108 protein-coding genes, 1 tRNA gene and 4 pseudogenes (2 of these 113 running past the window's edge) are annotated in these 111,957 nt (G+C 63.6%); 48 read left to right on the top strand and 65 right to left on the bottom strand.

The features are described from left to right. Together ACVIIV_RS11135 and ACVIIV_RS11130 are read left to right on the top strand one after the other, a co-directional pair. Positions 1–36: the end of a phospholipase gene (locus tag ACVIIV_RS11135; RefSeq protein ID WP_456744231.1), read on the top strand. The gene continues 1,035 nt to the left of window position 1, outside the view; the window shows 36 of its 1,071 coding nt (coding positions 1,036–1,071); its start codon lies off the left edge, out of view; the stop codon is at positions 34–36. An 81-nt stretch (positions 37–117) separates the two neighbouring features. After that, a complete protein-coding gene (locus ACVIIV_RS11130; protein WP_456744230.1) occupies positions 118–324 on the top strand; it encodes a hypothetical protein in 207 nt (68 codons plus the stop codon). Positions 325–404: 80 nt separating this feature from the next. On the opposite strand, the gene ACVIIV_RS11125 is transcribed toward ACVIIV_RS11130, so the two are convergent. From ACVIIV_RS11125 to ACVIIV_RS11105, 5 genes are all read right to left on the bottom strand, one after another. Then, complete coding sequence (locus ACVIIV_RS11125) at positions 405–1,064, bottom strand: DsbA family protein (protein WP_456744229.1); 660 nt, start codon at positions 1,062–1,064, stop codon at positions 405–407. 88 nt (positions 1,065–1,152) lie between these two features. Then, complete coding sequence (locus ACVIIV_RS11120; RefSeq protein ID WP_456744228.1) at positions 1,153–1,875, bottom strand: LrgB family protein; 723 nt, start codon at positions 1,873–1,875, stop codon at positions 1,153–1,155. After that, positions 1,872–2,255, bottom strand: a complete 384-nt coding sequence (locus ACVIIV_RS11115; protein ID WP_456744227.1) for a CidA/LrgA family protein — start codon at positions 2,253–2,255, stop codon at positions 1,872–1,874. Before ACVIIV_RS11115 ends, ACVIIV_RS11120 begins: the two co-directional genes overlap by 4 nt. Positions 2,256–2,299: 44 nt before the next feature. Next, entirely contained in the window at positions 2,300–2,767 is a 468-nt protein-coding gene (locus ACVIIV_RS11110) for a PaaI family thioesterase (RefSeq protein WP_456744226.1), read from the bottom strand. 3 nt (positions 2,768–2,770) lie between these two features. Further along, a complete protein-coding gene (locus ACVIIV_RS11105; RefSeq protein WP_456744225.1) occupies positions 2,771–3,196 on the bottom strand; it encodes an acyl-CoA thioesterase in 426 nt (141 codons plus the stop codon). 107 nt (positions 3,197–3,303) lie between these two features. Here ACVIIV_RS11105 and ACVIIV_RS11100 point away from each other — a divergent pair, with 107 nt between their 5' ends. Next, the gene (locus ACVIIV_RS11100) at positions 3,304–3,852 is read left to right on the top strand and encodes a TetR/AcrR family transcriptional regulator (protein WP_456744224.1); all 549 of its coding nucleotides are present in this window, start codon (positions 3,304–3,306) and stop codon (positions 3,850–3,852) included. Positions 3,853–3,974: 122 nt separating this feature from the next. Here ACVIIV_RS11100 and ACVIIV_RS11095 read toward each other — a convergent pair whose 3' ends face one another. Continuing rightward, positions 3,975–4,457, bottom strand: a complete 483-nt coding sequence (locus ACVIIV_RS11095; protein WP_456744223.1) for a hypothetical protein — start codon at positions 4,455–4,457, stop codon at positions 3,975–3,977. 200 nt (positions 4,458–4,657) lie between these two features. Between ACVIIV_RS11095 and ACVIIV_RS11090 the strand changes: the two genes are divergently transcribed. After that, the gene (locus ACVIIV_RS11090) at positions 4,658–4,960 is read left to right on the top strand and encodes a PsiF family protein (RefSeq protein WP_456744222.1); all 303 of its coding nucleotides are present in this window, start codon (positions 4,658–4,660) and stop codon (positions 4,958–4,960) included. A 99-nt stretch (positions 4,961–5,059) separates the two neighbouring features. Further along, positions 5,060–6,145, top strand: coding sequence for an AbrB family transcriptional regulator (locus tag ACVIIV_RS11085; RefSeq protein WP_456744221.1), 1,086 nt, complete (start codon positions 5,060–5,062; stop codon positions 6,143–6,145). Between the two features lie 138 nt (positions 6,146–6,283). Here the strand turns inward: ACVIIV_RS11085 and ACVIIV_RS11080 are convergent, their stop codons facing one another. After that, positions 6,284–6,823 (bottom strand): disulfide bond formation protein B, encoded by a 540-nt coding sequence (locus ACVIIV_RS11080; RefSeq protein ID WP_456744220.1) that lies wholly within the window; start codon positions 6,821–6,823, stop codon positions 6,284–6,286. A gap of 156 nt (positions 6,824–6,979) precedes the next feature. On the opposite strand from ACVIIV_RS11080, the gene ACVIIV_RS11075 reads away from it, so the two are divergent. Next, positions 6,980–7,064 (top strand) — tRNA-Leu (locus ACVIIV_RS11075). Between the two features lie 262 nt (positions 7,065–7,326). On the opposite strand, the pseudogene ACVIIV_RS11070 reads toward ACVIIV_RS11075, so the two are convergent. From ACVIIV_RS11070 to ACVIIV_RS11025, 10 genes and pseudogenes are all read right to left on the bottom strand, one after another. Further along, a pseudogene (locus ACVIIV_RS11070) lies at positions 7,327–7,551 on the bottom strand (amidase family protein); the annotation flags it as partial. A gap of 22 nt (positions 7,552–7,573) precedes the next feature. Beyond that, positions 7,574–8,257 carry a DUF2848 domain-containing protein gene (locus ACVIIV_RS11065; protein ID WP_456744219.1) on the bottom strand — a complete coding sequence of 228 codons (684 nt, stop codon included), beginning with the start codon at positions 8,255–8,257 and terminating at the stop codon, positions 7,574–7,576. Further along, positions 8,241–8,933 carry an ABC transporter ATP-binding protein gene (locus tag ACVIIV_RS11060; protein WP_456744218.1) on the bottom strand — a complete coding sequence of 231 codons (693 nt, stop codon included), beginning with the start codon at positions 8,931–8,933 and terminating at the stop codon, positions 8,241–8,243. The genes ACVIIV_RS11065 and ACVIIV_RS11060 overlap by 17 nt, the downstream gene beginning before the upstream one ends. After that, the gene (locus ACVIIV_RS11055) at positions 8,933–9,679 is read right to left on the bottom strand and encodes an ABC transporter ATP-binding protein (RefSeq protein ID WP_456744217.1); all 747 of its coding nucleotides are present in this window, start codon (positions 9,677–9,679) and stop codon (positions 8,933–8,935) included. Before ACVIIV_RS11055 ends, ACVIIV_RS11060 begins: the two co-directional genes overlap by 1 nt. Continuing rightward, positions 9,676–10,599, bottom strand: coding sequence for a branched-chain amino acid ABC transporter permease (locus ACVIIV_RS11050; protein WP_456744216.1), 924 nt, complete (start codon positions 10,597–10,599; stop codon positions 9,676–9,678). Before ACVIIV_RS11050 ends, ACVIIV_RS11055 begins: the two co-directional genes overlap by 4 nt. Continuing rightward, complete coding sequence (locus ACVIIV_RS11045) at positions 10,599–11,498, bottom strand: branched-chain amino acid ABC transporter permease (protein ID WP_456744215.1); 900 nt, start codon at positions 11,496–11,498, stop codon at positions 10,599–10,601. The genes ACVIIV_RS11050 and ACVIIV_RS11045 overlap by 1 nt, the downstream gene beginning before the upstream one ends. A 45-nt stretch (positions 11,499–11,543) precedes the next feature. Then, positions 11,544–12,989, bottom strand: coding sequence for an ABC transporter substrate-binding protein (locus tag ACVIIV_RS11040; RefSeq protein WP_456744214.1), 1,446 nt, complete (start codon positions 12,987–12,989; stop codon positions 11,544–11,546). Then, on the bottom strand, positions 12,986–13,366 hold the full coding sequence (locus ACVIIV_RS11035; RefSeq protein ID WP_456744213.1) for a cupin: 381 nt from the start codon (positions 13,364–13,366) through the stop codon (positions 12,986–12,988). The genes ACVIIV_RS11040 and ACVIIV_RS11035 overlap by 4 nt, the downstream gene beginning before the upstream one ends. Positions 13,367–13,383: 17 nt before the next feature. Next, positions 13,384–14,853 (bottom strand): 4-hydroxyphenylacetate 3-hydroxylase family protein, encoded by a 1,470-nt coding sequence (locus tag ACVIIV_RS11030; protein WP_456744212.1) that lies wholly within the window; start codon positions 14,851–14,853, stop codon positions 13,384–13,386. A 20-nt stretch (positions 14,854–14,873) separates the two neighbouring features. Next, positions 14,874–15,392: a flavin reductase family protein gene (locus ACVIIV_RS11025; RefSeq protein ID WP_456744211.1), complete on the bottom strand. Its 519-nt coding sequence runs from the start codon at positions 15,390–15,392 to the stop codon at positions 14,874–14,876. Between the two features lie 143 nt (positions 15,393–15,535). On the opposite strand from ACVIIV_RS11025, the gene ACVIIV_RS11020 reads away from it, so the two are divergent. Continuing rightward, a complete protein-coding gene (locus tag ACVIIV_RS11020) occupies positions 15,536–16,141 on the top strand; it encodes a MarR family winged helix-turn-helix transcriptional regulator (protein WP_456744210.1) in 606 nt (201 codons plus the stop codon). A 735-nt stretch (positions 16,142–16,876) separates the two neighbouring features. After that, positions 16,877–18,316 (top strand): FAD-binding oxidoreductase, encoded by a 1,440-nt coding sequence (locus tag ACVIIV_RS11015; protein WP_456744209.1) that lies wholly within the window; start codon positions 16,877–16,879, stop codon positions 18,314–18,316. A 253-nt stretch (positions 18,317–18,569) separates the two neighbouring features. Here ACVIIV_RS11015 and ACVIIV_RS11010 read toward each other — a convergent pair whose 3' ends face one another. The 13 genes and pseudogenes from ACVIIV_RS11010 to ACVIIV_RS10950 all read right to left on the bottom strand — a co-directional run bounded on the left by ACVIIV_RS11010 (position 18,570) and on the right by ACVIIV_RS10950 (position 34,867). Continuing rightward, positions 18,570–19,892 (bottom strand): NAD(P)/FAD-dependent oxidoreductase, encoded by a 1,323-nt coding sequence (locus ACVIIV_RS11010; RefSeq protein WP_456744208.1) that lies wholly within the window; start codon positions 19,890–19,892, stop codon positions 18,570–18,572. 332 nt (positions 19,893–20,224) lie between these two features. Next, a pseudogene (locus tag ACVIIV_RS11005) lies at positions 20,225–20,662 on the bottom strand (aminotransferase class III-fold pyridoxal phosphate-dependent enzyme); the annotation flags it as partial. Further along, a complete protein-coding gene (locus ACVIIV_RS11000; protein WP_456744207.1) occupies positions 20,605–21,480 on the bottom strand; it encodes a phosphotransferase enzyme family protein in 876 nt (291 codons plus the stop codon). The pseudogene ACVIIV_RS11005 and the gene ACVIIV_RS11000, both read right to left, overlap by 58 nt. 158 nt (positions 21,481–21,638) lie before the next feature. Continuing rightward, entirely contained in the window at positions 21,639–23,102 is a 1,464-nt protein-coding gene (locus ACVIIV_RS10995) for an aldehyde dehydrogenase family protein (protein WP_456744206.1), read from the bottom strand. A 75-nt stretch (positions 23,103–23,177) separates the two neighbouring features. Beyond that, positions 23,178–24,347 carry an alanine racemase gene (locus tag ACVIIV_RS10990; RefSeq protein ID WP_456748704.1) on the bottom strand — a complete coding sequence of 390 codons (1,170 nt, stop codon included), beginning with the start codon at positions 24,345–24,347 and terminating at the stop codon, positions 23,178–23,180. A 26-nt stretch (positions 24,348–24,373) separates the two neighbouring features. After that, on the bottom strand, positions 24,374–25,246 hold the full coding sequence (locus ACVIIV_RS10985; protein WP_456744205.1) for a GNAT family N-acetyltransferase: 873 nt from the start codon (positions 25,244–25,246) through the stop codon (positions 24,374–24,376). Positions 25,247–25,721: 475 nt separating this feature from the next. After that, positions 25,722–26,690 carry a homoserine kinase gene (locus tag ACVIIV_RS10980; protein WP_456744204.1) on the bottom strand — a complete coding sequence of 323 codons (969 nt, stop codon included), beginning with the start codon at positions 26,688–26,690 and terminating at the stop codon, positions 25,722–25,724. Between the two features lie 33 nt (positions 26,691–26,723). After that, positions 26,724–28,151 (bottom strand): threonine synthase, encoded by a 1,428-nt coding sequence (gene thrC, locus ACVIIV_RS10975; protein WP_456744203.1) that lies wholly within the window; start codon positions 28,149–28,151, stop codon positions 26,724–26,726. A 73-nt stretch (positions 28,152–28,224) separates the two neighbouring features. Then, on the bottom strand, positions 28,225–29,535 hold the full coding sequence (locus tag ACVIIV_RS10970) for an NAD(P)/FAD-dependent oxidoreductase (protein WP_456744202.1): 1,311 nt from the start codon (positions 29,533–29,535) through the stop codon (positions 28,225–28,227). Between the two features lie 53 nt (positions 29,536–29,588). Further along, positions 29,589–30,467: an ABC transporter permease gene (locus tag ACVIIV_RS10965; protein ID WP_456744201.1), complete on the bottom strand. Its 879-nt coding sequence runs from the start codon at positions 30,465–30,467 to the stop codon at positions 29,589–29,591. A 38-nt stretch (positions 30,468–30,505) separates the two neighbouring features. Beyond that, positions 30,506–31,456 (bottom strand): ABC transporter permease, encoded by a 951-nt coding sequence (locus tag ACVIIV_RS10960; protein WP_456744200.1) that lies wholly within the window; start codon positions 31,454–31,456, stop codon positions 30,506–30,508. Between the two features lie 55 nt (positions 31,457–31,511). Beyond that, positions 31,512–33,179 (bottom strand): peptide ABC transporter substrate-binding protein, encoded by a 1,668-nt coding sequence (locus tag ACVIIV_RS10955; RefSeq protein ID WP_456744199.1) that lies wholly within the window; start codon positions 33,177–33,179, stop codon positions 31,512–31,514. Further along, positions 33,176–34,867 carry an ABC transporter ATP-binding protein gene (locus tag ACVIIV_RS10950; protein ID WP_456748703.1) on the bottom strand — a complete coding sequence of 564 codons (1,692 nt, stop codon included), beginning with the start codon at positions 34,865–34,867 and terminating at the stop codon, positions 33,176–33,178. The genes ACVIIV_RS10955 and ACVIIV_RS10950 overlap by 4 nt, the downstream gene beginning before the upstream one ends. 649 nt (positions 34,868–35,516) lie before the next feature. Between ACVIIV_RS10950 and ACVIIV_RS10945 the strand changes: the two genes are divergently transcribed. Both ACVIIV_RS10945 and ACVIIV_RS10940 read left to right on the top strand, forming a co-directional pair. After that, positions 35,517–36,842: an NAD(P)/FAD-dependent oxidoreductase gene (locus tag ACVIIV_RS10945; RefSeq protein ID WP_456744198.1), complete on the top strand. Its 1,326-nt coding sequence runs from the start codon at positions 35,517–35,519 to the stop codon at positions 36,840–36,842. Positions 36,843–36,955: 113 nt separating this feature from the next. Next, entirely contained in the window at positions 36,956–37,432 is a 477-nt protein-coding gene (locus tag ACVIIV_RS10940; RefSeq protein ID WP_456744197.1) for an Lrp/AsnC family transcriptional regulator, read from the top strand. A gap of 30 nt (positions 37,433–37,462) precedes the next feature. Here the strand turns inward: ACVIIV_RS10940 and ACVIIV_RS10935 are convergent, their stop codons facing one another. Beyond that, positions 37,463–38,839: an aminotransferase class III-fold pyridoxal phosphate-dependent enzyme gene (locus ACVIIV_RS10935; RefSeq protein WP_456744196.1), complete on the bottom strand. Its 1,377-nt coding sequence runs from the start codon at positions 38,837–38,839 to the stop codon at positions 37,463–37,465. A gap of 339 nt (positions 38,840–39,178) precedes the next feature. On the opposite strand from ACVIIV_RS10935, the gene ACVIIV_RS10930 reads away from it, so the two are divergent. Further along, complete coding sequence (locus tag ACVIIV_RS10930) at positions 39,179–39,868, top strand: haloacid dehalogenase type II (RefSeq protein ID WP_456744195.1); 690 nt, start codon at positions 39,179–39,181, stop codon at positions 39,866–39,868. Positions 39,869–39,987: 119 nt separating this feature from the next. On the opposite strand, the gene ACVIIV_RS10925 is transcribed toward ACVIIV_RS10930, so the two are convergent. The 3 genes from ACVIIV_RS10925 to ACVIIV_RS10915 form a co-directional block, all read right to left on the bottom strand. Beyond that, on the bottom strand, positions 39,988–41,445 hold the full coding sequence (locus tag ACVIIV_RS10925; RefSeq protein ID WP_456744194.1) for an NAD-dependent succinate-semialdehyde dehydrogenase: 1,458 nt from the start codon (positions 41,443–41,445) through the stop codon (positions 39,988–39,990). A gap of 228 nt (positions 41,446–41,673) precedes the next feature. Continuing rightward, complete coding sequence (locus tag ACVIIV_RS10920) at positions 41,674–42,030, bottom strand: cupin domain-containing protein (protein WP_091883472.1); 357 nt, start codon at positions 42,028–42,030, stop codon at positions 41,674–41,676. Between the two features lie 13 nt (positions 42,031–42,043). Further along, on the bottom strand, positions 42,044–42,967 hold the full coding sequence (locus ACVIIV_RS10915; protein WP_456744193.1) for a 2-hydroxyacid dehydrogenase: 924 nt from the start codon (positions 42,965–42,967) through the stop codon (positions 42,044–42,046). Between the two features lie 342 nt (positions 42,968–43,309). Between ACVIIV_RS10915 and ACVIIV_RS10910 the strand changes: the two genes are divergently transcribed. The 7 genes and pseudogenes from ACVIIV_RS10910 (at position 43,310) to ACVIIV_RS10880 (ending at position 50,176) form a co-directional block, all read left to right on the top strand. Beyond that, on the top strand, positions 43,310–44,188 hold the full coding sequence (locus ACVIIV_RS10910) for a GNAT family N-acetyltransferase (protein ID WP_456744192.1): 879 nt from the start codon (positions 43,310–43,312) through the stop codon (positions 44,186–44,188). Positions 44,189–44,761: 573 nt separating this feature from the next. Next, positions 44,762–45,064, top strand: coding sequence for a hypothetical protein (locus ACVIIV_RS10905; RefSeq protein WP_456744191.1), 303 nt, complete (start codon positions 44,762–44,764; stop codon positions 45,062–45,064). An 868-nt stretch (positions 45,065–45,932) separates the two neighbouring features. Beyond that, entirely contained in the window at positions 45,933–46,166 is a 234-nt protein-coding gene (locus tag ACVIIV_RS10900) for a hypothetical protein (RefSeq protein WP_456744190.1), read from the top strand. A gap of 285 nt (positions 46,167–46,451) precedes the next feature. Then, positions 46,452–46,943, top strand: coding sequence for an ABC transporter substrate-binding protein (locus ACVIIV_RS10895; RefSeq protein WP_456744189.1), 492 nt, complete (start codon positions 46,452–46,454; stop codon positions 46,941–46,943). Positions 46,944–46,980: 37 nt separating this feature from the next. Continuing rightward, positions 46,981–47,307: pseudogene (locus ACVIIV_RS10890) on the top strand (ABC transporter substrate binding protein); the annotation flags it as partial. A 263-nt stretch (positions 47,308–47,570) separates the two neighbouring features. Beyond that, positions 47,571–48,254 (top strand): response regulator, encoded by a 684-nt coding sequence (locus ACVIIV_RS10885; protein WP_456748702.1) that lies wholly within the window; start codon positions 47,571–47,573, stop codon positions 48,252–48,254. Beyond that, positions 48,251–50,176: a sensor histidine kinase gene (locus tag ACVIIV_RS10880; RefSeq protein WP_456744188.1), complete on the top strand. Its 1,926-nt coding sequence runs from the start codon at positions 48,251–48,253 to the stop codon at positions 50,174–50,176. Before ACVIIV_RS10885 ends, ACVIIV_RS10880 begins: the two co-directional genes overlap by 4 nt. Before the next feature lie 135 nt (positions 50,177–50,311). On the opposite strand, the gene ACVIIV_RS10875 is transcribed toward ACVIIV_RS10880, so the two are convergent. Further along, entirely contained in the window at positions 50,312–50,602 is a 291-nt protein-coding gene (locus ACVIIV_RS10875) for a hypothetical protein (RefSeq protein ID WP_060737488.1), read from the bottom strand. A 235-nt stretch (positions 50,603–50,837) separates the two neighbouring features. Here ACVIIV_RS10875 and ACVIIV_RS10870 point away from each other — a divergent pair, with 235 nt between their 5' ends. Then, positions 50,838–51,062: a hypothetical protein gene (locus tag ACVIIV_RS10870; RefSeq protein ID WP_094895875.1), complete on the top strand. Its 225-nt coding sequence runs from the start codon at positions 50,838–50,840 to the stop codon at positions 51,060–51,062. Positions 51,063–51,172: 110 nt separating this feature from the next. Here ACVIIV_RS10870 and ACVIIV_RS10865 read toward each other — a convergent pair whose 3' ends face one another. Beyond that, entirely contained in the window at positions 51,173–51,595 is a 423-nt protein-coding gene (locus tag ACVIIV_RS10865; RefSeq protein WP_456744187.1) for a GFA family protein, read from the bottom strand. 89 nt (positions 51,596–51,684) lie between these two features. Continuing rightward, the gene (gene mddA / locus ACVIIV_RS10860) at positions 51,685–52,473 is read right to left on the bottom strand and encodes a methanethiol S-methyltransferase (RefSeq protein WP_456744186.1); all 789 of its coding nucleotides are present in this window, start codon (positions 52,471–52,473) and stop codon (positions 51,685–51,687) included. Positions 52,474–52,606: 133 nt separating this feature from the next. Here mddA and ACVIIV_RS10855 point away from each other — a divergent pair, with 133 nt between their 5' ends. Next, positions 52,607–54,154: a winged helix-turn-helix domain-containing protein gene (locus ACVIIV_RS10855; protein WP_456744185.1), complete on the top strand. Its 1,548-nt coding sequence runs from the start codon at positions 52,607–52,609 to the stop codon at positions 54,152–54,154. Between the two features lie 55 nt (positions 54,155–54,209). Here ACVIIV_RS10855 and irr read toward each other — a convergent pair whose 3' ends face one another. Then, on the bottom strand, positions 54,210–54,698 hold the full coding sequence (gene irr, locus ACVIIV_RS10850; protein WP_456744184.1) for a Fur family transcriptional regulator Irr: 489 nt from the start codon (positions 54,696–54,698) through the stop codon (positions 54,210–54,212). Between the two features lie 434 nt (positions 54,699–55,132). Here irr and ACVIIV_RS10845 point away from each other — a divergent pair, with 434 nt between their 5' ends. The 7 genes from ACVIIV_RS10845 (at position 55,133) to ACVIIV_RS10815 (ending at position 62,312) form a co-directional block, all read left to right on the top strand. Further along, on the top strand, positions 55,133–56,683 hold the full coding sequence (locus ACVIIV_RS10845) for an ABC transporter substrate-binding protein (protein WP_456744183.1): 1,551 nt from the start codon (positions 55,133–55,135) through the stop codon (positions 56,681–56,683). A gap of 204 nt (positions 56,684–56,887) precedes the next feature. Continuing rightward, positions 56,888–57,859, top strand: a complete 972-nt coding sequence (locus ACVIIV_RS10840; RefSeq protein ID WP_456744182.1) for an ABC transporter permease — start codon at positions 56,888–56,890, stop codon at positions 57,857–57,859. Continuing rightward, positions 57,856–58,695, top strand: a complete 840-nt coding sequence (locus ACVIIV_RS10835; protein ID WP_456744181.1) for an ABC transporter permease — start codon at positions 57,856–57,858, stop codon at positions 58,693–58,695. Before ACVIIV_RS10840 ends, ACVIIV_RS10835 begins: the two co-directional genes overlap by 4 nt. Positions 58,696–58,697: 2 nt before the next feature. Next, on the top strand, positions 58,698–60,317 hold the full coding sequence (locus tag ACVIIV_RS10830) for an ABC transporter ATP-binding protein (protein WP_456744180.1): 1,620 nt from the start codon (positions 58,698–58,700) through the stop codon (positions 60,315–60,317). A gap of 182 nt (positions 60,318–60,499) precedes the next feature. Next, positions 60,500–60,850, top strand: a complete 351-nt coding sequence (locus tag ACVIIV_RS10825) for a hypothetical protein (RefSeq protein WP_456748928.1) — start codon at positions 60,500–60,502, stop codon at positions 60,848–60,850. Continuing rightward, a complete protein-coding gene (locus ACVIIV_RS10820) occupies positions 60,847–61,056 on the top strand; it encodes a hypothetical protein (RefSeq protein WP_456744179.1) in 210 nt (69 codons plus the stop codon). Before ACVIIV_RS10825 ends, ACVIIV_RS10820 begins: the two co-directional genes overlap by 4 nt. Positions 61,057–61,370: 314 nt before the next feature. Continuing rightward, positions 61,371–62,312 carry an AEC family transporter gene (locus ACVIIV_RS10815; RefSeq protein ID WP_456744178.1) on the top strand — a complete coding sequence of 314 codons (942 nt, stop codon included), beginning with the start codon at positions 61,371–61,373 and terminating at the stop codon, positions 62,310–62,312. A gap of 35 nt (positions 62,313–62,347) precedes the next feature. Here ACVIIV_RS10815 and ACVIIV_RS10810 read toward each other — a convergent pair whose 3' ends face one another. Then, positions 62,348–62,632: a hypothetical protein gene (locus ACVIIV_RS10810; RefSeq protein ID WP_456744177.1), complete on the bottom strand. Its 285-nt coding sequence runs from the start codon at positions 62,630–62,632 to the stop codon at positions 62,348–62,350. 189 nt (positions 62,633–62,821) lie between these two features. On the opposite strand from ACVIIV_RS10810, the gene ACVIIV_RS10805 reads away from it, so the two are divergent. The 4 genes from ACVIIV_RS10805 to ACVIIV_RS10790 all read left to right on the top strand — a co-directional run bounded on the left by ACVIIV_RS10805 (position 62,822) and on the right by ACVIIV_RS10790 (position 67,608). Next, a complete protein-coding gene (locus ACVIIV_RS10805) occupies positions 62,822–63,142 on the top strand; it encodes a hypothetical protein (RefSeq protein ID WP_456744176.1) in 321 nt (106 codons plus the stop codon). Positions 63,143–63,367: 225 nt separating this feature from the next. After that, positions 63,368–64,093, top strand: coding sequence for an outer membrane protein (locus ACVIIV_RS10800; RefSeq protein ID WP_456744175.1), 726 nt, complete (start codon positions 63,368–63,370; stop codon positions 64,091–64,093). Positions 64,094–64,252: 159 nt separating this feature from the next. After that, a complete protein-coding gene (locus tag ACVIIV_RS10795; protein ID WP_456744174.1) occupies positions 64,253–66,409 on the top strand; it encodes a methyl-accepting chemotaxis protein in 2,157 nt (718 codons plus the stop codon). A gap of 137 nt (positions 66,410–66,546) precedes the next feature. After that, complete coding sequence (locus ACVIIV_RS10790; RefSeq protein WP_456744173.1) at positions 66,547–67,608, top strand: MBL fold metallo-hydrolase; 1,062 nt, start codon at positions 66,547–66,549, stop codon at positions 67,606–67,608. Between the two features lie 169 nt (positions 67,609–67,777). Here ACVIIV_RS10790 and aroQ read toward each other — a convergent pair whose 3' ends face one another. Beyond that, entirely contained in the window at positions 67,778–68,209 is a 432-nt protein-coding gene (gene aroQ, locus ACVIIV_RS10785) for a type II 3-dehydroquinate dehydratase (RefSeq protein WP_011084019.1), read from the bottom strand. Positions 68,210–68,515: 306 nt separating this feature from the next. Here aroQ and hemA point away from each other — a divergent pair, with 306 nt between their 5' ends. After that, entirely contained in the window at positions 68,516–69,745 is a 1,230-nt protein-coding gene (gene hemA / locus ACVIIV_RS10780) for a 5-aminolevulinate synthase (RefSeq protein WP_456744172.1), read from the top strand. A gap of 346 nt (positions 69,746–70,091) precedes the next feature. Next, positions 70,092–73,598 (top strand): PAS domain-containing hybrid sensor histidine kinase/response regulator, encoded by a 3,507-nt coding sequence (locus ACVIIV_RS10775; RefSeq protein WP_456744171.1) that lies wholly within the window; start codon positions 70,092–70,094, stop codon positions 73,596–73,598. 934 nt (positions 73,599–74,532) lie between these two features. Here ACVIIV_RS10775 and ACVIIV_RS10770 read toward each other — a convergent pair. Together ACVIIV_RS10770 and ACVIIV_RS10765 are read right to left on the bottom strand one after the other, a co-directional pair. Further along, positions 74,533–74,763 carry a DUF1330 domain-containing protein gene (locus tag ACVIIV_RS10770; protein WP_456748701.1) on the bottom strand — a complete coding sequence of 77 codons (231 nt, stop codon included), beginning with the start codon at positions 74,761–74,763 and terminating at the stop codon, positions 74,533–74,535. Positions 74,764–75,095: 332 nt separating this feature from the next. Further along, positions 75,096–76,448 (bottom strand): phosphatase PAP2 family protein, encoded by a 1,353-nt coding sequence (locus tag ACVIIV_RS10765; RefSeq protein ID WP_456744170.1) that lies wholly within the window; start codon positions 76,446–76,448, stop codon positions 75,096–75,098. A 247-nt stretch (positions 76,449–76,695) separates the two neighbouring features. On the opposite strand from ACVIIV_RS10765, the gene ACVIIV_RS10760 reads away from it, so the two are divergent. After that, positions 76,696–78,207 carry a helix-turn-helix domain-containing protein gene (locus ACVIIV_RS10760; protein WP_456744169.1) on the top strand — a complete coding sequence of 504 codons (1,512 nt, stop codon included), beginning with the start codon at positions 76,696–76,698 and terminating at the stop codon, positions 78,205–78,207. A gap of 113 nt (positions 78,208–78,320) precedes the next feature. On the opposite strand, the gene ACVIIV_RS10755 is transcribed toward ACVIIV_RS10760, so the two are convergent. The 3 genes from ACVIIV_RS10755 to ACVIIV_RS10745 form a co-directional block, all read right to left on the bottom strand. Continuing rightward, positions 78,321–78,884: a cytochrome P460 family protein gene (locus ACVIIV_RS10755; protein WP_456744168.1), complete on the bottom strand. Its 564-nt coding sequence runs from the start codon at positions 78,882–78,884 to the stop codon at positions 78,321–78,323. A gap of 71 nt (positions 78,885–78,955) precedes the next feature. Continuing rightward, positions 78,956–79,984: an alpha/beta fold hydrolase gene (locus ACVIIV_RS10750; RefSeq protein WP_456744167.1), complete on the bottom strand. Its 1,029-nt coding sequence runs from the start codon at positions 79,982–79,984 to the stop codon at positions 78,956–78,958. Between the two features lie 35 nt (positions 79,985–80,019). After that, positions 80,020–80,439, bottom strand: coding sequence for an organic hydroperoxide resistance protein (locus ACVIIV_RS10745; RefSeq protein ID WP_456744166.1), 420 nt, complete (start codon positions 80,437–80,439; stop codon positions 80,020–80,022). A 195-nt stretch (positions 80,440–80,634) separates the two neighbouring features. Here ACVIIV_RS10745 and ACVIIV_RS10740 point away from each other — a divergent pair, with 195 nt between their 5' ends. Further along, positions 80,635–83,463: an ATP-binding protein gene (locus ACVIIV_RS10740; RefSeq protein ID WP_456744165.1), complete on the top strand. Its 2,829-nt coding sequence runs from the start codon at positions 80,635–80,637 to the stop codon at positions 83,461–83,463. A 170-nt stretch (positions 83,464–83,633) separates the two neighbouring features. Here ACVIIV_RS10740 and ACVIIV_RS10735 read toward each other — a convergent pair whose 3' ends face one another. The 3 genes from ACVIIV_RS10735 to ACVIIV_RS10725 all read right to left on the bottom strand — a co-directional run bounded on the left by ACVIIV_RS10735 (position 83,634) and on the right by ACVIIV_RS10725 (position 87,310). Further along, positions 83,634–84,314 carry a response regulator gene (locus tag ACVIIV_RS10735; protein WP_456744164.1) on the bottom strand — a complete coding sequence of 227 codons (681 nt, stop codon included), beginning with the start codon at positions 84,312–84,314 and terminating at the stop codon, positions 83,634–83,636. A gap of 180 nt (positions 84,315–84,494) precedes the next feature. Continuing rightward, on the bottom strand, positions 84,495–86,630 hold the full coding sequence (locus ACVIIV_RS10730; protein ID WP_456744163.1) for a DUF294 nucleotidyltransferase-like domain-containing protein: 2,136 nt from the start codon (positions 86,628–86,630) through the stop codon (positions 84,495–84,497). 71 nt (positions 86,631–86,701) lie between these two features. Then, entirely contained in the window at positions 86,702–87,310 is a 609-nt protein-coding gene (locus ACVIIV_RS10725) for a hypothetical protein (protein ID WP_456744162.1), read from the bottom strand. A 287-nt stretch (positions 87,311–87,597) separates the two neighbouring features. Between ACVIIV_RS10725 and ACVIIV_RS10720 the strand changes: the two genes are divergently transcribed. From ACVIIV_RS10720 to ACVIIV_RS10700, 5 genes are all read left to right on the top strand, one after another. Next, positions 87,598–87,876, top strand: coding sequence for a DUF4212 domain-containing protein (locus ACVIIV_RS10720; RefSeq protein ID WP_456744161.1), 279 nt, complete (start codon positions 87,598–87,600; stop codon positions 87,874–87,876). Positions 87,877–87,889: 13 nt separating this feature from the next. Continuing rightward, positions 87,890–89,869, top strand: a complete 1,980-nt coding sequence (locus tag ACVIIV_RS10715) for a sodium:solute symporter family protein (protein WP_456744160.1) — start codon at positions 87,890–87,892, stop codon at positions 89,867–89,869. Between the two features lie 158 nt (positions 89,870–90,027). Further along, entirely contained in the window at positions 90,028–90,348 is a 321-nt protein-coding gene (locus ACVIIV_RS10710) for a hypothetical protein (protein WP_456744159.1), read from the top strand. Then, positions 90,345–90,668, top strand: coding sequence for a hypothetical protein (locus ACVIIV_RS10705; RefSeq protein WP_456744158.1), 324 nt, complete (start codon positions 90,345–90,347; stop codon positions 90,666–90,668). Before ACVIIV_RS10710 ends, ACVIIV_RS10705 begins: the two co-directional genes overlap by 4 nt. Before the next feature lie 101 nt (positions 90,669–90,769). Next, entirely contained in the window at positions 90,770–91,138 is a 369-nt protein-coding gene (locus ACVIIV_RS10700; RefSeq protein ID WP_456744157.1) for a hypothetical protein, read from the top strand. Here ACVIIV_RS10700 and ACVIIV_RS10695 read toward each other — a convergent pair. Next, complete coding sequence (locus ACVIIV_RS10695) at positions 91,135–91,452, bottom strand: hypothetical protein (protein ID WP_456744156.1); 318 nt, start codon at positions 91,450–91,452, stop codon at positions 91,135–91,137. The two genes, ACVIIV_RS10700 and ACVIIV_RS10695, sit on opposite strands and share 4 nt — an antisense overlap. Here ACVIIV_RS10695 and ACVIIV_RS10690 point away from each other — a divergent pair. Continuing rightward, positions 91,427–93,052: an MFS transporter gene (locus ACVIIV_RS10690; protein ID WP_456744155.1), complete on the top strand. Its 1,626-nt coding sequence runs from the start codon at positions 91,427–91,429 to the stop codon at positions 93,050–93,052. The two genes, ACVIIV_RS10695 and ACVIIV_RS10690, sit on opposite strands and share 26 nt — an antisense overlap. A gap of 64 nt (positions 93,053–93,116) precedes the next feature. Here ACVIIV_RS10690 and ACVIIV_RS10685 read toward each other — a convergent pair. Next, positions 93,117–93,592 (bottom strand): annotated as a pseudogene (locus tag ACVIIV_RS10685) (secondary thiamine-phosphate synthase enzyme YjbQ). 28 nt (positions 93,593–93,620) lie between these two features. Further along, entirely contained in the window at positions 93,621–94,136 is a 516-nt protein-coding gene (locus ACVIIV_RS10680) for a hypothetical protein (protein WP_456744154.1), read from the bottom strand. Between the two features lie 359 nt (positions 94,137–94,495). On the opposite strand from ACVIIV_RS10680, the gene ACVIIV_RS10675 reads away from it, so the two are divergent. From ACVIIV_RS10675 to ACVIIV_RS10655, 5 genes are all read left to right on the top strand, one after another. After that, complete coding sequence (locus tag ACVIIV_RS10675; protein ID WP_456744153.1) at positions 94,496–94,870, top strand: AtpZ/AtpI family protein; 375 nt, start codon at positions 94,496–94,498, stop codon at positions 94,868–94,870. A 112-nt stretch (positions 94,871–94,982) separates the two neighbouring features. Then, positions 94,983–95,732: a F0F1 ATP synthase subunit A gene (locus ACVIIV_RS10670; RefSeq protein WP_456744152.1), complete on the top strand. Its 750-nt coding sequence runs from the start codon at positions 94,983–94,985 to the stop codon at positions 95,730–95,732. Positions 95,733–95,784: 52 nt separating this feature from the next. Further along, on the top strand, positions 95,785–96,015 hold the full coding sequence (locus ACVIIV_RS10665; protein ID WP_007599451.1) for a F0F1 ATP synthase subunit C: 231 nt from the start codon (positions 95,785–95,787) through the stop codon (positions 96,013–96,015). A gap of 65 nt (positions 96,016–96,080) precedes the next feature. Further along, positions 96,081–96,647: a F0F1 ATP synthase subunit B gene (locus ACVIIV_RS10660; protein ID WP_456744151.1), complete on the top strand. Its 567-nt coding sequence runs from the start codon at positions 96,081–96,083 to the stop codon at positions 96,645–96,647. A gap of 5 nt (positions 96,648–96,652) precedes the next feature. Continuing rightward, the gene (locus ACVIIV_RS10655) at positions 96,653–97,138 is read left to right on the top strand and encodes a F0F1 ATP synthase subunit B family protein (RefSeq protein WP_456744150.1); all 486 of its coding nucleotides are present in this window, start codon (positions 96,653–96,655) and stop codon (positions 97,136–97,138) included. Between the two features lie 203 nt (positions 97,139–97,341). Here ACVIIV_RS10655 and ACVIIV_RS10650 read toward each other — a convergent pair whose 3' ends face one another. The 5 genes from ACVIIV_RS10650 to ACVIIV_RS10630 form a co-directional block, all read right to left on the bottom strand. Further along, positions 97,342–97,992, bottom strand: coding sequence for a hypothetical protein (locus tag ACVIIV_RS10650; protein ID WP_456748700.1), 651 nt, complete (start codon positions 97,990–97,992; stop codon positions 97,342–97,344). 126 nt (positions 97,993–98,118) lie between these two features. Further along, positions 98,119–98,706 (bottom strand): GNAT family N-acetyltransferase, encoded by a 588-nt coding sequence (locus tag ACVIIV_RS10645; protein WP_456744149.1) that lies wholly within the window; start codon positions 98,704–98,706, stop codon positions 98,119–98,121. 39 nt (positions 98,707–98,745) lie between these two features. Continuing rightward, positions 98,746–100,035 (bottom strand): M16 family metallopeptidase, encoded by a 1,290-nt coding sequence (locus ACVIIV_RS10640; RefSeq protein ID WP_456744148.1) that lies wholly within the window; start codon positions 100,033–100,035, stop codon positions 98,746–98,748. Continuing rightward, a complete protein-coding gene (thrC, locus tag ACVIIV_RS10635; RefSeq protein WP_456744147.1) occupies positions 100,032–101,450 on the bottom strand; it encodes a threonine synthase in 1,419 nt (472 codons plus the stop codon). The genes ACVIIV_RS10640 and thrC (ACVIIV_RS10635) overlap by 4 nt, the downstream gene beginning before the upstream one ends. A 546-nt stretch (positions 101,451–101,996) precedes the next feature. Further along, positions 101,997–102,641: a response regulator transcription factor gene (locus ACVIIV_RS10630; RefSeq protein WP_122400707.1), complete on the bottom strand. Its 645-nt coding sequence runs from the start codon at positions 102,639–102,641 to the stop codon at positions 101,997–101,999. Positions 102,642–102,727: 86 nt separating this feature from the next. Between ACVIIV_RS10630 and ACVIIV_RS10625 the strand changes: the two genes are divergently transcribed. Further along, entirely contained in the window at positions 102,728–104,068 is a 1,341-nt protein-coding gene (locus ACVIIV_RS10625; protein WP_456744146.1) for an ATP-binding protein, read from the top strand. Here ACVIIV_RS10625 and ACVIIV_RS10620 read toward each other — a convergent pair. The 9 genes from ACVIIV_RS10620 to coxB all read right to left on the bottom strand — a co-directional run bounded on the left by ACVIIV_RS10620 (position 104,065) and on the right by coxB (position 111,177). Then, a complete protein-coding gene (locus ACVIIV_RS10620; protein WP_456744145.1) occupies positions 104,065–104,430 on the bottom strand; it encodes a nuclear transport factor 2 family protein in 366 nt (121 codons plus the stop codon). The genes ACVIIV_RS10625 and ACVIIV_RS10620 overlap by 4 nt on opposite strands. Positions 104,431–104,545: 115 nt before the next feature. Then, positions 104,546–105,298, bottom strand: coding sequence for an SURF1 family protein (locus ACVIIV_RS10615; RefSeq protein ID WP_456744144.1), 753 nt, complete (start codon positions 105,296–105,298; stop codon positions 104,546–104,548). Beyond that, positions 105,295–105,696: a DUF983 domain-containing protein gene (locus ACVIIV_RS10610; RefSeq protein WP_456744143.1), complete on the bottom strand. Its 402-nt coding sequence runs from the start codon at positions 105,694–105,696 to the stop codon at positions 105,295–105,297. The genes ACVIIV_RS10615 and ACVIIV_RS10610 overlap by 4 nt, the downstream gene beginning before the upstream one ends. A gap of 96 nt (positions 105,697–105,792) precedes the next feature. Beyond that, positions 105,793–106,689, bottom strand: a complete 897-nt coding sequence (locus tag ACVIIV_RS10605) for a cytochrome c oxidase subunit 3 (RefSeq protein ID WP_027574311.1) — start codon at positions 106,687–106,689, stop codon at positions 105,793–105,795. Positions 106,690–106,767: 78 nt separating this feature from the next. After that, on the bottom strand, positions 106,768–107,427 hold the full coding sequence (locus ACVIIV_RS10600; RefSeq protein WP_456744142.1) for a cytochrome c oxidase assembly protein: 660 nt from the start codon (positions 107,425–107,427) through the stop codon (positions 106,768–106,770). 5 nt (positions 107,428–107,432) lie between these two features. Further along, positions 107,433–107,609: a CoxF protein gene (locus ACVIIV_RS10595; RefSeq protein WP_456744141.1), complete on the bottom strand. Its 177-nt coding sequence runs from the start codon at positions 107,607–107,609 to the stop codon at positions 107,433–107,435. Next, positions 107,606–108,550: a heme o synthase gene (locus ACVIIV_RS10590; protein ID WP_456744140.1), complete on the bottom strand. Its 945-nt coding sequence runs from the start codon at positions 108,548–108,550 to the stop codon at positions 107,606–107,608. The genes ACVIIV_RS10595 and ACVIIV_RS10590 overlap by 4 nt, the downstream gene beginning before the upstream one ends. Before the next feature lie 61 nt (positions 108,551–108,611). Further along, positions 108,612–110,237 (bottom strand): cytochrome c oxidase subunit I, encoded by a 1,626-nt coding sequence (gene ctaD, locus ACVIIV_RS10585; protein ID WP_456744139.1) that lies wholly within the window; start codon positions 110,235–110,237, stop codon positions 108,612–108,614. 85 nt (positions 110,238–110,322) lie between these two features. Continuing rightward, positions 110,323–111,177, bottom strand: a complete 855-nt coding sequence (gene coxB / locus ACVIIV_RS10580; protein WP_100232550.1) for a cytochrome c oxidase subunit II — start codon at positions 111,175–111,177, stop codon at positions 110,323–110,325. Positions 111,178–111,636: 459 nt separating this feature from the next. Between coxB and ACVIIV_RS10575 the strand changes: the two genes are divergently transcribed. Next, positions 111,637–111,957 carry the 5' portion of an invasion associated locus B family protein gene (locus tag ACVIIV_RS10575; RefSeq protein ID WP_027574305.1) on the top strand. Its footprint extends 213 nt past the window's final position, so only the first 321 of its 534 coding nucleotides appear in the window; it begins with the start codon at positions 111,637–111,639; its stop codon lies beyond the right edge, outside the window.

Here is a 111,957-nt window from a genome sequence, read left to right as displayed (position 1 = left end):
AACGCGGAGCTGCAGCACTGGCTGAATGGAGAATGAACGACCTCTCCTTAGATGCGCCGCATGGCCGCGGAACCATCACTCCGGGCTGACGTTATCGCCCGTCACCGGAGGTTCGCCATGCAGACTTTTTTCGGAATGATCCTGGGCGCGCTGCTGCTCGCGGGCGGCGTCTATGTCTATGACTCCATGCAGACGTCGGCAGTCGCCAATGGCGAGGTCGCGACCACCAATCGCACCATCGTGAACTGGGACGTCGCCAAGGCCGATTGGGATGCGCTGCGCGATCGCGCGCACAAGGACTGGGTCCGGATCTCGTCGAAGTAAGGACGCCGTATCATGAACAAGGCGCCGTCGCGAACTCCGCGGCGGCGCCTTTGTGCTGACCACAATCAACGATACGCGCGTCAGTTCATCTTGGCCTTGCGGGCGTCGGCGATGACCTGCTCGAACTCGGTCATGCTGAGCACGCCGGGCACGCGGTATTTGCCGACGATGAAGGACGGGGTGCCGTGGAAGCCGAAGGCTTCGGCCTGCTCGTTGTTGCGCTTGAGGATGGCGTCGATGTCCTTGGCACGGCCGGTGAGATCGCGCTTCAACCGGTCCATGTCGACCCCGGCAGCCGCGAGCAGCTCGTTGATGCGCGGCTCGGTCAGGCGCGAGCTGACGCCCATCATGGCGTCATGGGCCTGATGGTACTTGTCCTGGAATTTGGCCGCAAGCGCGGTCCGCGCCGCCGTGACCGAGACCGGCCCAAGGATCGGCCAGTCCTTCATCACCAGCCGCACCTTGCCGTCGTCCTGGACGACCTGGCGCAGCTCTGGTTCGAGCTTGCGGCAATAGGGGCAATTGTAATCGGACCATTCGACGATGGTGATATTGCCGTCGGGATTGCCTGCGACGGGCGTATCGGGATCGCGCAGCACCTTGGCTTCGGTCAGCACCTCGTCATCGCCAGTCGCAGCACGCGCCGAGGCGATCCCACCCGCCGCGAGAGCACCCGCCCCGATCAGCGTCAGCGCCACACGTCGCGTCGGCACAAGGCCATTATTCCTGAATCCAGCCATATCTTGTCCCGTTTCGGTCCCATCTCCATCGATACGGATCGAGACCGGGCATTGTTACAGGCTCATATAGAGTGTCGCGGCGGCGATGTCATCGCACCAGCAGTGTGACTGCCAGGGGGACCAGGAACGAGGTCACCAAAGCGTTCAGGCTCATGGCGATGCCGGAAAAGACGCCGGCAATCTCGTCGACCTGGAACGCGCGGGCGGTGCCGATGCCATGCGCGGCAAGGCCGGCGGCAAAGCCGCGGGCCCGGTAATCGGTGATGCCGGTGCGGTTCATCAGCGGCGTCACGATGATTGCGCCCATGATGCCGGTGAGGATCACGGCGACCGCCGCCAGCGAAGGATCGGCGTGGAGGGATTCGGCGATGCCCATGGCGACGCCTGCGGTGACCGATTTCGGCGCCAGCGACAGCACGACATCGCGCGGCAGTCCGGCGAGCTCGGACAACAGCACCACCGACACCACGGCCGTCACCGATCCCGCGAACAGCGCCACCAGCATCGGCACGATCGAGGTGACCACGCGCTTGCGATTCTCGTAGAGCGGCACGGCGAGCGCGACGGTGGCGGGCCCCAGCAGGAAGTGCACGAACTGCGCGCCGGCGAAATAGGTCGTATAGGAGGTGCCGGTCAGGAGCAGGAACGCGCCGAGGATCCACGTCGCGTGCAGCACGGGATTGGCCAGCGGGTGGCGCCGCGTCACCAGCGACACCGCGTCCGTGGTCGCATAGACCAGCAGGGTCACTGTCAGCCACAGCAGTGGCGATTGCGAGAGATAGACCCATAGCGAGAATGGATTGTCCTTCATCGCGCGTCCTGTTGCTTCAACAGGCGGCTGACGAGGCGAAAGGTCAACACGGTCGCGAGCAGCGTAACCACCACGGACAGCGCGAGCACGAGGGTGATGGCGATGCCGTGAGACGCGAGCAGATCGAGCTTCTGCACGATGCCGACGCCGGCCGGCACGAATAATAGTGAGAGATGGGCCAGCAGGCCCTTGCTCGTCGTCTCGACACCGTCATTGCGCAGCGGCCCGCATGCGAGCAGCGCAAAGCGGTCGCGCATCATCAGCAGGATCAAGAGCAGCAGGAGGCCCAGCACCGGTCCGGGCAACGGCAGGCCAAGGCCGCGCACCACGGCTTCGCCGATCAATTGGCACAGCAGGATGAGGCCGAGACTTGCAAGCATGACCATCGCATCAAGGGATGCGCTGGCACGCTTGTCAATCGCCGCTATACGTCGGGCGCGTGCGTGGCCGCAATGCGGGGCATCATCGCCATCAGGGTCCCGGTCATCGCCGCAATCAGCGTGGTCTTGCCGTCATGCTCGGCAAACGCCTTGGCCTCGCAGAAGGTCAGCGTGCGGCCGGGCTTGACGACTTCGGCCCTGAAGACGAAGCGCTCGCCCCGGGCCGGCGCAAGCAGCGTGGTCTTGAACTCGACGGTGAGGATGTCGGCCTCACGCGGCATCAAGGTGAAGGCAGCGACGCCGCAGGCATTGTCCAGGCCTGCGGTAATGATACCGGCGTGGACAAAGCCGTTCTGCTGCGTAAAGGCGGCCGCATACGGCATCGCCAGTTCGACCCGACCCGGCGCCATAGAGACGATCGAAATGCCCAGCGTGCGCATCGCCGGTTGGGCGGCGAACATCGCGGTCGCGGCCGTGCGGTAATCGGGGTTTTTCGGCTCGAATGGGGCCATCGCTCATGCCTTCGCCGGCTCGGAAAGGTGCTTTAGGGCGATCTCTCGAATGGCACCGGCGAACGGTGCGGACTTCCGCAATTGGCGGTCCATGTGCACGCCGGTGATCTCGCACGTCGCCGCGAGTTCGCCGGTCTCGGCGTTCGTCATGTCATGCCGGAAGCGGATCGACTTGTCGCTGATCTCGAGCAGATGGCTGCGGATCTCGACGATGTCGCCCGCCAGCAGCTCGCGCCTGTAGGCAATGTTCTGCTGCACGGCGGCCATGCCGCGACCGGAGCCGCGCAAGTAACTCGGCGTCAGGCCGAGGCGGGCGAACAGATTCCAGTTGGCCTCGTCGAACTTGCCGACATACCACATGATGTTCATGTGCCCGACATGGTCGCATTGCCACGGATAGACCGTGCCGCGATAGGTCGCCTGCTCCATCGCACTTCCTCCCGCATTTCCGTCTTTGATCGTTGATACGGTAGCGTATCAAACCCGTGTCGCGTTAGCAATACGGTACCGTATCAAGATCGGGTGAGGCTTCCTTCATGAGCGACGGCAAGGGCGATGTCTGGATCGAGGCGGGATTCACCGAGCTCGCCCGCGCGGGGGTGGAGGGCGTGCGGGTCGAGGTGCTCGCCAAGAACCTCGGCGTCACCAAGGGCGGCTTCTACCGACGTTTCGCCGACCGTGCCGCGCTGCTCGATGCCATGCTGAAGAGCTGGCGCGAGGGACGCATCACTGCGATCGCACAGCAGACAAGTCTCGATGGGCAAGAACCCCGCGAGCGGCTGAGGGCGGTGATCCAGCTCTATTCCGAGCGGCTCAACCCGGAGGGGATGGCGATGGAGCTCGCGATCCGGCAATGGGCCCGCTCGGACGAGAACGCCGCGGCGGCGGTGACGAGCGTCGATGCGGCGCGGCTCAAGCATGTCAGCGAGCTCTATCGTGCGACCGGTCTTGCGGCCGAGGAGGCCGAAGCGCAAGCCTTCCTGTTCTACTGTTTCATCTTCGGCCAGAGTCTGTTGTTTGTCGAGAGCGGTCCGCGCAAGCGGTCGCAGCTCGTGGCGAAATCGGCCGAGAAGCTGCTCGACTGAGCATGACCCGAACCGGAAGGGCCGCGTGAGCGCAAAGTGTGCGGCGGTTTTCCGGACGATCATGCTCGAAAAATTCAGGCGATGGCCGGAGCGTTGCTCCGGCCATCGTGCCAATTCGGAGCTCAGGCGGCGCCCTTCAGCTTCTTGGTGCATTCGCTGTAATAGCCGCCGCCCTTCTGGATCCACTTCAAGCCGCCATTGCCGTTGGTGGACTTGTTGGCATTGTACTGGTCGACGCAGGTGTGCAGGCGCGCCTTGCCAGGAGTCTCCTTGGCATATTTCGGATCGACCGCGTTCGGATAGACCGCCGGTCCCGCCGGCAGGGCTGGCGCGGCGGCGGGTGCCGCCTCCTTCTTCGCCTGCTTTGGCTCGGCAGGAGTGGCGGGCGCAGCCGCGGTCGGCGCAGCAGCAGGCGTTGCGTCGGCGCCGCACTGGGCCTTGCGGAAGTCATTCCACTTCATGGTCCCGAGCGAGCCGTCCTTCTTGGCGGCCTGATATTTCGCGCTGCACTCCTGCGCGGTCAGTGCCTGCGCTGGCGCGCTCGCCAGCAATGCCGCGACACCGGACGCTGCAATCGCACACAACAATTTTGTCTGAATGGTCATCCCTTGGTCTCCTCCTTGGTCTTCCCCGACGGAAGTGAAACGAGGATTGCTATCCTAGCGTGCTGGCCGCTTGCGACAAGGATGCGATGCGTTGCGCCGGCAAAATATAGTGATCCCGCCGCTCTACTCATTCATGTCGCGTTCAGCAACGCGAGCCGACGTTCCAGCCCTTCGCAATTCTCGCAAGCAGAGTGCACCACATGACCTTCACGTCCCGCCTCGCCGCCGTCGCTCTCGCCTCCCTGCTCGTCACCGGCACCGCCTTCGCACAGACCCCCGCGCCGGCAGCCAAGAGCGATACGAAGACCGATACTGCTGCCACCGCCGAAAAGAAGGCGCCGAAGGAGCGGTCAGCGGAATCGCTCGAATGCTCCAAGCAGGCGGACGCCAAGGGATTGAAGGGCAAGGAGCGCAAGAAGTTTCGCCGTGAGTGCAAGAAGGAAGCGAAGGCCGGCACCGCCGCGCCCGCCGCTCCTGCCGCTCCTGCCACAGACAAGAAATAAGTCCGTCACGATCCCCAGCGAGCGCCCCCGAGAGGCGCGCGCATTGCGGCATGACGAGCCTGCAATTGTGCGCCTCAAGCCGATTTGCGATAAGGTGGTGTGAAGCAAATCACCGCCTCCCTGCCGTTCGAATGGCCGAGCCGTGCCAAGATCTTGAGCACGGTGGAGACGCTCGTCATCGGCACCGCCGGCGGCCTCGTGTTTCTGCTCGCCGGCCTTCCCGGCGGGCTGATCTCGGGCTCGATGATCGCGGTCGGGATCGCCGCGATCGCCGGCCGCCAGCTGACGCTGCCGCCGATCCTGACCCAGACCGTGCTGGTGCTGCTCGGCATTTCCCTGGGCTCGGTCGTCTCGCGCCATTTGCTCCAGCAGGTCAGCGCCTATCCCCTCACCATCGGCCTGCTTGCGCTCGCCACCTTCTGCTCGACGTTCGGCTCGAGCTATTATCTCCAGCGCATCCATGGCTGGGACCGCACCTCGGCTTTCCTGGCCGGCAGCCCCGGCGCGCTGTCGCAGATCACCATCCTGGCGGTCGAGCGCGGCGCCGACCTGCCGGGCATTGCGGTGGTGCAGACCATGCGCGTCATCATCCTGACCGCCGCGCTGCCGATGGTGCTGGCGATTGCAGGCGTTGCGCCTTCGGCTGCGCCGTCGCTGACGACGACGATCGCCTCGCCGCTCGACCTCCTTGAGCTGGCCGCGGCATCGCTGGCCGCAGCGCTCGTGTTGCGGCTGATCAAGTTTCCGGCGAGCTGGATGTTCGGCGCGATGATCGCCTCCAGCGTGCTGCATGGTGCCGGGTGGGTCGAGGGCGGCCTGCCGGACTGGGGGCGCGGCGTGGCGCTGGTCGGCATCGGTGCACTGATTGGCAGCCGTTTCGCGCGGATGCGGATCAAGACGCTCGCCGGCCACCTCAGCGCGGCGCTGGGCTCGTTTGCCGTGGCCATCGCCGTCTCCGCCATCTTCGTCGGCATCGTGGCGCTAACCACACAGGTGAAATTCTCCGACATCGTGGTCGCCTTCGCGCCGGGCGCGATGGACGCGATGCTGGCCCTGGCGCTGACGGTGCACATCGACCCGATCTTCGTCGGCGCCCATCACCTGTCGCGCTTCGTCTTCGTGACGATCGCAACGCCCGGCATCGTGCACCTGTTCGGGCGCACGCAGGACGATGTGGATGATTAGTGGGGTTCAGCTCTCGTAGGGTGGGCAAAGGCGCCTTGGCACCGTGCCCACCAGTGACTGGTGCGAATGTCGATGGAAGGTGGGCACGGCGCGCGAAGAGCGCGCCTTTGCCCACCCTACGGCAGCTCACCATGAGGATCAGCGCTTCGCCGTCCGCACGAATCCCCACGCGGCGATCGCGGCCATCAATAGCGAGATCAGCACGTTGTAGCCGGCGAGCGACAGACCGAGGAAGCGCCACTGCACCTCGTCGCAGCGCACCACCTTCACGGTGTCGAGCTTCGACAAGAGATCAGCGGCGCTGCCGAGATCGACGACGGGGCCGGAGCAATCGCTCGGCCCCTTCCAGAATCCCCATTCGACGCCGGAATGGTAGGCGCCGAGGCCGGCATTGCCGAGCGTCGCCAGCGCCAGGATCGCGAGGCCCGCCAGCAGCAGCGGCCGCGGCGCGCCGCTTCGAGCCGCAATCGCCGTGAGCGCGCCGAGCGGGATCGCGAGATAATAGGCGTAGCGCTGCTCCAGGCACAGCGGACAGGGCAGGATCTCCAGCACGAGCTGGAAGAACCAGGCGCCTGCGATCGTAGCTGCGGCGATCAGCGTGACGAGAGCCGAAGCGACCAGCGCGGGGCTCTTGGCGGCCGGCTTGAACGCAGGTATGGCGGCACTCGGGGTCGTCACAGCAGCCTCTCTTGCATCTCTCGCGCTCCCAAGCCTCTAGCCCCGGCCCCCGCGGCTGTCGAGAACGTCCGGGATCACTTTGGCGCGGGTTGACCCCGCTTTGTCCATGGCTATAGTCCGCCGGCTTCGCGACGCTCCCACATGGGCCGACCGAGGGCCCCTGTGGCGGAACTGGTAGACGCGCTCGACTCAAAATCGAGTTCCGCAAGGAGTGCTGGTTCGATTCCGGCCAGGGGCACCAAGTGAAATATCTCAATAATAACAGCAACTTAACAACTGATTCGATTCCGGATTTCTCTCGTGATGCATTGAAATCACGAGTGAAAGTTCACCTCAGTCATCGTTTTGTTGGCATTTTTGTTGGTATCGAGAAGCCAAACGTTCGCGGCGAATTTCGATGTTCTGAACAAGGAAATTGGAGCAGATGGCTCCGCAAGAACGATGGCGCGTGTGCCAACTCGAACACGTCGACTGCCGCGTCACCCGACCGAAATTCGACAAGTGCCCGCAACGTCGAACAACGCCTTCACCGAAACGATGCGGCCATCGAGAGGGCCGCGGGGCGTTCCAGCAGCGGCGCGCCGATCCGCGGCCTCGGCCTCCCATCGGGCGCTGTCTGCAAAGACGGCCGTGAAGACGTTCTTTGCTTGCGGCGAGTGGATGCGCGCAAGTGCCGCCTCCAGCCGCGCCACGGCCGAAGGGTGCGATCCATCCTTTGTTGCTGTCATGACACCCGCTCAGGGAAAAGGATCAGGAGACGACTGGCAGGACGTCAACGTCGTAGCTGTGCGTCAAAGAGCGATTAAGAACCGGATCCTTCAGCTCCATTTCGAAGCGCGTTCCCGGCCGAATGCCGCCGATCGCGCCCGGCGTACCGCAGAACATCAGCGTGCCGGCCGCCAGCATGTCCATCCCGGTGTAGCGACGGATGAGATCGCGCGGCGTCCTCAGCGAGGACACCGGGCTCTCCTGGTAGAGCACCCGTTTCCCGTCGATGGTCGCCCACGAACGAAGCACCAGTTGATCCCAATGCCCCTCGACATCGGCATATGACCAGAGCTGTGGGCCGACCGGCTTGCCGCAGAGCTGCTTCGAAAGAGCGATGCCCGACGCCTCAGCCTTACGGTCGGTATGGTCGGAGCCGATGCCGACCCAGAGCCCGTCGGCCATGGCGACGACGACAGGCTCGACCTCGCCGGAACTGTCCGGGCCAAGGACAGTCAGCCGGCTTTCCTGCGTCAATGTTTGCGCGGCGGCGCGATAATAGAGCGGTGCGGTCGAGGGACGCGGAATGCCGAGCGCAGCCAGCTCCTCGATATGGTGCTCGATCGCCGCAGCGTCCCTGCCCGCCCAGCCGGCGATGACAAGGGAATCGATCTCGATCCCGACGCGGTCGGTCCGGTCCTTTACGAGGCGGTCAAATTGCAGCAACATGGAATTCCTTATCCTTTGTCGATGTGGTCAGGACTTCACCGCGCTCGATCTGCAGCGTCCTGTCGGCGATGCGGTCGAGCAGCGCGGGCGAAGATTCGGTGATCAGCATGGCAAGCTCGGGCCGATGCTTGCGCAATTCGCCGAGCGTCCGCGCATAGTCGAGCGCGAGCGCCGGCGCCAGACCCTGGAAGGGCTCGTCGAGCAGCAGGACCTTGCGCGCGACCGTCAGCCCGCGCCCCAGCGCGACCATCTTCCCCTGCCCTCCGGAAACACCGCCGGCGGGCCGGGACCGCATGACGTGCAATTCGGGCAACAGCTGATAGATCTCATCGAGCCTGCGCGCAATCTCGGCACGGTCGAGCTTCAGCGCCAGCGCCGGGAGGCGGATGTTCTCCTCCACGCTCAGCTCCGGAATCAGGCGGCGGTCCTCCGGCGCATAACCAATCCCGGCGCGCGCGCGGGTGTGGGCCGGCCTGCTGCCGAGATCGTCGGCATCGAGCCGGACCGAGCCCTCGTCAAGCGCGACGAGGCCCATGATTGCACGTAATGTCGTGGTCTTGCCGGCGCCGTTGCGCCCGATCAACACCGTCGTCTTGCGCGCGATGATCTCGCAACTGACGCCGCGCAGCACACGTACGCCCTCGATCGAGACGCTGACCTTGTCGAGCCTGAGCATCAGGCCACTCCTACGACACGTTGGCGCACTTGCGCATTGCTGAACACCTCGTCAGGCCGGCCCTCGGCCATGATGTTGCCGGCGTTCCACACCAGGACGCGGCTTGCGTAGCGCGCGACCACGTCCATGTCGTGCTCCACGAACAGTGCGGTGATGCGGCGCTGACGCAGCGCGCTCATGAGCGCCTCCATCAGCGGGAAGCGCTCGAGGGCGCTCACCCCGCTGGTCGGCTCGTCCAGCAGCAGCAGCCGGGGCTTGAGCGCCAGCGCAACCGCGATATCCAGCAGCTTGCGATGTCCTTCAGGAAGCGTGCTGCTGATCCGATCAGCATCGTCGGCGAGCCCGACCAGGTCGAGCAACGCCCTCGCCTCGTCGCGCCGGCTCACCGTTTCGAGCGGCTGCACCGCGCTCCACAGACCATCCGTTGCCGCCAGCGCCAGCATCATGTTATCGATCACGCGCTGTGCGGAGAAGAGTTGCGGGATCTGGAACGCGCGGGCGACACCACGGCGCGCGATGGCGCGCGGCGACAGACGGGTGATGTCGTGGCCGTCGAGCAAGACGCTGCCCGACCTCGGGCGGATGTAGCCCGTGCAGATGTTGAGCAGCGTCGTTTTGCCAGACCCGTTCGGACCGATGATCGCGAGGAACTCGCCGTCATGGATCGCGATGCTGACATCGTCGGCGGCCTTGACGCCGTTGAATGAGACGTGAAGGCCCCTGGCTTCCAGGATGGGAGGGGTCATAGGCCCGTCGCCTCCTTGCGCGCGAACAATCCATAGATCCCTTGCGGCATGAACATGATCACGATGATCAGCGCCATGCCCACGATCAAATTCCAGGAATCCGTGACGGTGACCGCGGCGCTATGCAGCAATTCCAGGAACAAGGCACCGATGAACGCGCCCGGCACCCCACCGATGCCGCCGAGCACGGCGATCAGCACGAGGTGGCCGGATGCGGTCCAGAACGCGAAATCCGGAACCACGCGGCCGATCGCAAAGCCGGCGATCGCGCCGCCGAGGCCGGCGAGCGCCGCCGAGACGACATAGGCGATCAGCAGAACCGCCCAGACCGGGATGCCCAGATATTCGAGGCGGATCTCGTTGGTATGGACCGCCGAGAGCGCGTGACCGAGCGGGCTGTTCAGGTAGCGCTGCACGGCCAGACCGACGACCATCATCAGCCCCAGGCTGAGATAGAACAGCACGCTCTTGAAGGCCGGCTCGCCGAGCACGATCCCGAAAACCGCCGGGACCGGCACCAGCATGCCGTCGGTCCCGCCGGTGACACCATAGAGCTTCGCGCACAGCGCGTAGAACACCATAGAGACCGCGAGGTTCAACATCGCGAAGAAGATCGCGCGATAGCGGACGAGAAACGATCCGGCGACGGCACCAACGAGCGCCCCACCCAGCACCGAGAGGATCAGCAGCAGTCCAAGATCGTTGACGCCGGCGCGCGCTAGGAAGGCGACTGCATAGGCACTTGCGGCAAAGAACATCGCATGCCCGATCGAGATCAGCCCGGCGCGGAGCAGCACGGCGACGCCGAGCGCCGCAAAGCCCTTGGCGATCGCAAGCGTCAACACGAATTGCAGCCAGGGCGCGGCAACGGGCAGCAGTGCGAGAGCGAGGACCGCCGCGGCGGCAATGATCGTTGGCATCATATCCTCCGCGCCGCCACCGATCCGAACAGGCCGTAGGGACGGATCAGGAGAACGACAAGCATGGCCGCATAGGGCGCCACCGCATCCAGCGACGGCACCAGATAGATCGCCATCACGCGCGCCAGACCGACGATCAGCGAGGCCAAGGCAGCGCCCTCGATCTGTCCAAGACCTCCGATCGCGGCCACAGCAAAGGCGAGCACCATGGTATCGGCCCCGAGCCCCGGAGCGATGCCTGACGTCGGCGTCGCCAACGCACCACCCAATGCGGCGAGGAACACGCCGAGCGAAAACGCCATGATGAAGATCCGGTTGGTGTCGATGCCGATCGACTGCGCCATCTCGCGGTCGGCGACGACAGCCGTGATCAGGCGCCCCAGCCTGGTGTGGTTGATCAGGAGCCGCAGGCCGACGACGACGAGGAGCGCCATGGCGATCAGGAGGATCTGGTAGTTGAGATAGACGACGCCACCGATGCTCGTGGTGCCGAGCAATCGCATCGGCGCGTCCTCATAGAAGGACTGGACGCCGAAGATCACGCGCTGAAGGTCCTCCAGGATGATGAACAGCCCGAACGTGATCAGAATCTGCACCGCTTCCGACTTGCCGTAGGTCCAGCGGACCAGCCCGCGCTCGATCAGAGGGCCGAATATCGCCGCAACGCACACGGCGCTGAACAGGAGCGCAAGGAACGACAAATACGGGCTGAGCTGGCGGCTCGCGATGAAGAGGCAAATCGAGGCCGCGACATAGCCCCCAATCGAGTAGAGGCTGCCATGGGCGACATTGAGGACGCGCAGAACGCTGAACACCAGCGTCAGGCCGACCGCCGCGAAGAAGATCAACGCGGCGCTCGCCAGACTGTCCAGCAGCAGGGGGATGATTGCATTCGACATCGGCTTACGCCCTCCGTGACTGGAATCAGGTGAACGTCATCCGACCTATTTGTAGCTGCCCGGCTTCGGCAGATTTTTTGCGAACTCGGACTTGAGCGTCGCAATCCACGCGAGCGGATCCTGACCGGCCTGCGGCATCAGGCTGTCGCCCTTGTAGCGAACCATGTCGCCGATCACGGGAAACTGCTGCGCCGGGATCTTCACGGTGACGCCGACGATCTGATCGACGAGGCCGTCATTGTCGGCGCGCGTCTGCGCGGTGCCGGTCAGGGTCTCGACCTTGCTGCCCTTCATGGCGGCGGCGAGCTCGGCACGCGTCGGCCATTTGCCGCCGTTCTTCTGTATCGCGGCGTCATAGGCTGCCTTCACGTAGATCAGCGCGTTGGCCATCTTGATCGACGGGAACACCGGAAACTCTCCGAAGCGCGCCTTGTAGGCTTCGGCAAATTTCACCGTGTCCGGCTTTGCCTTGGCGTCCGGCGACATCCACCAGCCGTCGCCGAGAACACCGACGATCACGCCGTCAGGCAGCGGTACTCGCTGCAGCACCGTTTCGCCGAGCGCGAGGATCACCTGGCTGGAGGCGAAGATCCCGCGCGGCGCGGCCTGGCGCACGAAGTTCTCCAGGTCGGCGCCCCAGAGATTTGAGAAAACGACATCAGGACGCGCGGTGGTGAGGCGCGAGATTTCGGTCTGGTAAGTTGGCGAGCCGAGCTTCGGATAGAGCTCGGCGACGATCTCGACGTCTGGCTTGAGGGCCTTCAACGCCGCGGTGAAGATCTTTGCCGCATCATGGCCGAAGGCATAGTCCGGATTGATGATCGCCACCGTCTTCACGTCGGGTTTGCGATCCAGCAGGTAGATCGCGTAAGCGATAAATTCGGGCACGGTGTTGCCGTTGGGCCGGAACACATATTTGCTCTTGCCGTCCATCAGTAACTGATGCGTATCGCAGTTCCAGCCCACGGTGGGCACCTCGAGCTGCTCGGCGAGCGGCGCCAGCGCCAGGCAATTCGCGCTCGACAGGGCAGCGACCATCACCTGGTTCTTCGCGTCCCCGGCGAGCCGCCGATATTCTGCGATGACGCCTTGTGCGCCCTGCGCCTCATCAACATAGGTCGCGCTAACCGGCACGCCCCCAATACCGCCCTTTGCATTGATCTCGTCGATCATGAGGTCGGCAGCGTTCTTCGCCGGCATGCCGTAGGCTGCGGCAGGACCGGATGTGAACGTGAAGATGCCCAGGCCCAACGCGTTCGGCTTCTCCTGCGCAGCAGCCGGCGTGGCGGCTACGACACCGAGCGCGAGTGCCCCGGCAAGTCCATCCACCATCCATCGGACATTGCCCTGCGGCAGGCCGCAATCCAGCCTGAGGAGCCGTTCAAGTGACGATAGGCAACGCGCAACTACGATAGAGATACCTCTAGACGTCATGACTTCTCTTCCCCCTGTGCTGGTCGAAGTATGTTGTGCGGCAGCGATCCGGATCACACCGGATCGAAATAGTGCATCTCCAGAAGCAGGCAGCCGTTCACCGACTTGAACGGGCCATGCGGCGCGTGTGGTGGCCGGCAGGCATAGGTGTTCGGCGGGAAGCTTTTGCCACCCTCGCCCTTCGCATCGTTGCCGACGATCAAATCGCCCGACACCAGATAAACCTCTTCCCAATATTCGTGGGAGAACGGCGCAGTGGTGTAGACGCCGGGCGCAAAGCGGAGCAGCCGCGTCCGCGTCCCGCGCCGGTTCTCCTCGTCCAGCCCGCCCGCGATGATCTTCTGCTGGATACCGCTCGGATAGCCCGCCGGCACTTCCCAGCCGGTGGTCAGATCGAGCGTGTGGAACTCGTCGTGCTTCTTGTTGACTGGCATGAATTGTCTCCTTCGGATCAGGCGGCTTTGCTGGCGGTCGAGACGCCGTTGAGGTCGTAGGAATCGAGCATGGTCTGCACCAGCCGATCGGCGCCGGCCCAGTCGTAGGTGCGATAGGAATGGCCTTTGGTGACGAAAGTCGCGCCGGCGTAGAACATCTCGTATTGCTGATGCCGCGAGCCGAACTCGGAGCCGACGGCATCCCAGGCGAGCTTGTAGAATTTCACGCGGTCATGCGAATTGGCCTTCGGCGATTGCTGGGTCTTGCCGATGAGAGCCGCGATCTCGGGGTTGTCGAAGTCCGCAACCGACGAAGGCAGCATGATCATGCCGCCGCCGGCGAGCTCGCGAAGCGTATTGATGACGTGCGCATACAGCTGCTGGGTCAGCACCTGCGCGGAGTAGAGCGTGTGCCGGTCCGGGATGAAATAGGGACCGACCTGCGTGCCCTTGGCCTCCATCGCAGCCACCAGCGCGTCGACCATGCCGGTCTCGGCCGCGAGCTGGCCGAGCATTTCGCGCACTTGCGGGAATTGAGTGACACCGTTCATCTCGGCGGTGCGATGCGCAAGGCCGGTCAGGAACTTGAGCTTGACGCTCAGCCGCACCATCGCCTGGTAGTTCTGATAGACGTGGCACGGCGTCGCGTGGAACTGCTTCTGGCACATGTCGACGCTGCCTTCGATGAAGACGCGATCCCACGGCACCTTCACGTCGTCGAAATAGAGAACCGAGTCGTTCTCGTCGAAACGGCTCGACAACGGATTGTCGAACACGGCACCGGCGGCATCCTCGTAGGATTTCCGCGACAGCATCTTGAGACCCTTCGTGTTCATCGGAATCGCGAAGGACATCGCATAACGTTCTTCGCCCGGGCGCATCGGCTGGATGGTCGTGACGAAGACCTCGTCGGCGACCACGCCGCCGGTGGCGAGCATCTTGGCGCCGCGGATCGTGATGCCTTCCGCGTCGCGGTCGACGACGCCCGCGGTGAGGAACGGATCGGCCTGTTCGGCTGCGCCCTTCGAGCGGTCCGCCTGCGGATTGATGATGACGTAGGTGAGATAGAGGTCCTTGTCGCGGGCGTAGCGGTAGTAGCTCTCGAGCGCGCCGGCGCGGGCGGGATCATACGCCTTGAAGACGTCGAGCCCCATATAGAGCCCGGAGATGCAGGACGCCACATGGTCCGGCGCGCGCCCCATGAAGCCGGCGTGCAGCGAGGCCCACGCCTCGAGCGCCTTTCGCCGCGTCACAAGCTCGGCATAGGAGGTCGGAAGCTGCCAGATGCGGTTGGCGCGACCTGCGCCCGTGTCGAATGTCATCAGCTCCGTGTTCTCAGGCGCGCTCGCGAAGTCGAACAGGCCTGCCATGGAGCTGGCGAGGTTGCGGAAGGCATGGTGCGTCGTGACATCGCCGACCGACGCGCCGTTGATGTAGATCGTCCGGCCGTCCTTCAGGCCTGACAAGTAATCCTTTGCGCTACGCATCGCAGGTCTCCGGTTCAAAGCTAGTAGTGGATGGGAAGCGGCCAGGTCGGCTCGCGCTCGGTTTCATCGACGAGGTCGCGGTATCGACCGCGGAAGAAGATCAGGGGAGCGGCGGCCTCGGAGCGGCTCGCGTGCCTGATGACGCGGACGACAAAGATGACGTGATCGCCGCCCTCGCAGATGGCATACGGCGCGCATTCGAAATGCGCCATCGCGCCCGAGATCAGCGGCGCCTCGGCATGGCCGACCGACGTCTTCACCTGGTCCCATTTGTCGGCAAGAGCGCGCGCGAACTGGTTGGAGATGTTCTCCTGGTCGCGAGCGAGGATGTTGACGGCGAAGCCCTTGGCTTCGAGCATCGCCGGCAGACTGCGCGCCTTGCGGTCGACGCTGAAGAGAACCAGCGGTGGATCAAGCGAGACGGAGTTGAACGAGCTCATGGTCATGCCGATGAGCTCTTCGCCCTTCCCGCGCGCAGTCACCACCGCAACGCCGGTGGCGAATTCGCCGAGAGCACGCCTGAATGCACGATCCTCCATGGACACCGCCTCGTCGCCCGGTCCGTGATTTATAATTCTCAGATAGCTTTCTGACAAAGCTACTTTGAAATGTCAATACCCTTGCTGACCGAGCGCATGCGTGCTCTTTAGGCAGTGTCCAACGCTATGATTTTGCGGAGAGAATGCCCGTGTCCGATGCGCTGCTGACGGCCTCGAAGCCTGAGTTGCTCGACAAGGAAGGAGATCGCACGCTTCGCGGCGTCCTCTACGACTACTTTGCGTTCGGACGGAGCCTGGAAGCTGCGCGCGAGATCTTCGCGAGCTTTGTTGGCCTGTCCCCCACTCAGTATTTGATCCTGATCGCCATCAAGAATTCGACGGCGGAGAAACCGATGGGCGTCAATCAGGTCGCCGAGCGCCTGTATCTAAGTGGCGCCTTCGTCACTAACGAGATCAACAAGCTGGTCTCTGACGGTCTGATCGAGAAAAGCCCACACCCCGGCGACGGGCGGCGCGTGCAACTTACACTGACCCATCAGGGGATCGATGTATTGATCCGTCTTGCGGCCTTGCAACGCCCGGTCAACGACGCGTTGTTTGGAATGCTGACGCGCGAAGAATTTAGATTATTGTCCCAGCTTCTGTCCCGTCTTGCGTCTCAGGCCGACGATGCGTTGAAGCTCGCTGAACATGTTCGGGCGACGCTCGAGTCTCAGTCACGTCAAATTGCCTCGGCACCTAATTCGGGAGGGCGCCGCCAGAAGCGATCCCTCCGGAACTCGCGTTAGAGTCCGATCGAAGCTCTTCTAAGGTCTCCCCGCGCATTCAATTTTCGGTCGGCGCGATCGTAGGCCGATGTCTATTAGGGTAACCTGGGCGTTTGCCGTCCGCTTCTCCGAGACTACTTTCCTGCGCGCAGCAAGCCGAATCTCTTCGGGGTGCTATACGGGGCAAAGGAAGAGCCGGCGCAGCAATCTGGAGGAGTCTCACCTACAATGCCCTCGAAGGTGACTGGCGCGACATGACCCGTCGCGATCCGGTCCTCCCATTGCAGATGCTACCGTTCAAAGCGTGGTTGGCGGTATCGGTTCAACCGCCATCGAACTGGCGCTGGAGACAACCCAAGCCACCAGTCCGCAGCGCTCCCGTCGAGCGCATGGTGTCGCAGAAAATCGTAGTCTGGCGTAGAAAATCGCGCCAATTGCGGAGAGAGTGTCAGTCGATCCCCGTTGAAATATTTACCGTTTTTCAATTCGGCACAGGGCAACCTACGATCTTGGCTACCGGTAGCGATCCGGCGAACGAGCGACGCCCATTTCAAGTACCAGGGCGCGATAGATTACCTGTGAAGTCATCGACTACTTCTCTCAAGTCCCAAAGGCCTCGCGAGAAAGTGTTCGACAGCGGCGCGAGCTGCCGACAATCGTAGCAATTCGGCATTGGTTTCTTCTGAATGCCCTCCCGACGGCAGCCAATGCGGCACAAACGCGCAAAGATGACCCGATTCCAATCGGGAGCTGAGCATGTCCCAATCAGTACACGTTCGGGCCTTTCGCGATCTTATCGGCGACGGAGGCGTCATTGACGACCCGGAGCGGATGGCTGTCTACACGACGGATCAACGCCAGCTCTCCACCGGCTCGACGTTTGCCGTGCTGAAGCCGACGACGACGAAGCAAGTCGCCGACATCGTTCGGCTGGCGGCGCACCACGGTATCGGAATCGTTCCGCAGGGCGGCAACACCAGCTACTGCGGAGGCGCGACGCCGGACGCCTCCGGACGCCAGATTATCGTGAGCCTCGAGCGGATGGACAGGATTCGCGAAGTCGATCCCGTCTCCATGAGCATCTCTGTGGACGCCGGCACCATCCTGAAGAACGCACAGGACGCCGCGGCGGCCGCGGGACTTCTGTTGCCGCTCAGCCTCGGCGCGGAAGGCAGCTGCCGGATCGGCGGTAACATCGGGACGAATGCCGGCGGACTATCGGTCGTCAGGTACGGGATGACGCGCGATCTGCTGCTCGGAATCGAGGCGGTCCTGGCGGACGGCACGGTGGTTTCCGACATGCGGAAGCTGCGAAAAAACAATACCGGCTACGACGTCAAACAGTGCTTCGTCGGCAGCGAGGGAACTCTCGGCATCGTCACGGGCGCGGTGCTGCGTCTGGCGCCCTTGCCGACCCGCCGCGCGACGGCCTGGCTGAAACTGGCGCCGGGCGCGCCGCTCGCCGATCTTCTCGCTCTGATCCGTCGTGAATCCGCGGACCTGCTGACCGCATTCGAGTTCATGGCGGCCCGATCGATCGCGCTCGCGACCGAAGCAATGACCGATCCGTCCACCCTTCGAGCAGGCCCAGAAGGCGCCGTCCTCGTCGAGTTCGCCTCTTCATCGCGGCATCTCGATCTCGACGAACTGATGGAGGCCGTTCTGGCCGAGGTGATCGAGGCCGGATGGATCGAGGACGCGTTTTTGGCGCAGAGCGGATCGCAGCGGACCGCGATGTGGCGGCTCCGCGAGACCATCCCGGAGGGCGAGAAGCGCCGGAACGGATCGGTCAAGCACGACATCTCGGTACCGCTTTCGTCCATTCAACGCTTTCTGGATCTAGCCGGCTCGCAGGTGCGATCGTATGACGCCGACCTTGAGCTCTCCGTGTACGGCCATGTCGGCGACGGCAATCTGCACTACAACGTGCTCGTTCCTGCCGGCGTCGACCGGATCGAGTTCACCAAGCGGATCGAAAGCAGCCTGTCTCTGCAACTCTACGATACAGCCGCGGCGCTCGGCGGCACGTTCAGCGCGGAGCATGGCGTCGGCCGATTCAAGAAGCACCTTCTGGAGCGGTACGGCGATCTCGGGCGCATCGCGGCGATGCGCCGGATCAAGACCGCCTTTGATCCGGCGGACATCATGAACGCCGGCGCGATCGTCTGTCCATTGGGAGAGAAGTCTGCCCGTTGAACCATCGGCCGGCGAGTTGGCGATGCCTTCCAACGGTGGGTCTTCGGCCGATGCACCTCGATCAGCCAAATCGTCTTGTCCATAAAGAAAGAGCCACTCCGAAGGAGTGGCTCAAGTTGGGGAGGAAACGCCCCTTAGGGACTGCTAGAGCTAAATCGCGATCAGGTCCCTCACGCAGATGAGGATCTTCGCGCACAGCTCCGAATCCTTTGCTCGCCACGGTACGCGTCGGGCCTGATGTCCGGCTCGATCTTCAGATGGCGGCGATGTCCAGCTTCGAGCCGTCGACCAGACGCGACAGCCGGAACGGTGTGGGATCAACGCAAGGCGTGTCGTTGACGACAAGCTGTGCGGCCAGATAGCCGAGCCCTGGGCCCAAACCGAAGCCGTGACCCGAGCAGCCCGCCGCGAGCACGAGGCCTTTCACCTCGTCCACCTTCGATACCACAGGCACTGCGTCCGGCGTGCAGTCGACGAAGCCGCCCCAGGCGCTATCGATCTTAATCTCGCCGAGTTGGGGAAAGGTTTTCCGGACGCTCTCCACCACTTGGCTCACCAGCCATTTCAACGGCGGGGGATCCAGCACGCGATTCTGTTCGAAGATCCGGTCGTCGTTGGTCAGCAGCGCCGGCAATGAATCCGGCCCCGAAAAGAATGATTGGCCGATGCCGAGCCTGACGTTCGTCAGGCGACGCAAGAACTGCGGCATGAATTCCCGGCTATACCGGATAGCCTGGGGCGTGATTTCGAGGTTCGCCTTGCCGCTGATCGCAAGCGTATAGCTGCCGTCGAGTCGGCGCGTGATCGTGCAGTAGGGTGTGGAGACCGCCTCGCCGATATTGATTGTCGGGGTAGAACGCAGCGCGGTCTGCCGGATGCTGGCCTGGGGGAAACTAATCCCGAGCGGCCTAAGGAAGCGCGAGGACCAGGCGCCGGCGGCGCACAGGACCGCGCTGGTTCCGATGTAGCCCTTTTCCGTGTGCACGCCCGCAATCTTGCCATTGGCCAAGTCAAGCTCCCGCGCGGCACATCCCTGGTGGATCGTGGCGCCCAGAACTCTGGCCCCCTCAGCGATAGCCGGCGCGGCGAGCGCAGGTTCGGCCTTGCCGTCTCGCTCCGAATAGGTCCCGCCGACCCATTTGTCGCGCGCTTCGGGGACGCGCTCGGCCACCTCGGCCCGGCTCAGCACGCGGGTGTCGACACCGTACTCTCTGGCGACCTCGCGCCACTTTTCCCAGCCCGCGAGCACAGCCTCGTCATGGGTCGCATAGACGAGACCGCAGCGACGAAATCCAAGGTCCCGATTGATATCGCGCGTGAGTTCGTCCCACAGCCGCATGGAGAGCACCGATAGCGGCAGTTCGCGCCGGTCGCGGTTCTGCTGGCGGCACCAACCCCAGTTTCGGCTCGATTGTTCACAGGCGACGTGGCCCTTCTCGAGGAGCGACACGGAGAGGCCGCGCTTCGCCAGATAATAGGCGGCCGTAGAACCGAGGATGCCGCCGCCGACGATGACGACGTCGGCCTCGGCCGGGAGACGCTCATCGCTGTGAATGCGCTCGACGTGGGGCGACATGTTCCAACGAACCTCGGCTGCCAAGAATGCGGAAGCAAAGTTTCCGATCGGCCCTTCATCGCATCGCGCGCTCGGTAGAATGTGCTGAAATCATCCAGGACTTCGCAAGATGTTCGGGTTTCTGACCGCTTGAGTGATACAAGCTGCTCAAGCGCGATCGAGTCCCAGTTCGGCGCAGGGGCGGCGTAGTGGCTGCCAGAACAGGTGCAGATTTCGTGTAAAGCGCGATCGGGTTTGGTAGCCCGCGCCGCAGCTCGCCCCCGGAACAGGGGCCGCCCCGATGAGGTCTGCGATCTAACGTGCGATATTGATGAGCGCGCGCTCCATGGCTAGGCATAAGTGGAAACGATCACGCCTTCGTTGCCGCTCGCACATCGCGCAATGCGAAGCGCCAGATCGTTGGATTCACTCCCCGTGCAGGTAAACACTACGCGGTCGAGCGCGTTTGGGAAAGTATCGACCAACCGCTCGCCATAATCGACAAGCTTTGGCTCGAGATAGCGCGTGTTGGCGCTTATTCGGCCCGCCTGCTCCGCCATGACCGCGTTTACTTCCGGGTGGCAATGGCCGAGACACGGCACGTTATTGTAGAAGTCGAGATAGGCCCGCCCGTCGGGATCGTACAGCCACATCCCTTCGCCGCGAACGAAGTGCACGGGCCGGCGGTACTGGAGCCGATAAGAAGCGCCCAGAACTTTGTCACGACGAGCAATCAGCTCGGATTCGCGCCTGGGTACTGGGCGTCGGCCGGAAAAAGGTGGGCGCGCCAGTAATTGACCAAGATCAATGCGCTTTGTCGCGCCCGCATCAGTCCGACGAGGAGTCTTGCTTCCAGCGGCGAAAGCGCAATGGCAGAGGCATAGCCGCCAATGAGATGTTCGGCGCCACCGAGAGGCAGAGCCGGATCTGATACGAGGTGGCTTGCTGCGATCGCCAGATCCTGAATCCTGGGGCTCCAGCAGCCGTCACCAAAATCGATGAAGCCCAAACCTCGGCCAGTCACAATCATGTTGAACGGACTGGGATCGTTATGAGTGACCTGCCAGACGACGTTCGAGATTTGTGGCTCAACAAACTCCAGATACTCGGCCATGGCGGCGCGAACGCAATCGGCAATGCTCCCGCTTGGTAGGTACTGCTCCAGTTCCATCAGACGCGACCAGCACCCGACATGCCAAAGAACGGGCCGATGGGCTGCAGGCACCTTGACTTGCGCAAGCGCTAAATCAAGCCGAGCGAGGGCGCGTCCAGTCCGAAATAACAGGTCGGGAGTGCGCATCACCTGGTGCAGCGGAATGCCCTCGAGCCGGGTTTGCAGGAACCCGCATATGCCTTCTTCCTCAAACATCAATGCCCCGCTGCTCGTGCGCAGCACTGCGGGTGCAACGAAGCCCGCAGCCTCCTCCAAGCCTGCCAAGGCTGAGGTCTGGAAGCGGAAGCTGTCCATAGCCTCCGGTCGGGTCGACGTCTTCAGAATGCACCGGCGGCCGTCCGGGGTGTCGACTTCAACGGTGCGCTCGATCTCGGAGGACAACGTCGCGATCGAGCCGGTCACTCCGTAGTGACGCTTCAGCAGCGCCGCCGACATGTCCGGTCCGGAGGAGTCGGACCGCATGGCCAGGACTGCGGCAGCCGCGCGAAAATAGGTTTCGGTTGACGCTGACGCGCAAGAAAGATGGTCGACTGTTGCAATCACGGGTGTTTCAATGCCTGGGCTTGAAAGCGGCTTCTGGTGACTTCCAGCATTCATCGGTAAAAACCGAGGACGGCCTTGGTCTCAAGATACTCCTCCATGCCCTCGATGCCGTATTCGCGACCGTTGCCGGAGCGCTTGTAGCCGCCAAAAGGTGCGTTGGGATCCCAGTCGGGATAATTGAGATGCACTTGACCAGACTGGATCTGACGGGCGACTGCGCGCACCCTCTCCATATCAGTGCCTTGTATCTGGGCGCCGAGACCGTAGACGGTGTCATTGGCGATCGCGATCGCCTCGTCCACGGTGTCGTAGGGAATGATCGACAGCACCGGGCCAAATATCTCCTCCTGCGCGATCCTCATGTCGGGACGGACCTTCGAGAAGATGGTCGGCCGCGCATAGAAGCCAGCCTGAAGGTCGCCGGGCCGCCCGGGGCCGCCGATGACGAGCTTGGCGCCTTCTTCCAGGCCGACACCGATCATGGCCTGGACTCGCTCGAACTGTGGACGGTTCGCAATCGGACCATGAGTCGTGTTTTCCGCAAGCGGGTCGCCGACCACCAGTTCAGAAGCGGCCGCCGCTGCCCGGATCTCGACCTCCTCCACCTGTGAGCGGGACACAAGCATGCGCGTCGGCGCGCTGCAGGATTGGCCGAGATTGCGGAAGGCGGCGGCGACGCCAAGCGGAACAGAACGGCTGAGATCGGCGTCCGGCAAGATGATGTTCGGCGATTTGCCGCCGAGCTCCTGGGCAACGCGCTTGACGGTAGGTGCCGCCGCTTGTGCGACGAGAACGCCGGCCCGGGTCGAGCCGGTGATCGAGATCATGTCGACCTGGGGGTGCGATGCGAGAGCGGCGCCCACGATCGGACCTGTCCCATTGACGAGGTTGAAGACGCCGGGCGGGCAACCGGCATCGTCCATCAGCTCCGCGAATAGCAAAGCGCTCAGCGGCGATAATTCGCTCGGCTTCAACACCACCGTGCAACCGGCCGCAATCGCCGGGCCCACCTTCGCAGTAATCTGATAAAGTGGCCAGTTCCATGGCGTGATGAGGCCGCAGACGCCGATTGGCTCGCGCATGATCGCGGTGCTGCCGCGCGCGGCGATGAACGGATAATTCGCGAGATTGTCGCGGGCGACGCGGATATGCTCGGCGGCCAACGGCACCTGAGCGCGGCGCGCATAGGTGATCGCAGCTCCCATCTCGCAGGTAAGCGCCTGCGCGAACAGCTCCAGCCGCTCAAGCAGCAAAGCGTGCATCCGGTCGAGCAGCGCCGCTCTCTCAGCAGGCGGTGTCATGGACCAGCCGGCGAAGGCTCGTCTGGCGGCCGCGATGGCGCAGTCCACATCATCGTCATCGCCGAGCGCGACGTCGGCGATCGGCTGCTCCGTCGCCGGATTGACGATGGTTGCTGCGGCCGCGACTGATCCGATCGGCTTCCGCCATTCCCCGTCGATGTAGAATTTTCCGAGAAAGCCGGCTTCCGTCAGGTGTCGAAGGGGCGAGGTCATTGGAAGCGATCCTTGATCCGGTAATAGGCGCCGATCAGCGGCAGAAACCAGGGGGCCAGGAATGGCCGGCCAACCCTACCAGCCGCGCATCCGGGGCCATCGGGCGTGAATCGCGTCGCGGCCGGCGGAGACGACGTTGTACAACTCGTGTTGCGACGCCGTCGCACAGGCGTGATTGGGGAGAATCCTGACCTTCGCGCCGATTGGAAGATTGGGCAAAGCGTGCGCCGACCCGGGCCTGACGGCGAGGATCCCGTGCTCCTGGCTTGCTTGCGAAACGATCAGGTCCAGATAGACCTTGCCGGCCACGTCGCAGACCAGACCATATCCCTGATCGACTCGCTGCGCCGCGGTGCCGCGGTCGCGCGACAGCGCCATCCACCCGGCATCGACCAAAATCCAGCCCTTCTCGGGCTTGGTGCCGATCACGGTGGCGAGCACCGAGATCGCGATGTCGTTCGTCGTGCAGACACCAACACCGTGCATGACCAAGTCGAAGAACATGTAGACTCCCGCCCGCATTTCCGTGACGCCGGTCAGGTCTTCGGCGAAATGCGCTGTCGGGGTCGAGCCGACGCTCACGATGGGGCATTGGTGCCCGGCCGCCCGCAAGGTCTCCGCCGCGGCAACCGCCACTGCTCTCTCATTCTCCGCGGCGGCGACGAGAGCCTCGGGCGTGAACAGGCTGTAGGATTCGCCGGCATGGGTGAGAACGCCGGCAAGCTTGACCCCGGCCTCGCCCAGCGCGACCGCGACTGCAATGAGCTTTGGATCGTTCGCGGTCAGCCCGCCGCGGTGACCATCGCAGTCGATCTCGATGAACGCGGTCGGTGTCACACCAGCCGCACGACCGGCGGCGCCGAGCATTCTTGCCTGCTCCGGCGAATCCAGCAGGACTTTAAGGTCAACACCTGCTTTGCGCAGACGCATTGCTCTTTCAGCTGTGTGGGGCGCCAGACCCACCGCATAAGTCATGTCGCGAAAACCGTGCCGCGCGAAATACTCGGCTTCCGCCAAGGTAGAGACAGTTATCGGTCCCGGTCCCGACGGATAGGCCCGTCGGGCCACGTCGATGGATTTGGCGGTTTTCATGTGGGGACGCAGCACGACGCCCCGCTCCGCCATGCGCGAGGACAGGCGGGCGAGATTGCGATCGAGTCGATGCTCGTCGAGCAGGAGAGCCGGCGTGGCCAGCGTGCCGAGCGTTGCAGCCGTCTCGGAGTTCTGGTGATCCGTTCCGCTCATCTCCTCGCGTAGCACGTGGATATCTCCTAGCCGAACGACTGATTGGGAATCGCAAACACGCGTGCCGGCCCGCTTGATGGTGCCGGCGTGCCCAAGATCATGGTGGTGGCATCGCCGACCTGCTCCAGGCCGACGCCTTTAAGCCAATCCCCGAGTTGCGATGTGGCAGAGGTGTCGATGCGGACAAAACCACTGCCGAGCCGCGCGAGCGCAGCCTCGATCAGCGCCTGTGCATCGGTCGCGGTTACGGCGACGACTGGACCGATGACATGCCCGCGGCCAAAAAGCCGGGAGATGGCGTAGCCGCGGGCCGTGCCGTCGCGCTGCAGGACATAGCTATCAGCGCTTTGGAGCAGCTTTTCGAGCATCTGTCGTCTCTCCAAGCCCGTAGCGTCGCGATCGATTCGCATGATCACCTCGAAATCCGAGGCAGCCATTGGCCTGACGAGCCCCGGCGGCGGCTCATGGCGTCCTCTGGGAATTCCCTGATGCTGGTGGATGACCCCGATGGGGACGAAACCGCGCCGCTGGTAAAGCGCCTGGCCTTCGGCGGTCGAATTCAGCGCAATGCTTCGTGGACGCGCGGACGTCAGCAACGCATCCATCAGCCGGGCCCCATAGCCACGGCCCTGCGCGGTCTTCGCGACGATGATCATACCAGCGGAAGCATGGGTCTCGCCATACGGCCACCATGCCGCGGTCCCGATCACCGTCCCAGCGCGCTCCAGAACAAAGCCTTTTCCCAGCTGCAGCGCGACATCCCAATCTTCGAGCCGATAGGGCCAGGACATCTCCTGCGAGAGCTTCAGGGCGCCTTCCAGATGCGATCTGGCGAATGGAACCAGCACCGCGGCTCGATCGTCGCGATCTCCGGCCTGGTAAGCTGCGGGCTTCATCATTGGTCGACGTTTCTCGTGCCGCGGTACTTGTCGCCAGTACCTGATTGACGGCGAGGACCACCTGATCCCCGCATCGTCCGCACTGTACGTTGCACCAGACAGTATTACACAATTGGACTGGAGCAAAGTTCGGCATAGAATTTTATTGTTCGTGGCTCGACGCGGCCAATCTGCCGTCAGCGGCTGGCGCGCCAAGACGGCGTTCGAAAGCGGGCCGTCAGAGCTGACGCCTCAAATGCGGCGGGAGCACCACTCATCTTGAGCCCGACATCGAAACCTTCCTTCATGCCGAGGCGCCGGGTCACGGACGTAAGATCTTCCTTGGTCACGTTGACAGCAACAACGTCCGCGACATCAATGTTAGCGCCAGACGGTGCGGATTGACGCCGGTTATCACGACGTGTCGCGCGCCGACGCGTCGGGCGACTGCGGCGCGGACTTCGAGAGTCGGCGTCATAATTGCCACCAATCCTTACTAGGGTGCCAATTCGGCGATCATCATGGGGATCTCTCCACGCAGCATGCGTAACATGCGCTCGAAGTGACTCGGATCGTGTGGCTTTAGGAGCGTAGCTTCGCGGGGCAGATATAGGTCGCACAGGCGCGAGAGCAAAAACCGAAATGCCGCAGCGCGCTGCATCGCGGGAAGCAGCAAGCGTTCCGAGGGAGTCAGCATCCGGACGCTCTCATATGCGCCGAGGAAGGCGATGACTCGCTCGTCGTCGTAACGGCCGGAGGGATTATCGATGCACCAATCATTGAGGCACACTGCAATGTCGAACAGAAGCGCGTCGCACCCGGCGAAGTAAAAATCGAGAACGCCGGACAGCTGCCCCCGCTCAAACAAGGCGTTGTCGCGAAAGAGATCAGCGTGCACCGGTCCCCTGGGCAGTTGCCGGTAGGTCGAGGACAAAGCGACCTGGTTCTGAAACGCCAATTCACTCGCGAGCAGCGAGCGCTGTCCAGCAGATGCATAGCGACCGACCACCGGCACAACCTCGTTCCACCATTGGAGGCCGCGCGGATTTATCTGCTGTCGCGGGTAATCGGCCCCAGCCAGGTGCACCTGCGCGAGGAATTTTCCGGCGGCACCACAATGCGCGACCGTAGGCTCCATCTCGCTTGCACCGGGAAGCCTGTTAACGACCGCGGCAGGCCGCCCCTTCAGTGAGTGAAGGATTGCGCCGTCACGGTTAGCGACCGGATTGGGGACGGGCATTCCCCGCGCCGCAAGATGCTTCATGAAGTGGAGGTAAAACGGCAGTTGCTCGAAGGTGAGGCGCTCAAAAATGGTGAGCACGTATCCTTCCCGATCCGTATCGACGAAGTAGTTCGTGTTCTCAATTCCGCTGGTGATCCCACGAACGCAACGAGGCGCGCCGAGACCCAGCGCTCGAAAGAACGCTGCGGCTTGGTCGAATGACAGCTCCGTGAATACAGCCATGGTTGACGCGGTCTTCGTTCCGATATCTGCTGTTCAGCAGGCTCTATCGCGCACAATCCCGGTGATGTAGTTCTTGACCGCCTGTGCATCCGCGGGGAGAACCCTGACTCGCCTCGGCAGCTTCTCGATGCCCTCGTAGCGTTGCGGGCGATCGGGCTCCCGCCCCAGGGCTTCCTTGATCGTCGCGGCGAATTTGATCGGCAGTGCAGTTTCGAGCACAATCATCGGCACCTCGGGGCTCGCGTGCATGCGCCCGACCTTCACGCCATCTGCCGTATGTGGATCGATCACGGTGTTCCGGCGCTTCCACGTGTCACGGATGGTCGCGAGCCGGTCGGCATGTGTGCTTCTTCCGCTACGGAAGCCGAAACGGGCTGCAGCCTCTGCAAATCTGGATTCTCCACTCAGATCGAACGAGTCTCGCTCCCCGAGCTGATCAGCAAACAGCGATTTCGTTCTGTCTGCGTCGCGACCGAGCAAATCGAATACAAAGCGTTCGAGATTCGAGGCCTTGGAGATGTCCATGGACGGGCTTGAGGTTTCGAGCGTGTCAGTGCGACTTCGGACGCGATACACCCCGGTGCGGAAAAACTCATCGAGCACGTCGTTCTCGTTGGTTGCAAGGACCAGCCGGGATATTGGAAGCCCCATCATGCGCGCAACATGCCCCGCGCAGATGTTTCCGAAATTCCCCGAAGGCACCGCAAAGCTTACACTTGTCGCCCCCGGTTCGGACGCCTGCAGATAACCGGAGAAGTAATAGACGACCTGCGCAAGCAGCCTCGCCCAGTTGATCGAGTTCACCGCACCGATCTTGTATTGCTGCTTGAACGCCAGATCGCCCGCCACCCGCTTGACGATGTCCTGGCAATCGTCGAAGACGCCATCTATCGCGATGTTGTGGATGTTGTGGTCCTGGAGGCTGAACATCTGAGCTTGTTGAAAGGCGCTCATTCGTCCGCGGGGCGAGAGCATGAACACCCGCACCCCTTTCTTGCCGCGCATGGCGTATTCTGCGGCGCTTCCAGTATCGCCACTGGTCGCACCAAGAATGTTCAAGTTCTCCTGCCGGCGCGCCAGCTCGTACTCGAGCAGATTGCCGAGCAACTGCATGGCCATGTCCTTGAACGCCAGCGTGGGACCATTCGACAGCTCCTGGAGATAGAGTCCCCTCTCCAGCTCTCGCAGCGGCACGATGTCAGGCTTTCCGAATATCTCCGGCGCGTAGGTCTTTGCACAGATGGCTTTCAGGTCGGCGGATGGAATATCGCCGACATAGAGCGACAGGATCTCGAAAGCCAGGTTGGCGTAGGACAGCGTACGCCACGCATCCAGCGTGGCGTGATCCACGCGAGGATAGGTTTCCGGGACGTACAGCCCGCCATCCGGGGCGAGGCCTTCGAGCAATGCCTCGCAGAATTGCTTGCGGCCTGAATGACCGCGCGTGGACACGTACTGCATCGTCAATTTTCTTTCGAGAGGCGGAAGTGCCTCCGGAACTCACACCCTGGCTTGTCAGCTGTGCTGCCGGCCATCAACGGCTGGCGCGCCACATCGCGATCCGGTCACGCATCCGGTAGCCCTGAATGAAGGCGGGCATGAACCACGGATTGCCTCGATAGAACGGGATGAAGGCTGGAGGCCTGAAGTCGAACGCGGTGCGCGCCCGCTCCTCGTGTCCCATGAGCTTGTGGGCCGCATGCATACCGACCCATGGCGCCCAGACCACCCCCGACCCGCAGAAGCCGCTGGCATAGACGATACCTTCCTTCTCGAAAATGCGCGGAATCATGTCGCGGTTCATGGCCACATGGCCGAACCAGCTGTGTGAGAGGCGAACGGCCTCCAGTTCAGGGAACAGATTCACGAGGCCCTTGCGCAGAAGCAGCTTCGGAGCGACGGGGTCGCCGACCCGAGAGCTGTCGCGGCCGCCGAGCAAGATGCGTTTGCCATCAGGCGAGGGCCGATAATAGAAGCCGACCTCCCGGTTCTCGGTGATCATCATGCGTTTCGGCATCAGCCGCGCCATGACTTCGGGCGCAAGCTCCTCCGTCGCAATGATCCGGCTGCGAACCGGGACCAGCCGACGGCGCAGGAAGGGCACGGCGCCATCGGTGTAACCGTTGGTACACACCAGCACCTGACGCGCCTGCACCGGACCGGCCGCGGTGACGACGCGGAAACCGGAGCCATCTCTGTCGATCGAGATTACGGGCGTGCGCGCGTGGACTGTCAATCCGGAAGCGAGCGCGACCCGCAGCAGTTCGGCGTGGAATTTCGCCGGGTGCAGTCCGCCGATGTCCATCCGAACCGTACCGCCGCGATAGACATCGGTGCCGATATACTTGCGCTGCTCGGCATAAGGAACTGCGTAAGCTTCGATTCCAAGTTTCCTTGCGAGCCTCTCAGCAGTACGCGCCATGGTTTCGTATTGCTCATAGCCGAAGGCGCCCTTGAACTGCCCCACCAGCTGGAAGTCGCAGGCGAGGCCTTCCGTCCTGATGAAATCGTACAGGAACTCGCGCGCGGCCTTGCCTTCCGCCTCGATCGCCAGCGCCTTCTCCTCTCCGAACCGGCGCGTGAGCGTCGCGTAGTCGGGCCGAATGGATCCGCTGGTGATACCGCCGTTGCGCGTCGAAGCTCCTTCGCCAGGGTCCATGGCATCATAGGCCGCAACCGAGCGGCCCTCGCGCGCCAGCACCAGGCCGGCCGAGAGCCCTGCATAGCCCGCGCCCACGATCAACACGTCGAGCTTCTTGGCTATTGGCTGCTGAGGCGGCGGCTTAAGCGGCGCGGCTTCCCACCAATAGGGCGTGGCCTTCTCGGCAACTCTCGGCGCGTGCATGGCTTTGCTTCTCGTATGGTTGCTGGGTTCAGCCGCGGCTCGGTTTAAATCGCTCAGATGTGGTCGTTTCGAACGTCGAGGGCATCTCGCAGACCGTCACCGATGAAATTGAAGCTCGTTACCGCCATCGTAATGGCGGCACCGGGAATGATGGCGAGCCAGGGCGCGCTCGCCAGATATTGCTGGGCGCCATTGAGCATGTTGCCCCAGCTGGGCAGCGGCGGCTGGATGCCGTAGCCGAGAAAGCTGATATAGGCCTCCAGAAGGATCGCGCGGGCGACGGCCAGACTTGCGGCGACGATGATGGGACCCATGGCGTTGGGCAGGATCTCGCGGAACATGATGTGCGCCCTGCTAAGCCCGACCATGCGCGCAGCCTGAACGAACTCGCGCTCGCGCAGCGAACGGACTTCGGCCTCGACGATTCGCGCGGTCTCCATCCAGCTCGTGACCGCAATGATCACCGTGATCATCACCGGGCTCGGCCGCAGCGTTGCGGCCAGCGCCAGCACGAGAAAGATCGAGGGATAGGACAGGAAGCCATCCACCGTCCGCATCAGCGACGCCCCGACCCAGCCGCCACGATAACCGGCCGTCACGCCGACGAACGTACCGATCAGCGTCGACAGCAACATCGCGGAGAATCCCACCGCCAGCGAGACGCGCCCGGCCATCAACAGCCGCACGGCGAGGTCGCGCCCCAAAGGGTCCGTACCGAAGTAATGGTGGCCTGTCAGAGGCGGAGCAAAGCGGGCGCGCAGATCGATATGGAGCGAGTCGTAAGGCAACGCATAGGGACCGATGGCGCACGCCAGCACAAGCAGGGTGATCATCGCGATTCCCAGGAGCGCCAGATGGTGACGCATGAAGCGGTTGACAGCGCGGCTGTTCCACCAGCGGGCCGGAGCTGTGTGCACGACGATGGCGGTCATATCTACTGGCTCCTCTTATCTGGCCTGGGTCCGCAGGCTCAGGCCAAGCGAATGCGCGGATCGACAGTTGCGATCACGATGTCTGCGATCAGATTGCCCAACACGACCAGGATGGCCGAGAAGATCAACAGCCCCATCACGACCGGATAGTCGCTGTAGCCAAGGCTGTCGAGAAACAGCCGCCCCATGCCCGGCCAGGTGAACACGGTCTCCGTGACCAGCGCGCCGGTGAGAATGCTGGGCAATTGCATTCCTGCCAGCGTGATCATCGGCAACAGCGCATTGCCGATGACATGTTTCAGCAAGATGCGGCGTTCGCTCACGCCCTTGGCTCGCGCCGTCTTGACGAAATCCTGACTCAACGCATCGAGCGTCGCCGTCCGCATGTAACGGCTCCAGATCGCGACATGAACGAGCGACAGCACCATGCTCGGCAAGATCAGGTGATGCAGATAGTCCAGCACCGAGCCGTCGCCGATCGTGTACATGTTGCCTGCGGGCACCCAACCCAGCTTCAGGGTGAAGATGTAGATGCCGATCAGGCCGAACCAAAACGTCGGAACGGACAGCGCCACCATGGCGCCGACAGTCGCGCAATAGTCGAAGAGGGAATAGCGGTGGGTGGCACCGCGGATTCCGATCCACGTGCCGGCCGCGATCGCCAATGCGGTGGATGTACCCATCAGCAGCAGCGTCGCAAGCAGATGGCGACCGATCACCGCAAGCACGGAAGAGCCGTCCCGGAAAGAGTGCCCCCAGTCGCCCTGCAGCAGCCGCCAGGCCCAATCGAGATACTGGATCCACAGTGGGCGATTGAGGCCCAACTGTGAAGCGAGCCGCTCGACGTCCTTCTGGGTCATGCCCGGATCGAGCCCGAATTGCGCGAGGGGCCCGCCCGGCATGAGGTTGAGAACCGTGAAACCGATGATCGAGACGATCACCAGCAGCACGATGCTCTGGAAGAGACGATTCAGCAGGAAGGCGGACATTCGAGTCCTCCATTAGCGTGACAATGCCGTCCGCCGCGGTACACCCCGCCAGACATCAGCTCGCCCAATACCAGGCCAGCGCGTTCCAGGATTCCGTGCGGGTATTGCCATTCGGCACGAATCCGTTGATCCCCTTCTTGAGACCTTCGACCGAGTTGCTCTGATACAGCGGCAGGAACGGCAGGTCGCGGCGCACGAGTTCCTGTACGCGAGAGTAGATCGCGCGCCGCGCTTCCGGATCGAAGGTGCGCGCACCCTTGTCGAGCAGGGCATCGACCTCCGGATTTGCATACTGCGCGTTGTTCGAGCCGCGACCGCCTTTCGCTCCGATCGAACGCGAGTGCAGGCGGTTGGTGACGTCCGGGTCGGCACCGATCAGATACGAGCTGCCGACGATCACGGAATCGAATTGCGATTGCATCCAGAACTCGCCCCACATCACGGCAGCGGGCAGGTTCGATATCTTCATCTCGACGCCCAGCTGAGCAAACGTTTGCTGCAGGTACTGCTGCACCTGTTCGCGGAGGGGATCGCCGGATGTGGTCGAATTGGTAAAGGACAGACGAACGCCATTCTTGGCACGAATGCCGTCCGCGCCCTTTGCCCAGCCGGCCTGATCGAGGATCTTGCCCGCGCGATTCACGTCGAATTGGTGCAGGGGCAGATTGGCGTTGAAGAAGAAGGACTGCCGCGGCATGAACGTCTCTGTCGGGGTCGGCACCCCGTAGTAGAGCCCCTGAATGATCGCCTCCTTGTCGATCGCCGCGTAGAGCGCCTCGCGAACAGCTAGCTCCTTGAACTGCGGACGCTCGAGGTTCAGGTAGAAGGATTCGAACGAGGTTCTTGGAAGGAGCGTCACCACCCGATTCGGCAGCGTCTTGGCTTCCCCGTAATGATCGGGCGTGATGTAAGGCTGACCTACGAGATCAATGTCGCCGCTCTTGAACTGGGTGTAGAGGACCGTGAGATCGGGAATGTATTTGAAGACCAGCCTCTCGATGTGAGGGCCATCACCGAAGTATTCGGTGTTCGCAACGAGTTCGAGATGATCACCAGCAACCCTCTTGCTCCACTTGAAGGCGCCGGTGCCGACCGGTGCCTGGTTGAAGGCGGCGTTGTTCGGATTGGCCTCTTTCTCGAGGATGTGCTTGGGGACGATGAAGGTTTCGGTCAGGAACGACAGATAGGGCGCAAAGGCCTCCTCCATTCGCCACGAGATCTCCGTCGGTGAGACCACCGTGATGTCGCGCACGAGAGCATGGCCAGCCGTGCGCCAACTCCGAAAGTTGGGACTCGTGATCAGTTCGAGCGTGAACTTCACGTCCTCGGCGCTGAAAGGCTTGCCGTTGTGCCAGCGGACGTCGTCACGCAAACGAATGCGCCATTTGAGACCGTCTTCCGAAATACCCCCGTTCTTTTGGTTCGGCACTTCCACGGCGAGATTGGGCTGAATGACGCCTTGAGGGTCGATGCGGAAGAGCGCGTCGAACACCGAGAAATGCACACCATCATCGACTTCAATGTGTGCCATCAGCGGATTGAAAACGGTCGGCTCTTGTCCAAGCCCGACGATCACGCGGCCACTTGGCTTTGCCGAAGCGCGAGCAAACGCAGGCTTGCCCAACAGGTTTGGCGCGAAGATGCCGGCAGCTCCGCCGATCGCCACCATTCGCAGAGCATCGCGCCGCGAGTAGTTCGAGGTCGTCGCAGAATGCTTGGTCATAACGTCGCTCCTCCGTTGTGCTGTCCGCTGTAATCTGCATGTTCGGGCATGGTCCGGGGTTGCTCGCCCGGGATCGCTGCCACCAGTTCTCGCGTGTAGGTGGATTTCGGATCGAGGAATATCTGGGACGGCGGCCCGCGTTCCACGATTTGCCCTCGGTGCATGACGGCGATTTCATCGCAGATCTGGCTTGCGACGCGCAGATCATGGGTGATGAAGATCATTGAGACGCCGGTCTCCCGCTGGATCTGGTCGAGCAGCTTCAAGATCTGGGCCTGGATCGATACGTCGAGCGCTGAGACCGCTTCGTCGGCGATCAGCAATCTTGGCTTGAACATCAGCGCTCGAGCGATGCCGACGCGCTGGCGCTGCCCGCCTGAGAACTCGTGCGGATAGCGCTCAAAAGCGCCTGCATCCAGGCCGACATGGGACAGAAGCTCCCGCGCGCGCTCGCAAGCTTCGTCGTAAGGCATGCCATGCGCGACCGGGCCGACTGTGAGAATTTGCCCGACCGTCGATCGCGGATTGAGCGATGCGAAAGGATCCTGAAAGATCATCTGGATCTTCGGCCGCAGCGGCCGAAACTCGGCTTCGGAAAGCCCGGCAATGTCGCGGCCTTCGAACAGAATCGAGCCGCCGTCGCACTCCATGAGCTTGATCAGCAGCCGACCGAGCGACGACTTGCCGGAACCGCTTTCCCCGACGACGCCGAGCGTGCGACCCGACGTGAGGTCGAAGCTGACCCCATTGACCGCAGGCACGATGCGCTGCGAACGGAAAAGCACGCTGCCGCTGCGATAAGTCTTTGCCAGGCATTCGACCTTCATGATCGACGCGCGCTCCCCGGCTTCCGAGGGAACGCGGTCCTTGCCGGTCAGGTGGGGCACGGCTGCGATCAGGCGGCGCGTATAGAGATGATCGGGCGACTTCAGCACCTGCGCGGCACTGCCCTGCTCTACGCAATGGCCTTTCTCCATCACCACAACGTGGTCGGCAATCTCCGCGACGACGCCGAAATCATGGGTGATGAACATGACGCTCATTCCCTTGCGGCGCTGAATGTCACGGATCAATTTGAGGATCTGCGCCTGGGTCGTCACGTCGAGCGCGGTGGTCGGCTCATCCGCGATCAGGATCGCAGGTTCGAGGGCCAGAGCCATGGCGATCATCACCCGCTGCCGCTGCCCGCCCGAAAGCCGGAAGGGATATTGGTGATACATGAGCTGCGGATCAGGCAGACCCACTTCAATCAACAAATCTATGGCCCGGCTGCGACGCGAGGCCGGCGTGCCGACGTCGTGCGCGGCCATCACCTCCTCGATCTGCGCGCCCACGGTCATCAGCGGGTTGAGCGCCGAGAGAGGATCTTGAAAGATCATCGAGACGACTCGGCCGCGCAGGCTGCGGAGCTTCTCAGGCGCGAGGCCTACAATGTTCGTCCCATTCAGGTGGATCGCCCCTGAGGTGACCCTAATCACCTTCGGCAGAAGCCCCATGATCGCATTGGCGGTGACCGACTTGCCCGATCCAGATTCCCCGATGATGCAGAGAATTTGTCCGCGCTTCAGATCAAAGGAGATGTTCTCGATGGCGTAGGCCCGCTCCATTCCTTGCGGCAGACTTATGCTCAGCTCCCGCACCGAGAGCGCGACATCGGCGGGGGCAGCAGCCAGCTTGCCAGAGGCCATCGGAACATCCTCCCTTTTCAGCTTCGTTCGGCCATCCTGCTGCGGGCCGCGCCTTTTCTTTGCCTTGCCGCGCTTCTTCGACAGGTCGATGATTTGACGCTCGACGTGCCATTCCTCCATTGGAGGCTGCGACATGATTCAGGCCTCCCCGCGCAAGAGGCAAGAACTCTTCTTCGGAGCGCGGCGCCGACCGAACGGGTCAGTTCGATCGAAGCGAAGCATGGATGGCGCCGACCTCATAGCTTGATCGCTTCCGCCAAGATCTGCTCCTCGACAAGGCTCATGCGGGTTGCCTCTATGAACTTCGATCCTTCGATCCGTTCTGCCGATCTTGATGATTTCAATCACCGCGGAGTCGCCGAAAGCCGGCATCCGGGCAGCACGAACTTCTGAAAACGAAGTCCGATTTGGCATTTCAATCTGCGCCGCCAGGCCTGCTGTGGCCCCCTGCCAGGAAGGCGCGACGGATCGCAGGAGCACGTGCATTGGTCTCGCCGCCTGCAAGCTGCGACGCAAGCAAGGTATTTTCGCAATATTAGCCTGCGTCAAAGGCAGTAAACCGCAGGATATTCGGTCTCACGACGAAAGTCCGCGGGGGCTGCCGCAATTCCTCGGTTACGCTACGGCGACCACCGGAGATCCCTGTCGGATGAGCGCGCCGCTCCTGCATATCGAATCCAGTCCATCCCTTCCTCGTGAAGCGGACGTCGTCGTCATCGGCGGCGGCGTCGTAGGCGTATTCACAAGCTACTATCTCGCCCGTCGCGGCCTCAAGGTCGCCTTGCTCGAGAAGGGCCGCATCGGCGGCGAGCAGTCCAGCCGCAACTGGGGATGGTGCCGCCAACAGAACCGCGACGCACGCGAGCTGCCGCTTGCGACCAAGAGCCTCGATCTCTGGGAACGAGTGGCCCAGGAAACGGGTGAAGACACGGGCTTTCGCCGCTGCGGCTTATTGTATTTGTCGAACGACGAGAATGAGCTGGCAGGCTGGGCCAAGTGGCGAGACTTCGCCAGGACCGTCGGCGTCACGACGCATATGTTGAGCTCGGAAGAGGCGAGCGGTCGGGGCAAGGCGACGGGTCGCAAGTGGAAGGGCGGCGTCTTCTCGCCGACAGACGGGACGGCGGACACTTCAAAAGCCGTCCCCATCGCCGCGCGTGCGATCATGGCGGCGGGTGGCACGGTGCACCAGCTCTGCGCCGCGCGCGGCATCGAGCTCGGTGCCGGCCGGGTCAACGGCGTGGTGACCGAGGCGGGCACGATCCGGACGAAGACGGTGGTCATGGCAGGAGGCGCATGGGCATCTTCGTTCTGCAAGCAGCTCGGAATTCGCTTCCCGCAGGCATCCGTGCGCTCTTCGATTCTCGCCCTGGCCCCGGGCGCGGCCGGCTTGCCTGATGCTCTCTACGCAGGGCTCGTGTCGGCCACGCGGCGCGGCAATGGCGGATACACGTTGGCCATCAGCGGGCGCGCGCGAGTCGATCCGACCCCGCAGCAGTTCAGGTTCGGCCGCGAATTCCTCCCCCTCTTCTCCCGCCGCTGGCGAAGCCTCAGCCCTGGGGCCTTTGAGGGCATGCGGCAAGGCCACGAATCCCTGGCGAGATGGAGGCTAGACGAGGTGACCCCGATGGAGCTGAACCGCACGCTCAATCCTCATCCCGACATGAGGCAGATCCGGCAGACACATCGACGAGCTTGCGAGTTGCTGCCGGAACTCCGGGGCCTCACCATCTCAAACGCCTGGGCCGGCTACATCGACAGCACGCCGGACGGCATTCCGGCAATCGGTGAAGTTGAGTCTGTTCCAGGGTTCATCCTTGCGGCGGGGTTCAGTGGTCACGGCTTCGGGATTGGGCCAGGCACCGGGCACATGATCGCCGACATCATCACCGGTCGTGCGCCAATCGTCGACCCGCGCCCCTACAGGCCGGAGCGGCTGAAAGGAAGCGCCTGGGGCAAGGTCAGCGATTTCTAAATTGCAGTTTCCGCCTCGTTGGGAAAAGCTGCTGGTTGATGCTATGAAGATGCATATGACGCTGAAGACTCAAAGCCCTGACGCCGTTGTCGGCCCCATCTGATGGCATTGCTATGAAGCTCGATAAGATCGACATCAGGATTTTATGCGAACTGCAGAAGAACGGGCGCATTTCCAACGTCGAGCTCGCAGAGGCGATAAATCTTTCTCCGAGCCCGTGCCTGATGCGGGTCAAGAGGCTGCAGACGGAGGGCTTCATCACCGGCTATTCCGCCCAGGTCGATGTTGCCAAGCTCGGACAAACTCTGACGGTCTTCGCTGAAATCACACTGAAGAATCACCGGCAGATCGATTTCGCTCGCTTTCTCACGACGATCGAAAAGATCGATTCGGTCGTCGAATGCCATCTGGTTTCAGGCGGGTACGACTATCTCGTCAAGTTCATCACCGCGGGAATCAGCGAATACCAAGCGGTCATGGAACGCCTGGTCGAGATGGACATCGGTATCGACAAGTACTTCAGTTTCGTCGTGCTGAAGTCCCCGATCGTGAAATCCCATCTGCCGCTCGAAAGCATCTTCAATAGCTAAGAACAACGGCGCCGACCGGCAGCGCGGTGATTATCCCTTCATCGCCGCGCGGACGTCCTTGTCTTCGAGCGTTTGGTCCAGCGTAGTTTTTGTCCGCTCGATGATGCCGTCGATGTCGCTATCGGTGCAGCACAGCGGCGGCGCATAGCCCAGCACGCCTTGCGCGAAGGCGCGGATCACGAGACCATTGTCCCATGCGCGGTCGAAGATGCGGCGCGCCGCATCGGCTTCCGCTGGTAAGGGCGTCTTGAGCTCCTTATCGGTCACGAGCTCGATTGCAGCCAGCATGCCGCGACCGCGGACGTCGCCGACAAGCGGATGATCGGCAAGCGCGCGAAGACCTTCCAGCAGGCGATGCCCGGCCTTCCGGCCGTTCTCGAGCAAGCCGTTTTCGTAAAGGTCGAGGCACGCGAGCCCAACGGCTGCGCTGACGGGGTGAGCGGAATAGGTATAGCCGTGGCCGACGGCCGCCTTGCCCGCGCCATCGGCAATCGTGTTGTAGACGCCGTCGGACATGAGAACGGCCCCCATCGGCACGTAGCCCGAGGTCAGCCCCTTTGCCGTGGTCATGAGATCCGGCACGACGTCGTCCTCTTCACAGGCGAAGAGCGGACCGACACGGCCAAAGCCGGTGATGACCTCATCGGCGACGAACAGAATATCGTGCTCCTTGCAGACAGCATGCATGGCCTTCAGCCAGGACGGCGGCGGAACGAGGACGCCTCCTGACCCCTGCACCGGCTCGACATAGAAGGCGGCGACGCGTTCGGCGCCGAGTTCGGCAATCTTGGCCCGCAAGGCCGCGACCGACGCCGCAATGATAGCCTGGGGATGGGAACCGACAGGATTGCGATAGGCATAGTGCGAGGGGATCTTGTGTTGCCAGTTGTATGGCACCCCAAAGCCCGCATGAAAGGCGGGCAGCGCCGTCAAGCCCGCCCCTGCCGTCGACGATCCATGGTAGCCAGACTCGACGGAAATGAACTGATCCTTCTTTGGCGTCCCCTTGGCATGATAGTAGTAGCGAATGAACCGGATCGTACTGTCGACGGCATCGGAGCCGCCCAAGGTGAAATAGACATGGTTCAGATCGCCAGGCGCCAATTCAGCCAACCTGGCCGCCAGCCGGATCGCCGGGTCCGAGCCCAAACCGAAATAGCCCGTCGCATAAGGCAGCTCCTGCAGCTGCCGCGTAGCCGCTCCAACGATGCTGTCCTGTCCATAGCCGGCATTGACACACCACAGACCCGCAAAGCCGTCCAGCAATTGACGTCCCGAGACATCGGTCAGCGTCGCGCCCTTGCCTGACTTCAGCACGCGGACGCCCGTCGCCTCGTGGCTTCGATAAGAAGAGACCGGGTGAATTAGATGCGCGCGATCGAGCTCAATTAGCGAATTGCTCAACATATGGTCCTCCAGATCGGCCGCGATGTTTGTGCGAGCAGCCCGTTGTGTCCGGGCTCAACATAAGTTGCCGAAGACAGCACTTGCTCCCAGGCAGGACATGGACGGAGGGCATTTTGACTTTGATTGGGCACCACTGCGGCATCTTATGCCGGCATGGTGCGGCGACCGCATGAAGGCTAAACGAGGAGAGCCGTCGTCGCGCAACTCTCTGCCACGGCTCCGATGCGATACGACACAATCTGCTCCCGACCATCGCGACATCGGCGCTTTATCTCGTCGGCTGCTCACTATGGTGCGTGTCGTACCGGCAAGCGGTGCGAGATCGCAAGGATTGGAGCTATGGCGACATTCAGACCGAAATACATCACCTTCGACTGCTACGGCACGCTGACCAATTTCGACATGGCCGGCGCCGCGACCCGTGTCTATGGCTCGGAGCTTTCTGCCGCGGCGATGGCAAAGCTCATCAAGGACTTTTCAGCCTATCGCCTGGACGAGGTTCTCGGCTCCTGGAAACCGTACTACGAGGTCGTGCACAACGCGCTGGAGCGCGCCTGCAAGCGCAATGGTGTCGTCTTTAAACCGGAGCATGCCCAGCGCATCAATGGAGAGATCCACACGTGGGGTCCACATGCCGACGTCCCGGCTGGTCTGGCCAAGGTTGCCAAAGAGATCCCGCTGGTCATCTTGTCGAACTCCATGAAGAACCTCATCATGTCCAACGTGGAGAAGCTCGGCGCTCCCTTCCACACGGTCATCACGGCCGAGGAGACTGGCGCCTACAAGCCGCACATGAAAGGCTTCGAATACATGTTCGACAAGCTGGGCTGCGGCCCGGAAGATATCACTCACGTCTCCTCCTCGTTCCGCTACGATCTGATGACCGCCTACGATCTGGGTATCAAGAGCAAGGTATGGGTGAACCGCGGTCACGAGCCGGCGAACCCCTTCTATGAATACACCGAGGTCTCAGGCATCGGCGGCTTGGCTGCCGCAGTCGGCCTGGAGCCTCTTCGCAAAAGCGCCTGAGCGCAGTTCTTTCGGGATCTCTCGCGGCACTTCAGTAATAGAGATCTGCGCTGGCCAAGGAAAAGGGGGGCGGTTCAGCCGCCCCCTTTTCTTGTTTCAGATACAGACCCGATGGACGCTCAGTCCAGGCCGCCGACATGGAGGGCCTTGCTCTCGAGATATTCTTCTATCCCGAGCTGAGATCCCTCGCGTCCCAGTCCCGACTGTTTGACACCGCCGAAAGGCGCGACCTCCGTCGAGATCAGGCCGGTGTTCAGGCCGACCATGCCGAACTCCAGCGCTTCGGCAACACGCCAGGAGCGCTTCAGGTTTTCAGTGTAGAAATACGCCGCAAGACCGAAGGGCGTACCGTTTGCGATCGCTATCGCCTCGTCCTCCGTCTCGAACCGGAAAAGCGGCGCGACCGGCCCGAAGGTCTCCTCCGAAGCCAGGAGCATCTCAGTCGTCGCGCCACCGAGCACGAGAGGTCGGGCATACTGCCGACCTTCCGGCATCGCCTCACTCTCCGAGATGATCTTTGCGCCCTTGTCCAAGGCGTCCGTGACGTGCCGCCTGATCTTCTCGATCGCCGCGCCATTGATCATCGGCCCGATTGCGACCCCCTCTTCGGTGCCGGCGCCGACCTTCATTTTCGCGACCTTGCCGGCGAGCTTCTGTGCAAAGGCATCGTAGATGCCTGATTGCACGAGAATGCGATTGCAGCAGACGCAGGTCTGGCCGCCATTGCGGAACTTCGACGCAATCGCGCCCTCGACGGCGCGGTCGATATCGGCATCATCGAAGACGATGAATGGCGCATTGCCGCCGAGCTCGAGGCTGAGCCGCTTGATGTTGTCGGCGGCGCCTTTCATCAGCAGCGCGCCGACGCGGGTCGATCCCGTGAACGAGATCTTGCGGACGGTCTCATTGGCTGTCAGCTCTTTGCCAATGTCCGCCGGCATGCCCGTCACGATGTTGATCACGCCAGCTGGAATTCCTGCCCGCTCCGCCAGCACACCAATCGCGAGGGCCGAAAACGGTGTGAATTCAGAGGGCTTGATGACGACGGTGCAGCCCGCGGCAAGCGCAGGTGCCACTTTGCGTGTAATCATCGCGTTGGGGAAATTCCAGGGCGTAATGATCCCGCAGACGCCGACCGGCTCTTTCAAAACCAGAATGCGGCGATCGATCGTGGGTGACGGAATCGTCGATCCGTTGATCCGGCGCGCCTCTTCCGCAAACCATTTGACGAAGGAGGCCCCATAGCGGATTTCGCCGAGCGATTCCGCCAGTGGCTTGCCCTGCTCCAACGTCAGCAACAGCGCGAGGTCCTGCTCGTGGCGCCGCATGAGTTCATACCAGCGCTCCAGCAGAACGGCACGCTCCGCATGAGCCGTGGTCTTCCAATGCTTGAACGCGTCGGCCGCAGCGTTGATTGCTGCCTTGGTCTCGTCTCGGCCCATGTCAGGAATGGTGCCAAGCACTGTTTGGCTCGCAGGATCGATGACATCAACCGTCGCCTTCGCACTCGCGTCGCGCCAGTGGCCGCCGATCAGTGCCTGCTGGCGAAACAGATCCTTGTCTTTCAATGCAACCATGTATTTATTCCCTTCCTTGGGGTCAAACCGCCATCACTGCCGTTGTGTGATTGGCGAGACAAAGCCGTCTCATCCGAGAGATACAGGACCGCGCGCCGCATTTTTCATCGAGAAGGAAGCGTCCGACCACGTTGAATCCGGTCAGATGGGGCCTCGAAAGTCGATTGTTCTGGCGGTCGTTTAGTGAGGCCGCCCCTCAGTCATCGTGCTCAGTCATAGTGGGAGAGCTCAGTCATAGTGGCAGACATAGATCTTCCGCACGGTCTCGATCGTGCGCCAGACCCCGACAAAGCCCGGCTTCATCACAAAGCTATCGCCGGCGCGGAAGGTCTTCGTCTCACCACCTTTTTCCTCGATTTCGATAAGACCCGAGATGATGTGGCAGAACTCGAAGGTGGTGCCCTTGATGGAATGGGTCTCGCCGGGGGTTGCCTCCCAGACGCCCGTCAGCACTTTCTCACCCTTCGAGGCGTCCTGCGCCCAGGTCTTGAAGGACGGATTGCCCGAAATGAGCCGTTCCGGAGCTGGCACGGCCTTCTTCGGTACAAAATCCGGATTGGTGTCGATGGCAATCAGAAGTGACATGGCATCTTTCCTGTTAGTAGCCGAGCGTTCGATCGACGAGGCCGATCGGATTTCGTCCGGCGTGATGGCGCCGGATGTTCTCTATGACGGATTGCGCGGCCGTATGCGGTTGCGTCACCGACGCGATATGCGGCGTGATGATCACCCTCGGATGCGACCAGAGCGCGTGGTCTTCCGGCAGCGGCTCCGGATCGGTCACGTCGAGCATCGCTGCGGCGAGACGTCCCCTGTCGAGCGCTTCGATGAGTGCGCCCTGGTCAAGCTGCGGACCCCGGCCGACATGCAGCAGCCTTGCTCCCGCCGGCAGGAGAGAGAACAGCTGTGCGTCCAGGATGCTGCTTGTTTGCTCCGTCAGGGGCAGAAGACAGACGAGAATGTCCGTTCCTTTCAGGAAGCTGCCAAGCTGACCATCGCCGTGGAAGCAGGTGACGCTCTCGATCGTCTTGTTGCTGCGGCTCCACGCGGCAAGCGGAAATCCAAACGGCTTCAGGCGATCAATCGCAGCTTGTGCCAACATGCCAAGGCCCAGAAAGCCGACGCGCCGATCGGCCGCCTGGGGCGTTGCAAGAGCCTGCCATAGTCGTCTTCCCTGCTGCTCCCGATAGGCAAGCATCTCGCGATGGAGTGTCAGCACCCCAAGCACGACGTACTCCTGCATCATGCGTATGATGCCATCCTCGACCATGCGCACGAGCTTGACGCGGTCGGGTATGGTCTCCGGCTTGAATTGATCGGCCCCCGCACCGATGGAAAAGAGCATTTCCAGATTTCGAAAGCGCGAGACATCATCGGGCGCGTTCCAGGTTATCAGGTACCGTATCTTTTCCGGCTCGAAGCATTCGCTGGAATGATAGAATTCGAGATCAGGGAGCTCGCGCGCAAAGGCCTGCCGGAAAATAGCCGCCCGAGCAGGATCGGAATTAAAAAGGAACGCCATCGACGTGGTCCTCTCAGGTCCTCGGGATGCGGCGTGTTGAGACCGGCCTGGCCGGCCACCGCGGGCTGGAAAGGCGGCGAGCCCTCCAGCGAAGCCTTCAACGTTCACTGGGGCCCATCCTGCCTGCTGTTGCCGGCTATCGGTAGGCCGCAACCAGCAGCTTTCCCTGCTGAATCGAGTTGCACTGGCGGCGAAACATTCCGAATACCGCCTGCCGAACAGCGAAACCTGCTGGCCTTCCGCGCTATGCTGCTGCAAAAGAGGGCTTGCGCGGCACGCAGCAGAAGGCCGGCGGGGGATAGGCCGCGGGGTTTGAGTCCCGCGAAGGAATGGATGAGCTGAATGGGACGAACGGTACGCGTGAAGTCCTTTGAACTGGTGGCCAAGGACATCAACGACGTTGATGTGAAGCTGCTCCACGCGCTTTCGATCGGTGTCGGCTGGCCGCATCGTCCCAAGGACTGGGATTTCCTACGCCGCGCCGGCCACGGCATCGTCGCCGTTGATGGCATAGACCGCGTGTTCGGCAGCGCGATGTGGTTCCCTTATAGCCAGGAATTCGCGACGATTGGCTTGGTGATCACATCGCCCCGAACCCAGGCACAAGGTACTGGCCGCTGGCTCATGGAGCAGGTTTTCGAGCGGTGTGGCGACCGGAATTTGACCCTCAACTCAACCCATGCCGCCTATCACCTGTATCTGTCGCTGGGGTTCACGAAGGAAGCCACCGTATATCTGTGGCAAGGAGAACTCGTCTCACCACCTCCGCCGGTGCCGGCTCTGGCCGGTGAATTGAGCTCGCTGTCCACGGCGAACATCGGAGAGATCGCGGCACTGGATGAACGCGCGTTCGGAACTAACCGGCAGAAGCTGCTCGCATTGCTTTCTGAAGGTGCGGCAATCTCCGTCTTGCGCCGCGGCGGAGAGGCCGTCGGTTTTTCCATGAAGCGCGAATTCGGGCGCGGTCATGTGATCGGCCCGATCGTCGCCAGCAATGATTGTGACGCGATCCATCTCACCGCCGTGCATCTGAAGGATCTCGCGGGACAATTCGTCCGCGTCGATACGCGGGAGCAGACGGGTGTGTTTGCCGACTTCCTTCAACAGAGCCGCCTCGGAATGACCGATACCGTCACAACGATGTCTAAGGGCCGGCGATTCCTGAACCGAAAGGAAAATGAGCCGTGGGTGTACGGGCTAGCCGGTCACGCGTTGAGCTGAGGCTATGAAGCGAAGCTCCGTGGGGACTGGTGCCATTGGTGCTGATCGCGTCCCTACCGAGATGGGCCATGGCTACGGCAGCTAGCAGAGCGGACGATTCGCTCGCCACGCCCCCAGAGAGACGGACCCAAGCACACGATATCGTAGATTGGCGTAGCAAATCGTACAATGGCGGAGAGGCCACTCAACCATTCCCCTTCGCAGAGGACTGTAAGCTGCTGAGTAGGCGCTCGCCTGACTGCTTGCCGAGCGCTTGCTGATTTATTTTTGCGAGCTAATGCCGTGCGTCACCTTGTTGGTATTCCTGTTGGTATCGGCACCAATCTGCAGCTAAAACTACTCGGAATTCAATCGGTTATGCTACTAGGCAATTGTCGGCCAGGGGCACCACGCTTCGCCCTTCGGGCTTCGCGTGGCGCGGCCATGCTGAACCGAAGGGCGAAGCGTGTCCGGCGAAGCCTCTTGGCGTAGACGGACTGGTTCAGCAGAGTTCTATCGGTCCTCCTCCCGTAGCCATTCCCGCATCCCCCCTGTATAAACCGGTAGCTTCTTCCGTAACCCGAAGGAGCTCACATGAACGACCTGCACGCGTGGCTTTCGCAGCAACACCACGGCTTGCGGACCTTCCAGACCTTTCAGCAAAAGCTCGAGACGCTCGGCCGGGACGATCCCGCCCAGCGCGGTCTGTGCCGCCTGCTCTGCGGTGTCGTCGGCAGCTATGTCGAGGCCTTTGACGAGGCCCCGCTGCCGGTCGAGGTCGCCGCTCGCGCTTACCGGCGTCTGCTGACGCTGGTCGGCAGCCTCGATCCGAACGGAAACGCGGACCGTCGCCTCGCCGACATCAACCGCGTGGCGACCTGCGACTTGTGGCGATGATTGGCAGGATGAGCGGACACACTTCGATTTTCAAACAGCAAGACACGCCAGTGCGGCCCCGCGACGCATGACGCCCGAGTCCTGTGCTTCTCTCGACGCCCCTTCGTTGGAAAGGGCGCAGGGAAGGCCGGGCGCCGGCTGGCACCCGCGGTCCGCTGTGCGCAAATTGCGCGAAGACAGATGCACAGCGGCATACAGGGCAGCCCGGACATCCCGGCCTTTCCCTGCGCAGTGGTTTGACGGCTTATGGCGCGCTCTCCCCGGGGAGCGATGCACTATTGCCCCCATCGCCTTGCGGATAACTGATGCGCGCGCCCGGTCGGGCCGCCTCACCACCGCAAGCCTTGACGCACAGACCCCGGGCGTCAGGACCACACGCTTTTGCCGTACGGGGAACGCACCGGTCGTGTGCGCGCTGCTCAACCGCTCACGGGCCAAACCCGCCCTGCGATTGCATGCGCGCCGATGCGCTCCACGCCCACCGCCACCCGGCCCGCGCATCGTGACGATCGCGAAACGCCCCTTATCCTTGGGCCGGGATCCTTGGGCCGGGGTGAGCGACACGTACGATATTTCCGAATTTCGGTCAATCGGAATTTTGAGATTACGGCCCGGCAGCGTTTGGATAGATTCTGTTCCGGTGGGGATCCTCTTCAGCCCGAGAGCATTATACTTGCCCCATCTCCTCCTCGTCATTGCGAGCGCAGCGAAGCAATCCAGGAATGCATCCGCGGAGATAGTCTGGATTGCTTCGTCGCAAGAGCTCCTCGCAATGACGAGGAGGAGAGATTGCGTCCGGAGGCATTCGACTTCCCCGCGCCAGCCTCTATATCCTGTGGCAACCGATTTGACGCAGCGGACAACATTGATGGCCAGACGACGCACGACAGACGCGGACGCCGACGACCTTCCCCGCTATTTCGTCTGGGTCCGGGGCCTCGATGGACCCGAGCCGCAGAAATGGATGGCGATGGATTTCGGCGTCGGTGACTGGAAGCGGCCGCTCGTGCTGGCCTATCTGGAGCTGCCGGAAGACGAGCGTCATCTATCCTTGTCGGTGCTGGCCCGGCGCTATCCGCCGCCGCGGCATGATCTTTCGTGAGCCGGGCGAGGGTGTGTACTCATGACCGTCAGCTTCGCAAGAGAAAGCGAAAGTCACCCAGCTTGAGCGTGACCGGCGGCTTGTGACCCTAAACAGACTGTCTGATCGGCGATCGGCCGTGTTAGGATTTGCTTGTTGTCAACGGGGCAGCGCATGCGGCGACGAGAATTCATGGCACTCCTAGGCCGTGCAACGGCCGCTACGGCATGGCCTGTCGCGGTGGGCGCGCAGGAGCCAGCAAGGGTTCGGCGGGTCGGGTACATTGCCGGCGCCGATGAGGCTACGATGGGACATATCTTCGCGGCATTCCGGCAGCGGCTTACCGAACTGGGGTACGTCGAGGGTCGATCTATCGCGCTGGAGGTGCGCTGGGCCGAGGGACGTGTCGAGCGGCTCCCCGGGCTGGTGACCGAGCTTGTCGGTCTCAAATCGGATGTGCTGGTGGCCGGCAACAGCGTCGCTGCGATAGCGGCCAAGAAGGCTACTCAAACAATCCCCATTGTTATGGTGGCGGCCGATCCGGTTGGACTTGGCCTCGTGGAAAGTTTGGCGCGACCCGGAGGAAACGTGACGGGGCTGAGCTATTTCAATGAGGCAATGATCGCAAGGCGTCTGCAACTCCTGAAGGAGATGACGCCGGGCCTTGCGCGGATCGCGGTGATGAAGAACTCGACAGTCGCTATCCACGCCACCTTCTGGCGGACCGCTGAGGTGGCGGCACGCACTCTGGGCGTAGCGCTACAGCCTCTCGAAGTGGGACGGCCGGAGGAATTTTGATGCGGCGTTCGCCGCTGCCAGAGGAGGCAACGCCCAAGCTCTCATCGTCTTCGACGACGTTCTGACTATTGTGCATAGACCCCGGATCATTGCTCTCGCTGCCGCTCACCGACTTCCGGCCGTGTACGGACTTCGCGAGTTTCCGAAGGATGGAGGCTTAATGTCGTTCGGTGCGAGCTTCGTCGTCTTGTTCCGACGCGCCGCCACCTATGTGGACAAAATCTTGAAGGGCGCCAAGCCTGCCGATCTTCCCGTCGAGCAACCAACCACGTTCGAGCTTGTCATCAATGGCAAGACTGCGAACGCCCTTGGCCTTACCGTGCCGCCCACCTTGCTCGCCCAAGCTGACGAGGTGATCGAATGATGTCGCCTGTTGGCCCGACTCGGACATCTGGTGAGATGCCGTAGTGGGCCGGTGCCAGAGGCCGAGCGGACGTCATATGCACCCCAAGTGCAGCGCGGATTATGAGCACGCGCTCTAGCTTAGGCGCAACCCTACGATTGTCCATGCGCGCCTGACGCGGGACCAAGTTATCGCCGCCCCCATGATTATGGGTGTCACCGCGTCCACGCTGCGGTTAGACTTGCCTCGCGGCGCGGGGGACACGCGGGTGCGGGACCATGATCATGACCGAACAGGGCGAGACGGGTGAAGCCATCACCATCCTCCTCGTCGAGGACGACGCGCCGACCTGCTGGCGGCTGCAGGATGCGCTGGTCAAGGCCGGTTACGAGGTGCGGAGCGCCGGCACGCTCGCGGAGGCGCGGCAGGCCCTGAGCGGCGGCGCGCCGCGCGTGCTGCTGACCGACCTGCGGCTGCCCGACGGCCATGGCGTCGAGCTGATCCGGGAGATGAGGCAGCGCTTTCCCGACACCGAGATCATGGTGATCTCCGCGCTCGGCGACGAGGAGAGCGTGATCTCCGCGATCACGGTGGGCGCCACCGGTTATCTGCTCAAGGATGCGTTCCCCACCGACATCGCCACCACCGTGCGCGAGCTGGTCGCCGGACATTCGCCGATCTCGGCCTCGATCGCCCGTTTCATCGTGCGCAGAACACAGGGTGCCGCACAGAGTTCGGCGGAGCCGCCGCCCGGCCCCGCGCTCAACACGGCCAGGCTGACCCCGCGCGAGATCGACATCCTGTGGGGCATCGCAAAGGGCTTCAGCTATGCCGAGATCGCGAGCCATCTCGGCCTGTCCAGGCAGACCGTGCCGGGCCACATCAAGAACATCTATCGCAAGCTCGAAGTGCATACGCGCAGCGAAGCGGTGTTCGAGGCGGTGCAGCAGGGCCTGATCAAGCTGTGAGCGAGATCGCGGCGAAGGCACCGGCCAAACCCGCGCGGCGCCGGCTGCTGGCTTCGCGGCTGGTGCCCTATCTGCTGCTCCAGGCCCTGATCGCAATCGTCACCGTCCTTGGGCTTCGGCTGCTGCAACCGAGCGATCCCGAAGATTTCGCGTTAAGCGATTTTTCGGCGCGGGAGGACGGCCTGACGCGCCCCGTGACGCTGCCGCATTTCACGTCGTCGCGCTATTCGCTGGCTGACCCGCCGTTCTACACTGGCGCCTTCACGTTCCGGCGCGACGATGCGGCCTCGGGCTGGTCGGTGTTCCTGCCGCGCTTCAGCAACGCGGTGGAGGTCGCCGTCAACGGCGTCGTCGTGCTCGACTCCCGACGCGACGCCAACGCCAACCGGCCCGACCGCAACACCCCGCAGATCGCAGCCATCCCCGCTTCGCTGCTGCGCGAGGGCGCAAACGAGATCACGGTGCAGCTGTTCGTGTGGGGACCGCTCAAGGGCTTCCTCGACACCGTCTATGTCGGGCCGGATGCCGCCTTGCGCCCGGCCTATGAGACACGCACGCTGCTGTTTGTCACGCTGCCGGTGGTGTTCTCCGCCTGGCAGGCGATCCTGGCCGTCATCCTCGCGATCATGTGGCTGATGCGGCGCCACGAGCCGGTTTATGGCGTGCTGGCCGCGGCGATGGTGCTCGGTGTGGTGCAGGCGTTCGCGCCGCCGCCGGTGCCGCCGGCCACGGTATCCAGGCTCGCCGCGGTGCTTCTGGCGTCCGCTCCGATCGAGAGTGCGCTGATCGTCGTGTTCGGCGTGCTGTTCTTCGGCTGGCGCTGGCCGCGCTACGGCACGCTGCTGTTCGTGCCTGGCGTCCTCGTGTTCGTGGTCGGGCTGATCGGAGGCCCGCCACTGCCGCGCATCCTGTTCCTGGTGCTCGGCATCCCCACCGTCGGGCTCTGCCTGTTCCTGATGGCCTGCGTCACCGCAACCGCGGTGGTGCGGCGGCAGGACGCGGCGAGCTTCACGATCGGCTGCGCGGTGACCATCGTCCTGGTCTGCTGGGTCCAGGACATGCTCACGGTGCTCGAGATCGTGACCAACGACCGCATCTTCGTCTCGCGCCTGTCCTATTCGGCGATGCTGGTCGCGATCGGCGCCGGGCTGACCTGGCGCTTTGCCCGCGCGTTGAACCAGGTCGACAGCTTTGCCGGCCAGCTCGTGACGCGCGTGCGCGAAGCCGAGGAACGGCTGAAGGCGAGCTTTGCCCGCGAGGAGGAGCGCGCCCGCGCCGCGGCGCTCGCCAACGAGCGCACCCGCCTGATGCGAGACCTGCATGACGGCCTCGGCGGCCAGCTCGTGAGCATCGTGGCGCTGTCCGAGCGTGGCAGCGCGGGCGCAACCATCACGGACGCCGCCCGCGCGGCGCTGAAGGATCTGCGCCTCGTCATCGATTCCATGGATGACATCGGCGGCGACCTGATGCTCGCGCTCGGCTCCTGGCGCGAGCGCGCCACGGCCCAATTGCGGTCGCACGACATCGCGCTCGACTGGCGCGTGGCGACGCCGCAGGGCCTGCCGCTGCATCCCGAGCTCAGGCCATGGCACGTCATCCAGATCGTGCGCATCCTCGACGAGGCCGTGACCAATGCGGTCAAGCACGCGCAGGCCCGCCAGGTCGCGGTCACCATCGAGACGCATGACGGCGGCCTGGGGCCTTATGGCGTGATCAGCGTCAGGGACGACGGAAGCGGCTTTGCGCTGGCCGGCAATTGCGAGGCCGCGGGCGCGGGCCAGACCGCACGCGGCCTGCGCAACATGCGAAGCCGCGCCGCGCGCTGCGGCGCGGTGCTCGATCTGAGCTCGGATGCCTCAGGCACGCGCGTGCGGCTGCAATTGCCGCAGCGTTTTCCCGACAGCGACATGGCTGCGGGCTGAAAGGCCCCCTCCCCGAACGTGTGGGGCGCACGGAGAGAGGGGACGGGCCGGGAAATCTGCCTGCGGAGGACGGGGGTGTTCATCCGCAGGCCCCGTTGGCCCGAAGCGATGCATCAATTCAATCGAATGGAAATATCAGCGCACGCCGACGCGATTGACCGGGCCGCCGCGATTCATCGGCGTGCCAGCCCGCACCCCGACACCGGGCGCGCCGACACCGGGCGTTGCGACCGCTGCCCGCGCCACCGGCGCTCCCGGCGCGACCACCACCGCCGCAGTCGGCCGCACCACGCAGCCCTTGGGCACGCCGACGGTCTTGCAATAAACCACGGCCTGCGCCGGGCTCGTGCCCAGCGACACCATCGCCGCGCCCGCCAGGGCCATGATCGTCAGCCCGGCGCTCAGCGCTCCAGCTCTCTTCGACATCTTGCTCTCCTGCTTCCCGTCCGGCGTCCCGGTGCAATCACCAGGTCTCGCAGCCGAGGTGCAGCCTGAATGGCAAAAGTCGGCGCGCGGATACATGCCATGAAGATGGGGGTCCTGCGGCCGGGAGGACTGGCCGGTGCCATGAACATGGCATGGACCCGTGCCCGGGCCTTGCGAGATGGTCCGGCACGCGTGATCCCGGTCGGGACCAACGATGATTCCAAAGAGGTGCTTTATGAAGATTTCGGTTCTTGCCGCGCTGCTGCTCACTGCTGCCGCCCTGCCCGCTGCTGCACAGTCCGGTCCATCGGTCCAGGAGCAAATGGCCTGCCGCGGTGACGCCAGCAAATTCTGCGCCGAACATATCGGCAAACCGCCGCAGATGAATGCCTGTCTGCGCGAAAACAAGTCGAAGCTCTCGGATTCCTGCCGCAAGGTCGTTGAATCGCGCGGAGGCTAGTCGTTCATCCCTCTCCTTGAGAGAAAGACAGCGAGGGCGGCGCTCTGCCGCCCTCTCCAAAGAAGGCCGAAGCTGAGCTTCGGTCTTTTGGTCCTCAACTGAAGGCGTCGCTACTCCTGCATCATCTCGCCGCTGCCGCCGAACTCGGCCGGAAAATCCTTCAGCTTGGGCAGACCGTCGCGCATCGGCAGCACGGTCTCGGCATAGTTGACGTGGACGCCGGGCGTGAACGCGAGTGTGGGGATGGTGGCGGTGAAGACGTCGATCAGACCAAGCGGCGGATGGTTGGTCATGAGATGCCCGCCGCACTTCCTGCAATATTTGCGCTGGCTGAGCGGCGTCTTGGCGAAGGTCTCGACATTCTGGGCGCCCTCGGTGATGCGCACGGCTTCGGGCTTCCACAGGCTGAAGGCGTTGACCGGACCGCCCGACCACGAGCGGCAGGAGCGGCAATGGCAATAGCCCATCGCCTCCGGCGCCCCCGTGACCTCGACCGTGACCGCGCCGCAGAAGCAGTTTCCGACATGTTTCATTTGGACGTCTCCGTTTTTTGATGGATCGTTATCGCGCGTCAGCGCCCCGCGCGTCCTCCCTTCGGTGGACGCGCGGAACGAGGCTGAGACTATACCGACCGGCACCAGGGAATAAGCATGGAGACGCGTTGTTTGTACTGCCGGTACTCGTCGCCGAAGAGATCGACGAGATCGCTCTCCTCCAGCGCGATGCCGACGAAGATGTAGAGCGTGGTCACGGCCGCGAACAGCAGATGCCCCGCGGTCATGGTCGGCGCCGCCCAGAACGCGATGATGAAGCCGAGATAGATCGGATGGCGAACGAACTTGTAGAGCAGCGGCGTCTTGAAGCGCGGCGGCTCCATGTCCTTGCCGACGAGATGGTTGGTCACCTGAGACAGGCCGAACAACTCGAAATGGTTGATGATGAAGGTCGAGGTGAACACCAGCACCCAGCCGGCGAAGGACAGCGTGACCACCGTCACGGCAAGATCGGGGTTCTCGACCTCCCATATGACCGCGGGCAGCGGACGCCACTGCCAGAACAGGAGGAGCAATGACAGGCTCGCGAACAGCACGTACGTGCTTCGCTCGACCGGCTTGGGGACGAACTGCGTCCACCACGCCTTGAATTGCTGGCGCGCCATCACGCTGTGTTGAACCGCGAACAGCGACATCAGCAGCAGATTGATGATGACGGCACGAACGACGGGCGCTTCGGCTCCGGTGTCGATGGTCTTGGGCACCATCACCCCCATGACGAAGCCAATCGCGTAGAGAATGGTGACGAAAAACACGAGATACGCCGCAATTCCGTAAAGAAAGGCGCTGAACTTGAAAATGCGCGAGCCCGCAACCTCCGGGCCGAGGGAATGAACCTGGTGATCAAGTTGGGTCATGAAACGCTCCGTTGTGCCTAGGCATCGACACGGTTTGGTCTTCGCACCATGCCGGATCGGACGTCCCGAGACTTTCGCGGAGGGTTGATTTTCGCCTGAGACGACTTTGATTTTTGCTTGAGACGACGAAAACGTGCGATTTCGCTTTGAAAACAACGTGCTCGACGGCGACCTTCGGGAGCTCATCTGCGACGGGGCGGCCGTTCCGTTGCAGCCGCAAGTGTTCGATCTCTTGCTTTATCTGGTCACGCAACGGGCGCGTGTGGTCAGCAAGGATGACCTGATCAGCCAGATATGGAGCGACCGCATCGTCTCGGATTCCGCCCTGAACAGCCGAATCAATGCCGCACGCAAGGCGCTGGGCGACGACGGCACGACACAGCGGCTGATCAAGACCATTCCGCGCAAGGGTTTTCGTTTCGTCGGCGAGGTCCGGGAAGAGGCGGCAGCACCCCCAGCACGGGCGGAGGCCAAGCCGCCTCCCCCGCGCGTGGCGGACCGCCCGGCGATCGCGGTGCTCGCCTTCGAAAACATGAGCGGCGATCCCGCACAGGACTATTTCGGCGACGGGATCAGCGAGGACATCCTCACCGCGCTGTCGAAGCAGCGCTGGTTCATGGTGATCGCCCGCAACTCCTCCTTCACCTACAAGGGACGCGCGGTCGACATCAGGCAGATCGCCGAGGAACTCGGCGTCCGCTACATCGTCGAAGGCAGCGTGCGCAAGGCGGACAACCGGGTGCGCATCACCGCGCAGCTCAACGACGCCGTGTCGGGCAACCATCTCTGGGCCGAGCGCTACGACCGCGAGCTCGTCGACGTCTTCGCCGTGCAGGACGAGATCACCAACGCGATCACGGCGGCGATAGAACCGCAGATCCACGCGGCGGAGAATTTTCGCAGCCACCGCAAGCCGCCTGCAAGCTTGGACGCTTGGGACCTCTTGATGCGCGCGCTGTCGCACTATTGGCGCGTGACCCGGCAGGATCACGAGGCCGCGCGGACACTGCTCGAACGCGCGATTGCCATCGATCCGAATTACGGCCAGGCGCTGTCGGTGCTGGCCGTCAACGACATGTTCGGCGTGCATCTCGGCTGGACCGAGCTGGCCGCGGTTGCGCCAGCCGCTGAATCTGCCGCGCTGGCCGCGGTGCGCTGCGACCATGAGGACGCCTGGGCGCATGCCGCGCTCGGCAGCGTCTGCTTCTCGACGCGCAGGCTTGCGGACGCGCTGTCGGAGTTCGAGCAGGCACTCGTGCTCAATCCGAACTTCTCGCTGGCGCAGGGCTATTACGCGCTGGCGCTGTCCTATGCCGGACGCTCCAAGGCCTCGTTCGAGGCCGCGCAAAAGGCGATCCGGCTGTCACCGCGCGATCCGTCGCTGGCGATCTATCACGGCATCGCCGCCTATGCGCGCTTCACCGAACGGCACTATGACGAGGCCATCGCGCTCGCACGCGAGGCGATCCGCCACCGCGGCGACCTCACCGGCGCCTATCGCGTGCTCGCCGTCTCCGCCGGCATGACGGGCGACGGAAGGCTTGCGGAGATGGCGCTCGGCGAGCTCCGCCGCACCCAGCCTGGCATCTCGCTGCACTGGATCGCGACGCAACTGCCGTGGGCCAATGACGGGGATCGCGAACACTATCTGGAGGGATTCCGGCGGGCGGGATTGCGGTGAGGCGTCTTACCCTCCCCTGGAGGGACCCTCCGGGGGAGGGTGAGCGACAGCGATGCTATGCCACGCGCTTCCGGCGCAGGTGGACGATGACGTCGAGCCGCGCGATCTCGTGGCCGGGAAGCGCCTCGGGCACCTTGGTGAAGGCGAGGCCCTCGGCAACATCGACCAGCACGTCCTCGCCTTCGAGATAGAAGTGCGGATGCACGGATGTATCGGTGTCGAAGAACGACTTGATGCCGTCGGCCGCGATCCGGCGCAGCAGGCCGGCCTCGGTGAACTGGTTCAGCGTGTTATAGACCGTGGCGAGCGACAGGTACGCGTTGGCCGCCATCGCCTCTTCAAAGAGACTCTCTGCGGTGACGTGACGATGGCCGCCCAGAAACAACAACTGGCCGAGCGCCAGGCGCTGGCGCGTCGGGCGCAGGCCGGCATTGCTCAGCAAGTGCAGGCAGTGCTGCACGCCCGCCTCTGACGATAGATCGAGGCCGGCGGCATCAGGTCCGCTATCGTCATCCGCAGGGATAGTCGCGGCCTGGATGTCCATCAATCGTCTCACGGCTCAAGGGAGCGGGACGCGCAGTGCGGCCCGCTAGTTGCTATTCGATCGCAAAAGCGGCGGCTCGGCTTTGATGCGGATCAAATTAGGTGGCGCAACCGCTTCCGACTGATCGCCAGCCGGCGCGGCCCATTTCCGGCTGGCGCGAGAGCGCTGCACCGCCGACCCGCCGCGACGCTGTGTCGCGACCCCGTCATGTCGGCCAGCGACCGACATGAGGATGCCGCGATGAGGCGAATCCATCAAAACAGGACGCGCTGTACATTTTTTGTGCGAACACTGTCGAGACTTTCATCTTGCAGCGCCGAACGAGACTGTGTGAGCCTCGATAGCGGATGGGGACTGGGATGGGCCGACCGTAGCTTTGCGCGCGAGGACGTTGCGAAGCGTCTACGGCTGGTCTCGCTTGAGAAAGATACGACATGCCAAAACGAGTGTTGCTTGGTCTCCTCCTGGCTTGCGGGCTCACGGCCTCGGCGCTGGCGCAAGAGCCGAAGACGGGGGGTGTGATTAACGCCGTGATCCAGCCCGAGCCGCCCGGCCTGATGCTTGCGCTGGTCCAGAACGGTCCGACCCAGATGGTGTCAGGCAACATCTTCGAAGGGCTGCTGCGCTACAGCCCCAAGCTCGACCCGCAGCCGGAGCTCGCCGAAAGCTGGAGCGTCAGCGAGGACGCCAAGACCTACACTTTCAAGCTCAAGAAGGGCGTGACCTGGCATGACGGCAAGCCCTTCACCGCCGCCGACGTCTTGTTTTCGATCGAGATGCTGAAGCAGACCCATGCGCGCGCCCGCACCAACCTGGCGCAGGTCGACAAGGTCGAGGCCCCCGACGATTACACGGTGGTGTTCACGCTGAAGCAGCCGTTTGGCCCGTTCCTCGGCATCTTCGAGGTCGGCTCGATGCCGATGGTGCCGAAGCATCTCTATGAAGGCACCGACTGGAAGACCAACGCTTACAACAACGCGCCTGTTGGCACCGGCCCCTTCATGTTCAAGGAGTGGCAGAAGGGCTCGTTCATCCGCCTGGTCAAGAACCCGAACTACTACGAGAAGGGCAAGCCCTATCTCGACGAGATCTACTGGCAGATCATCCCCGACGCCGCCGCGCGCTCGGTGGCGTATGAGACCGGCAAGGTCGACGTCTTGCCGGGCGGCTCGGTCGAGAATTTCGACGTGCCGCGGCTGTCCAAGCTGAAGGACACCTGCGTCACCGGCGCCGGCTGGGAGTTCTTCTCACCGCTGGCCTGGCTGTGGCTCAACAACCGTCAGGGTCCGCTCGCGGACAAGCGGGTGCGGCAGGCGATCATGTACGCGATCGACCGTGACTTCGCCAAGGACGTGATCTGGAACGGGCTCGGCAAGGTCGCTACCGGCCCGTCGGCCTCGACCATCAAGTACTACACCGGTGACGTGAAGAAATATCCCTACGATCCGGCCAAGGCCAAGGCGCTGCTGAAGGAAGCCGGCTACAAGGGCGAGAAGATCCGCCTGCTGCCGCTCGCCTATGGCGAGACGTGGCAGCGCTGGGGTGAAGCCGTGAAGCAGAACCTCCAGGACGTCGGCATCACCATCGAGACCATCGCCACCGACGTTGCCGGCGGCAACCAGAAGATCGGCGACTGGGACTACGACATCGCCTTCACTTATCTCTACCAGTACGGCGATCCCGCGGTCGGGGTGGGGCGCAACTACATCTCCAGCAACATCGCCAAGGGGCAGGTCTTCAACAACGTCGAGGGCTACTCCAACCCGGAGATCGACAAGCTGTTCGCCGAGGGCGCCGTCGCCACCCCCGATTCCAAGCGCAAGGAGATCTACGAGAAGGCGCAGAAGATCCTGGTCGAAGACGTGCCGGTGGCCTGGATGCTCGAGCTGCAATTCCCGACCATCATGCGCTGCAAGGTCAAGAACCTGATCACCACGGGGATCGGGGTCAATGACGGCTTCAAGGACGCATGGCTCGACAAGTGAGGGCGCTCTCGACTTCACCTCTCCCCGCTTGCGGGGAGAGGCCGACGCGCTCGCAGAGCGCGGCGGGTGAGGGGGTACAGGTCCTTCGTCATTGTCCCGTCGTGGAGAGAGGCCCCTCACCCCAACCCTCTCCCCGCAAGAGCGGGGCGAGGGAGCGCGCTGCCCTAGTGGCTTCAGGTCACTTCACCAACATGACTTTCTAAAATGCTCTCCTTCGTCGCTCAGCGTGTCCTGAAGGGCGTGATCGTCCTGCTCGCGATCGTCGTCCTCAATTTCTTCCTCATCCGGCTCGCGCCCGGAGACCCCGCAGTCGTGATGGCGGGCGAGGCCGGGGCCAGCGATCAGGTCTTCGTCAAACAGCTCAGGGAGAAGTTCGGCCTCGACAAGCCGCTGCCCGAGCAGCTCTTCATCTATGTCAAGGGCGTCGTCAGCCTCGACCTCGGCTTCTCCTTCCGTCAGCAGGCACCGGTTGCGAAGCTGATCGGCGAGCGGCTGCCGGCGACGCTGCTGCTGACTCTGACCGCCTTCGCGATCTCGCTCGCGCTCGGCATCCTGTTCGGCACCTTTGCCGCGCGCTTTGCCGGAACCTTTCTCGACCCCGGCATCACAATATTCGCGCTGATCTTCTACGCCATGCCAATCTTCTGGGTGGCGTTGATGGGCATCCTGCTGTTCTCGGTCACGTTCGATTGGCTGCCGAGCTTCGGCTACGAGACGGTCGGCGCCAACCTCACCGGCCTTGCCTACGCGGTCGACGTCGCAAAACACCTGATCATGCCGGCGATGACGCTCGGCCTGTTCTTCATGGCGACTTATACCCGCATGACGCGCGCCTCGATGCTGGAGGTGAAGCGGCTCGACTTCGTCAAGACGGCGCGTGCCAAAGGGCTCTCGGATGCCGTGATCCAGCGCCGCCACGTGCTGCGCAATGCGCTGCTGCCGGTAGTGACGCTCGCCGGCGTGCATTCCGGCACGCTGATCGGCGGCGCCGTCATCACCGAGACCGTGTTCGCCTGGCCCGGCATCGGACGGCTGATGTACGACGCGCTGCTGCAGCGGGATTACAATCTGCTGCTCGGCGTGTTCGTGATCTGCTCGGCCATGGTCTTGATCTTCAATCTCATCACCGACCTCGTCTATCGACTGGTCGATCCACGCATCGAATTCGCCTCATGAAACAGTTCTGGAAATCGATGCTGAAGAGCCCGAGCGGCGTCATCGGGCTCGTCATCCTCCTGCTTGCGATCTCGGTCGCGGTATTCGGGCCGATGCTGTTCCCGAACTCGCCCTGGCGCATGGTGCAGCGGCCGTTCCTGCCGCCGTTCACGCTCTCGACCGTGCCGCTCGGCACCGACGCGCTCGGCCGCGATGTGTTCGCGGGCATGATTTTTGGCGCACGCGTTTCGCTGCTGGTCGGCCTCGTCTCCACGCTGGTGGCACTGATCGTCGGCGTGCCGATCGGCGCCATGGCCGGCTATTTCGGCGGCAAGGTCGACGATGCCTTGATGCGCTTCACCGAGTTCTTCCAGACCATTCCTAGTTTCGCGCTCGCGATCGTGCTGGTCGCGATCCTGCAGCCCTCGATCTATTCGATCGTCGCCTCGATCGCGGTGGTGAGCTGGCCGCCGGTCGCCCGCCTCGTCCGCGGCGAGGTGCTGTCGCTGCGAACGCGCGAATATGTCCAGGCCGCCGTGGTCACCGGCCAGAGCAACAGCTGGATCATCCTGCGCGAAATCCTGCCGAACGCGTTGTCGCCGGTGATCGTGCTGGCCTCGCTGATGGTGGCGACCGCGATCCTCCTGGAATCCTCGCTCTCGTTCCTCGGCCTCGGCGATCCCAATTTGATCTCCTGGGGCTACATGGTCGGCGCCGGCCGCACCGTGATCCGGCAGGCCTGGTGGATCACGGTGTTTCCCGGCGTCGCCATCCTGATCTCGGTGCTCGGGCTAAACCTGATCGGCGAAGGCCTCAACGACGCGCTCAATCCGCGCCTGTCGCGGGAGGGGCGCTGACGATGACCGCCCCACCCGCCGTCTCCATCAAGAACCTCAGGATCGCGCTGCCCAAGGGCGCCGAACGTCCGTTCGCCGTCGACGGCGTCTCGCTCGATCTGCGGCCCGGCAAGATCGTCTGCGTGGTCGGCGAGTCCGGCTCCGGCAAGTCGATGTGCGCGCACGCGCTGATGGGCCTGTTGCCGGACACCGTGTCGGTCGCCTCCGGCGAGATCCAGTTCGAAGGCCGCGACCTGCTCAAGCTCGACGACGACGGCTGGCGCGATCTGCGCGGCCGGCGGCTGGCGATGATCTTTCAGGAGCCGATGACCGCGCTCAATCCGTTGATGCGCATCGGCGACCAGATGGCAGAAATGTTCGAGGCGCACGGCCTGCTCACACCGAAGGAGCGGCGCGCGAAAGCACTCGCATTGGCGCGAGAGGTCGGCCTGCCCGATCCCGAAAGAATCGTGCGCGCCTACCCGCACCAGCTCTCCGGCGGCCAGCGCCAGCGCGCCATGATCGCGATGGCGCTCGCGCTCGAGCCCGCGGTGCTGGTCGCCGACGAGCCGACCACCGCGCTCGACGTCACCACGCAGGCGCAGATCCTGAAGCTGATCCACAACCTCCAGCGCAATCGCAACATGGCGGTGATGTTCATCACCCATGATTTCGGCGTGGTCGCTGACATCGCGGACCAGGTCGTGGTGCTCAGGCACGGCAAAGTCGTCGAGGAAGGTCCGGCTACGGCCGTCTTCAGCGAGCCGCAGCACGACTACACCAAGGCATTGCTTGCCGCCGTGCCCTCAATGGATCCGCCGCCGCGAACGTCCCTCGACGATCAGGCCAGGGCCGTCGAGGTGATCGGGCTCGACAAGACCTACGTCACCTCAGGCGGCTGGTTCCGCGAGGATTGTCGCGTCGATGCCGCGCGCGCGGTCAACTTCAACATCCTCAAGGGCGAGACGCTCGGCCTGGTCGGCGAATCCGGCTCCGGCAAATCGTCGGTCGCGCGTCTCGTCATGCGGCTGATAGAAGCCGACCGCGGCACGGTGCGGATCGGCGAAACCGATCTTACGTCTCTGTCAGGCAAGGCGCTGCGCGCCGAGCGCCATCGCATCCAGATGATCTTCCAGGATCCGTTCGCCTCGCTCAATCCGCGCCGCAAGGTCGGCCACATCATTGCCTACGGACCGATCGCAGCCGGCACCGATCCGAAGGTGGCGTTCGATCGCGCCCGCGATCTCCTCAAGATGGTCGGCTTGGACGCCGGCGCACTCGAGCGCTATCCGCATGAATTCTCCGGCGGCCAGCGCCAGCGCATCGGCATTGCCCGTGCGCTCGCGCTCGAGCCGGAGATCATCGTCGCCGACGAAGCCGTCTCCGCGCTCGACGTCTCGGTGCAGGCGCAGGTGTTGAAGCTGCTCGAAGACCTCAAGGCGCGCCTCGGACTGTCGATACTGTTCATCACCCACGATCTGCGCGTCGCAGCCCAGATCTGCGATCGCATCGCGGTGATGCAACGCGGCGCCATCGTCGAGCTGAAGCCCACCGCGCAGCTGTTCGCCGCGCCCGAGCATGCCTACACGCGCGAGCTGCTCGCGGCGGTGCCGGGACGGAAGGAGCAAGCGCCAGCGGCCTGAGAAATGGTCGCGGCGAGTTCTTCGAATTGCAGGATTGTTCCAAAAACTTGCACGCGATACAGGCGAAACATATTCGATCGATCAGCATTTGCTTTGCGAGACTGCCTTGCCGATGACGGCAAGAATAAGCTGTTACCGGCATTCGCTCGCGCAGTAGTTGCAGCGCCGCGCGATAGAAAGCAGTGAACAGCCCCAGAACTTGGCACAAGAACACCCGACGTTGGGACGCCGGCGCGGTCACGAGCTTTTTATTCCGTCGTGAACGGGCACGCCATTTCAAAGTCGAGGGCGACGCCATAGATGCTGATTGGATGATCATTATCATGCAACGGCTTACTTGCCCACTGATACTCGGAGCCAACATGGGCGAAGTTATTCGATTTGTCTCGAGATCTGAGCGCGAGCGCGTGCGCCTCATTCGGGAGGCACGCGCAATCTACGACAGCATCTTCCCGCCATCCGATCCGGCCAGCAACGGGCAGGATGGAGACAACGGCCGCGCGATCGGCGGCGATAGGAGTAAGCTCTCGTGATCAAAATCATCGCCGTGCTTTGCAGCCTCGCCTCTCCCTCCAATTGTCACGAGCAGATCGTCACCACGTCGGACTTTGCGCAAATCTCGGTGCAGTCCTGCCTGATGGGCGCGCCGCAACTCGCCGAATGGATGAATCAGCATCCCGCCGAGCGACTGGCTGCATGGCGCTGCGTGATCGGTCAACAGAACGGCCGCGGAATCTAGGAACGGACGTCTCGCTTCGGCGGCTTCGCGCCTTGGCGTGACTGATAAAAGCGATCTCTCGAGCCTGGGACAGCGCGAGAGAGGCAAGTAAGCCGCTCTCGTGCCCCGGACGCAGCGCAGCGCTTCTTCAGCGGTGCGCTGCAGAGCCGGGGCCCATCGCAGCTCCGAGTCTTGCAGCCCCTGGGTCCCGGCTCGCGCTTCGCGCGTCCGGGACACGCCACTAAGCCTGCGCCTCGCTGAACGTTGGGCAGTGACGACGCTCCGTTGCCGGAGTAACCTCTGTTGCGGCCATTGGCAGCAAAGAGGGAAGCCGGATGGAGGTCGCCAGTCTCGTTCTTCCGGTATTCGCGATCATCGTCACCGGCTGGCTCGCGGGCGAGGTTGGCTATCTCTCCCGCTCGCTTGCCGATGGCCTGGTCCACTTTGCCTACAACGTGGCGATGCCGGCGCTGCTGATCGTCACGATCGCCCAGGAGCCGGCGCGCAATCTGTTGGAATGGCGCTTTCTGCTCGCATTCGGCGGCGGTTCACTCATCTGCTTCGCGCTGGTGTTCCTGCCGGTCCGCGCGGGTGGCAAACACGATCTCGCCAGCAGCACCATCCATGGGATGGCAGCGGCGATGACCAATACCGGGTTCGTCGCGCTGCCGATCCTGCATGCGATCTACGGCCAACCCGCCGTCCTGCCCGCAGCTGTAGCGACGGTGTTCGTGGCCGCGGTGATGTTTCCGATCACGGTGATCCTGCTGGAAAAACGCGATGCACGCGGGCCGGCCGCGCTCTCTACGGGACTGGCTAGGCAGATCCTGTTCAATCCCATGGTGCTGTCGACGTTCATTGGCCTTGCATGGGCGATAACAGGATTGCCGATTCCGGCGCCGGTCGCGGCCTATCTCAACATGATCGCTGGCGCGCTCACGCCGTGCGCGCTGTTTGCCATCGGGCTTGGTTTGTCCGTCGAGGGCCTGCGATCCAGCTTGAAGGCGGCGTTTGCACTCGCGGCGGTGAAACTGGTGGTCATGCCGCTGATCGTCTATGGGCTCTGCGTCCTCATGGGCCTCGACCCTCTCTACACGGTCGCGGCCGTTATCTGCGCGGCCGTGCCGACGGCGAAAACCGTCTATGTCCTCGCCCACGAGCACAAGGTCGAGGAGAAGCTGGTCGCGGCCACGGTTTCGGTCACGACGATGCTGTCGGTCGCGACATTGCTGATTGCGCTCTATCTGCTCTCCGGAACGGCAAGCGGCATGCGTTGATCCGGAGAGCGGCGTCCACCTCGCCGAAGCGCCCTTTATCTCGTGGTGTTGCTCCAGGTAGGGACCGCGTTGGTCACGCCGACCGAGGGCCAATTGTATGATCCGATCGACGGCGCGGTGACGGTGCCGACCGTCTGTCCGGATGACCCGTAGGGCCCCCTTGGCTGCACGGCCGACGCGCCGACACCGCCATAGGTCGGCGCCACCACACCAGTGCTGTAATGCCGGCTCGATCGAACCTTCTTTGCTTCAGCCGCGAAAGGCGTGGCAAGCAGTCCGGTGGTGACGATCGCGGCGATGGCGAGTCTGATGGTTTTCATGGCTGATCCTTTCGCACGGTGCGCGCCCCGATATGCCAACTGTTCACTCATCGGGAGATTTCCATGGTTCTCCATTCATAACTCCGTGCGCGGGCGAAGGTGCCGGAGCGCGGGGCATCCGCCGCCTTCGGATGGACCCGAATCAGCGCTAATGCATTGCTTTCAGTGACTTCCCTGGATGCAAGCAGCATGACCGGCGCCGAACTGAAGCAGCTTCGCAACGACCTCTCGGATGCTCTCGAGCGCAAGCTCACTGCAGCTGACATGGCCAAGCTTTGCGGATTGCCGGAGAGAGGCGGCGCCGACACCATCCGGCGCTGGGAGGTCAGCGGCCCGACGCCGGAGGCGACCAAGATACTGCGCGTGCTCGCGATGGCGAGCGAGCGCTATCCGATCCTGGAGAAGTTCGACATCTTCGATCGTCATGACGTCCGCGAGGCAGACCGGCCCGCGAAGCGCGCGGCCTTTCGCGCGCAGATGCGCGATGAGGCGCGGCGGCGTCTTGGTTAACAGGAGGCGCGCGCAAGTTACCTGTGAGGCGCGAAGTTAAGCCTTCCTTCACCACTTCTTAAGCCGCCATTAAGCACGAAAATCATTTGCCCCCCAACAAGTTAGGTTGGCCGTCGTTGTGCCATGCATGTGACTGCATTTTCGTCAAAAGCGAGCTATCTGCAAAACCAACGACGGCGCGGAAAGCGCGCCTGCCGGGGACCTTACGTGTTGGAGTTCAAGACGATGAAGAAGATTCTGTTTGCGACCGTGGCGCTGCTCGTGGTGGGCGCGGCTGCGCCGGCCGTCGGCGCCGATCTCGGCAACCGCAACTACTACAAGGCGCCCGCGCCGGCCTACGCCGCGCCGATCTACAATTGGACGGGCTTCTATCTCGGCGCCCATGTCGGCGGCGCCTTCTCCAGCGACAACAATTTCAACGGCCTCTCCACCGGCAACAACGGCAACGGCCGCTTCCTCGGGGGCGTGCAGGTCGGCGCGGACTGGCAGCTCAACCCGAACTTCGTGGTCGGCGTCGAAGGCCAGTATTCCTGGCTCTCCGGCAGCGTCGGCGCGGTGTTCCCGGGCGGCGTCGTTTATACCAACGACCAGCGCGGCCTCGGCTCGATCACCGGCCGCGTCGGCTATACCTGGGGTCCCGGCCTGCTCTATGTGAAGGGCGGTTACGCCTATTCGGACAACAACGAGAAGGTGACTGTCGGCGGCGTGCCGACCGGCTTCATCATCGATGGCGATCACCGCAACGGTTACACGGTCGGCGCCGGCCTGGAATACATGTTCGCCCCGAACTGGTCGGCCAAGGCCGAGTACCAGTACTACAATTTCGGCGACGCGCACTTCACCGCGGGCCCGCTGGCCGGCACCGGCAACTTCACCACCGACGACCATACCTTCAAGGCGGGCGTCAACTACCGCTTCAACTGGGCAAGCCCGGCTGTGGCGAGCTACTGACCGGTTATCAAAATCTTATCACGCTGAAGGGCCGGCTTCATTGCCGGCCCTTCTTTTTTCGCCCTGCGGAACATGCGCAACCAATTGCGCTAATTGCGATTTTTTAACCGGTGCCGCCGATACTGCCGCCACAAACAGAAGAACATTGGGGGAATTTCGATGGCGATCCGTCTGGGCCTTGGCCGCTTCCTTGGCCGTTTCCGTCCTCGTTTCAAAATGCCGAAATGGGGCGTGCGCGGCAGCCTGTTCGCGGCCTTCGCGGTGATCGCGGGCATGGGCCTCGTGATCGCAGCCGGCGCCGGCCTGGCGCTGCAGAATCTCGGCGGAGGCATGACTGAACTCAGCGGCCGTGACATTCCGCGCCTTTCCGCCAGCCTGCAATTGTCGGCACTGAGTGCGAGCCTTGCAGCGCAGGGACCAGCCCTGCTTGCGGCGCAAAGCGAGGACGCCCTGAATGAACGCACCAAGAAGCTCAGGGAATTGCAGGAGCAGACGCAGCAGAAGCTCAACGAGATCATCGAGCTCGGCGGCGACAAGAGCGTCGTCTCCGGACTCAGCGACACGATGAAGAGCATCAACGAGGCGGCTCAGAGCCTGGCGAAGGCCGCCCGCGAACGGCTCGACATCGCGGCCCTCCATGAGAAGCAATATGATGCGCTTCGCAACGCGCAAGGCGCGTTCGTCGGCGCAGCGAGCCCGGCGATGCTGGACGCGCAGACCCGCGTCAACGCCATTCTCGGTTCAGCCGACCTGTCCGCGGCGGATGCAACCGACGCCGCGCAGACCGTCGGTCAGCTCGGCAACGTTGTCGCCAGCGGCAATCTCGCCGCCGCCGACATGAGCGCGGCGCTTTCGGCGAGCACGAGCGACAAGCTCGACGACATTCAGAAGGAATTCAAGACGGCACAGGGACGCCTGCGGTCGAACCTCGAACTGTTGCCGGACAACCAGGGCAGCAAGATGCTGCGCGAGACGGCGGAGAAGCTGCTCGCACTCGGCACCGGCAAGACCGGCGTGTTCAATCTGCGCGAGAAGGAGCTCGACTCCATCGACTACGGCCAGACCATCCTGGACGAGACCCGCAAGCTCAATGTCGGCCTCGGCATCAGCGTGCAGCAGCTCGTCGACGGCGTGCAGAAGGAGACCAACGCCTCGACCTTCCAGGCGCGGCAGGAGATTTCGCTCGCGACGTCGGTCATGCTGGCGCTGGGCGCATTGATGCTGGTCGGCTCGGCGCTGTTCGTCTGGCTCTATGTCGGCCGCAACATCCTGCGCCGGATCGGCGCCTTGCATCAATCGATGCAGCTGCTGGCGAACGGCGACCTCGAAACCGAGATCTACCGCTCGAAGAACCACAACGACGAGATCTCTGTCATGGCGAACACGCTGCAAGTGTTCCGGGAAAGCATGATCGAGACCCGTGCGCTGACGAACGAGCAGGACAAGGACCGTATCGCGAAGGCCGAGCGTGCCGCGCGCATGGAAGCGAAGATCGCCGAATTCGAAAGCACGGTGCGCTCCGCACTCGACAATCTGGCGCAATCGGCCAATTCGATGCAATCGACCGCGCAGAGCATGTCGAACACCGCCGACCAGTCCAACGCGCTGGTGAACGCGGTCGCCTCCGCCGCGGAGGAAACGTCGGTCAACGTGCAGACCGTGTCGGCCGGCACCGAACAGCTGTCCTCCTCGATCCAGGAGATCAGCCGCCAGGTCGTGACCTCCGCCGAGATCGCCAAGAAGGCCGTCGATGAAGCGGGATCGACGGATGCCACCGTACAGAGCCTCGCCGACAGCGCGAGCCGCATCAGCGTCGTCGTCGACCTGATCCAGACCATCGCCTCGCAGACCAATCTGCTCGCGCTCAACGCCACCATCGAGGCGGCGCGCGCAGGCGAGGCCGGCCGCGGCTTCGCGGTGGTCGCCTCCGAGGTGAAGAGCCTGGCGAGCCAGACCGCCAAGGCGACGGAGGAGATCCGCACCCAGATTGCCAGCATGCAGGAGATCACGAGCTCCGCGGTCGGCGCCATCCAGGGCATCGGCCGGATCATCGGCGAGATCGACGACGTCACCACGACGATCGCAGCCGCGGTCGAGGAGCAGGGCGCAGCCACGCGCGAAATCGCCCGCAACATCCAGCATGCCGCCGGCGGCACCAGCGAAGTCTCCAGCAACATCGTCGGCGTCTCCACCGCGTCCGCCGAAGCCGGTGCTGCGGCCAGCGAGGTGCTGAGCGCCTCGGACGCGCTCCGGCGCGAGGCCGATATGCTGCGCGGGGAGATCGACGCGTTCCTCAACGACATGCGGGCGGCGTAAGAGCCCTCTCCTGTAGCCCGGATTGCGCTGCGCTCCATCCGGGCTACGGAAAACCGCGCCGGTATGACCGCCATGCGAGGCGTGTCAGCATCCTTTTTCGGCTGGCGCCCCGCTCGCGCTGGGTTTAAGCGGGTAGCATGAGCTCAAAAACCGACACCGCGCAGTCCTCGGCCGAGGCCCTGCGCTACCCCTGGGAACAGCACCCCGGCTCCGAACAGGTCGTGGAGGTGCGGCCCGGCGTGCTGTGGGCGCGGCTGAAGCTGCCGTTTCGCCTCAACCATGTGAACATCTACCTGCTCGCCGATGGCGACGGCTATGCGATGATCGATGCCGGCTTCGGCAACGAGGAGACGATCGAGGCCTGGACGACGCTGTTCGACGGACCGCTGAAGGGCGTCAACATCACGCGCCTGATCGTCACCCACTCCCACCCCGACCATGTCGGTCTCGCTGGATGGATCGTCGAGCGTTTCGGCTGCCCCTTGGTGATGTCGCAGGTCGAATATCTGCAATCGGTCTATCACCAGAACCGCGGCACCGAGGAACGGCGCGAGGCGCAGCGGCTGTTCTTCCGCCGCCATGGCATGGACGAGTCGCTGACTGAAAAGCTGCTCGGCCGCGGCCAGGATTATTTGAAGCGCGTCTCGGTGCTGCCGCCGTCCTACCGCCGCATCTCGCATGGCGACGACGTCGTGATCGGCACGCGCCGCTTCAAGGTGATCACCGGCGGCGGCCACGCGCTCGACCAGGTGATGCTGTATTGCGCCGACGACAAGCTGTTCCTCTCTGCCGACCAGGTGCTGAGCAAGATCTCGCCGAATGTCAGCGTCTGGGCGGTCGAGCCCGATCAGAACTCGCTCGGCGAATATCTGGCCTCGCTTGCCAGCCTCACGACGACGCTTCCCTATGACGTGCTGGTGCTGCCCGGCCACGGCGTGCCGTTCTACGGATTGAAGACCCGCATCAAGCAGCTCGCCGACCACCACGAGGAGCGCTGCCGACTGATCGCGGAAGCCTGCCGCGAGGTGCCGCAGACCTCGCGCGCCTTGGTGCCTGTCGTGTTCAACAAGCACGTGCTGGACGAGCACCAGATGGGCTTTGCCGCCGGCGAGCTCGTCGCCCACGTCAACTACATGATCGTCGAGGGCCGGCTGACGGCCGAGATGCAAGACGGCGTGCTGCAGTTTCGGACGACGTGAGCGGTGATTACCTCGCCCCGCTTGCGGGGAGAGGTCGGTCGCGAAGCGACCAGGTGAGGGGGACTCTCCACGAGTCCAACTCTCACCATCATTGCCGAAACAGCCCCTCACCCCAACCCTCTCCCCGTAAGAACGGGGCGAGGGAGCGGACCTCCGGCGCGGCTACCACTCACTTCATATTCGCAATCGCGTGCAGCGCCGCGATGTATCCGAACGGTCCCAGGCCGCAGATCACGCCTGTCGCCACAAATGAGATCTTGGAGTGGCGATGATATTCGTCGCGGGCGTGGATGTTGGAGATGTGCACCTCCAGCACCGGGCCCTCGAATGTCTTGATCGCGTCCATGATCGAGACCGAGGTGAAGGAGAGACCGGCCGGGTTGATGACGATGGCATCGGCGTCCTGCCGCGCCGACTGGATCAGATCGACCAGCACGCCCTCATGGTTGGACTGGTGGAAGGCAAGCTTGAGGCCGAGCTTGGCGGCGGCTTCCTCGCAGCTCGCATTGACCTCCGCGAGCGTCGTGGTGCCGTAGATATGCGGCTCGCGGATGCCGAGCATGTTGAGGTTGGGACCGTTGAGGATCATCACGCGTTTCATCGGGGCTTCCTTTCACATCCGCTTTCATTTGGGTCCGCGTCGGCGCGACCGGCGCCGCAATCATGGACGGAGCCGCGCCATGGACAAAATGTCCACGGCACCCCATGCCTGCCCCGGGCAACTCCGGTCCGGCCGGCAGGCCGTGTTAGGCGGTTGATCCAAATCAACAATCGCCGCCGGACCGGCGGTTATCAATTGGCACGCTCGCCTTGCCTCGAATGTGCGCAGGTGCATGGACATTGGAGCTGGAAAAGCTCTAAAAAATGAATGGCCGCCTTGGGCCGGGTTCCGCTGCAGGTTTTGCCGATGGATTACAACCAGTTCTTCGATACCGCCCTGGATCGTCTCCACACCGAGCGGCGCTATCGCGTGTTCGCCGACCTCGAACGCACGGCCGGCCGGTTCCCGCACGCGGTCTGGCACTCGCCCAAGGGCAAGCGCGACGTCGTGATCTGGTGCTCCAACGACTATCTCGGCATGGGCCAGCACCCGAAGGTCGTCGGCGCCATGGTCGAGACCGCCACGCGCGTCGGCACCGGCGCCGGCGGCACCCGCAACATCGCCGGCACGCATCATCCGCTGGTCCAGCTCGAAGCCGAGCTCGCCGATCTCCACGGCAAGGAAGCCGCGCTGCTGTTCACCTCGGGCTATGTCTCGAACCAGACCGGCATCCCGACCATCGCAAAACTCATTCCGAACTGCCTGATCCTGTCGGACGAGCTCAACCACAATTCGATGATCGAGGGTATCCGCCAGTCCGGCTGCGAGCGGGTCGTGTTCCGCCACAACGACGTTGCGCATCTCGAAGAGCTGCTGAAAGCGGCCGGCCCGAATCGGCCGAAGCTGATCGTCTGCGAGAGCCTCTATTCCATGGACGGCGATGTCGCGCCGCTCGCCAAGATCTGCGATCTCGCCGAGACCTATGGCGCGATGACCTATGTCGACGAAGTCCACGCCGTCGGCATGTACGGCCCGCGCGGCGGCGGCATCGCCGAGCGTGACGGCGTGATGCATCGCATCGACGTGCTCGAAGGTACCCTGGCGAAGGCGTTCGGCTGTCTCGGCGGCTACATCGCCGCCAATGGCCAGATCATCGACGCCGTGCGCTCCTATGCGCCGGGCTTCATCTTCACCACCGCGCTGCCGCCGGCGGTCTGCTCGGCCGCGACCGCCGCGATCAAGCACCTGAAGACGTCGGGCTGGGAGCGCGAGCGCCACCAGGACCGCGCTGCCCGCGTCAAGGCGATCCTCAATGCCGCCGGCCTGCCGGTGATGTCGAGCGACACCCACATCGTACCGCTGTTCGTCGGCGATCCCGAGAAGTGCAAGCAGGCCTCCGACCTCCTGCTCGAAGAGCACGGAATCTACATCCAGCCGATCAACTATCCGACCGTCGCCAAGGGCACCGAGCGGCTGCGCATCACGCCCTCGCCCTACCACGACGACGGCCTGATCGATCAGCTCGCCGAAGCGCTGCTCCAAGTGTGGGACCGCCTCGGTCTGCCGCTCAAGCAAAAGTCGCTGGCCGCGGAGTAGGTTGTTCTTCCACCCTCCCCTGGAGGGGTCCGGGACGAGCGTAGCTCGCCCGTGGGTCGGCTCACATTGAGCGCAGCCAAATGTGAGACGGGGTGGGGTGACAGTCTCTCCACCTCAAACGCTGCCCGTGTCGAGAGATCACCCCACCCCGCTCGCGCTGCGCGCGATCGACCCTCCCCCTCCAGGAGAGGGTAGGCGCCCGAGGATGCACGCTCGCACCTTAACGACGCCCGCAGTTCCCGACGCCACCCGGCATTTCGCTGTCGCCTGCGTCCGCCCAACGCGCTAGATTTACGGCGAAAATGAGCTCGGGCGCCGCCAGCGCCCAGGGAGAAGTGCGCTCACCATGCTGCACGACTGGGGCGTGATCGCCGCCGCTTTCGGTTATATCGGCTTCCTGTTCCTGGTGGCGAGCCATGGCGACCGGCGCTCGCCGGCCGGGCGCGGCCGCGCTTCCGGGCTGATCTACCCGCTGTCGCTGGCGATCTACTGCACCTCGTGGACCTTCTTCGGCTCGGTCGGCTTCGCCACCCGCACTTCGACCGACTTCCTTGCGATCTATGTCGGCCCGATCCTGATGATCGGGCTCGGCGCCGGCGTGCTCCGGCGCGTGATCCAACTCGCCAAAGCCCACAACATCACGTCGATCGCCGATTTTATCGGTGCTCGCTATGGCAAGAGCCAGGCGGTGGCGGCGACCGTCGCGCTGATCGCGATCATCGGCTCGGTGCCCTACATCGCGCTCCAGCTCAAGGCGGTGGCCTCCTCGCTCGGAACGATCCTGAGCGAAGATCAGGCCTTCTCCCATATCCCGATCCTCGGCGACGTGGCGCTGGTGGTGACGCTGGCGATGGCGGCCTTCGCGGTGCTGTTCGGCACGCGGCAGACCGACGCCACCGAGCACCAGCACGGCCTGATGCTGGCGGTCGCGACCGAATCCATCGTCAAGCTGGTCGCCTTTCTCGCCGCCGGCATCTTCGTCACCTTCTGGATGTTCTCGCCGCATGAACTGATCGAGCGCGCGATGAGGACGCCGGAGGCGGTGCGCGCCATCAACTATTCCCCGTCGATCGGCAACTTCCTGACCATGACGTTGCTGTCGTTGTGCGCGATCATGCTGCTGCCGCGCCAGTTTCACGTCAGCGTGGTGGAGAATTCCTCGGATGCCGAGGTCGGCCGCGCGCGCTGGCTGTTCCCGCTCTATCTCGTCGCCATCAACCTGTTCGTGATCCCGATCGCGCTCGCCGGCCTCGTGACCTTCCCATTCGGCGCCGCCGATCCTGACATGTACGTGCTGGCCCTTCCGATGGAGGGCGGCGCAGACCTGCTCAGCGTCGCCGTCTTCGTCGGCGGACTGTCGGCGGCGACTGCGATGGTGATCGTCGAATGCGTCGCGCTCTCCATCATGGTCTCGAACGACCTCGTGGTGCCCCTGGTGCTGAAACGTCGGCCGGAGGGGCGCGCCGGCGGTGCCGATTTCAGCAACTTCCTGCTGCGCTCGCGGCGCCTTGCGATCTTCGCCATCATGGTGATGGCCTATTTCTACTATCGCGCGCTCGGCAATACCCAGCTCGCGGCCATCGGTCTGCTCTCCTTTGCGGCCATCGCCCAGCTGGCACCGAGCTTCTTCGGCGGGCTGCTCTGGCGGCGCGCGACCGCACGCGGCGCCATCGGCGGCATGCTGGTCGGCTTTGCGGTGTGGCTCTACACGCTGTTCATCCCGAGCTTCATGGACTCGACATCAGGCATCCTGCTGCTCCAGCACGGCCCGTTCGGCATCGAGGCGCTGCGGCCTCAGGCGCTGTTCGGCGCCGACCTGCCGCCCCTGATGCACGGCGTCATCTGGTCGCTGTCGCTCAACGTCCTGACCTATGTGCTCCTGTCGCTGGCGCGCCGGCCGTCTTCCATCGAGCTGTTGCAGGCCGATCTGTTCGTGCCCAACACGCTCGCACCGATCTCCCCGAGCTTCCGCCGCTGGCGCACCACCGTCACCGTGCAGGACATCCAGACCACCGTCGCGCAATATCTCGGACCCGACCGCGCGCGGCATTCCTTCGAGGCATTCTCGGCGCAGCGAAACGTGCGGCTGGAGCCCGGGGCTCCTGCCGATTTCGAGCTGTTGCAACACGCCGAGCACCTGATTGCCTCCTCGATCGGCGCGGCCTCGTCGCGCCTCGTGATGTCGCTGCTGCTGCGCAAACGGACGGTCTCCGCCAAAGCCGCACTGAAGCTGCTCGACGACTCGCACGCGGCGCTGCATTTCAACCGCGAGATCCTCCAGACTGCGCTCAACCATGTGCGCCAGGGCATCGCCGTGTTCGATGCCGATCTGCAACTGATCTGCTCCAACCGGCAGTTCGGCGATCTCCTCAACGTTCCACCGCATTTCATCCAGTTCGGCACGCCCTTGCGCGAAATCCTGGAATTCATCGGCCTGGACGATCCGAACGATCCGCCCGAGCGCGAGGCCCTGCTGGAGCGGCGCCTTGCCGCCTACACCACCGACAGCAAGCCTTATCTCGAACGCCTGCCGGAACGCCACATGGTGATTGAAGTGCTCACCAACCGCATGCCCGGCGGCGGCTTCGTCATCACCTTCACGGATGTCACGCCCACCTTCGAGGCCGCGGAAGCGCTGGAGCGCGCCAATGCGACGCTGGAAAAGCGCGTGCGCGACCGCACCGAGGAGCTGACACGGCTGAACTCCGAGCTGGCACTGGCCAAAAGCGCGGCGGAAGATGCCAGCATCTCCAAGACGCGTTTCCTCGCCGCTGCCAGCCACGACATCCTGCAGCCGCTGAACGCGGCGCGGCTTTATGTCACGAGCCTGGTCGAACGCCAGCACAATGGCGAAGAGACGCGGCTGGTCGAGAACATCGACGAATCGCTGCAGGCCATCGAGGAAATCCTCGGCGCACTGCTCGACATCTCCAGGCTCGATGCCGGCGCCATGACGACCTCGATCTCGAGCTTCAAGATGGCCGATCTGATGCGTTCGCTGGAGATCGAGTTCGCGCCGATCGCGCGCGCCAAGGGCCTGGAGCTCGCCTTCGTGCCCTGCTCGCTCCCGGTCAAGTCGGATCGACTGTTGCTGCGGCGGCTGCTCCAGAACCTGATCTCGAACGCGATCAAGTACACCCCGCGGGGCCGCGTGCTGGTCGGCTGTCGGCGCCGCGGCGCCTCGCTCAAGATCTGCGTCTATGACACCGGCGTCGGCATCCCCACAGTCAAGCGCGGCGAGATTTTCAAGGAATTCCATCGCCTCGAGCAGGGCGCGCGGATCGCGCGCGGTCTGGGGCTGGGGCTCTCGATCGTCGAGCGGTTGGCGCGCGTGCTCAACCATGGCATTGCCATCGACGCCAATGCCAGCGGCGGCTCGGTATTCTCCGTGACGGTGCCGACGGCGAAGGCGATCACCCACACCGCGGCGGTAACCAGCGCAACGCCGCTGGCGCGCACGCCGATCTCGGGCGCGCTGATCGTCTGCATCGAGAATGATGCGGCAATCCTCGACGGCATGCGCACGCTGCTCAAGGCCTGGGACGCCGAGGTGATCGCGGTCGCCGACCCCGAAGGGGCGATCGCCGCAATCGAAGCAGCCGGACGGCGCGTCACCGGCCTTTTGGTCGACTATCACCTCGATCGCGGCAACGGCATCGCGGCTATCCGCGAGATCCGCCGCCGCTTCGGCGATGCCATCCCCGCGATCCTGATCACCGCCGACCGCAGCCCCGCCGTGCAGGTCGCCGCACGGGACGAGAAGATCACGGTGCTCAACAAGCCGGTGAAGCCGGCTTCGCTGCGTGCCCTGCTCGGGCAGTGGCGCACGCAGCAGATGGTGGCGGCGGAGTGAGAGCGCCAACATCTCTACCGCGTCATTGCGAGCGCAGCGAAGCAATCCAGAATCTTTCCGCGGAGAGATTCTGGATTGCTTCGTCGCAAGGGCTCCTCGCAATGACGGGGCGAGGGGCAGCATCGCCATCCTCCAACTTGCACTTGAAATCGTAGGCACGCCTTCGCCTTCTCGCGGCGCGCTTCGCCCGAGGTTTGCTCTTCGCTTCACGCCCTGCTCAAGAAAAGGGCGCAGGGAAGGCCGGGTGCTGGCTGGCACCCGCGGTCCGCTGCGCTAGAGCACACGCAGGAAGAACCGCACAGCAGCATACAGGTGAAGCCGAACACACGGCCTTCCCTGCGCGATGGTCGGACGGCTTACGCCGTGCTCTCCCGGGAGCCGAACTTTCCTTTTGGCCTCCCTCGCCTCACGGAATTCGCCGACACCGCGCCGGTTGACGCTGGTGCCGCCTCCGCAAGACTTGACCGTAGCAACGACGGCCAGGACCACACGGTTTTGCCGTACGCAAACAACGCCGTTCGTACAACGCGGCTTGCGAGAAGCTCACGGGGATCGGCTCAATCCATCACCCCGCCCTGCGTCTCGCATCCGCGACGGCGCCAATGCGTCCACCGCAGCCCGATCCGCGGCTCGTGACGACGTACGACCGCCCCTTTCGCCGGATCAGGATGGGCGGTACATACGACAAATCCGAAGTTCGGTAAAGCGGAATGTTTTGCTGCGGGGCCGATTGACCCAGCCATTGCTGTTTTGCCTGCCGTACAACCCAAGCCCTTGGGGTGCCCCGAGCACCTAACCGCCAAGTCGATGGTGTGGAACGCACTTGATGTCCGCTTATCTCCAACAGCGGCACAAAAGCGGAGACCGTCAAATTCCCGGGTTGAGCCAGAGGCGGACATCAGGCTTTGATCAACAAGCTGCTTGAGTCCCCACTCTATGATGGCTGCGGGCCTTCATAACCCTCGGTAATCGCCATGTCCCAAACCGACCTGCCTTCCCGCTCTTTCATTGGGGCGACATATTCGGGCGACTTGTAGCACTCCAATGCCGCGCTATAGGTCGGAAACTCTAGGACGATCACTCGCGACCGTGGTTTGCCCTCTTTGGCTCCACCTTGCCGCCCCGTGCGTGGAAGCGGGCCCGTACTTCGCAAGCGCCTTGGCATTTGCCGCGATATAGCTTTTGTAGCCTTCAGGATCATTCACATCCGCGACATCACGACGGGCTTACCGTGGTTCGGCTAAGGGCCCAATTTCAGACCTCCGAAGATGGTGCCCGACGGCATCCGGCTGCCTGTCTGGCGTCGGCCTCTCTGCTTGAAGTCATTACCGCCGACCGTCAAAAAGCGCCAAGCATTGAGCAGCGGAAGTCCCTGCGCGAACAACTTGAGCGTTGCTCTGAAGAAGTGAGCCTTGGCCTACCGTGCGCGCGCCAGAAATGGGTCGCGGCGCTGTCGGGCCCGCGACTAAGGTCAGGGCCCGACGACCTCGCGTCACGTCAACGGGCTGGCGCCCGCGCTAGTACCTTTTCCGCAACGGCGCGGCCGAGTTCTTGCCCCGCGTCGATGTCGGACCGGTAGTGGATGCCCGCATAGATGCGTGCGTCCGCCGCCTCCTTGCCGATCGCCAAAAGCGTGTCGGCATCGCCTGGAAACAAACGAGCGAGGACGACAGCCGCTGCGGTCGAAATGCAGCCATGTGCCGCCGGATAGCTCGGATGGTTCGGCGGCGGGAATAGCGTCTTCAGCTCCGGGTCGAGCTGCGAGGGCCTAATTTGCCAATAGGCGTACTTTGCATCCCAGCACGCGATACACGCATCATGCATGGCGATGTTCATAGCCGCGAGGGCGTATGTGGCGGCCGCGGGGTCCTGACTGAGACCGTATTCGAGGACCTTGCGGCTGGCGTGCTCGTTCCAGAGCTGAAACGCGCGTACCCCGCCGAAGGTCTCCCAGTAGACGGCAATCGAATTTGTCCGCGGCGTCCGCGCGAACGATTTCAGCTCCGCGAGTTCGGCCAGCACCGCAGCGGAATCGTAAGCCGGCGGCGGCGGCGGCCGAAGCTCATCCGGGGATTTCAGCGCCCAAGGCTTCCATGTTGCGGCGGCGGGATTGATGGGGTTTGTTCCCGGCCACCTGCCGGCGCCGGAGGGTACGGTCCCGGCCCACTTCCGGTCGGATCCGTCCTGCTTTGCGCGTTCGATCGCGCGCCCCGCCACCTGGCGCCCAAGATCGAGCCCTGCCTCAGCGTCGCTCGGATATTCGACGCCAGCGGTCACCCGTGATCGAGCGGCCTCCATGGCAAGTTTCTTGATGCGATCCGCGTCGGCGGGAAACATATAAGCGAGCACCTCGGAGGCAGCACCGGCGGCTGCGCCGAAATCTGACGGATATGACCCACTGCCAGGCACTGGCAGTACAGCGGCGATCTGCGGCTCGACGGCAAGCGGGCGCTGGCGAACGTGGCTCTGCTTGTTCGCGATGGCGCTTACCACGGCATCGTGAATGGCGGCGTGAACAAGTGCGAGATTTCGCGTCGCGAGCGGCACCGTCACGAAGTGTGCCAGCATCTCCTTCACCGCGATTTCATTCCAACGATAGGACGGTCCGCCAGCGTCCCACCAGCGCGCCTGTGCGATATCGGACGCGTTTCGGTTGGCGATCATCGTCTTGAGAGCAGCTAGGTCACCTGCCGCGGCCTCGCCGACCGGCGGCGGCTTGCTCTTGAGGTCATGGACCGTCGACAGGATCCACGTCGCGTGTTCACCCGCTGCTTCAACTCGATCGGTGGCCGCAGCAACAACCAACGCGGCCGCCACAATGCCTGCCATGGAACGACTGATGGAAGTCATCGGCGATCCTCCCGCTCGAAACCTCGCTGCGCTGCCCGCAGCCTGCCACTGTCCTTGCTCGTTCACCGAAATCCTTGCGCCGAGCATGCTCGCTGCCACCGAGCGCCGTTGCCCATCTCAAAGGGATAGTCCGCACCTGCTTCCAGGCCCCGGCAATCCGTTTCGCGTCAATCCTGTCCATGGCGCGCCAGATTCGGTGTATAGTCCCCTCCGGCTTGCTCATCGTTTCCTCGGGGAGTGGCCATCCATGACCCCTAAGCTCATACCGGGCCTCTTGAAAAAGGCTCTCGCTCTCGTGGAAGCCAACCCGGCGCACGCCTGGACAGTCGGCGAGATGGCGTCAGCCTGCGGCGTGGGCCAGCGCACCCTGCAAAGGCAGTTCCGTTGCTTCTTCGATCGAACGCCAATGGCGTACGTGCGCGATTTTCGGCTCGATAGGGCGCGACGAGAGCTGCTCTGCCCGTCCGGACCTGTGAAGGTCACGGAAATCGCCGGGCGGTGCGGGTTCAATCACTTCGGGCGATTTGCAGCGCTATATCGACGGCGCTTCGGCGAAGCTCCCTCGGCGACATTGAGGAGGCAGCAGAACGTTCTCGGCCGCAGCGCGCGGCCCCTGCCGCCGCTGCCCATAGCCGTCGACCGTCCGCGGATTGCCGTGTTGCCGTTCGAACCTGTCCGCTCGGGCAGCCATTTGGCCGCGGCCTTTGCCGATCAAATCGTGGCTGCCCTGATTCACTTGCGCTCGATGGATGTCGGAGTGGCCGCGAGTTCCCGCTACCACCTTCGTGGGAAGGTGCAAGACGACGGTGCCGGCCACCTGCGCGTTACCACCATCTTGGTCGATGCGGTGGCCGGCCGATGTCGTTGGGCCGACTACTGGGATGGCGATTCCAACGACTTGTTCGGATTTGAGGAACGGATCGCAGCGCGCGTGGCGACCGCAATCCAGCTACCAATTTGGGAGGCCGAGATCGACCGGGCATGGCGAGAGGACGCAGCGCGGCTTAGTGCCTGGCACCTTACGATGCGGGCGCTGCCACGGGTGCTGTCCATTGAGCCCGCGGCCGAGGAGATGGCGCTCGAGTTGCTCGAACAGGCGATGGAGGCTGCGCCGCAAGATGCTCTTCCTGTTGCTCTCGCGGCTTGGTGCCATGGGTTGCGTGGCAGCCACAACTTCTGTGCACGGCCCGACCGGGAGAAGGCCGTCGCTCGCGCGCTTGCTGAGCATGCGGCCCGCCTCAACAACAGTGACGCGCTGACCGAAGCTTTCCTCGCAGCCGGCTTTACTTTGGCGCATGATCTTTCGACAGCCGCGGTTCATGCAGACCGGGCGGTCGCCTTTGACGGCGGCTCGGCATGGGCATGGGCCCGCGTCGGCTGGCTAAGGGCGTATAATGGGGAGTGGGCAGAGGCGATCGAAACTTTCCAGATCTCGCGGGCACTCGCACCCACTGACCGCATGGGCTTTCTCTCCTGTGTCGGCATGGCAGTCGGACATTTCGGCGCCGGCCGCTACGACGAAGCAGCGTACTGGTTCGAGCGCGGATTGGCGCAAAATCCCGCTGCCACCTGGATAAACCATGCACTGACTCCGGCGTACGCGCTTGGGGGCCGCAAAGAGCAGGCTCGGCGGAGTCTGGCTGAGCTGACTCGCGCCTTTCCCGACTTGACGATTGCGCAAGTCAGATCAGGCCTTCCGTATCACCCCAGCTATCTTGACCGCGTGGCCGATGGGCTCGAAAGCGCTGGTATGCGCTGACAGCCACTGGCCGCCGGCGATCTTAGCGGCAACGATCACGGCCTGGGTGCGGCTCTCGGCCGAGACGTGCGCCTTGATGGTGGCGGCGGAATGATTGCGCGGCCAAGGTCCGCTCAAGGCGCCAGCCGGGTGAAGACGTAATCGCGGCTCTTGGCGCGCGCCTCATGGCAGGCGAAGCAGGTGCGATGCTGAGCCTCGTCCACCGGCTTGCCGTTGATGAAACGGCCAAAGCCCCAGCCGCCGGTCGCGGCGTATTTCTTGGAATCCTTCACCATCACCTGGACCGTAGTGGCGGCGCCGGGAACCGTTGCGGACGCAAACTCGGGTGACTGTTTCCGCTTCCAGGCGCGCTTGACCAGAATGGTGCCGTCCGGGAACGGCAGCTTGCCGGCCTGATAGGCGTCGATTGCCGTCTGGTTGCCGACCACAGCGCGAAGCTCGTCGAGTGGCGCCGCCTCCTCGGCCGGCGCGATCAGCTCCCACTGCTTGTAGCCCTGCGGAATCGTGACACCGAAGATCGGCGAGGCGTCCGCCGTGCTGCTTTGCGCCGGCCCCTCGGCAAAAGCGATCGAGACCAGGTATGGCACGCAAGTCAGGAGAACGACGAGAAGAAGCACGGCCAGAGTGATAGCCGTGGCATAGGAGCGCTTTTTCGTTTTGGATTCGATGGGCGTCATGGTGTTCTCAACCTAGGATCATCGGGCGATCCTCGGTCCAGCAAGGCTGGACCCGAGGTGTTGACAGATGCTCAGGCGCCGTCGGCGTCGATCACGGCCTTGGCAAAGGCTTGTGGCGCCTCCTGCGGCAAATTGTGGCCGATGCCGCCGGTGATCAGGCGAAACTCGTAGCGGCCTGAGAACTTCCTGGCATAGGCGCTTGGGTCGGGATGAGGCGCGCCGTTGGCGTCGCCCTCCATCGTGATCGTCGGCACGTCGATGACGGGAGCCGCCGCGAGCTTCTTTTCGAGATGCTCGTATTTCGCCTCGCCCTGGGCGAGCCCGAGCCGCCAGCGGTAATTGTGGATCGTGATCGCCACATGATCCTTGTTGTCGAGCGCCGCCGCGCTCCGGTTGAAGGTGGCGTCGTCAAACTTCCACTGCGGCGAGGCGAGCTTCCAGATCAGCTTGGCGAAATCGTGGGTGTACTTCTCGTATCCGGCGCGGCCGCGCTCGGTCGCGAAGTAGAACTGGTACCACCATTGCAGCTCCGCCTGCGGCGGCAACGGCGCGCTGCCGGCAGCCTGACTGGAGATCAGATAGCCGCTGACCGATACCAGCGCGCGGCAGCGCTCCGGCCACAGAGCGGCGATGATGTCGGCAGTGCGCGCACCCCAGTCGAAGCCGGCGACGACGGCCTTCTTGATCTCGAGCTTGTCCATCAGTGCAATGATGTCCGCGGCCATGGCCACAGGCTCGCCGTTGCGCGGCGTTTCGCTGGAGAGGAAGTGCGTCGTGCCGTAGCCACGCAAGTATGGGATGATCACGCGATAGCCTGCCTTGGCCAGGAGCGGCGCGACGTCGATGAAGGCGTGAATGTCGTAGGGCCAGCCGTGCAGCAGGATCGCCACGGGACCGTTCGAGGGACCCACCTCCGCATAGCCGACGTTGAGAACGCCGGCATCGATCTGCTTGATCGCGCCGAAGGACGCATTCGATGCTTGGGATCGCAGCGGTTCCGTCTCGGCTCGTGCGAGATCGATCACGCCGAGGCCGACGGCGACGGCTCCCGTGGCGATGCCGAGAAACTGGCGGCGGTGCTGATCGATGATCTGCTTCATGATGTTGTTACCTCGTCGTGGTTGATGATGGTGCGTCAGATCAGCGCGACCGTGACGTCGATGTTGCCGTGGACGGCCTTGGAGTAGGGGCAGGTTTGATGCGCTTCGTCGATGATGGCGCGTGCGATCTCACGATCGAGACCCGGCAGGCTGACATTGAGGCGCGCGCGCAAGGCATAGGTGCCCTCATCGAGAAGAAGATCGATTTCGGCATCGATCGCGCTTTTTCTGGGAAGCACGATTTTCCGCTTGCGCGCTGCGATCTCCATCGCGCCTTCGAAGCAGGCCGACCAGCCGGCCGCAAACAACTGCTCGGGATTGGTGCCGATGCCATCCCCGCCTGGCGGCGACAGCTTGACGTCGAGGCGACCGTCGGAACTGCGCGATATGCCGTCGTGCCGCCCACCGCTGGTGTGGGTCCGGGCCGTGTAGAGCAGTCTTGCCGCTTGCGTCATGAAGATCTCCTTGCCGTCGCGCAACTGACTATCAGCGGCGCGCGCGGGAGACCCGTTTGGACTTGTGAGATGTTGTGAGGCCGGCGCAGAACCTGTTATGAGGCCTGCAAACGCGGTCTGATGCCGATGCAAGGCCGGCCTTGCCGGATCGCTGCCCGCTGGCTATCCGGTTTCCCAAATGAGCAAGATTTCGCGATGACCATGCCGGCCGGGCCAAGACTCTCGTTCGGACCGTTCACCGTAGTGCCACATGAAAGGCTCGTGACGCGCGACGGCGTTGCGGTCCCGCTCGGCGCAAAGGCGTTCGACGCGCTGATCGCGCTGATGTCGCGGCCGAACGAGGTCGTCAGCAAATGGGACCTGATGGCGCTGGTGTGGCCCGGCATCACCGTCGAAGAGGCCAATCTGCGCTTTCACGTCGCCGCCCTCCGCAAGGCGCTCGGCGACGGCAAGGACGGCGCGCGATACATCACCACGCTCTCCGGGCGCGGCTATTGCTTCGTGGCGCCAATCTCGCAAGCGGAGCTTCCGGCAGCGCGGCGCTCGTCGCCGCGGATGGAATTGCCGCCGGTCAAGCTGCCGAACCGACTGCAACGGATGGTCGGACGCGACGATGCGGTCGCCGCCATCTCCGACAAGCTTCTTACCTCGCGCTTCGTCACGATCGTCGGTCCAGGCGGTGTCGGCAAGACCGCCGTCGCGGTGGCGATCGCCCACGACCTGCTCGCGACGTTCTCCGACGCCGCACATTTCGTCGATCTTGCCGCGCTCAGCGATCCCGATCTCGTGATCACCTCCATCCTGCTGATGCTCGGCCTGCCAGCCGAGACCGACGATCCCCAGCCCGCGCTGCTCGCGCATCTGCGCGACAAGCGGATGCTGCTGATCCTCGACAATTGCGAGCATGTCATCGCCGCGGCGGCACCGCTGGCCTCGGAGATCTTCCACGCTGCGCCGGATGTCCATATCCTTGCCACCAGCCGCGAAGCCATGCGCGTCGAGGGCGAGCAGGTCTATCGATTGGCGCCGCTCGCGGTTCCGCCTGACGGCTCCGGTCTGACAATCGCCGCAGCACAGACCTATCCCGCACTTCAGCTCTTCCTCGAACGTGCCACGGCCAGCGGTGCGCAGATCGCGCTCGACGACGCCAATGCCGCGATCATCGCGAGGATCTGCCGCAAGCTTGACGGCATGGCCCTGGCGATCGAGCTCGCCGCCGGCCGGGTCGAAGCTTACGGCCTGGAGCAGATGGCCGCCCTGCTCGACGAGCGCCTCAATCTGCTCTGGCAGGGCCAGCGCACCGCGCCGCCGCGGCAGAAGACGTTGCAGGCGACGCTGGACTGGAGCTACGGGCTGCTGTCCGACATCGAGCGCCTCGTGCTGCGGAGGCTGGCGGTCTTCGTAGGTCACTTCACCATCGACGCGGCTCTCGAGGTCGTGCCGGATGAACGCGCCGACCGCTCCCACTTGTTCGATGCGATCGACAGTCTCGTCGCGAAATCGATGGTCGCGCCGCGGCCGATCGGCGCGATGATGCGCTATCGTCTGCTCGATACCACGCGCGCCTATCTGCTCGAGGAGCCGAACGATGCCGCGCTCGCCGCCCGCCACGCAACCTACTACCAGCGATGGCTGGAGCAGGCCGGCAGCACATGGGCGGCAACGCCGAACGCCGACGAGCGGGCGATCCACTTCTCCGCGCTTCACAACGTGCGCGCCGCGCTGGACTGGTGTTTTGGCGCGGGCGGCGACGCCAACACCGGCATTGCGCTCGCCGCCGCAGCAGCGCCGATCTTCCTCGCGATGTCCCTGTTGATCGAATGCCGGCGCTGGTCGGATCGGGCGCTGCTTGCGATCGCCCCCTCCTCGCGCGGCAGCGCCGCGGAAATGCACATCCAGGCCGCCCTCGGACTGACCCTGATGTTCACGCGCGGCGGCAGCGAGGCGGCGCGCGTGGCCTTGAGCAGGAGCCTTGCGATCGCCGAGGCGCGCGGCGACGCGCCGAACCAGCTCCAGCTCCTCGGCCGCATGCATATCTTCCACGAGCGGATGGGTCAGTTCGACGCCGCGCTCGGCTACGCGCAGCAGAGCCTTGCGGTCGCGAGATCGCTCGGCGATTCCGGCTCGATCGCCCTCGCCCATTCGCTCCTCGGGGTGTCGCTTCATCTGGCCGGCAAGCATCGCGACGCGCTGAAGATGCTGGAGGTCGCATGGCAAGGGCCGGGCACGGAACGAATCAGCACCATCCATGGCTTCGATCATCGCAACCGGGCCGGCATCACGCTGGCGCGTGAGCTCTGGTTGCAGGGCCGGTCCGCGGACGCCCTGCAACTGGCACAACGGACGGTGGCCGAGGCCGCGCAGATGGAGCACCCGATCACGCTCTGCATCGCGCTGATCTGGGCGGTCTCGATCTCGCTCTGGGGCGGCGATCTCGACGGCGCGGAAGAGAGCATCGACCAGTTCATCGCGCATGCCGAGGCTCGATCGATGGGTCCCTATCTCGTGGTGGGCCGCGGCGTGAAGGGCGAACTGGCGATCCGGCGGGGAGACGCCGCGCATGGCGTCGAGACGGTCAGGGCTTGCCTATGCGAGCTCGACGAGGCCGGCTACGAACTGCTCACCACGACCTTCAACATCGCGCTGGTTCAAGGCCTGTTGGCGCTTGGACAGATCGAGCAGAGCGCGCGCCTGATCGATGATGCGATCCGCCTCGTCGATCAGAGCGGCGATCAGCTCTACATGCCCGAGTTGCTACGGATGAAAGCCAAGGTCCTATTGCACCTGCCAGAGCCAAGAGCCGAGCAAGCAGAGGTCCACTTGATGCAATCTCTGAATTTGAGTCGCCGCCAAGGCGCCAAAGCCTGGGAGCTGCGCGCCGCGATCGATCTCGCCGGGCTCCTTGCCGAACGCGGGCAGCGCGACGAGGCGAAGCGATGGCTCCAATCGGCGCTCGAGGGCTTTGCGGAGGGCTCCGAAACGGCGGATATCAGAGCGGCCAACAGCCTTCTGCAGAAGTCATAGACGCATACCCTATCAAGCTCCGTCATCCTGAGGCGCGAGCAGGCGGCGCGAAGCGCTGCAGGCGAGCCTCGAAGGATGAACGGCCAAAATGGCAGCCGGGCCGTTCATCCTTCGAGCCCTCCGCTACGCTCCGGCGCCTCAGGATGACGGATTTGATAGCGTCGCGCCTCTCACCCCGTCGTCGTGCCCTGCTTCCACTGGCCGCCGGCGATCTTGGCGGCGGCAATGACCGCTTGGGTACGGCTCTCGACGCCGAGCTTCTGCAGGATCGCCGAGACATGCGCCTTGATGGTGGCTTCGGAGACGCCGAGCTCGTAGGCGATCTGCTTGTTGAGAAGGCCTTCCGACAGCATCATCAGGACCCGGACTTGCTGCGGCGTCAGCGTCACCAGGCGGTCGCGCAGGCGGGTCATGTCGGGATCGGCTGCGGCGGACGGGTCGGTGTCGGCGGGAACCCAGATGTCGCCTTCCATCACCTTGAGGATGGCATCACGCAAGGTCTCGACCCCGAACCGCTTGGGGATGAAGCCGGACGCACCGAAATCGAGCGAGCGGCGGATCGTGGCGCTGTCGTCGGAAGCCGAGACGATCACGACCGGAATCGCCGGATATTGCGCGCGCAGATAGATCAGGCCGGAAAAGCCGGAGATCCCGGGCATCGAGAGGTCGAGCAGAATCAGATCGACCTCGGAGTTCTGTTCCAAGAGCTTGGTCAGCTCCTCGAACGACCCTGCCTCGTCGATCTTGGCCGTGGTCAGAACGCCGGCCACCGCCTGCCGCAGCGCATCGCGGAACAGCGGATGGTCATCAGCGATGACGAGGTGGGTGTTTGCAGGGGCTGTGGCAGTCATCTGTTCCGCACGCCGACGAGAGATCGGGAAAGCATACCAACTCGTTGCTGATCAAACAGCAATTTGCAATTGTTCACTGACTGGACCGGTCTTGCAAGGCAACCTTCCGTCCCTGGTCGCGAGGCGGTTAATGCAGGCGTGAACCGGCTGATGTTGCAGTGCAAAAACTGACGGATCTCCTCAATCCCTGAACAGAAGGTCTCGGGTCAAGTCATCAATCATGGTGACCGCTTCAAGCGCTGCCCTCAATCTCTCGCGGTCGGGGGCCGACAATCGCTTCACCAAGACCGCATTGGAGGGCGGCGTTCCCTCTGCGACATCCGCGATCTGTTGCGCCACGATCAGCTCCAGAAAGACGCCATGGGCCTCGTCGAGCGCATCGAGATCGGTCTCGCCGCGGCCAACCACGGCCTTCACGCCGGCGAGTCGCTGCGGTGTCGACCGGCCCATAACATGGTAGCGGATTGCGATCCCACGCGCTGCGGCGACCAGGCCAAGCAGCCCGGCTGCCTTCAGGTCGATACGGCCGCCTTCGGTGCGGATGCCACCGAAGAATTTCAGGCTCCTTGGGATGCTGATTCCCTCGACCAGAAGCTTGGCGAATGCGACCTGCCCCTCGGCTGCCGCGAAGGCCGCCTGCCTGACGGAGACGGCAAGGCTGCCGTCTCCGTGAACGGCCCGCAGGTCGAAGAAGATGTCCACCGACAGCAGATCCTTTGGATTGGAGCGCCAGACCCAGTGCTCGATGCGGTCCCGCCAGGTCGCAACCGAGCCGCGCCAGGGCGGGTTTTTCGCCATGACGCCACCCCTGCAATACGGCACACCGACCTCATGCAGAATATCTGCGACGTGCGCTCCGAACGCCGCAAACCAGCGATCCTCGTCGCCTCCCGGTTCGCCTTGCTCGAAAATCACGGCATTGTCCTGATCCAACGCCAGCAGGCTTTCTCCGCGTCCGGCAGACCCGAGCACGACCAGCGTGTATGGCGATGGGGGGTCGCCCTCGCCGCGCTCCCGCATGAGCCGCTCGGCAATCACGGCGGCCTGACGGGTGAGGGCGCAGAGTTCGCTGGAAATCACGTCCGCGACCTGACGGCCGGACAATCCTTCCGCCAAGAGCACCTCCGCGACCCGCGGCAGCTTCGCCCAGGCAACCGCCAGTGCGTGCGTGTCCGAGGCATCCTCGATCTCGTCCCCGAGCGATATGGCCTCCCCTGCCCGCAGACGCAGCAGGTCCCGCGCGGACAACGCACCGACCACGCGGCCAGCCTCATCGACAACGCCTAGATGGCGGGTCTTGAGTCGATTCATCCGGCCAATCGCGCGATAGACAAGCGCGTCCTCAGGAACCGACGCTAGCGGCTTGCTCATGATCCGGTGCACCGGCAGCTCCAGCGCTGGGGCACCGCGCCTGGCGATCGCCCGCAGCACGTCGCGCTCGGTGACGATTCCCGCCTCGAAGGCCTTGACGTCATCTGCGGCCGCATCCGGCGCGCTGACGTACACAGCCGATATTCTCTCGCTCGTCATTCGCGCCAGGGCACCGCTTACCGAGACATCCGCACCGACGAAAATGGCCGGACACCGCATGATGTCGCGGTTGCGGTGACGGTAGGCATAGGCGTCAAACCGCTTCAGCGTTTGTTCTGCATCGATGCGGGCCGCCGCTTCGACCGCCTCGATCCAGCCCATCCGCACCTGATCATCGAGCACCGCGGTGAGCGCACGACAGGACCGCTCGGCTTGGGCAAGAGTACGGATACCATGCTCCCGCAGCCTCGGCAGCAGCGCCAGGAATACCCGTGCCGTCGTGATCGCATCGCCGAGGGCGGAGTGCCGACCGACCACGTCGATGCCAAGCCAGGTCGCCAGGTTCTCCAGCTCATATCCGCCCAATTCCGGCGCAACAATCTCTGCGAGCAGCCTGGTATCGAGCGTTCGAGGCCGGGACCACGGCAACCCCGCCAGATCGCATTCGCGCTTCAGTACCGCGAGATCGAAACCGATCATGTGCCCGATGACGACAGCTCGGCCGAGGAACGCTTCGAAACGCGGCCAGATATCCGCGAACAGCGGCGATTCAGCGACCGTGGCATCGTCGATGCCGTGAATGCGCGTCGTCTCCGGGGGGATCGGTTGATCTGGCGGCCGCAGCAATTGAACAAACGAACCGCCATCGACCAGCTTGCCGGCCGACAGACGCACACCGGCAAGCTCGATCACCCGTGCCTTGCGTGGATCGAGCCCGGTCGTTTCGGCATCGATGACAACGGCGTCGAGCGACAAAAGCGGGGCAGCACCACTCGTCCTTTCCATTGTCCTCCCCTCGGAAAGCCGGACCGTGCGATGCCGGCCGACAACCGGGCACTGGCAGAGGCCGGGCGGTCCTACTCCAGCAGCGTGTTGGTCACCGCAGCCGCATCGATGCGATCAACCAATTCGTCGTGGATGTTGCAAAGACTGACACGCAGGTAGTTGCGCGTCGTCTCGAAATCCCGTCCGCGCAACTTGTCGTGGATCGGCATCATGGCAAAATAGGCTTCCGCCAGCTGCTCGGGAATGTCCATCACGCGCTTGGGCGCATGCCCGCCGGCGAGGTCGAGCCGATGCTCCAGCTCGCTCCGCGCCTGCAGCCAGGCGACCTCGCCAATCGACGGCGGCACTGTATAGCGGTCAAAAACCGAAAGGACGACGAGGATCATCTGGTCGAGAACCGCCCGGCGCTGCATACCGGCGTGTGGGCGCAACACCCCATCGACCATCTCGCCGACCATCGCAAGCCCAAGCGGATAGGCCTGCCAGCGCGCATATTCGACCGCCTTTGCAAACTCTTCCTCGGCAAACAGGACCTTGGCGTAATGGCCGGCGCGGGCGCGCGAGTATTCGTAGATTCCCTTCTGCGCGATGAACGCAGATTGTGCGTCGATGAAATCCGCGAGCTCTTGCCGCGTGCGAATCGGCGGACGGGGACGAAACAGCTTTCCGAACAGCTTCATTGCAGCCTTTTCCTGCCAGACCGGCCGGGCCACTTTCGCCCCTCAGCCCGCATCTGCAAAGCTCCATGTTTCAGTGCGGCGTAGCTGTTAGCAGGCGCAACAAATTTTCCCGACAAAAGTATAATAAGCGGTTGCCACCTACGGTGTTAGCCTCGCGGTACTTCCAAATTGGCGTAAGACCAGTTGAAGCAGCGGCGCGGGGGACGCCGCATTGATGGGATTGCAGTCCCTCGATCTTTAATCCCGGCGCATTTGCGGACCGGGTTTTAAGGGAGGATTTGCAACCAATGACCGACCAGACAAACCTGAAAGAAAGAGAGGTAGCGCACTGGGCGAAGACCTCGCGCCTTATGTTCACGCATCTGGGCATCTGGTTCTTCTTCGGCTTCATCATCCACATGTTCGTGGTGCCGCTCAACAGGATCATCATCCCGATCCTCGGTTTCCCGCTCGGCTTCTATATGGCGGCGCAGGGATCGCTCATCGTGTTCGTGGTGATGCTATTCATGTTTGCGAAGCAGCAGGACAAGATCGACCGCGAATTCGATTTCGCTGAGGACGATTGAGGGGGAAGAGATCATGTCCACACAAGCCGCTACCAACACCTCGGACTTCATCAAGAATCTGGGCAAGATGTACGGCACCTACACGGGTGGGTTCATCGGCTTCATCTTGTTGCTTGCGATTCTCGAGCAGGTCGGCGTTCCCAACAAGATCCTCGGCTACCTGTTCGTGTTCTTTACGCTCGCGGTCTACGCCATCATCGGGGTCATGACGCGAACCGCACAGGTCTCGGAGTATTACGTCGCCGGCCGGCGCGTCCCCGCTTTCTACAACGGTATGGCGACGGGCGCCGACTGGATGTCAGCGGCATCGTTCGTCGGCATGGCGGGCACGCTGTTCTTGCTTGGCTATGACGGCCTCGCCTGGGTGCTTGGATGGACCGGCGGGTTTGTGCTGGTGTCGATCCTGATCGGACCCTATCTGCGCAAGTTCGGGGCCTATACGGTGCCCGACTTCCTGTCGTTCCGCTACGGCGGCAATTTCGCCCGCTTCCTCGGCGTGATCGTGCTGGTTGCCTGCTCCTTCACCTATGTGACGGCGCAAATTTACGGCACCGGCCTTATCGCATCGCGATTCCTCGGCATGCAGTTCGAGCTCGCGGTGTTCGCCGGTCTTGTCGGCATCTTGCTTTGCGCAATGCTCGGCGGAATGCGCGCGGTGACATGGACGCAGATCGCGCAGTACATCGTGCTGATCATCGCCTATCTGACCCCGATCGTGATCCTGTCCACCAAGAACTACGGAATTCCGATCCCTGAACTTACTTACGGGCAGGCGATCGCGGACATTACGGCGCGAGAGCAGGAGATGCTGGCTTCGGGTCTGGCGACAGCCGCGGCTCTCAAGCCCCATATCCAGCCCTTCATCAACTACAGCCCCCTCAACTTCTTCGCGATCATCATGTGCATGATGGTCGGCACGGCTTCGCTGCCGCATATCCTGATGCGCTACTTCACCACCCCATCGGTGCGTGAGGCGCGCCAGTCCGTGGCATGGTCGCTGTTGTTCATCTTCCTGCTGTACTTCTCGGCCCCGGCCTATGCGGCGTTCTCGAAGCTGGAAGTCTATACCAATATCATCGGCAGGGACCTGACGGCCATTCGCCCATGGTTGTTCAACTGGGGTGAACTCGGGCTGATCCAGATCTGCGGCAAGAACGCGGCCAGCATCGATGCGGTCGTTGCGGCCTGCAAGGCGATCGCCGGACATCCGGGCGTCGTGCGGCTGCAGGACTTCGTGATCAACACGGACGTGATCGTGCTTTCCACGCCGGAGATCGCGGGTCTGCCGTATGTGATCTCGGGTCTCGTGGCGGCCGGCGGTCTCGCCGCAGCGTTGTCCACCGCTGACGGGCTGCTGCTCGCCATCGCGAACGCGTTGTCGCACGACATCTACTACAAGATGATCGACCCCAACGCGCCCACCATTCGCCGTCTCACCGTGGCGCGCGTCCTTCTGGTGGGCGTCGCTGTGGTCGCGGCTGCGACGGCCGCTACCAAGCCGGCAGACATCCTGGCCATGGTCGGCTGGGCATTCTCGCTTGCAATGGCGGGCAACTTCCCGGCCCTCGTGATGGGTGTCTGGTGGAAACGCACGACGGCGACGGGTGCGATCTGCGGCATCATCGCCGGCTTCGGCCTGTGCCTGTTCTACCTGGTGACGACCCGGTATTTCCCGGGTGCCGGCGTCAAATATTTCGGCATGACGTCGCTGACCAACCCGCTGACGGGAGCGCCGGTGGTCGATATTGCCAAGGCCATGGCGCTGCCCAACGCGATGGAGAGCTTCCCGACGCTCGCGCACCCGCTGGCCAACAAGGTCGGCTGGTTCGACCTTACCAACATCGCCTGCGGACTCCTGGGAGCGCCGCTCGGCTTCCTCGTCATCTATGTCGTCAGCAAGCTCGGCCGGGAGCCGTCGAGGGAAATGCAGGCCTATGTTGATGACATCAGGAGGCCGCGAGGCAGAACGGTGCTTGAGGAAAAGACCACCTGAGGTATCGCGGCACTTCAAGATCGGCAGATGGGGCCCCTCGGGCCCCATCTTCGTTTGCCGCGCAACGTCTGTCTTGTCGAGACACGCGCCCCTTGCCATTGTTGTGCAAGAGGCAGGTTGCGACGATTGAGCTGCCCGGCTGCGAGGGGAAACGTCCTTTGGATACCGCAACGTCACTTGCTTCGTATTGGTACTTTCATCTGCCCAATTTCTTGCTCGCGGCATTGATGTACACATTGCTCGGCCGCGTCCTGCTTGGTCTGATGGTCGATGCGGACTCGCCGAACTACATCTGGCGATTCTTTTGCCGAATCACCGATCCCGTCGTAGCGGTCGTCGCGATTGTGACACCGAAAGCAACCCCACCGGTGGTGCTGTGGCTGTTCGGATTCGTCTGGCTGTTCTGGCTGCGGGTCGCGTTTCACTACACATTGCTGCTGCTCAATCTCGCCCCCCGATTTGGCGGAGCAGCCTCATGAGCCGCAGTTTCTATTTCATCGGAATTGCGTTTTTCGGAATGATCAACGGCATCTTCAACCAGCTATCGCTGATCTTCACGCTCCTGTACGCGCAGATGCTCGCCGGCCCGCTGCTTTTTGGAAGTCTATCGCTGACGCTGATGTTCGCATCGCTGATGGTCTCGACCGCCACTATCATTCTTGGCGGAATTCCGGCGGCGATCTACGAGCGGGTCACCGGCGCTGCGGAGTCGAGCAGTGTCTCGCTCTGGATATGGCTTGCTGGCACCGCAATCCTCTCGCTTCCGGCTGTCGGGAACTTTCTCAAGATCGGACTGTAGCCGCTGAAACGGCGTTGAGGACGGGTCGCGCCGGCGTTACGCTGGAACCAGCTCCTCAATCCGATGTGGCAGGTCAATTTCAATCGACGGAGCAGCGGCTGATGGAAGAGGTGCGCCGTATCGCCTACGAGATTGTGTTGCGCGCATGCGGGTTCGCTTCGCTCGCCATCTTCTGCGTGATGATCGGCCTGTCCTTCCTCCCGCGCATCGCGTTTCAGGCGGGAGGCTTTCTGAGCATGGCAATGGCTCTTGTCCTCGCCTTCAAGGCCCGCGAAGCCCGAACCAAGGATCATCGCCGGACCGAGATGTGGCTCTATCTTCCCAAGGAGCACCGTCCGCCCCAAGCCTACGCGCAGAAGACGATTTCAACGGTCATGCGCGAGACCTATCTGCAGTTCGCGTGCTGGACCGCCATCATCTCCATCGTGATGTGGACGGTCGCGTTGGCCTTCTCCCTGATTGGACTTTAGTCTGACTTCATCATCCCTGCCGGTCTGCGCAGGTATCTTGCGGCCGTCACATCGACGGGATTTCGGCGCAATCGCTGCGATATCAGACGTGCTCGCCGCTTGTGTGCAATCCAAAAGTCGGTTCCAGCCGAAAGTACTATTGGGCCGGACGCGGCAAACATGTAAGTGCTCGCTCCGATTAACTGCGCGCCTGCATGGCGCAGATCTGCATTTGAATCCAAAAAAGACAAGCGGGAGCGAATCGGAATGACGACAATAACTGCAACATCGGCACGGGGCAGCACCGGGATGACGAAGGACGAACGGTTCGTCATTCTCGCCTCTTCGCTCGGTACCGTCTTCGAGTGGTACGACTTCTACCTCTACGGTTCGCTCGCCTCGATCATCGGCGTGCAGTTCTTCTCGGATTATCCGCCGGCCACCCGCGACATCTTCGCGCTGCTGGCGTTTGCGGCGGGCTTCCTGGTGCGGCCGTTCGGCGCGATCGTGTTCGGCCGCATCGGCGATATCGTCGGCCGCAAATACACCTTCCTCATCACCATCCTGATCATGGGTCTGTCGACCTTCATCGTCGGCTTGCTGCCCAACGCGGCGACCATCGGCATCGCAGCCCCGATCATCCTGATCGCGCTACGCCTCGCCCAGGGCCTTGCGCTCGGCGGCGAGTATGGCGGTGCGGCGACCTATGTCGCGGAGCACGCGCCACACGGCAAGCGCGGCTACTACACCTCCTTCATCCAGACCACGGCGACGCTCGGCCTGTTCCTGTCGCTGCTGGTGATCCTGTTCACCCGCACCGCGACCGGCGAGGCCGATTTCGCGAAGTGGGGCTGGCGCATCCCGTTCCTGGTGTCGGTGTTGCTGCTCGGCATCTCGGTCTGGATCCGGCTTCGCCTCAATGAATCGCCGATCTTCCAGAAGATGAAGGAAGAGGGGAAGGGCTCGAAGGCGCCGCTGACGGAGGCCTTTGGCAACTGGCAGAACGGCAAGCTCGTGCTGCTCGCCCTGCTCGGCGGCGTGATGGGCCAGGGCGTGGTCTGGTACACCGGCCAGTTCTACGCGCTGTTCTTCCTGCAGTCGATCCTGAAGGTCGACGGCTATACCGCCAACCTGCTGATCGCCTGGTCGCTGCTGCTCGGCACCGGCTTCTTCATCGTGTTCGGCATGCTCTCCGACAAGATCGGCCGCAAGCCTATCATCCTCGGCGGCTGCCTGATCGCGGCGCTGACCTTCTTCCCGATCTTCAAGATGATCACCACCAACGCCAACCCGGCGCTGGAAAAGGCCATCGAGCAGGTCAAGGTCGAGGTGGTGGCCGATCCCGCCGGCTGCGGCGATCTGTTCAACCCGGTCGGCACCCGCGTCTTCACCGCACCTTGCGACACCGCGCGCGCCTACCTGTCGCAGTCGTCCGTCAAGTACGCGACGAGCTACGGCGCCGCCGGATCGGGCGTGAAGGTCGTGGTCAACGGCAAGGACGTGCCCTACACGAACGCCAAGGACAGCAACCCGGCGGTTCTCGCCGCGGTGCAGGCGGCTGGCTACCCGAAGGCGGGTGATGCCGGCATCGTGAAGATGGCGCATCCGTTCGACATCTTCCGCCCGCAGGTGGCGGCGATCGTCGGCCTGCTGTTCGTCCTCGTGGTTTACGTCACCATGGTGTACGGCCCGATCGCGGCGATGCTGGTCGAACTGTTCCCGACCCGCATCCGCTACACCTCGATGTCGCTGCCCTACCACATCGGCAACGGCTGGTTCGGCGGCCTCCTGCCCGCGACCGCGTTTGCGATCGTGGCCTCGACCGGCGATATCTATGCCGGCCTCTGGTACCCGATCATCTTCGCGGCGATCACCGTCGTGATCGGATTCCTGTTCCTGCCGGAGACCAAGGACGTCGACATCAAGTCGACCTGATCGAAAGCAGTTATGGACGACACGAACCGGCCGCGGTCTCCGCGGCCGGTTTTGTCTTGAGCGCTTACTGATTGCTGCCGATGAACTGCAGCACGATCTCGCGGCGGTGCGGGCGACTGCGATGCTCGATCAGATAGATCGCCTGCCAGGTGCCGAGCGCGAGCCTGCCGTTCAGGACCGGGACGTGGAGCGAGCTCTGCGTCAGCATGGTCTTGACATGCGCCGGCATGTCGTCCGGTCCCTCGGCGTCGTGGGTCCAGCCGGCATTCTCCGGCGCAAGCCGGGACAACGCGGTGGCGAGATCGACGAGCACCGACGGGTCGGCGTTCTCCTGGATCGTCAGCGAGGCCGAGGTGTGGCGGATGAACAGCGTCAGCGCGCCCTAGCGCGCGCGTGCGCCTCGGCGATGAATTTCGCGGTTTCGCTGGTGAGGTCGGTGAAGCCGCGGCCGGAGGTCTGCACGGTGAGCAGCGACGACGCGATGGCGGTGGCTTGCACGGTCGATGGCGCGGAGCGCGTGACGGATTTGGCTGATGTCATGAAAGGTCTCGTTGCGTCGATGGAATCCTCAAATCTTCCCCGACACGTCCTTTTGCACCCGGTTGGCCATGTCGATCAGCCGCCGCCAGGCCTTCTCCAGGAACGACATCACCCGATCGACGTCCTGATCGCTCGGCAGCGGGATCTCGAGCTTGCGCTCGCCCTCGGCGACCTTGGGCTCGGCTTTCTTCAGCGGGTCGGATTTCGGCAGCGCCTCGTCGATCTTGCCCGACACCGTCGGCCCCGCCGCGAGCTGTCCCTTCAACCTCTCGACCTCGGCCTGGAGCCTGCCGATCTCGGCGTCGAGTGCGGTCCGCTCGTCAGGCACCGCGTAGCACGCCCAGCCGGCGCCGTTCTTGGTGCAGGTCGATACCGTACCGGTGCGAGTGTCGAGCCGCAGCACGCCCTCGGGGATGGGCGTCATGCTGTAGCGACCATTTTCGCCGTCGGGCGCCGATTGCGCAGCCACGAGGCCGCCGCCGACGATCATCACTGCGGCAGCCGCCACTAGCCATGATGTTGTGGATGACGTCGCTGGTCTCATCGCTGTCTCCGCCACGGCGCTGCTGCGGCCTCTGTGCAATTCTACACCCCCATCGGGCAGTCCGCCGCCAAAAACCCGCCCCTGAAATCAACGAACGCGATGACTTCTTTGATCCCGGTCGTGCGGCGAAAGGACAGCTGCATCCACCGATCGTGAGCAGACCTGCTGCGGTGCGGCGTCACGCTGTGCGCAGCACTGCCGCACACGCCAATATCTCAAGATAAATCAAACACATACTAGAAAGCGACGCAATCGTGACTTGGCTTGACTTGATTATGGGCCATCAGTATGGTCCGCGCGGCTTTTGAGGGTGGCGGGCGTAATTTCCATTTGGCCGCAGCGTTTCGGGTCTTTGTCGCATGGCACAGAGCACGGGACACGGTGAGAATGGAGATCGCGATAGATCGTCCGAGGAAGCTGCGCTTTCCGAACGGCTCGGAAATCTCGATCAGCGGTTGTCCGAATTTCGCGACCGCCGGATCAAGACCGAGCAACCCGCAGGTGACGGTGAGGACAGAGCGGCCAGAGCCTCGGCGATGGCGCTTGGCTTCCGGTTATCCTCCGAGTTGGTCGCCGGTGTCGCTGTCGGAGCGGGGATTGGCTGGGGGTTCGACCGCTTGCTGTCGACGTCGCCCTTCGGATTTATCGTGTTCCTGCTGCTGGGCTTCGTCGCCGGCGTGGTGAATGTGGTGAGAACGGCGGGCGCGGGTCAAAACAGGCGCGGTGATTCGTAGGCCGATCCCACCAGGAGAGGAATGATCGTGCCGGCTTCGCCGGTACGGGCCGGCCCGGCCGGCAGACCGAGACCCGCCGGCATCGCCCGGCAGACCAAGAGATGCCGCGCTGATGAAAATCGACCCGATCCACCAGTTCAACATCGAGCCTCTCTTCACCCTGGGCCATATCGGCAATCACACGATCGCCTTCACCAACTCGTCGCTCTACATGCTGGTGGCGGTGACGATCATCTCGATCCTGATGCTTGCCAGCGGCACGCAGCTGGTTCCCGGGCGCCTGCAGTCGGTCGCCGAGATCTCCTACGAATTCGTCGCCTCGACCATCCGGTCGACGGCCGGCGCGGAAGGCATGAAGTTCTTCCCGCTGATCTTCTCGCTGTTCATGTTCATCTGCGTCTCGAACCTGGTCGGCATCATCCCCTACACCTTTACGGTGTCGAGCCATCTGATCGTCACCGCGGCGCTCGCGCTTCTGGTCTTCTTCACCGTCCTGATCTACGGCGTCGCCAAGAACGGCCTGAAATTCTTCAAGATCTTCGTTCCCCACGGCGTCCCGATCTACATCCTGCCGCTGGTCATGTTCATCGAGATCCTGTCGTTCTTCCTGCGGCCGGTCTCCCACAGCGTTCGTCTGTTCGCCAACATGCTGGCCGGCCACATCGCGTTGAAGGTGTTCGCGGGCTTCGTCGCCATGCTCGGCTTCTCGCTCGGCGCCATCGGCTGGGTCGGCGGCGTGCTGCCGCTGGCGCTCACGGTCGCGCTGACCTCGCTCGAGATCCTGGTCGCGTTCCTCCAGGCCTATGTGTTCGCGATCCTGACCTGCATCTACCTCAACGACGCCATTCATCCGGGACACTGAGCGGTCCGGGGAATTCCACCCACAATCCCATCTTTCTTCCAAGGAGTCTAAAATGGATCCGGCAGCAGCAAAACTTATCGGCGCGGGCATCGCGTGCATCGGCATGGGCGGTGCGGGCGTTGGCGTGGGCGTGATCTTCGGCAACTACCTCGCCGCGGCCGTGCGCAATCCGTCGGCCGCTCAGGGTCAGTTCGGCAACCTGATCTTCGGCTTCGCCGTGACCGAAGCGCTCGGCATCTTCTCGCTGCTGATCGCGCTGCTGCTGCTGTTCGTTCCGCTCTGAGGACGACGTTTTTCGCGCCGTTCCAGCCTCTGGGACGGCGCGTGTGACAGCAACAGGAGAACTCCATGGCTGAGAGTCATGGCGGCGCGAAAGGTCCGGCGGCGGGCGCTCACACCGGGGCTGACGGTGGTCACCACGGTGGCGGTTTTCCGCCGTTCGAGAGCAGCAGCTTTGCATCACAGCTGGTGTCGCTCGCGATCTTCTTCGTCCTGCTTTACGTGATCGTGTCCAAGCTCGCTCTGCCGCGCATCGGCGGTGCGATCGAGGCACGTCAGAACAAGATCGAGGGCGACCTCGCTGAAGCGCAGAAGCTGAAGGACCAGTCCGACGCGGCGCTGAAGGCCTATGAAAGCGAGCTCGCTTCGGCGCGCACGCGGGCGCAGGCGATCGGCAACGAATCCCGCGACAAGGCGAATGCGCAGGCCGAAGCCGAGCGCAAGGCGCTGGAAGAACAATTGGCGGCCAAGCTCGCCGGGGCGGAGAAGACCATCGCCTCGACCCGCGCCGCCGCCATGAGCAACGTCCGCGGCATCGCGGCCGATGCGGCAGGCCAGATCGTGCAGCAGCTCACCGGCGTCGTTCCTGACGCTGCGTCGGTCAATGCCGCGGTCGATGCGTCCTTGAAGGGTTAGTCGAGATGTTCTTCGAACCTGAATTTTGGGTCGCCGTCGCCTTCGTGATCCTGATGGTCGTGTTCGGCTATCTCGGGGTCTTCAAGACGGCGATGACCGCGCTCGATCATCGCGCCGAACGCATCAAAGCGGAGCTCGACGACGCCGCGCGCCTCAAGCAGGAGGCGGCCAAGGTGCTCGCCGACTACAAGGCGCGCAGTGCCACGGCCGAGCGCGAGGCTGCCGACATCATCGCCAACGCCAAGGCCGAAGCCGAGCGCATCGCGACCGAGGCCAAGGCGAAGATGGAAGACTTCGTCACTCGCCGGACCAAGACCGCGGAGAGCAAGATCGCGCTCGCCGAAGCCCAGGCACTGGCCGACGTCCGCGCCGCAGCCGCGGAAGCCGCCGTCCAGGCCGCCTCCACGATCCTGTCGCAGTCGGTCAAGGGCCAGGTCGCCGACGACCTGCTCGCCAAGGGCATCAACGAGGTTCGGCAGAAGCTGAACTGAGGGATTTGCCTTCATCAATCAAAAAGCCGGCGCGATGAGCGCCGGCTTTTTTGTTTGGCTGAACGACCCTCTTGTCCCGGACGCGACGCGGCATGCAATGACGCGACGCTGAGCCGGGACCCAGTTATGCCGCGGCCTGGGCCCCGGCTCTGCAGCGCACCGCTGAAAAAGCGCTGCGCTGCGTCCGGGGCACGAGCCTCGCCCTACTTCTTCTTCCGCCCCTTCGGCTCGGGCGAAAGCGCCTGCGGGTCGAAGCCGACGTAGAAGATGTAGGAATCGGCGACCGCGGCTGAAGGCGCGGGATAGGCCAGATCCTCGACAATGAAGGTGAAGGGCACGCTACCGCCCTCCGACATCGCGACCGTCGTCCGGTACGCCTTCGAGGCGATGACCTTTTCGCCGACGCCGCCCTGCACCACCGCAACACGCAACGGCACCTCGACCGTCGCAGGCGCGCCGGCGGGACCTGCGATGACGCGGCCCTGGATGCCGATCCGGGCGGTGATGTCACCGCCGCTCCGGGCGCATTCGCGCGCCATCTTGGTGATCGTTGCCTGGAAGCGGATGTCGTTGCCGACGGCCTGCTTGCCGTTCGCACCGACCGCATAGGTGGAGGCGCCGGAGCGCACGGTGACCTGCGGGCAATCGATCTCGTCTTCGGCTGGCTGGCCGGGCGTGGGCGCCGGATTTGGCTGGGCCGGTTCGTCCGGCTTGCCGCCAAACAGGCTCTTGAAGCGGTCGCTCAAGGACTGGGCCGCCACCGGCGGGACGGACGCGAGCGCAACTGACAACGCCAACGCGACCGCCGCCCCCCGCCGCAACGTGGTCCGCGATGACCGAAGCTCCTTCACCATCGACACCCATACTCCATTACAACATCCGGGCCGATCCAGCGGCCGGCCCCGCGCCGTTATATCGCCAAAATCGGCGAACCCAAGGCAAGCAAACAAAGCGGGGGTTTGGCCGCACGAGATGGCAGCTCAGCCGCGGAAATCCTCATGCAGCAGGCCGAACAGCAGGTGATCCTGCCAGATCCCATTGATGCAGAGATAACGGCGAGCCAGGCCCTCGCGGGAGAAGCCGCACTTCTCCAGCACCCGGATCGACGGCGCATTGGTGGGGATGCAGGCGGCCTCGACCCGGTGCAGATTGAGCTCGCCGAACAGCGTCGGCAACAGCACCCGCAACGCTGCCGTCATGTAGCCGCGATGGGCATGAGGCTGGCCGATCCAGTAGCCGATGGTGCCGGCCTGCACGATGCCACGCCGGACATTGGCCAGCGTGATGCCGCCGACCAGGGCGCCGTCGAGCTCTCGGAAGATCAGAAAGGGATAGGAGCGGTCCGCGGCAATGTCCTCGGAATAGCGGCGCAGGCGGCGGCGGAAGCCGGACCGGGTGAGATCGTCAGACGGCCAGATCGGCTCCCAAGGCGTGAGATAGTCGCGGCTGGTTTCGCGCAAATGAGCCCATTGCAGGAAGTCCGACATTTGGGGCGCGCGCAGCAACAGCCCGTTGCCGCGCGGCGCGAGGGCGGCGGGTCCACTGGATGGCAGGCGAAACAGGGCCATGGTGATGCTTTCCGGGGCGGTCTGGCCGTAGCGCGGCTCCTAATGCAACCGCGCCTTGGCGCGCGCCCGGGTCAATCCTTCCGCGAAAGATACCGCCGTGTCCAGACCCCTGCCACTGCCCAATGCGACAACGGCGGGCCGGCTCCGCGACAGCAGTGCACGCGCCGCGTCCCGCGTCGATTCGATGCTGACGGCGTCGATCCGGGCCACCAGTTCCTGCGCCGTCTGTGGCCGCCCATAGGCGAGCACATGCCGGGCGAGCTGCTCGGCACGGGAGGAGCAGCTCTCCATTGCCATCAGGAGACCCGCCTTCATCTGCGCCTTGGCCCGGGCGATCTCGGCCTCGGTCAGCGTCTCCACCGAATCGTTCATGATGTCGACCACGACCTCCATCATCTCCGGCGCGTCGGCCGGATCGGTGCCGGTGTAGAGGCCGAAGAAGCCGGTGTCGGTGTAGGGCGCGTGGAAGGTGTAGATGGAGTAGCAGAGGCCGCGCTTCTCACGCACCTCCTGGAACAGCCGCGACGACATTCCGCCGCCGAGAATGTTGGTGAAGACCTGGAGCGAGAACAGCGACGGGTCGCTCTGCGGCACGCCTTCCAGCGCCAGCGTCAGATGCGCCTGCTCGAGCTCGCGATGCACCACCTTGGTGCCGCCGTTGCCGAACTGGGCGGTCTGCGGCTTCGGCCCCGGCGTCCCCTCGAAACTCGCAAAGCGTCTCTCGACCTCGGCGACGACCTGCTTGTGATCGACCGCGCCGGCCGCCGCCACCACCATGTCGGGCCCGCGGTAATGCGTCGAGAGATAGCCGCGCAGCATGTCGCGGTTGAAGGCGCGCAGCGTCTTGGCCGTGCCGAGCAGGGAACGGCCCATCGGCTGGTCGGGATAGCAGAGCTCGTTCAGATGCTCGAACACGACGTCATCGGGCGTGTCCTGCGCGGCACCGATCTCCTGCACGATGACGTTCTTCTCGCGCTCCAGCTCGTCGGGCTCGAAGGCGGGATTGGCGAGGATGTCGGCGAGCACATCGAGCGCGAGCGGCACGTCGGCCTTCAGCACCCGCGCGTAATAGGACGTGGTCTCGGTCGAGGTGCCGGCATTGAGGTCGCCGCCGACCGCCTCGATCTCCTCGACGATCTGGCGCGAAGAGCGCTTCGTCGTGCCCTTGAACGCCATGTGCTCAAGCAGATGCGAGATGCCGTGCTCGTTGGGTTTTTCGTCGCGTCCGCCGACACCGGCCCAGACGCCGAGCGCCGAAGTTTCGAGATGAGACATCTCGTCGGTGACGACGGTCAGGCCGGAGGCAAGCTTGGACATCTCGACACTCATCCGGCAACTCCCTGCTTTGCGGCGCGGCTGACCGACAGCACGAACCGCTCGACCTCGGCCTGATCGTTCTTCATCACCCTCATGTGTTCGGATTTGGTCATCAGGCCGTCGAGCCAGGCCGGCAGTTGCGGCCGCTGGCCGCAGGCCGCCTCGACAGCCTCGGGGAATTTGGCCGGATGGGCGGTGGAGAGCACGATGCTCGGCACCTTCGTGTCCGTGGTGTCGCGGTCCGCGACGGCGAGCGCCACGGCCGTATGAGGATCGACCAGTTCGCCTGCTTCGCGCCAGGCGGCGCGGATCGCAGCGGCAGTCTCGGTCTCGTCGGCGCGCCCGGCATCGAACTCCTCGCGGATCGCGGCGAGCGTCGCATCGGGCAACACGAAACGTCCGGACTGCTTCAGCGACTCCATCAGACGGCGCACGCCTGCTGCATCGCGGCGGTTGGCCTCGAACAGCAGCCGCTCGAAATTCGAGGAGATCTGGATGTCCATCGACGGCGACGCCGTCGCGTGCACCTCGCGCACCTCGTAAATTCCAGTCTTCAGCGTGCGCGCCAGGATGTCGTTGACGTTGGCGGCGATGCGCAGGGTGCGCACCGGCAGCCCCATGCGCTTGGCGACATAGCCGGCGAAGATGTCGCCGAAATTGCCTGTCGGCACGACGAAATCGACCGCGCGCGCCGGCGCACCGACGGCAACGGCGGAGGTGAAGTAATAGACCACCTGGGCGACGATGCGCGCCCAGTTGATGGAATTGACGCCGGACAGCGAGGTCGCATCGCGAAAGCGATGGTTGTTGAACATCCCCTTCACGAGCGCCTGGCAATCGTCGAACGTGCCTTCGATGGCGAGCGCGTGCACATTGGCCGCGCCCGTCGTCGTCATCATCCGCTGCTGCACCTCGGAGATGCGGCCGTGCGGAAACAGCACGATGAGGTCCACATTCTCGAGTCCGGCAAAGGCTTCGACCGCGGCGCCGCCTGTATCGCCTGACGTCGCGACCACGATGGTGGTGCGCTGGCCGCGCTTGGCGAGCACATGGTCCATCAGCCGCGAGATCAGCTGCATCGCCACGTCCTTGAAGGCGAGCGTCGGACCGTGGAACAGCTCCAGCACGAACTGATGCGGCGACATCTGGCGCAGCGGCACCACCGCGGGATGGCGGAAGGTGGCATAGGCCTCGTTCGCCATGCGGCCGAGCTCGGCGTCCGAGATCTCGCCGCCGACGAAGGGGCGAATCACATCGACCGCGACCTCCCAATAGGGACGACCGAAGAAGCCGGCGATCGTCTCGGTCTGGAGCTGCGGCCACGTCGCCGGCACATACAGGCCACCGTCGCGGGCAAGCCCGGTCAGCATCACGTCACAGAAGCCGAGTTCGGGGGCCTCGCCCCGGGTCGAGATATAACGAGTCAAACTGCCCTCCAAAGGCAGGGCGAGCCGAGGCTCGATCCTTAAGCCTTTGATTTTACGAAACTACTTGCTAACAGCCAGAGGCTTTGGGCCACCATAAAGTGTTTTGCGGCATCGGGAAACCGCTCTTCCGGCCCCCTCGCCCAACGAAAAAGGGCTGCGGCATTGCCGCAGCCCTTCTCTTGGAAGGTCTGTCGTTGTGTGCAGACCGGTTTAACTCGTCGGGGTCGCCGACCGCCAAAACTGTTCCGACAAGCTTTCGTCGCCTGTCACGAAATCGTCAAGGGACAAAACCACGCGCGCCGAAAAATGTTCCTATTCTTCCCGACCCACTTCGAGCCCCGGGAGCTGCAGGACGGCCAAGTCCAGCCGCCAAATGCCGCTTTTTCCCGAAATCTTGCCCGTCACAGGAACGAATGCAGCCTCGACCCATTGTGTCCGCGGATGGGCGCCAGCCCGTTGTTCATGCATTGCCCGGCCAACGGCGGCGTCGATCCGTCGACCGAACCGCTGCATCCTGGAGCAGCCGGTTCGGTCGCTGGCAGAAGGTCAATTCATCCCGATTTCCACCGCGATCCGGATCAGGTCGGAGTGGTTCTTGGCGCCCAGCTTCTGCTTGAGCAGGGATGTGGTGTTGGCGACCGTCTTGTAGGAGATGCCGAGCGCCTCGGCGACCTCGACGATCTTGTCGCCGCGTCCAAGCAGGCGGAGAATTTCGAGCTCCCGCGGCGTCATCTGCGAGGCCGGATTGGCCTTGATCGCCGCGCCGGAAAACGTCACGGCCTCCGCAAGCTGTGGCGAGATGAAATTGTCGCCCGCGACCACTTTGCGCACTGCTTTCAGCAGGATCCTGGGATCATCGCCCTTGGAGACATAGCCCTGCGCCCCAAGCTCGACTGCCCGCACCACGAAGGCCGGATCGTCGTTCATGCTGAACATGATGATCTTGGCGTCGGGATCGTCCTTGCGGATGCGTCGCATCAGCTCGAAGCCGGAGACATCGGGCAGGCTGATGTCGATCACGGTGACGTCGGGCCGCTTGCTGACATAAGCGCGATGTCCGGATTTGGCATCGGTCGCTTCGTCAATGCGAATTGAATGGTCGGAAGCGAACAGGGTGCGGCAACCCGACAGCACCACGGGATGGTCGTCGACGATCAGGACCCTGGTCGCCAGCTTGGCGGTATCTTGCATCGCGCACTCTCGTGTTTTTCGACTCATAGACCCGCGGGAATAAATGGAAAGAGCAAATCCCGCCGATGCGCGTTAGAATTGACCTAATGTGGCAACGACTTTCGTTCCGAACGCAACTGTTTCTTCCGCTCGGCGCCAGCTTTCTCGCGGCGCTGATCCTGGGTGGCGTGCTGCTCCGGATATTCGCGACGGGCCAATTGGCGGAGGAGAACGAGCCGCGACGGCGCTCGACAGAGGCCATCGCCGCCGCGCTCAACAACACCCTGCGCGCATCGGACAATCCACGGCAGACGCTCGACGCCTTTGCCCATTCTTTGGACACCTCCTCCGATATCCAATTCCGTGCCGTGGAAGCAGGTCCCACGCCGTCGCCGAAGGACGACCTGCGCAAGCCGCATGGCGTGCCGCAATGGTTCATCGACCTTCTCGCCATCCCCGACATGCAGGCGGCATCCGCGGTGATGATCGACGGCAGACGTATCGGCGACATCGTATTCCTGCCGGACATGGCTGCCGATCTGTTCGAGAAATGGATCGGCTTTCTTGCGTTGGCCAGCCTGGTCACCGTGCTGATGGTTCTTACCGGCACGACCGCCTATGTCTTGGCGGGAGCTGTCCTGCGCCCCCTGCAACATCTCAGCGAAGGTCTCACGCGAATACGACGGGGCGACTACACCAGGCCGATTCCGGTCGGAGGTCCGCCGGAAATTCGGCAAGGCTGCGAGGAGGCGAATGCGCTGGCCGCAACGTTGGCGCAATTGAGCCGGGACAATCGCGATCTGATGCACCGCCTGGTGTCGCTCCAGGACGACGAGCGGCGCGATCTCGCCCGCGAACTGCACGATGAGCTCGGACCGCTGCTGTTCAGCATCCGTGCCGGCACGATCGCGCTGGTCGAGGTCTCCCAGCCAGTGGGAAATCTCGGCAATTCGGCGCAGGATCTGCTGCAATCGGTCGAGGCACTCCAGCAGACCAGCCGCCGGATCCTCGACCGGCTGCGGCCGCTCTATATCGAGGAACTGGGCCTTTCGACCAGCGTGCAGACCCTGCTCCGGAACTTTCGCAAGCAGGCACCGCATATCATCCTGACGGACACGATCGATGCCGATCTGAACGTGATCGACGGGCCGTTGGCTCAGACCGTGTATCGGTTGATCCAGGAGGCACTGACCAACGTGCTTCGCCATGCCAGGGCCAGCAACGCCCATGTGCATGCGACCGTCGCCGGCGAGACGCTCGTCGTCGAGATCTCCGACGATGGCGGCGGTTTTCCTGCAGACAACATCTTCGGCCGGGGCCTGACCGGCATGCAGGAGCGCGTGCGTGCGCTCAGCGGATCGCTGTCCCTGTTGCGCGTGGACGGGCGAACTTACGTGCGCTGCCGCCTTCCGGCCAAGCCGACGCGGGACGCGCCATCATCAGGCTAACACGCGCAGCCGTCATGCGCGTTCTGTCGCGCCGGTTCGCACAGCGTGCTGTGAATCTTGCCATCCGGGCCGAAGCGGAACGAGGCCTGAATGCGCAGCGCGCCGGCGACGGAATATTCGAGATTGATGCCGTGGGGCGCGGGATGGATCTCCTCCAGACCGAAACCTGCCGACGAGAAGGCGCTGAGCCGCGGCAGCCAATAGGCCTCGATCTCGCTCCGGCCGCGGTAGCGCCGCGTGCCGTTACACGTGCATTCGAGCTGCGCATCGTCCGCATAGAGGTCGAGCAGGGTCGTGAGGTCGCCCTTCCGGCAGGCGTCCACCCAATCGACGACAATTCCCATCTGGTCGAAATCGCTCACGACGCAATCCTGTCTGCCGCGGAAAATACCGGCGGCTTAGGATCACACTCGTGAATATGCGCTGAATAATAAACCCCGGGCGATACCGGGCTCTCTCGAAGTATCTGCATGAAGCTCAGCTCTGCCGCCGGCCTCTCACCCAGACGGCGAAGGCGATCAGCACGGCGCCTGCAAGCGTGAACCAGGTGACAGCATATTGCAGATGGTCGTCCTTCAGATTCACTTCGAGCGGGCCCGGACGCGGAATGCCGTTCGCGGGCGCGGGCTGCTCGAGGTCGATATAGAACGGCGCAACCGCGCCCCAGCCGAGCGCGCTTGCGATTCCAAGATGATCGCGCACGAACCAGAGCCGCTTGTCGCGATTCTCCGCCGGCGTCAGCCAGATTGGCGCCTCGGGAAAGCGCAGATAGCCGGTGAGCACCACCGGTTGGCCCGTGACGAGCTTCTTCACCGCGCGATCCTCGACGCCGCGGTCCTGCATCGTGTTCTCGACGAAGCCCGCATCGATCACGACCGTCTCGCCACCCGGGAGCCGAGCCGGCAGGAACGCCCAGGTGCCCGGGCCGGAAGCGTCCTTGCGCACCACGGAGCCGGAGGAATAGACCATCGCATCGGGCAGGGCTGCATAGGTCGCGGTGAAGCTGACGCGGCGGAATTCATCGCGGGCAGGGTTCAGCGCGGCCCATTGCGCAGACGGCGGCAGCGCCATCGGCGCCGCCGCAAGCCGTTCGGTGAGTGCCGCAATCAGCTCGTGCTTGGCTGTCCGGCGCTGCAACTGCCAGACACCGAGCGCGACGAACACAGCCGTCAGGAACAGCGTGAACAGCGCGAAGCCGGCCACGCGGCCCTTGCGCGCAGGCTCGTTCATTTCGCGCGATCGACCAACCGGCCCGGCGCCGCCTTGTGATGGAATTGCAGCGCGATCAGCAGCGATTTCATCGCACGCAGCGGCAACAGCGTGGTGGCGAGGATCAGCGGCAGCCAGAGCGCCGCATGCAGCCAGAACGGCGGCTGGTACTTGACCTCGACCACGAGCGCGCAGCCAACGACGATGGCGCCGGCGAGCATGATGATGAAGATCGCCGGACCGTCGCCGGAATCGATGAAAGCGTAATCGAGGCCGCAGCGGTCGCAAGCGGGCGCGAGCGTCAGGAAGCCCGCATAAAGCTTGCCCTGGCCGCAGCGCGGGCATTTGCAGGCAAGCCCGCGCATCGCGCTTTGCAGGACGGTGGTTTCGGACTGGGGTGTGCCGGCGCTGTCGTTCATGATGGCGGACTCTATCACAGTTTCCGCCGAAACTTCCGGCGGCCGTAACGCGAAAGGGCGGCCCTCCGGCCGCCCTTTCTGATCGGTTCGATGGGCTCAGTGCGCAGCGTGGGCCATGGTCTCGGCGCCGCGTCCCCAGACGTAGATGCAGAGGAACAGGAACAGCCAGACCACGTCGACGAAGTGCCAGTACCAGGCGGCGAATTCGAAGCCGAGATGCTGCTTCGGCGTGAAGTGGCCGGCATAGGCGCGGAACAGGCAGACCAGCAGGAAGATGGTGCCGACCAGCACGTGGAAGCCGTGGAAGCCGGTCGCCATAAAGAAGGTCGCGCCATAGACGTTGCCGGCAAAGGAGAACGCCGCGTGGCTGTACTCATAGGCCTGCACGCAAGTGAAGAGCGCGCCCAAGAGAACGGTGAGGATCAGGCCGTATTTCAGGCCCTGGCGGTCGTTCTCGAGCAGCGCATGGTGCGCCCAGGTCACGGTGGTGCCTGACGTCAGCAGGATCAGCGTGTTCAGCAGCGGCAGATGCCAGGGATCGAAAGTCTCAATGCCCTTCGGCGGCCAGGTGCCGGGGACCGAGCAGGCACCGGGCTGGGTGCCGAGACCGCAGCCGAACACCGCATCGCGGGTGGCGTGGACCGCGTCGGCCGGAAACAGCGCGGCGTTGAAATAGGCCCAGAACCAGGCGACGAAGAACATCACCTCGGAGGCGATGAACAGGATCATGCCGTAGCGGTGATGCAGCTGCACGACGCGGGTGTGGTCGCCCTTGTACTGGGCTTCCTTGATCACGTCGGCCCACCAGCTCGCCATGGTGTAGAGCACGCCGACGGTGCCGACGCCGAACACGATCGGCGCCGCGGAGAACATGTGGTGCATCCAGGCGATCGCGCCGACCGCCATGATGAAAGCCGACAGCGAGCCGACGGCCGGCCAGGGAGAGGGATCGACCAGGTGATAGTCGTGATGCTTGGTGTGCGCCGTGGCCATTTCCGTCTCTCTCCTCAATCCCGTGCCTATCAGGCACTTATCCCCTTGTTTCCAACCGCATGAGCGTCAGCCCGGCGGTCAAAGATTTCCCTTGCGCTTGTCGTCCTCGCTGGCGGCGAGCGGCTTCACCACGGGATCGCGCACCGGATAGAACGTGTAGGACAGCGTGATCGTATTCAGCCCGTCATTCTCGCGGTCCTCGGCGATCGAGGGATCGACGTAGAACACGACCGGCATCTCGCGCTTCTCGCCGGGCGCCATGGTCTGCTCGGTGAAGCAGAAGCAGTTGATCTTCTGGAAGTAGGAGCCGACCGTCAGCGGCGCGACGTTGTAGGCGGCCTGGCCCGCAGTGGTGCGCGCGGCCTGATTGGTCACGGTGTAGAAGACAGTCACGACCTGGCCGATATTGACCTCGATCTCGCTCTGCTCCGGCTCGAACTTCCATGGCAGGCCGGGCGCGACGTTGGAGTCGAAACGCACCGAGATCTTCCGCGCGATCGGGCCATTGGCCGGCGCCGAGGTCGCAACCTGCGTCGTGCCGTTGAATCCGGTGGTACGGCAAAACCAGTTGTAGAACGGCACCGCTGCGTAGGAGGCACCGACCATCAGCGCGACCACGCCGCCGCAGATCGAGGCGACCAGCGCGTCGCGGCCAAGGCCACCGAAACCAAGGCCACCGAAACGACCCTTCGTGGCCGTCCGGCTCTGATCCCGCGATATGGTCGGCTCGTGATCCATGTTTCCTACATCGGCCGCACTAGCACTGCCGGTCCCTTGACCATGGTGACGGCGAAGAACAGCACCACGAGCACGCCGAGCGCGAGCGCGATTGCGATCGAACGATGACGACGGCTCTTCTGCTGCGCCTCGGTGAGGACGATTCCATCTGGCTCGGGTTTGTCAGCCATCGCTGTGATCATGCGCCCCCTACCATCGGGGCAAGCGCCCGATACACGACCTCGGCCAGCAGGGTCGCGAACAGCGCGAACAGATACAGGATCGAGAATGCAAACAGCTTGCGGGTCGCGCGCAGCGACTGGCTGCGTTCGCGGCGCATATAGACGTTGATCGCGAGCACCAGCATGCCGGCGCCGAGGATCAGCGACACGATGCCGTAGACCGCGTCGAAATAGCCGAGCGCCCAGGGGGCAGCGGCAACCGCGATCATTACGATGGTGTAGAGCAGGATCTGCAGCCGCGTCGCGTCGGGACCGGCGACGTTGGGCAGCATCGGAATGCCGGCGCGCGCGTAATCGTCGGAGCGGAACAGCGCCAGCGCCCAGAAATGCGGCGGGGTCCAGAAGAAGATGATGGCGAACAGCAGCAGCGGCTCGACGTCGACCGTACCCGTCACCGCAGCCCAGGCCACCACCGGCGGCAGGGCGCCGGCCGCGCCGCCAATCACGATGTTCTGCGCGGTCCAGCGCTTCAGCCACATCGTGTAGATCACGACGTAAAAGAAGATTGTGAAGGCGAGCAGCGCGCCCGCAATCCAGTTGACCAGGATGCCGAGCGTCATCACCGAGAAGAAGGCGAGCGTCATGCCGAACGTCATGGCCTCGGGACGGGTGATGCGGCCGCGCGGGATCGGCCGGTTCGCCGTGCGCGACATCTTGGCGTCGATGTCGCCTTCGAGCGCCATGTTGAGCGCCCCGGAGGCGCCGGCACCGACCGCGATACAGAGCAGCGAGGTGATCGCCAGCACGGGGTGGAAGTGTCCCGGCGCCATCGCCATCCCGACCAGCGCGGTGAAGATCACCAGCGACATCACCCGCGGCTTGAGCAGCGCGATGTAGTCGCCGACCTCCGCCTCGGAGATGCGGGGATTGATGTCGATGGCATTGTGGTCGATGACGGACACTTAGATCTACTCGCTTCGTTATAGCGCCGCGGCGCCCGTCACGGGCGCCGCGGGAGATGGCTTACTGCACGCGGGGCAGCACTTCGAACTGGTGGAAGGGCGGCGGCGAGGACAGCGTCCACTCCAGCGTGGTCGCGCCGGCACCCCAGGGATTGTTACCGGCCGGCACCTTCTTCATGTAGGCGTCGAGGACGCAGTAGAGGAAGATCAGCACGCCGAAGCCCGAGATGTAGGAGCCGAGCGACGAGACCAGATTCCAGCCCGAGAAGGCATCGGGATAATCGACATAGCGTCGCGGCATGCCCGACAGGCCGAGGAAGTGCTGCGGGAAGAACACCAGGTTGACGCCGACGAAGGTGACCCAGAAGTGCAGCTTGGCGATCCACTCATTGTACATGTAGCCCGACATCTTCGGGAACCAGTAGTACCAACCGGCGAAGATCGCGAACACCGCACCGAGCGACAGCACGTAATGGAAGTGCGCGACGACGTAGTAGGTTTCCTGGAGCACGCGATCGACACCCGCGTTCGCCAGCACGACGCCGGTGACGCCGCCGACCGTGAACAGGAAGATGAAGCCCACCGCCCAGATCATCGGCGCGCGGAATTCGATCGAGCCGCCCCACATCGTGGCGATCCAGGAGAAGATCTTCACGCCGGTCGGGACGGCGATGACCATCGTGGCGGCGACGAAATAGGCCTGCGTCGCCGATGACATGCCGACCGTATACATGTGGTGCGCCCACACCACGAAGCCGATGCCGCCGATCGCGACCATGGCGTAGGCCATGCCGAGATAGCCGAACACGGGCTTGCGCGAGAAGGTCGAGACGATCTGGCTGATCATGCCGAAGCCGGGCAGGATCAGGATGTAGACCTCCGGGTGACCGAAGAACCAGAACAGATGCTGGAACAGCACGGGGTCGCCGCCACCGTCGGGCGCGAAGAACGTCGTGCCGAAATTGCGGTCGGTGAGCAGCATGGTGATCGCACCGGCGAGCACCGGCAGCGACAACAGCAGCAGGAACACCGTCACCAGGATCGACCACACGAACAGCGGCATCTTGTGCAGCGTCATGCCCGGCGCGCGCATGTTGAAGATCGTGGTGATGAAGTTGATCGCGCCCAGGATCGAGGAGGCACCGGCGAGGTGCAGCGACAGGATCGCGAAGTCGACCGCCGGGCCGGGATGGCCCGAGGTCGACAACGGCGCGTAGATGGTCCAACCCGCCCCGACGCCGTTGGAGCCCGGCTCGCCCTCGACGAAGGTCGACATCAGCAGCAGCGCGAAGGAGGCCGGCAGCAGCCAGAACGAGATGTTGTTCATGCGCGGGAACGCCATGTCGGGCGCGCCGATCATCAGCGGCACGAACCAGTTACCGAACCCGCCGATCATCGCGGGCATGACCATGAAGAAGATCATGATCAGGCCGTGCGAGGTCACGAAGACGTTGTAGGTGTGCGCCTCGTGGAAGACCTGCACGCCCGGATACATCAGCTCGGCCCGGATCGCGATCGACATCGCGGCACCGATGATGCCGGCGATGACCGCGAAGATCAGGTACATCGTGCCGATGTCCTTGTGATTGGTCGAATAGACGTAGCGCCGCCACCCGGTCGGATGGGCGTGCTCGTCATGTCCGTGGGCTTGCGCGTGATCGCCGTGTGCCGCTGCGCTCGTTGCCATTTTCAAATCCTGCCTTGCGTCCCATTCGGACCTTTGAAGGTCCCGCCCTTTGTCGCTTTCAGTCCCTCAAGCCGTCACCCGACGCTTACTGCGTCGGGCCGGCCGCGGAGGCGTAGGTGCTGGTGCCGCCGCTCGCATATTTCTTCTTCGCCGTCTCGACCCAGGAGGCGAACTCCTGGTCGCTCACCACGCGCACGGCGATCGGCATGAAGGCGTGATCCTTGCCGCACAGTTCCGAGCACTGACCGTAGTACATGCCGGTCTTGGTGGCCTTGAACCAGGTCTCGTTCAGGCGGCCCGGGATGGCGTCGATCTTGATGCCGAAAGCCGGCACCGCGAAGGCATGGATGACGTCGGCGCCGGTGGTCTGGACGCGAATCACCTTGTTGACCGGCACCACCATCTCGTTGTCGACGCCGAGCAGGCGCGGCTGCTTGTCCTGCGCCATCAGCGAGTCGAACTCGAACTTGCCGTTATCGGGATAGGCATAGGACCAGTACCACTGCTTGCCGGTCGCCTTGATGGTCAGATCCGCCTTCGGCACGTCGAGCTCCAGGAACAGAAGCCGGAACGAGGGCACCGAGATGCCGACCAGGATCAGCACCGGAACGAGCGTCCAGGCTACCTCGATCAGCGTGTTGTGCGTGGTCCGCGACGGCACCGGATTGGCCTTCGCGTTGAACTTGATGACCACGATCACAAGCAGCGCCAGGACGAACAGCGTGATCAGCGTGATCAGCACGAACAGGAAGTTGTGGAACCAGACGATGTTGTCCATCACGGGGGAACCGGACTGCTGGAGCGTCCACTCCCACGGCGCCGGCTGCCCGAGCTCGGCGAATGCCGCACCACCCGTCGCTAGCGTGACGCCCGCCGCCACCAAGGCGATGGTGGCCAATCCCAGCAATTGCCGGCCCACCCGACCCATCGACATCCTCATGCCGTTCGCGCTCCCCTTACGAAATCACCCCAAGTGCGCTCCCCTGTTTCCGGGAAACGCTTATTCGACCCGCCAGTCCGACAAACCGCCACGCAAGAATACCTCTAAGAGGAATTGGGGCCAGATCGCTAGAACGCGAAATCAAGCCTCTCAAACCATAATTCTTGATCTATCGCAATGCAGTCTTGAGCCTGGTCTGCCAGCCATCACCGGCAAGATATTTCCCAGTAACATCAGACAAAAATACCGCTTCCCGGGATGCTGCGGCTTGACAGCGGAGTTGCCCGCGGTAGGCACTGGCAGACAGCCGCGCAGGAGCCTGATTCGTGCGGGCGATGCGGTTGTGGGCGGCGCGGAATTTGCTTGGGAATCGCCTTCAAGACGCCGTCATTTCCGTATCAGTCCGCCAGATCAGTCCGCCAGGCGCGAGCGAGGAAGGCGAGCAGAGGGACCGACCCGATGGGGCTTTCGAGATCGATGGCAAGGCCGGCGAACGGCCTCCCGGCGCTGGCCGCCCTCGTGGCTGCGATCGTCCTGCTGGCGCTTCCGGGGCTTGCCCATGCGCAGGGCGCGGTCCGCTCCGTCCATGGCGACTGGCAGATCCGCTGCGACACCCCGCCCGGCGCCCAGACCGAGCAATGCGCCCTGATCCAGAGCGTGGTGGCGGAAGACCGCTCCAATGCCGGCCTGACCGTGATCGTGCTCAAGACCGCCGACCAGAAGAGCCGCCTGATGCGCGTGGTCGCCCCGCTCGGGGTGCTGTTGCCCTCCGGCCTCGGC

The sequence above is a fragment of the Bradyrhizobium sp. USDA 4354 genome (genome assembly GCF_054060315.1).
Note: the sequence above shows the minus strand (reverse complement) of the source record. Positions and strands in the feature narration are given on the sequence as shown.

Bases quoted from the DNA above. Each gene is read 5' to 3' on its own strand.
- ACVIIV_RS11130 (WP_456744230.1), top strand. From the start codon at position 118: ATGCAGACTTTTTTCGGAATGATCCTGGGCGCGCTGCTGCTCGCGGGC.
- ACVIIV_RS11125 (WP_456744229.1), bottom strand. From the start codon at position 1,064: ATGGCTGGATTCAGGAATAATGGCCTTGTGCCGACGCGACGTGTGGCG.
- ACVIIV_RS11120 (WP_456744228.1), bottom strand. From the start codon at position 1,875: ATGAAGGACAATCCATTCTCGCTATGGGTCTATCTCTCGCAATCGCCA.
- ACVIIV_RS11115 (WP_456744227.1), bottom strand. From the start codon at position 2,255: ATGCTTGCAAGTCTCGGCCTCATCCTGCTGTGCCAATTGATCGGCGAA.
- ACVIIV_RS11110 (WP_456744226.1), bottom strand. From the start codon at position 2,767: ATGGCCCCATTCGAGCCGAAAAACCCCGATTACCGCACGGCCGCGACC.
- ACVIIV_RS11105 (WP_456744225.1), bottom strand. From the start codon at position 3,196: ATGGAGCAGGCGACCTATCGCGGCACGGTCTATCCGTGGCAATGCGAC.
- ACVIIV_RS11100 (WP_456744224.1), top strand. From the start codon at position 3,304: ATGAGCGACGGCAAGGGCGATGTCTGGATCGAGGCGGGATTCACCGAG.
- ACVIIV_RS11095 (WP_456744223.1), bottom strand. From the start codon at position 4,457: ATGACCATTCAGACAAAATTGTTGTGTGCGATTGCAGCGTCCGGTGTC.
- ACVIIV_RS11090 (WP_456744222.1), top strand. From the start codon at position 4,658: ATGACCTTCACGTCCCGCCTCGCCGCCGTCGCTCTCGCCTCCCTGCTC.
- ACVIIV_RS11065 (WP_456744219.1), bottom strand. From the start codon at position 8,257: ATGTTGCTGCAATTTGACCGCCTCGTAAAGGACCGGACCGACCGCGTC.
- ACVIIV_RS11060 (WP_456744218.1), bottom strand. From the start codon at position 8,933: ATGCTCAGGCTCGACAAGGTCAGCGTCTCGATCGAGGGCGTACGTGTG.
- ACVIIV_RS11055 (WP_456744217.1), bottom strand. From the start codon at position 9,679: ATGACCCCTCCCATCCTGGAAGCCAGGGGCCTTCACGTCTCATTCAAC.
- ACVIIV_RS11050 (WP_456744216.1), bottom strand. From the start codon at position 10,599: ATGCCAACGATCATTGCCGCCGCGGCGGTCCTCGCTCTCGCACTGCTG.
- ACVIIV_RS11045 (WP_456744215.1), bottom strand. From the start codon at position 11,498: ATGTCGAATGCAATCATCCCCCTGCTGCTGGACAGTCTGGCGAGCGCC.
- ACVIIV_RS11035 (WP_456744213.1), bottom strand. From the start codon at position 13,366: ATGCCAGTCAACAAGAAGCACGACGAGTTCCACACGCTCGATCTGACC.
- ACVIIV_RS11030 (WP_456744212.1), bottom strand. From the start codon at position 14,853: ATGCGTAGCGCAAAGGATTACTTGTCAGGCCTGAAGGACGGCCGGACG.
- ACVIIV_RS11025 (WP_456744211.1), bottom strand. From the start codon at position 15,392: ATGGAGGATCGTGCATTCAGGCGTGCTCTCGGCGAATTCGCCACCGGC.
- ACVIIV_RS11020 (WP_456744210.1), top strand. From the start codon at position 15,536: ATGCCCGTGTCCGATGCGCTGCTGACGGCCTCGAAGCCTGAGTTGCTC.
- ACVIIV_RS11015 (WP_456744209.1), top strand. From the start codon at position 16,877: ATGTCCCAATCAGTACACGTTCGGGCCTTTCGCGATCTTATCGGCGAC.
- ACVIIV_RS11010 (WP_456744208.1), bottom strand. From the start codon at position 19,892: ATGTCGCCCCACGTCGAGCGCATTCACAGCGATGAGCGTCTCCCGGCC.
- ACVIIV_RS11000 (WP_456744207.1), bottom strand. From the start codon at position 21,480: ATGTCGGCGGCGCTGCTGAAGCGTCACTACGGAGTGACCGGCTCGATC.
- ACVIIV_RS10995 (WP_456744206.1), bottom strand. From the start codon at position 23,102: ATGACCTCGCCCCTTCGACACCTGACGGAAGCCGGCTTTCTCGGAAAA.
- ACVIIV_RS10990 (WP_456748704.1), bottom strand. From the start codon at position 24,347: ATGAGCGGAACGGATCACCAGAACTCCGAGACGGCTGCAACGCTCGGC.
- ACVIIV_RS10985 (WP_456744205.1), bottom strand. From the start codon at position 25,246: ATGATGAAGCCCGCAGCTTACCAGGCCGGAGATCGCGACGATCGAGCC.
- ACVIIV_RS10980 (WP_456744204.1), bottom strand. From the start codon at position 26,690: ATGGCTGTATTCACGGAGCTGTCATTCGACCAAGCCGCAGCGTTCTTT.
- thrC (WP_456744203.1), bottom strand. From the start codon at position 28,151: ATGCAGTACGTGTCCACGCGCGGTCATTCAGGCCGCAAGCAATTCTGC.
- ACVIIV_RS10970 (WP_456744202.1), bottom strand. From the start codon at position 29,535: ATGCACGCGCCGAGAGTTGCCGAGAAGGCCACGCCCTATTGGTGGGAA.
- ACVIIV_RS10965 (WP_456744201.1), bottom strand. From the start codon at position 30,467: ATGACCGCCATCGTCGTGCACACAGCTCCGGCCCGCTGGTGGAACAGC.
- ACVIIV_RS10960 (WP_456744200.1), bottom strand. From the start codon at position 31,456: ATGTCCGCCTTCCTGCTGAATCGTCTCTTCCAGAGCATCGTGCTGCTG.
- ACVIIV_RS10955 (WP_456744199.1), bottom strand. From the start codon at position 33,179: ATGACCAAGCATTCTGCGACGACCTCGAACTACTCGCGGCGCGATGCT.
- ACVIIV_RS10950 (WP_456748703.1), bottom strand. From the start codon at position 34,867: ATGGCCTCTGGCAAGCTGGCTGCTGCCCCCGCCGATGTCGCGCTCTCG.
- ACVIIV_RS10945 (WP_456744198.1), top strand. From the start codon at position 35,517: ATGAGCGCGCCGCTCCTGCATATCGAATCCAGTCCATCCCTTCCTCGT.
- ACVIIV_RS10940 (WP_456744197.1), top strand. From the start codon at position 36,956: ATGAAGCTCGATAAGATCGACATCAGGATTTTATGCGAACTGCAGAAG.
- ACVIIV_RS10935 (WP_456744196.1), bottom strand. From the start codon at position 38,839: ATGTTGAGCAATTCGCTAATTGAGCTCGATCGCGCGCATCTAATTCAC.
- ACVIIV_RS10930 (WP_456744195.1), top strand. From the start codon at position 39,179: ATGGCGACATTCAGACCGAAATACATCACCTTCGACTGCTACGGCACG.
- ACVIIV_RS10925 (WP_456744194.1), bottom strand. From the start codon at position 41,445: ATGGTTGCATTGAAAGACAAGGATCTGTTTCGCCAGCAGGCACTGATC.
- ACVIIV_RS10920 (WP_091883472.1), bottom strand. From the start codon at position 42,030: ATGTCACTTCTGATTGCCATCGACACCAATCCGGATTTTGTACCGAAG.
- ACVIIV_RS10915 (WP_456744193.1), bottom strand. From the start codon at position 42,967: ATGGCGTTCCTTTTTAATTCCGATCCTGCTCGGGCGGCTATTTTCCGG.
- ACVIIV_RS10910 (WP_456744192.1), top strand. From the start codon at position 43,310: ATGGGACGAACGGTACGCGTGAAGTCCTTTGAACTGGTGGCCAAGGAC.
- ACVIIV_RS10905 (WP_456744191.1), top strand. From the start codon at position 44,762: ATGAACGACCTGCACGCGTGGCTTTCGCAGCAACACCACGGCTTGCGG.
- ACVIIV_RS10900 (WP_456744190.1), top strand. From the start codon at position 45,933: ATGGCCAGACGACGCACGACAGACGCGGACGCCGACGACCTTCCCCGC.
- ACVIIV_RS10895 (WP_456744189.1), top strand. From the start codon at position 46,452: ATGGGACATATCTTCGCGGCATTCCGGCAGCGGCTTACCGAACTGGGG.
- ACVIIV_RS10885 (WP_456748702.1), top strand. From the start codon at position 47,571: ATGACCGAACAGGGCGAGACGGGTGAAGCCATCACCATCCTCCTCGTC.
- ACVIIV_RS10875 (WP_060737488.1), bottom strand. From the start codon at position 50,602: ATGTCGAAGAGAGCTGGAGCGCTGAGCGCCGGGCTGACGATCATGGCC.
- ACVIIV_RS10870 (WP_094895875.1), top strand. From the start codon at position 50,838: ATGAAGATTTCGGTTCTTGCCGCGCTGCTGCTCACTGCTGCCGCCCTG.
- ACVIIV_RS10865 (WP_456744187.1), bottom strand. From the start codon at position 51,595: ATGAAACATGTCGGAAACTGCTTCTGCGGCGCGGTCACGGTCGAGGTC.
- mddA (WP_456744186.1), bottom strand. From the start codon at position 52,473: ATGACCCAACTTGATCACCAGGTTCATTCCCTCGGCCCGGAGGTTGCG.
- irr (WP_456744184.1), bottom strand. From the start codon at position 54,698: ATGGACATCCAGGCCGCGACTATCCCTGCGGATGACGATAGCGGACCT.
- ACVIIV_RS10845 (WP_456744183.1), top strand. From the start codon at position 55,133: ATGCCAAAACGAGTGTTGCTTGGTCTCCTCCTGGCTTGCGGGCTCACG.
- ACVIIV_RS10840 (WP_456744182.1), top strand. From the start codon at position 56,888: ATGCTCTCCTTCGTCGCTCAGCGTGTCCTGAAGGGCGTGATCGTCCTG.
- ACVIIV_RS10835 (WP_456744181.1), top strand. From the start codon at position 57,856: ATGAAACAGTTCTGGAAATCGATGCTGAAGAGCCCGAGCGGCGTCATC.
- ACVIIV_RS10830 (WP_456744180.1), top strand. From the start codon at position 58,698: ATGACCGCCCCACCCGCCGTCTCCATCAAGAACCTCAGGATCGCGCTG.
- ACVIIV_RS10815 (WP_456744178.1), top strand. From the start codon at position 61,371: ATGGAGGTCGCCAGTCTCGTTCTTCCGGTATTCGCGATCATCGTCACC.
- ACVIIV_RS10810 (WP_456744177.1), bottom strand. From the start codon at position 62,632: ATGAAAACCATCAGACTCGCCATCGCCGCGATCGTCACCACCGGACTG.
- ACVIIV_RS10805 (WP_456744176.1), top strand. From the start codon at position 62,822: ATGACCGGCGCCGAACTGAAGCAGCTTCGCAACGACCTCTCGGATGCT.
- ACVIIV_RS10800 (WP_456744175.1), top strand. From the start codon at position 63,368: ATGAAGAAGATTCTGTTTGCGACCGTGGCGCTGCTCGTGGTGGGCGCG.
- ACVIIV_RS10795 (WP_456744174.1), top strand. From the start codon at position 64,253: ATGGCGATCCGTCTGGGCCTTGGCCGCTTCCTTGGCCGTTTCCGTCCT.
- ACVIIV_RS10790 (WP_456744173.1), top strand. From the start codon at position 66,547: ATGAGCTCAAAAACCGACACCGCGCAGTCCTCGGCCGAGGCCCTGCGC.
- aroQ (WP_011084019.1), bottom strand. From the start codon at position 68,209: ATGAAACGCGTGATGATCCTCAACGGTCCCAACCTCAACATGCTCGGC.
- hemA (WP_456744172.1), top strand. From the start codon at position 68,516: ATGGATTACAACCAGTTCTTCGATACCGCCCTGGATCGTCTCCACACC.
- ACVIIV_RS10775 (WP_456744171.1), top strand. From the start codon at position 70,092: ATGCTGCACGACTGGGGCGTGATCGCCGCCGCTTTCGGTTATATCGGC.
- ACVIIV_RS10770 (WP_456748701.1), bottom strand. From the start codon at position 74,763: ATGCCAAGGCGCTTGCGAAGTACGGGCCCGCTTCCACGCACGGGGCGG.
- ACVIIV_RS10765 (WP_456744170.1), bottom strand. From the start codon at position 76,448: ATGACTTCCATCAGTCGTTCCATGGCAGGCATTGTGGCGGCCGCGTTG.
- ACVIIV_RS10760 (WP_456744169.1), top strand. From the start codon at position 76,696: ATGACCCCTAAGCTCATACCGGGCCTCTTGAAAAAGGCTCTCGCTCTC.
- ACVIIV_RS10755 (WP_456744168.1), bottom strand. From the start codon at position 78,884: ATGACGCCCATCGAATCCAAAACGAAAAAGCGCTCCTATGCCACGGCT.
- ACVIIV_RS10750 (WP_456744167.1), bottom strand. From the start codon at position 79,984: ATGAAGCAGATCATCGATCAGCACCGCCGCCAGTTTCTCGGCATCGCC.
- ACVIIV_RS10745 (WP_456744166.1), bottom strand. From the start codon at position 80,439: ATGACGCAAGCGGCAAGACTGCTCTACACGGCCCGGACCCACACCAGC.
- ACVIIV_RS10740 (WP_456744165.1), top strand. From the start codon at position 80,635: ATGACCATGCCGGCCGGGCCAAGACTCTCGTTCGGACCGTTCACCGTA.
- ACVIIV_RS10735 (WP_456744164.1), bottom strand. From the start codon at position 84,314: ATGACTGCCACAGCCCCTGCAAACACCCACCTCGTCATCGCTGATGAC.
- ACVIIV_RS10730 (WP_456744163.1), bottom strand. From the start codon at position 86,630: ATGGAAAGGACGAGTGGTGCTGCCCCGCTTTTGTCGCTCGACGCCGTT.
- ACVIIV_RS10725 (WP_456744162.1), bottom strand. From the start codon at position 87,310: ATGAAGCTGTTCGGAAAGCTGTTTCGTCCCCGTCCGCCGATTCGCACG.
- ACVIIV_RS10720 (WP_456744161.1), top strand. From the start codon at position 87,598: ATGACCGACCAGACAAACCTGAAAGAAAGAGAGGTAGCGCACTGGGCG.
- ACVIIV_RS10715 (WP_456744160.1), top strand. From the start codon at position 87,890: ATGTCCACACAAGCCGCTACCAACACCTCGGACTTCATCAAGAATCTG.
- ACVIIV_RS10705 (WP_456744158.1), top strand. From the start codon at position 90,345: ATGAGCCGCAGTTTCTATTTCATCGGAATTGCGTTTTTCGGAATGATC.
- ACVIIV_RS10700 (WP_456744157.1), top strand. From the start codon at position 90,770: ATGGAAGAGGTGCGCCGTATCGCCTACGAGATTGTGTTGCGCGCATGC.
- ACVIIV_RS10690 (WP_456744155.1), top strand. From the start codon at position 91,427: ATGACGAAGGACGAACGGTTCGTCATTCTCGCCTCTTCGCTCGGTACC.
- ACVIIV_RS10695 (WP_456744156.1), bottom strand. From the start codon at position 91,452: ATGACGAACCGTTCGTCCTTCGTCATCCCGGTGCTGCCCCGTGCCGAT.
- ACVIIV_RS10680 (WP_456744154.1), bottom strand. From the start codon at position 94,136: ATGAGACCAGCGACGTCATCCACAACATCATGGCTAGTGGCGGCTGCC.
- ACVIIV_RS10675 (WP_456744153.1), top strand. From the start codon at position 94,496: ATGGCACAGAGCACGGGACACGGTGAGAATGGAGATCGCGATAGATCG.
- ACVIIV_RS10670 (WP_456744152.1), top strand. From the start codon at position 94,983: ATGAAAATCGACCCGATCCACCAGTTCAACATCGAGCCTCTCTTCACC.
- ACVIIV_RS10665 (WP_007599451.1), top strand. From the start codon at position 95,785: ATGGATCCGGCAGCAGCAAAACTTATCGGCGCGGGCATCGCGTGCATC.
- ACVIIV_RS10660 (WP_456744151.1), top strand. From the start codon at position 96,081: ATGGCTGAGAGTCATGGCGGCGCGAAAGGTCCGGCGGCGGGCGCTCAC.
- ACVIIV_RS10655 (WP_456744150.1), top strand. From the start codon at position 96,653: ATGTTCTTCGAACCTGAATTTTGGGTCGCCGTCGCCTTCGTGATCCTG.
- ACVIIV_RS10650 (WP_456748700.1), bottom strand. From the start codon at position 97,992: ATGGTGAAGGAGCTTCGGTCATCGCGGACCACGTTGCGGCGGGGGGCG.
- ACVIIV_RS10645 (WP_456744149.1), bottom strand. From the start codon at position 98,706: ATGGCCCTGTTTCGCCTGCCATCCAGTGGACCCGCCGCCCTCGCGCCG.
- ACVIIV_RS10640 (WP_456744148.1), bottom strand. From the start codon at position 100,035: ATGAGTGTCGAGATGTCCAAGCTTGCCTCCGGCCTGACCGTCGTCACC.
- ACVIIV_RS10630 (WP_122400707.1), bottom strand. From the start codon at position 102,641: ATGCAAGATACCGCCAAGCTGGCGACCAGGGTCCTGATCGTCGACGAC.
- ACVIIV_RS10625 (WP_456744146.1), top strand. From the start codon at position 102,728: ATGTGGCAACGACTTTCGTTCCGAACGCAACTGTTTCTTCCGCTCGGC.
- ACVIIV_RS10615 (WP_456744144.1), bottom strand. From the start codon at position 105,298: ATGAACGAGCCTGCGCGCAAGGGCCGCGTGGCCGGCTTCGCGCTGTTC.
- ACVIIV_RS10610 (WP_456744143.1), bottom strand. From the start codon at position 105,696: ATGAACGACAGCGCCGGCACACCCCAGTCCGAAACCACCGTCCTGCAA.
- ACVIIV_RS10605 (WP_027574311.1), bottom strand. From the start codon at position 106,689: ATGGCCACGGCGCACACCAAGCATCACGACTATCACCTGGTCGATCCC.
- ACVIIV_RS10600 (WP_456744142.1), bottom strand. From the start codon at position 107,427: ATGGATCACGAGCCGACCATATCGCGGGATCAGAGCCGGACGGCCACG.
- ACVIIV_RS10595 (WP_456744141.1), bottom strand. From the start codon at position 107,609: ATGATCACAGCGATGGCTGACAAACCCGAGCCAGATGGAATCGTCCTC.
- ctaD (WP_456744139.1), bottom strand. From the start codon at position 110,237: ATGGCAACGAGCGCAGCGGCACACGGCGATCACGCGCAAGCCCACGGA.
- coxB (WP_100232550.1), bottom strand. From the start codon at position 111,177: ATGAGGATGTCGATGGGTCGGGTGGGCCGGCAATTGCTGGGATTGGCC.